Source organism: Primorskyibacter flagellatus (assembly GCF_014638275.1).
GTDB classification, from domain to species: Bacteria; Pseudomonadota; Alphaproteobacteria; order Rhodobacterales; family Rhodobacteraceae; genus Pseudooceanicola; species Pseudooceanicola flagellatus_A.
Window position 1 is genome coordinate 2,039,468 of the sequence record NZ_BMFJ01000001.1, and the last position, 111,279, is coordinate 2,150,746.

The 111,279-nt window shown below is 65.8% G+C and carries 112 protein-coding genes, 2 tRNA genes and 1 pseudogene (2 of these 115 only partly in view); 52 read left to right on the plus strand and 63 right to left on the minus strand.

Features of this window, described 5'->3' with window-relative positions:
- Both rsmH and IEV87_RS10095 read right to left on the minus strand, forming a co-directional pair.
- Positions 1-41: the beginning of a 16S rRNA (cytosine(1402)-N(4))-methyltransferase RsmH gene (gene rsmH / locus IEV87_RS10090; protein WP_188477563.1), read on the minus strand. Its footprint begins 967 nt before the window's first position; 41 of the gene's 1,008 nt are visible here — the first part of the coding sequence; its start codon is at positions 39-41; the stop codon falls past the left edge of the window.
- A 3-nt stretch (positions 42-44) separates the two neighbouring features.
- A complete protein-coding gene (locus tag IEV87_RS10095) occupies positions 45-566 on the minus strand; it encodes a division/cell wall cluster transcriptional repressor MraZ (protein WP_188477564.1) in 522 nt (173 codons plus the stop codon).
- A 722-nt stretch (positions 567-1,288) separates the two neighbouring features.
- Between IEV87_RS10095 and IEV87_RS10100 the strand changes: the two genes are divergently transcribed.
- Positions 1,289-1,735 carry a GNAT family N-acetyltransferase gene (locus IEV87_RS10100; RefSeq protein WP_188477565.1) on the plus strand — a complete coding sequence of 149 codons (447 nt, stop codon included), beginning with the start codon at positions 1,289-1,291 and terminating at the stop codon, positions 1,733-1,735.
- 30 nt (positions 1,736-1,765) lie between these two features.
- On the opposite strand, the gene IEV87_RS10105 is transcribed toward IEV87_RS10100, so the two are convergent.
- On the minus strand, positions 1,766-2,827 hold the full coding sequence (locus tag IEV87_RS10105; protein ID WP_188477566.1) for an Mrp/NBP35 family ATP-binding protein: 1,062 nt from the start codon (positions 2,825-2,827) through the stop codon (positions 1,766-1,768).
- 308 nt (positions 2,828-3,135) lie between these two features.
- On the opposite strand from IEV87_RS10105, the gene IEV87_RS10110 reads away from it, so the two are divergent.
- From IEV87_RS10110 to IEV87_RS10120, 3 genes are all read left to right on the plus strand, one after another.
- Complete coding sequence (locus tag IEV87_RS10110) at positions 3,136-3,354, plus strand: DUF1127 domain-containing protein (protein ID WP_188477567.1); 219 nt, start codon at positions 3,136-3,138, stop codon at positions 3,352-3,354.
- 437 nt (positions 3,355-3,791) lie between these two features.
- On the plus strand, positions 3,792-4,526 hold the full coding sequence (locus tag IEV87_RS10115; RefSeq protein WP_188477568.1) for a hypothetical protein: 735 nt from the start codon (positions 3,792-3,794) through the stop codon (positions 4,524-4,526).
- A 143-nt stretch (positions 4,527-4,669) separates the two neighbouring features.
- A complete protein-coding gene (locus IEV87_RS10120) occupies positions 4,670-5,407 on the plus strand; it encodes a VPLPA-CTERM sorting domain-containing protein (protein ID WP_229737516.1) in 738 nt (245 codons plus the stop codon).
- A gap of 50 nt (positions 5,408-5,457) precedes the next feature.
- Here IEV87_RS10120 and IEV87_RS10125 read toward each other — a convergent pair whose 3' ends face one another.
- Positions 5,458-7,827: an ATP-dependent helicase gene (locus IEV87_RS10125; protein ID WP_188477569.1), complete on the minus strand. Its 2,370-nt coding sequence runs from the start codon at positions 7,825-7,827 to the stop codon at positions 5,458-5,460.
- A 155-nt stretch (positions 7,828-7,982) separates the two neighbouring features.
- On the opposite strand from IEV87_RS10125, the gene IEV87_RS10130 reads away from it, so the two are divergent.
- From IEV87_RS10130 to IEV87_RS10145, 4 genes are all read left to right on the plus strand, one after another.
- Complete coding sequence (locus tag IEV87_RS10130; RefSeq protein ID WP_188477570.1) at positions 7,983-9,131, plus strand: alpha-hydroxy acid oxidase; 1,149 nt, start codon at positions 7,983-7,985, stop codon at positions 9,129-9,131.
- Between the two features lie 179 nt (positions 9,132-9,310).
- A complete protein-coding gene (locus IEV87_RS10135) occupies positions 9,311-12,751 on the plus strand; it encodes a pyruvate carboxylase (RefSeq protein WP_188477571.1) in 3,441 nt (1,146 codons plus the stop codon).
- A 415-nt stretch (positions 12,752-13,166) separates the two neighbouring features.
- Positions 13,167-13,241: transfer RNA gene (locus tag IEV87_RS10140), tRNA-Gly, on the plus strand.
- Between the two features lie 186 nt (positions 13,242-13,427).
- A complete protein-coding gene (locus IEV87_RS10145) occupies positions 13,428-14,093 on the plus strand; it encodes a VPLPA-CTERM sorting domain-containing protein (RefSeq protein WP_188477572.1) in 666 nt (221 codons plus the stop codon).
- A gap of 1,160 nt (positions 14,094-15,253) precedes the next feature.
- On the opposite strand, the gene IEV87_RS10150 is transcribed toward IEV87_RS10145, so the two are convergent.
- From IEV87_RS10150 to IEV87_RS10165, 4 genes are all read right to left on the minus strand, one after another.
- Positions 15,254-15,745: a hypothetical protein gene (locus IEV87_RS10150; RefSeq protein ID WP_188477573.1), complete on the minus strand. Its 492-nt coding sequence runs from the start codon at positions 15,743-15,745 to the stop codon at positions 15,254-15,256.
- A gap of 117 nt (positions 15,746-15,862) precedes the next feature.
- Positions 15,863-16,705 carry a transglutaminase-like domain-containing protein gene (locus IEV87_RS10155; RefSeq protein ID WP_188478400.1) on the minus strand — a complete coding sequence of 281 codons (843 nt, stop codon included), beginning with the start codon at positions 16,703-16,705 and terminating at the stop codon, positions 15,863-15,865.
- A gap of 34 nt (positions 16,706-16,739) precedes the next feature.
- Positions 16,740-17,543, minus strand: a complete 804-nt coding sequence (locus IEV87_RS10160; RefSeq protein WP_188477574.1) for a hypothetical protein — start codon at positions 17,541-17,543, stop codon at positions 16,740-16,742.
- On the minus strand, positions 17,540-17,926 hold the full coding sequence (locus IEV87_RS10165; protein ID WP_188477575.1) for a hypothetical protein: 387 nt from the start codon (positions 17,924-17,926) through the stop codon (positions 17,540-17,542). Before IEV87_RS10165 ends, IEV87_RS10160 begins: the two co-directional genes overlap by 4 nt.
- Positions 17,927-18,730: 804 nt before the next feature.
- On the opposite strand from IEV87_RS10165, the gene IEV87_RS10170 reads away from it, so the two are divergent.
- Genes IEV87_RS10170 through IEV87_RS10180 form a run of 3 tightly spaced genes read left to right on the plus strand, consistent with a single transcriptional unit; the run spans position 18,731 to position 20,733 of the window.
- Complete coding sequence (locus IEV87_RS10170) at positions 18,731-18,937, plus strand: cold-shock protein (protein WP_188477576.1); 207 nt, start codon at positions 18,731-18,733, stop codon at positions 18,935-18,937.
- Positions 18,897-20,006: a fatty acid desaturase gene (locus IEV87_RS10175; RefSeq protein WP_308419890.1), complete on the plus strand. Its 1,110-nt coding sequence runs from the start codon at positions 18,897-18,899 to the stop codon at positions 20,004-20,006. The genes IEV87_RS10170 and IEV87_RS10175 overlap by 41 nt, the downstream gene beginning before the upstream one ends.
- A gap of 49 nt (positions 20,007-20,055) precedes the next feature.
- Positions 20,056-20,733, plus strand: coding sequence for a hypothetical protein (locus IEV87_RS10180; protein ID WP_188477577.1), 678 nt, complete (start codon positions 20,056-20,058; stop codon positions 20,731-20,733).
- A gap of 202 nt (positions 20,734-20,935) precedes the next feature.
- On the opposite strand, the gene IEV87_RS10185 is transcribed toward IEV87_RS10180, so the two are convergent.
- Together IEV87_RS10185 and IEV87_RS10190 are read right to left on the minus strand one after the other, a co-directional pair.
- Entirely contained in the window at positions 20,936-22,039 is a 1,104-nt protein-coding gene (locus IEV87_RS10185; protein ID WP_188477578.1) for a sensor histidine kinase, read from the minus strand.
- Positions 22,040-22,312 carry a hypothetical protein gene (locus tag IEV87_RS10190; protein WP_188477579.1) on the minus strand — a complete coding sequence of 91 codons (273 nt, stop codon included), beginning with the start codon at positions 22,310-22,312 and terminating at the stop codon, positions 22,040-22,042. It abuts the gene before it with no gap.
- Positions 22,313-22,686: 374 nt separating this feature from the next.
- Here IEV87_RS10190 and IEV87_RS10195 point away from each other — a divergent pair, with 374 nt between their 5' ends.
- From IEV87_RS10195 to IEV87_RS10210, 4 genes and pseudogenes are all read left to right on the plus strand, one after another.
- Positions 22,687-22,893, plus strand: a complete 207-nt coding sequence (locus tag IEV87_RS10195; RefSeq protein WP_188477580.1) for a cold-shock protein — start codon at positions 22,687-22,689, stop codon at positions 22,891-22,893.
- A gap of 62 nt (positions 22,894-22,955) precedes the next feature.
- Positions 22,956-23,132 (plus strand): hypothetical protein, encoded by a 177-nt coding sequence (locus IEV87_RS10200; protein ID WP_229737518.1) that lies wholly within the window; start codon positions 22,956-22,958, stop codon positions 23,130-23,132.
- A 402-nt stretch (positions 23,133-23,534) separates the two neighbouring features.
- Positions 23,535-23,852 carry a response regulator gene (locus IEV87_RS23075; protein ID WP_373284041.1) on the plus strand — a complete coding sequence of 106 codons (318 nt, stop codon included), beginning with the start codon at positions 23,535-23,537 and terminating at the stop codon, positions 23,850-23,852.
- Positions 23,853-23,915: 63 nt separating this feature from the next.
- Positions 23,916-24,350 (plus strand): annotated as a pseudogene (locus tag IEV87_RS10210) (IS3 family transposase); the annotation flags it as partial.
- A gap of 271 nt (positions 24,351-24,621) precedes the next feature.
- Here the strand turns inward: IEV87_RS10210 and putA are convergent.
- On the minus strand, positions 24,622-28,419 hold the full coding sequence (putA, locus tag IEV87_RS10215; RefSeq protein WP_229737520.1) for a bifunctional proline dehydrogenase/L-glutamate gamma-semialdehyde dehydrogenase PutA: 3,798 nt from the start codon (positions 28,417-28,419) through the stop codon (positions 24,622-24,624).
- Between the two features lie 233 nt (positions 28,420-28,652).
- Here putA and IEV87_RS10220 point away from each other — a divergent pair, with 233 nt between their 5' ends.
- Together IEV87_RS10220 and IEV87_RS10225 are read left to right on the plus strand one after the other, a co-directional pair.
- Positions 28,653-29,135, plus strand: a complete 483-nt coding sequence (locus IEV87_RS10220; protein WP_188477583.1) for an Lrp/AsnC family transcriptional regulator — start codon at positions 28,653-28,655, stop codon at positions 29,133-29,135.
- Between the two features lie 101 nt (positions 29,136-29,236).
- The gene (locus tag IEV87_RS10225; RefSeq protein WP_188477584.1) at positions 29,237-30,085 is read left to right on the plus strand and encodes a fumarylacetoacetate hydrolase family protein; all 849 of its coding nucleotides are present in this window, start codon (positions 29,237-29,239) and stop codon (positions 30,083-30,085) included.
- A 264-nt stretch (positions 30,086-30,349) separates the two neighbouring features.
- Here the strand turns inward: IEV87_RS10225 and IEV87_RS10230 are convergent, their stop codons facing one another.
- The 9 genes from IEV87_RS10230 to hmgA form a co-directional block, all read right to left on the minus strand.
- Positions 30,350-31,372, minus strand: coding sequence for an extracellular solute-binding protein (locus tag IEV87_RS10230; protein WP_188477585.1), 1,023 nt, complete (start codon positions 31,370-31,372; stop codon positions 30,350-30,352).
- Positions 31,373-31,401: 29 nt separating this feature from the next.
- The gene (locus tag IEV87_RS10235; RefSeq protein WP_188477586.1) at positions 31,402-32,214 is read right to left on the minus strand and encodes an ABC transporter permease; all 813 of its coding nucleotides are present in this window, start codon (positions 32,212-32,214) and stop codon (positions 31,402-31,404) included.
- On the minus strand, positions 32,207-33,094 hold the full coding sequence (locus IEV87_RS10240) for an ABC transporter permease (protein WP_188477587.1): 888 nt from the start codon (positions 33,092-33,094) through the stop codon (positions 32,207-32,209). Before IEV87_RS10240 ends, IEV87_RS10235 begins: the two co-directional genes overlap by 8 nt.
- Before the next feature lies 1 nt (position 33,095).
- Positions 33,096-34,154, minus strand: coding sequence for an ABC transporter ATP-binding protein (locus tag IEV87_RS10245; protein WP_188477588.1), 1,059 nt, complete (start codon positions 34,152-34,154; stop codon positions 33,096-33,098).
- A 290-nt stretch (positions 34,155-34,444) separates the two neighbouring features.
- Positions 34,445-34,636 (minus strand): DUF2783 domain-containing protein, encoded by a 192-nt coding sequence (locus tag IEV87_RS10250; RefSeq protein WP_188477589.1) that lies wholly within the window; start codon positions 34,634-34,636, stop codon positions 34,445-34,447.
- Positions 34,636-36,249, minus strand: coding sequence for an FAD-dependent oxidoreductase (locus IEV87_RS10255; RefSeq protein ID WP_188477590.1), 1,614 nt, complete (start codon positions 36,247-36,249; stop codon positions 34,636-34,638). Before IEV87_RS10255 ends, IEV87_RS10250 begins: the two co-directional genes overlap by 1 nt.
- A gap of 181 nt (positions 36,250-36,430) precedes the next feature.
- Positions 36,431-37,381 carry an MBL fold metallo-hydrolase gene (locus tag IEV87_RS10260; protein WP_188478403.1) on the minus strand — a complete coding sequence of 317 codons (951 nt, stop codon included), beginning with the start codon at positions 37,379-37,381 and terminating at the stop codon, positions 36,431-36,433.
- Positions 37,382-37,455: 74 nt separating this feature from the next.
- Positions 37,456-38,709: a fumarylacetoacetase gene (gene fahA, locus IEV87_RS10265; protein ID WP_188477591.1), complete on the minus strand. Its 1,254-nt coding sequence runs from the start codon at positions 38,707-38,709 to the stop codon at positions 37,456-37,458.
- A 91-nt stretch (positions 38,710-38,800) separates the two neighbouring features.
- Positions 38,801-40,162 (minus strand): homogentisate 1,2-dioxygenase, encoded by a 1,362-nt coding sequence (hmgA, locus tag IEV87_RS10270; RefSeq protein WP_188477592.1) that lies wholly within the window; start codon positions 40,160-40,162, stop codon positions 38,801-38,803.
- A 116-nt stretch (positions 40,163-40,278) separates the two neighbouring features.
- Here hmgA and IEV87_RS10275 point away from each other — a divergent pair, with 116 nt between their 5' ends.
- The gene (locus IEV87_RS10275; RefSeq protein WP_188477593.1) at positions 40,279-40,776 is read left to right on the plus strand and encodes a MarR family winged helix-turn-helix transcriptional regulator; all 498 of its coding nucleotides are present in this window, start codon (positions 40,279-40,281) and stop codon (positions 40,774-40,776) included.
- Between the two features lie 249 nt (positions 40,777-41,025).
- Here IEV87_RS10275 and IEV87_RS10280 read toward each other — a convergent pair whose 3' ends face one another.
- The 5 genes from IEV87_RS10280 to IEV87_RS10300 form a co-directional block, all read right to left on the minus strand.
- Positions 41,026-41,373: a VanZ family protein gene (locus tag IEV87_RS10280; RefSeq protein ID WP_229737521.1), complete on the minus strand. Its 348-nt coding sequence runs from the start codon at positions 41,371-41,373 to the stop codon at positions 41,026-41,028.
- Positions 41,374-41,437: 64 nt separating this feature from the next.
- Positions 41,438-42,574 (minus strand): ABC transporter permease, encoded by a 1,137-nt coding sequence (locus IEV87_RS10285; protein WP_188477595.1) that lies wholly within the window; start codon positions 42,572-42,574, stop codon positions 41,438-41,440.
- Positions 42,571-43,509: an ABC transporter ATP-binding protein gene (locus IEV87_RS10290; protein ID WP_188477596.1), complete on the minus strand. Its 939-nt coding sequence runs from the start codon at positions 43,507-43,509 to the stop codon at positions 42,571-42,573. Before IEV87_RS10290 ends, IEV87_RS10285 begins: the two co-directional genes overlap by 4 nt.
- Entirely contained in the window at positions 43,506-44,456 is a 951-nt protein-coding gene (locus IEV87_RS10295; protein ID WP_188477597.1) for an HlyD family secretion protein, read from the minus strand. The genes IEV87_RS10290 and IEV87_RS10295 overlap by 4 nt, the downstream gene beginning before the upstream one ends.
- Entirely contained in the window at positions 44,453-45,112 is a 660-nt protein-coding gene (locus tag IEV87_RS10300) for a TetR/AcrR family transcriptional regulator (RefSeq protein WP_188477598.1), read from the minus strand. The genes IEV87_RS10295 and IEV87_RS10300 overlap by 4 nt, the downstream gene beginning before the upstream one ends.
- A gap of 234 nt (positions 45,113-45,346) precedes the next feature.
- Between IEV87_RS10300 and IEV87_RS10305 the strand changes: the two genes are divergently transcribed.
- Positions 45,347-46,162: a PEP-CTERM sorting domain-containing protein gene (locus IEV87_RS10305; RefSeq protein ID WP_188477599.1), complete on the plus strand. Its 816-nt coding sequence runs from the start codon at positions 45,347-45,349 to the stop codon at positions 46,160-46,162.
- A gap of 128 nt (positions 46,163-46,290) precedes the next feature.
- Here the strand turns inward: IEV87_RS10305 and IEV87_RS10310 are convergent, their stop codons facing one another.
- Entirely contained in the window at positions 46,291-47,253 is a 963-nt protein-coding gene (locus tag IEV87_RS10310; RefSeq protein ID WP_188477600.1) for a GlxA family transcriptional regulator, read from the minus strand.
- A 202-nt stretch (positions 47,254-47,455) separates the two neighbouring features.
- Here IEV87_RS10310 and IEV87_RS10315 point away from each other — a divergent pair, with 202 nt between their 5' ends.
- Positions 47,456-48,286 (plus strand): alpha/beta fold hydrolase, encoded by an 831-nt coding sequence (locus tag IEV87_RS10315; protein ID WP_229737522.1) that lies wholly within the window; start codon positions 47,456-47,458, stop codon positions 48,284-48,286.
- A 189-nt stretch (positions 48,287-48,475) separates the two neighbouring features.
- Positions 48,476-48,901 carry an organic hydroperoxide resistance protein gene (locus IEV87_RS10320; RefSeq protein ID WP_188477602.1) on the plus strand — a complete coding sequence of 142 codons (426 nt, stop codon included), beginning with the start codon at positions 48,476-48,478 and terminating at the stop codon, positions 48,899-48,901.
- Positions 48,902-48,995: 94 nt separating this feature from the next.
- Here the strand turns inward: IEV87_RS10320 and IEV87_RS10325 are convergent, their stop codons facing one another.
- The gene (locus IEV87_RS10325) at positions 48,996-49,901 is read right to left on the minus strand and encodes a LysR family transcriptional regulator (protein ID WP_188477603.1); all 906 of its coding nucleotides are present in this window, start codon (positions 49,899-49,901) and stop codon (positions 48,996-48,998) included.
- 163 nt (positions 49,902-50,064) lie between these two features.
- Here IEV87_RS10325 and IEV87_RS10330 point away from each other — a divergent pair, with 163 nt between their 5' ends.
- Together IEV87_RS10330 and IEV87_RS10335 are read left to right on the plus strand one after the other, a co-directional pair.
- Positions 50,065-50,394 (plus strand): nuclear transport factor 2 family protein, encoded by a 330-nt coding sequence (locus IEV87_RS10330; RefSeq protein WP_188477604.1) that lies wholly within the window; start codon positions 50,065-50,067, stop codon positions 50,392-50,394.
- On the plus strand, positions 50,391-51,170 hold the full coding sequence (locus IEV87_RS10335) for an SDR family oxidoreductase (RefSeq protein WP_188477605.1): 780 nt from the start codon (positions 50,391-50,393) through the stop codon (positions 51,168-51,170). Before IEV87_RS10330 ends, IEV87_RS10335 begins: the two co-directional genes overlap by 4 nt.
- 178 nt (positions 51,171-51,348) lie before the next feature.
- Here the strand turns inward: IEV87_RS10335 and IEV87_RS10340 are convergent, their stop codons facing one another.
- The 7 genes from IEV87_RS10340 to dctP form a co-directional block, all read right to left on the minus strand.
- Positions 51,349-52,878, minus strand: coding sequence for an aldehyde dehydrogenase (NADP(+)) (locus tag IEV87_RS10340; RefSeq protein WP_188477606.1), 1,530 nt, complete (start codon positions 52,876-52,878; stop codon positions 51,349-51,351).
- Between the two features lie 82 nt (positions 52,879-52,960).
- Positions 52,961-53,686 (minus strand): ribonuclease activity regulator RraA, encoded by a 726-nt coding sequence (locus IEV87_RS10345; RefSeq protein ID WP_188477607.1) that lies wholly within the window; start codon positions 53,684-53,686, stop codon positions 52,961-52,963.
- Positions 53,687-53,693: 7 nt separating this feature from the next.
- Positions 53,694-55,427, minus strand: a complete 1,734-nt coding sequence (gene araD, locus IEV87_RS10350; RefSeq protein WP_188477608.1) for an L-arabinonate dehydratase — start codon at positions 55,425-55,427, stop codon at positions 53,694-53,696.
- Between the two features lie 5 nt (positions 55,428-55,432).
- On the minus strand, positions 55,433-55,594 hold the full coding sequence (locus IEV87_RS10355) for a hypothetical protein (protein WP_188477609.1): 162 nt from the start codon (positions 55,592-55,594) through the stop codon (positions 55,433-55,435).
- Between the two features lie 10 nt (positions 55,595-55,604).
- Entirely contained in the window at positions 55,605-56,921 is a 1,317-nt protein-coding gene (locus tag IEV87_RS10360; RefSeq protein ID WP_188477610.1) for a TRAP transporter large permease, read from the minus strand.
- Positions 56,911-57,432 (minus strand): TRAP transporter small permease subunit, encoded by a 522-nt coding sequence (locus tag IEV87_RS10365; protein WP_188477611.1) that lies wholly within the window; start codon positions 57,430-57,432, stop codon positions 56,911-56,913. The genes IEV87_RS10360 and IEV87_RS10365 overlap by 11 nt, the downstream gene beginning before the upstream one ends.
- A 57-nt stretch (positions 57,433-57,489) precedes the next feature.
- Entirely contained in the window at positions 57,490-58,515 is a 1,026-nt protein-coding gene (dctP, locus tag IEV87_RS10370; protein WP_188477612.1) for a TRAP transporter substrate-binding protein DctP, read from the minus strand.
- Between the two features lie 143 nt (positions 58,516-58,658).
- On the opposite strand from dctP, the gene IEV87_RS10375 reads away from it, so the two are divergent.
- Entirely contained in the window at positions 58,659-59,354 is a 696-nt protein-coding gene (locus IEV87_RS10375) for a GntR family transcriptional regulator (RefSeq protein WP_229737524.1), read from the plus strand.
- A gap of 134 nt (positions 59,355-59,488) precedes the next feature.
- Here IEV87_RS10375 and IEV87_RS10380 read toward each other — a convergent pair.
- Positions 59,489-59,578 (minus strand) — tRNA-Ser (locus IEV87_RS10380).
- A gap of 193 nt (positions 59,579-59,771) precedes the next feature.
- Here IEV87_RS10380 and IEV87_RS22825 point away from each other — a divergent pair.
- The 8 genes from IEV87_RS22825 to IEV87_RS10420 all read left to right on the plus strand — a co-directional run bounded on the left by IEV87_RS22825 (position 59,772) and on the right by IEV87_RS10420 (position 67,558).
- Positions 59,772-60,875, plus strand: coding sequence for an SPOR domain-containing protein (locus IEV87_RS22825; RefSeq protein WP_229737526.1), 1,104 nt, complete (start codon positions 59,772-59,774; stop codon positions 60,873-60,875).
- Positions 60,876-61,016: 141 nt separating this feature from the next.
- The gene (locus IEV87_RS10390; protein ID WP_229737619.1) at positions 61,017-62,156 is read left to right on the plus strand and encodes a D-alanyl-D-alanine carboxypeptidase family protein; all 1,140 of its coding nucleotides are present in this window, start codon (positions 61,017-61,019) and stop codon (positions 62,154-62,156) included.
- Entirely contained in the window at positions 62,153-62,794 is a 642-nt protein-coding gene (gene tmk / locus IEV87_RS10395) for a dTMP kinase (RefSeq protein ID WP_188477615.1), read from the plus strand. Before IEV87_RS10390 ends, tmk begins: the two co-directional genes overlap by 4 nt.
- 195 nt (positions 62,795-62,989) lie before the next feature.
- A complete protein-coding gene (locus IEV87_RS10400; RefSeq protein ID WP_188477616.1) occupies positions 62,990-64,144 on the plus strand; it encodes a DNA polymerase III subunit delta' in 1,155 nt (384 codons plus the stop codon).
- A gap of 12 nt (positions 64,145-64,156) precedes the next feature.
- Positions 64,157-64,972, plus strand: coding sequence for a TatD family hydrolase (locus tag IEV87_RS10405; protein WP_188477617.1), 816 nt, complete (start codon positions 64,157-64,159; stop codon positions 64,970-64,972).
- Positions 64,972-65,769 (plus strand): MBL fold metallo-hydrolase, encoded by a 798-nt coding sequence (locus IEV87_RS10410; RefSeq protein ID WP_188477618.1) that lies wholly within the window; start codon positions 64,972-64,974, stop codon positions 65,767-65,769. The genes IEV87_RS10405 and IEV87_RS10410 overlap by 1 nt, the downstream gene beginning before the upstream one ends.
- Positions 65,769-66,704, plus strand: coding sequence for an AEC family transporter (locus tag IEV87_RS10415; RefSeq protein ID WP_188477619.1), 936 nt, complete (start codon positions 65,769-65,771; stop codon positions 66,702-66,704). Before IEV87_RS10410 ends, IEV87_RS10415 begins: the two co-directional genes overlap by 1 nt.
- A 59-nt stretch (positions 66,705-66,763) precedes the next feature.
- Positions 66,764-67,558, plus strand: a complete 795-nt coding sequence (locus IEV87_RS10420; protein WP_188477620.1) for an enoyl-CoA hydratase-related protein — start codon at positions 66,764-66,766, stop codon at positions 67,556-67,558.
- A gap of 234 nt (positions 67,559-67,792) precedes the next feature.
- On the opposite strand, the gene IEV87_RS10425 is transcribed toward IEV87_RS10420, so the two are convergent.
- On the minus strand, positions 67,793-68,932 hold the full coding sequence (locus IEV87_RS10425; RefSeq protein WP_188477621.1) for an iron-containing alcohol dehydrogenase: 1,140 nt from the start codon (positions 68,930-68,932) through the stop codon (positions 67,793-67,795).
- A 117-nt stretch (positions 68,933-69,049) separates the two neighbouring features.
- Here IEV87_RS10425 and speD point away from each other — a divergent pair, with 117 nt between their 5' ends.
- The gene (speD, locus tag IEV87_RS10430) at positions 69,050-69,412 is read left to right on the plus strand and encodes an adenosylmethionine decarboxylase (RefSeq protein WP_188477622.1); all 363 of its coding nucleotides are present in this window, start codon (positions 69,050-69,052) and stop codon (positions 69,410-69,412) included.
- Here speD and IEV87_RS10435 read toward each other — a convergent pair.
- The 5 genes from IEV87_RS10435 to IEV87_RS10455 are packed head-to-tail and all read right to left on the minus strand — an operon-like array spanning position 69,379 to position 73,276.
- Positions 69,379-70,953: a polyamine aminopropyltransferase gene (locus IEV87_RS10435; protein ID WP_188477623.1), complete on the minus strand. Its 1,575-nt coding sequence runs from the start codon at positions 70,951-70,953 to the stop codon at positions 69,379-69,381. The two genes, speD and IEV87_RS10435, sit on opposite strands and share 34 nt — an antisense overlap.
- 12 nt (positions 70,954-70,965) lie before the next feature.
- Positions 70,966-71,184, minus strand: coding sequence for a DUF350 domain-containing protein (locus tag IEV87_RS10440; RefSeq protein ID WP_188477624.1), 219 nt, complete (start codon positions 71,182-71,184; stop codon positions 70,966-70,968).
- An 11-nt stretch (positions 71,185-71,195) separates the two neighbouring features.
- The gene (locus tag IEV87_RS10445; protein WP_188477625.1) at positions 71,196-71,360 is read right to left on the minus strand and encodes a hypothetical protein; all 165 of its coding nucleotides are present in this window, start codon (positions 71,358-71,360) and stop codon (positions 71,196-71,198) included.
- Between the two features lie 9 nt (positions 71,361-71,369).
- Positions 71,370-72,668, minus strand: a complete 1,299-nt coding sequence (locus tag IEV87_RS10450; protein ID WP_188477626.1) for a DUF4178 domain-containing protein — start codon at positions 72,666-72,668, stop codon at positions 71,370-71,372.
- Positions 72,665-73,276 carry a DUF4178 domain-containing protein gene (locus tag IEV87_RS10455; RefSeq protein WP_188477627.1) on the minus strand — a complete coding sequence of 204 codons (612 nt, stop codon included), beginning with the start codon at positions 73,274-73,276 and terminating at the stop codon, positions 72,665-72,667. Before IEV87_RS10455 ends, IEV87_RS10450 begins: the two co-directional genes overlap by 4 nt.
- Positions 73,277-73,446: 170 nt before the next feature.
- Here IEV87_RS10455 and IEV87_RS10460 point away from each other — a divergent pair, with 170 nt between their 5' ends.
- The 5 genes from IEV87_RS10460 (at position 73,447) to IEV87_RS10480 (ending at position 79,251) form a co-directional block, all read left to right on the plus strand.
- Positions 73,447-74,217: a hypothetical protein gene (locus IEV87_RS10460; RefSeq protein WP_188477628.1), complete on the plus strand. Its 771-nt coding sequence runs from the start codon at positions 73,447-73,449 to the stop codon at positions 74,215-74,217.
- Positions 74,214-76,181, plus strand: a complete 1,968-nt coding sequence (locus IEV87_RS10465; protein ID WP_188477629.1) for a sulfotransferase — start codon at positions 74,214-74,216, stop codon at positions 76,179-76,181. Before IEV87_RS10460 ends, IEV87_RS10465 begins: the two co-directional genes overlap by 4 nt.
- Before the next feature lie 61 nt (positions 76,182-76,242).
- Positions 76,243-76,875: a TetR/AcrR family transcriptional regulator gene (locus IEV87_RS10470; RefSeq protein WP_188477630.1), complete on the plus strand. Its 633-nt coding sequence runs from the start codon at positions 76,243-76,245 to the stop codon at positions 76,873-76,875.
- A gap of 122 nt (positions 76,876-76,997) precedes the next feature.
- Positions 76,998-77,960, plus strand: coding sequence for an NAD-dependent epimerase/dehydratase family protein (locus tag IEV87_RS10475; RefSeq protein ID WP_188477631.1), 963 nt, complete (start codon positions 76,998-77,000; stop codon positions 77,958-77,960).
- A gap of 1 nt (position 77,961) precedes the next feature.
- Positions 77,962-79,251, plus strand: a complete 1,290-nt coding sequence (locus tag IEV87_RS10480) for a flavin-containing monooxygenase (RefSeq protein ID WP_188477632.1) — start codon at positions 77,962-77,964, stop codon at positions 79,249-79,251.
- A 169-nt stretch (positions 79,252-79,420) separates the two neighbouring features.
- On the opposite strand, the gene IEV87_RS10485 is transcribed toward IEV87_RS10480, so the two are convergent.
- The 9 genes from IEV87_RS10485 to infA all read right to left on the minus strand — a co-directional run bounded on the left by IEV87_RS10485 (position 79,421) and on the right by infA (position 85,147).
- The gene (locus IEV87_RS10485) at positions 79,421-79,999 is read right to left on the minus strand and encodes a GNAT family N-acetyltransferase (protein ID WP_188477633.1); all 579 of its coding nucleotides are present in this window, start codon (positions 79,997-79,999) and stop codon (positions 79,421-79,423) included.
- The gene (locus tag IEV87_RS10490; RefSeq protein ID WP_188477634.1) at positions 79,996-80,385 is read right to left on the minus strand and encodes a ketosteroid isomerase-related protein; all 390 of its coding nucleotides are present in this window, start codon (positions 80,383-80,385) and stop codon (positions 79,996-79,998) included. The genes IEV87_RS10485 and IEV87_RS10490 overlap by 4 nt, the downstream gene beginning before the upstream one ends.
- Positions 80,386-80,391: 6 nt before the next feature.
- Positions 80,392-80,853, minus strand: a complete 462-nt coding sequence (locus IEV87_RS10495; protein WP_188477635.1) for an arsenate-mycothiol transferase ArsC — start codon at positions 80,851-80,853, stop codon at positions 80,392-80,394.
- Positions 80,854-80,856: 3 nt separating this feature from the next.
- Positions 80,857-81,336 (minus strand): UPF0262 family protein, encoded by a 480-nt coding sequence (locus IEV87_RS10500; protein WP_188477636.1) that lies wholly within the window; start codon positions 81,334-81,336, stop codon positions 80,857-80,859.
- A gap of 107 nt (positions 81,337-81,443) precedes the next feature.
- The gene (gene hisD / locus IEV87_RS10505) at positions 81,444-82,763 is read right to left on the minus strand and encodes a histidinol dehydrogenase (protein WP_188477637.1); all 1,320 of its coding nucleotides are present in this window, start codon (positions 82,761-82,763) and stop codon (positions 81,444-81,446) included.
- Between the two features lie 314 nt (positions 82,764-83,077).
- On the minus strand, positions 83,078-83,278 hold the full coding sequence (locus IEV87_RS10510; RefSeq protein ID WP_188477638.1) for a DNA gyrase inhibitor YacG: 201 nt from the start codon (positions 83,276-83,278) through the stop codon (positions 83,078-83,080).
- Positions 83,275-84,333, minus strand: a complete 1,059-nt coding sequence (locus tag IEV87_RS10515; protein WP_188477639.1) for a ribonuclease E/G — start codon at positions 84,331-84,333, stop codon at positions 83,275-83,277. Before IEV87_RS10515 ends, IEV87_RS10510 begins: the two co-directional genes overlap by 4 nt.
- Entirely contained in the window at positions 84,330-84,905 is a 576-nt protein-coding gene (locus IEV87_RS10520) for a Maf family protein (protein ID WP_188477640.1), read from the minus strand. The genes IEV87_RS10515 and IEV87_RS10520 overlap by 4 nt, the downstream gene beginning before the upstream one ends.
- Positions 84,906-84,928: 23 nt before the next feature.
- Entirely contained in the window at positions 84,929-85,147 is a 219-nt protein-coding gene (gene infA, locus IEV87_RS10525; protein WP_010137880.1) for a translation initiation factor IF-1, read from the minus strand.
- A gap of 243 nt (positions 85,148-85,390) precedes the next feature.
- Here infA and xseA point away from each other — a divergent pair, with 243 nt between their 5' ends.
- Positions 85,391-86,992, plus strand: coding sequence for an exodeoxyribonuclease VII large subunit (gene xseA, locus IEV87_RS10530; protein WP_188477641.1), 1,602 nt, complete (start codon positions 85,391-85,393; stop codon positions 86,990-86,992).
- A gap of 4 nt (positions 86,993-86,996) precedes the next feature.
- On the opposite strand, the gene IEV87_RS10535 is transcribed toward xseA, so the two are convergent.
- Both IEV87_RS10535 and IEV87_RS10540 read right to left on the minus strand, forming a co-directional pair.
- The gene (locus IEV87_RS10535) at positions 86,997-87,395 is read right to left on the minus strand and encodes a hypothetical protein (protein ID WP_188477642.1); all 399 of its coding nucleotides are present in this window, start codon (positions 87,393-87,395) and stop codon (positions 86,997-86,999) included.
- Between the two features lie 71 nt (positions 87,396-87,466).
- Positions 87,467-88,492, minus strand: a complete 1,026-nt coding sequence (locus IEV87_RS10540) for an alkane 1-monooxygenase (RefSeq protein ID WP_188477643.1) — start codon at positions 88,490-88,492, stop codon at positions 87,467-87,469.
- Positions 88,493-88,674: 182 nt separating this feature from the next.
- On the opposite strand from IEV87_RS10540, the gene ftsY reads away from it, so the two are divergent.
- The 9 genes from ftsY to purD all read left to right on the plus strand — a co-directional run bounded on the left by ftsY (position 88,675) and on the right by purD (position 97,355).
- Complete coding sequence (ftsY, locus tag IEV87_RS10545) at positions 88,675-90,009, plus strand: signal recognition particle-docking protein FtsY (protein WP_188477644.1); 1,335 nt, start codon at positions 88,675-88,677, stop codon at positions 90,007-90,009.
- 64 nt (positions 90,010-90,073) lie between these two features.
- A complete protein-coding gene (locus tag IEV87_RS10550) occupies positions 90,074-90,976 on the plus strand; it encodes a DMT family transporter (RefSeq protein WP_188477645.1) in 903 nt (300 codons plus the stop codon).
- A 13-nt stretch (positions 90,977-90,989) separates the two neighbouring features.
- On the plus strand, positions 90,990-91,601 hold the full coding sequence (locus IEV87_RS10555; RefSeq protein WP_188477646.1) for an inner membrane-spanning protein YciB: 612 nt from the start codon (positions 90,990-90,992) through the stop codon (positions 91,599-91,601).
- Positions 91,598-92,470 carry a carbon-nitrogen hydrolase family protein gene (locus tag IEV87_RS10560; RefSeq protein ID WP_308419893.1) on the plus strand — a complete coding sequence of 291 codons (873 nt, stop codon included), beginning with the start codon at positions 91,598-91,600 and terminating at the stop codon, positions 92,468-92,470. Before IEV87_RS10555 ends, IEV87_RS10560 begins: the two co-directional genes overlap by 4 nt.
- 173 nt (positions 92,471-92,643) lie before the next feature.
- Positions 92,644-93,618 carry a TRAP transporter substrate-binding protein gene (locus tag IEV87_RS10565; protein ID WP_229737527.1) on the plus strand — a complete coding sequence of 325 codons (975 nt, stop codon included), beginning with the start codon at positions 92,644-92,646 and terminating at the stop codon, positions 93,616-93,618.
- A gap of 53 nt (positions 93,619-93,671) precedes the next feature.
- Positions 93,672-94,214: a TRAP transporter small permease gene (locus IEV87_RS10570; RefSeq protein ID WP_188477647.1), complete on the plus strand. Its 543-nt coding sequence runs from the start codon at positions 93,672-93,674 to the stop codon at positions 94,212-94,214.
- The gene (locus IEV87_RS10575; RefSeq protein ID WP_188477648.1) at positions 94,214-95,515 is read left to right on the plus strand and encodes a TRAP transporter large permease; all 1,302 of its coding nucleotides are present in this window, start codon (positions 94,214-94,216) and stop codon (positions 95,513-95,515) included. Before IEV87_RS10570 ends, IEV87_RS10575 begins: the two co-directional genes overlap by 1 nt.
- A 77-nt stretch (positions 95,516-95,592) precedes the next feature.
- Complete coding sequence (locus IEV87_RS10580) at positions 95,593-96,033, plus strand: winged helix DNA-binding protein (protein WP_188478407.1); 441 nt, start codon at positions 95,593-95,595, stop codon at positions 96,031-96,033.
- A 56-nt stretch (positions 96,034-96,089) separates the two neighbouring features.
- Complete coding sequence (gene purD, locus IEV87_RS10585) at positions 96,090-97,355, plus strand: phosphoribosylamine--glycine ligase (RefSeq protein ID WP_188477649.1); 1,266 nt, start codon at positions 96,090-96,092, stop codon at positions 97,353-97,355.
- Between the two features lie 81 nt (positions 97,356-97,436).
- On the opposite strand, the gene IEV87_RS10590 is transcribed toward purD, so the two are convergent.
- The gene (locus tag IEV87_RS10590; RefSeq protein ID WP_188477650.1) at positions 97,437-98,198 is read right to left on the minus strand and encodes an FG-GAP repeat domain-containing protein; all 762 of its coding nucleotides are present in this window, start codon (positions 98,196-98,198) and stop codon (positions 97,437-97,439) included.
- Between the two features lie 4 nt (positions 98,199-98,202).
- Complete coding sequence (locus IEV87_RS10595; RefSeq protein WP_188477651.1) at positions 98,203-98,526, minus strand: 2Fe-2S iron-sulfur cluster-binding protein; 324 nt, start codon at positions 98,524-98,526, stop codon at positions 98,203-98,205.
- A gap of 122 nt (positions 98,527-98,648) precedes the next feature.
- Between IEV87_RS10595 and IEV87_RS10600 the strand changes: the two genes are divergently transcribed.
- Both IEV87_RS10600 and IEV87_RS10605 read left to right on the plus strand, forming a co-directional pair.
- Positions 98,649-99,065, plus strand: coding sequence for an OB-fold nucleic acid binding domain-containing protein (locus tag IEV87_RS10600; RefSeq protein ID WP_188477652.1), 417 nt, complete (start codon positions 98,649-98,651; stop codon positions 99,063-99,065).
- 66 nt (positions 99,066-99,131) lie between these two features.
- Positions 99,132-99,683 (plus strand): peptidoglycan-binding domain-containing protein, encoded by a 552-nt coding sequence (locus tag IEV87_RS10605; protein WP_188477653.1) that lies wholly within the window; start codon positions 99,132-99,134, stop codon positions 99,681-99,683.
- A 35-nt stretch (positions 99,684-99,718) separates the two neighbouring features.
- Here the strand turns inward: IEV87_RS10605 and IEV87_RS10610 are convergent, their stop codons facing one another.
- From IEV87_RS10610 to rpiA, 8 genes are all read right to left on the minus strand, one after another.
- The gene (locus tag IEV87_RS10610) at positions 99,719-100,561 is read right to left on the minus strand and encodes a hypothetical protein (RefSeq protein ID WP_188477654.1); all 843 of its coding nucleotides are present in this window, start codon (positions 100,559-100,561) and stop codon (positions 99,719-99,721) included.
- 182 nt (positions 100,562-100,743) lie between these two features.
- Positions 100,744-101,559 (minus strand): M48 family metallopeptidase, encoded by an 816-nt coding sequence (locus IEV87_RS10615; protein WP_188477655.1) that lies wholly within the window; start codon positions 101,557-101,559, stop codon positions 100,744-100,746.
- A 156-nt stretch (positions 101,560-101,715) separates the two neighbouring features.
- Complete coding sequence (locus IEV87_RS10620) at positions 101,716-103,224, minus strand: DegQ family serine endoprotease (protein WP_188477656.1); 1,509 nt, start codon at positions 103,222-103,224, stop codon at positions 101,716-101,718.
- 119 nt (positions 103,225-103,343) lie between these two features.
- A complete protein-coding gene (locus IEV87_RS10625; RefSeq protein WP_188477657.1) occupies positions 103,344-103,541 on the minus strand; it encodes a DUF2065 domain-containing protein in 198 nt (65 codons plus the stop codon).
- Entirely contained in the window at positions 103,538-104,533 is a 996-nt protein-coding gene (gene hflC / locus IEV87_RS10630) for a protease modulator HflC (RefSeq protein WP_188477658.1), read from the minus strand. The genes IEV87_RS10625 and hflC overlap by 4 nt, the downstream gene beginning before the upstream one ends.
- A gap of 2 nt (positions 104,534-104,535) precedes the next feature.
- A complete protein-coding gene (gene hflK, locus IEV87_RS10635; protein ID WP_188477659.1) occupies positions 104,536-105,705 on the minus strand; it encodes an FtsH protease activity modulator HflK in 1,170 nt (389 codons plus the stop codon).
- Positions 105,706-105,770: 65 nt separating this feature from the next.
- Positions 105,771-107,132: a glutathione-disulfide reductase gene (gor, locus tag IEV87_RS10640; protein WP_188477660.1), complete on the minus strand. Its 1,362-nt coding sequence runs from the start codon at positions 107,130-107,132 to the stop codon at positions 105,771-105,773.
- A gap of 110 nt (positions 107,133-107,242) precedes the next feature.
- Positions 107,243-108,031: a ribose-5-phosphate isomerase RpiA gene (gene rpiA, locus IEV87_RS10645; RefSeq protein WP_188477661.1), complete on the minus strand. Its 789-nt coding sequence runs from the start codon at positions 108,029-108,031 to the stop codon at positions 107,243-107,245.
- Positions 108,032-108,233: 202 nt separating this feature from the next.
- On the opposite strand from rpiA, the gene IEV87_RS10650 reads away from it, so the two are divergent.
- The gene (locus tag IEV87_RS10650; protein ID WP_188477662.1) at positions 108,234-109,604 is read left to right on the plus strand and encodes an L-serine ammonia-lyase; all 1,371 of its coding nucleotides are present in this window, start codon (positions 108,234-108,236) and stop codon (positions 109,602-109,604) included.
- A 37-nt stretch (positions 109,605-109,641) separates the two neighbouring features.
- Here IEV87_RS10650 and IEV87_RS10655 read toward each other — a convergent pair whose 3' ends face one another.
- A complete protein-coding gene (locus tag IEV87_RS10655) occupies positions 109,642-110,262 on the minus strand; it encodes a hypothetical protein (RefSeq protein WP_188477663.1) in 621 nt (206 codons plus the stop codon).
- A gap of 301 nt (positions 110,263-110,563) precedes the next feature.
- Here IEV87_RS10655 and IEV87_RS10660 point away from each other — a divergent pair, with 301 nt between their 5' ends.
- On the plus strand, positions 110,564-111,279 hold the 5' portion of the coding sequence (locus IEV87_RS10660) for a DMT family transporter (protein ID WP_188477664.1). 235 nt of this gene lie beyond the right edge of the window; 716 of the gene's 951 nt are visible here — the first part of the coding sequence; it begins with the start codon at positions 110,564-110,566; the stop codon falls past the right edge of the window.

Genomic DNA, 111,279 nt, shown 5'->3' on the forward strand with positions numbered 1-111,279 from the left:
GCGTCCGGGCCGGAAGTCTGACCGGGGGCGCGGGCGGCCATGGCTTACTCGCCCCCCTGCGCATCGCCGAACATCATCGCGTCGATGGCGGCATCGGGGTCGAAATCCTCGCCCAGGGTGTCGTCCTGTGCGGCGACCTCGGCCTGGTAATCGTCGCGCTTCCAGAGCTGGAAGGTCTTCAGGTCACCGAGGAACGTCACGTATTCCTCTTTCCCGAGGTCCAGCTTCTCGCGCACGCGGGCGGGCACGACGATGCGGCCCGTGTCATCCACGGTGACGGGAACGGCGCTGTGAATATAGTGCTGGCGCAGGGCCTTGCCGACCGCGTCGGCCTTGGGGCGGGAGGACAGCGCCGACTGGATTTCGGCGATGGAGTCGATGGAGTAGCCCTCGACAAACCCCTTCAGGCGCGGGCCGCAGAGCAGCACCATGCGCGCGGGCTTGCCGGGTTGCCATTCGGGATCCTGCTTTTCGAGAACGCGGCGGAAGTCGACGGGGACGGACAGCCGGTACTTGGCGTCCACCTTCATGTCTTCGCTGCCCTGGAACCGCTCTATGTAAGCCAATTCCTCACGTCCCGTTCCCCCGTAAAGGTTTCCTGACCCCGGAAACGGAAACGGCGGATAGGGGAAGCTGCCACTGCCCTATCCGCCGCCCTCGTCCCGTTACCGGGTTGTCCGACTGCGCGTGCCACCTGGGGGGATGTCTGCTCGCCCACGCGCCGGATCTCTTGGTTTGATGAAAGCGGGTGCCTGTATGATCACTGCCTTGGGTTTTTATGAGGTCTTGACGCCTCGTTTCCCGTTCTCATCTTGTGAACCATGGATGCCATGGGCCTTGATGGGACGCAACAAGTATTTCGCCACTTTCCTTGCGCTCACAAGGTTATCCACAAGATCGCGTGACCGAAGCTTGATCGTATTCTTGGCAATTTTTCGCCTATATCGGGATCTTTATGGAACCATATACCATATATAGACGTGATCCGTCTGACCCCAGTGCGTCCCATCAAATCCAAAGTTTTTTCAATCACAGGCAAATCGGCGGTCATTTTGGATGCAGCGCTTTCGTCGTGCGCCGTGAAAACCGGCAAAATCACCCTCGAATCACGGAATCGGGAGGGGTGCGCCCCCCGCATCCCACAATTGGCGGACCTCCTGTCCCACACGTCCCATCCCGGACCATGGCGCCCCCCGCGTCCCAAGACATCCCATCCGCGGGCCCCGGCGCGCCATTGCCTCCCCCTGCCGGCCGCGCGATACCTCAGGCGACCGCCCCAGGAACTCCCATGCCCGTCCACTTCCGCGCCGCCACCGCCGCCGACCTGCCCGCACTGATGGCGCTTCTCGCCGATGACGACCTCGGCCGGGGGCGGGAGGGCACCGATCCCGCCCCCTACCGCGCGGCCTTCGCGACCATCGACGCGGACCCGAACCAGATCTTCTGCGTCGCCGACCGGGACGGAGAGATCGTCGGCATGCAGCAGATCACCTTCATTCCCGGCCTGTCCCGGAAGGGTGCCTGGCGCGGCATGATCGAGGCGGTGCGAGTCGCGCGGCACCGGCGGAACGAAGGGATCGGCGGGCGGATGATCGAATGGGCGATTGCCGAATGCCGCTCACGCGGCTGCAGCCTAGTCCAGCTGACCTCCGACCGGACGCGCGAGGAGGCACACCGCTTCTACGACCGGCTTGGCTTCACTGCGTCGCATGTCGGATACAAGATGACTCTGTAGCGGGCCCTGCCTGGCGCCGCCCGACGGGCCTCAGGCCAGTCCGCCACGCACCAGACCCTCGGCCAGCCGTGCATAGGCCTCGGCCATCGGACCGTCCCCGGCAGCGACCGGGGTGCCCGCGTCCCCGCCAAGCCGGGTGTCGAGGTCGATCGGAAGCTGCGCCAGCAACGGCACGCCCATCCTCTCAGCCTCCGCCTTCACTCCGCCGTGGCCGAAGATCGCGTGCTCCGCCCCGCAGGAGGGGCAGACGAACATCGACATGTTCTCGATCAGCCCCAGCACCGGGGTCTTCAGCGTGGCGAACATGTCGATGGCCTTGCGCGCGTCGATCAGCGCCACGTCCTGCGGCGTCGACACCACCAGCGCGCCGGTGACCTCGGACCGCTGGCACAATGTCAGCTGCACGTCCCCGGTGCCCGGAGGCAGGTCGACGATCAGCACGTCAAGTTCGCCCCAGTTCACCTGCCCAAGCATCTGCTGCAGCGCCCCCATAAGCATCGGACCGCGCCAGACCACGGCCTTGCCCTCCTCCATCATGAAGCCGATGGACATGAGCGTGACGCCGTGGGCGCGCAGCGGTTCGATGATCTTGCCGTCGGCCGACGCCGGACGGCCGGAGGCGCCCATCATCCGTGGCTGCGAGGGACCGTATATATCAGCGTCCAGCAGACCGACCCGCCGCCCCTGTTTCGCCAGCGCCACGGCGAGGTTGGAGGAAACGGTGGATTTGCCCACCCCGCCCTTGCCCGAGGCGATTGCCAGGATCCGGTCCACACCCGAGGGCTTCATCGGCCCTGCCTGCGGCGTCGGGTGGCCACCGACCTTGATTTGCGGCGGGCGTTCCTGCTGATGCGCGGTAAGCACGACGCTTACCTCAGAGACGCCGGGCAGCGCGCGCACCGCGTTCTCCACGATCTGGCGCAGGGTCGACATCTGGCGCGCCATCTCGGGCGACGGCGCTTCGATCACGAAGCGCACGACACCGTTTTCAGCACTGAGGGCGCGGATCATGTCCCGGCTGACCAGGGTTCCGCCGTCGGGAAGCTCCATTCGCTGCAGCGCAGCAACAACTGAGGTCCTGAGGTCGCTCATGGCACGGCTCCGATCGGTATGCGATTCCTGTCTAGACCACTAAATATGGGAGTGCCACCCATGCCACAGCCCCCGGTAACGTGGCGTCAATTGTCCTTTCGGAAAATCCACGCAGATTAAGATTTCATCACGGTCCGCCAACACTGTTGAAAACCAACAACTTGCTGGCCGCTCCTTCAGTTGCATCCGCTGCATAGCTGCGTTGCAGCATCGGACGTTGTGCAAGCGCAGAAAAACCGTATCTTCATCTCAACACGACGCCGCAGGGCAATCCGGCCCGACACGGCACACTCGAAAGGCACTACCAAATGACGATGATGACCGAAACCCGCACCGCAGCAGTGGCCCACTCCGGCCTGTTCTCGCGTATCGTGGCAGGTCTGACCGAGCGCTACACCCAATACGCGGCTTACCGGAAATGTGTGGCGGAGCTCTCTGCCCTGTCCGACCGCGAGCTCCGCGACCTGGGCCTGCACCGCTCCATGATCCGTTCCCTGGCACACGAAGAAGCCTACCGGAACGTCTGAGTTTTACAGTTCGGAAGGCCCTCTCCTCCTCCCTGGGCCGACTGAAACCAGCGACGGCATCTCTCCTCCTCCCTGATGTCGTCGCACCTATCCCCGGAGCCGGGTAAGTCGCTCCGCAAAGAGATGCACCGGGCCCTCTCCTCCTCCCTGGGTTCGGTGACAGCAAGACCGGCGGCCCCTCTCCTCCTCCCTGGGGTCGCCGGGACTGCACTACCAGATACGGCGGCCCTCTCCTCCTCCCTGGGTCGACGTTAAACGAACCGCGGCGCCTCTCCTCCTCCCTGGCGTCGCGGTTTTTTCTGTTTCCGGGGCTGTCTCAGCGTCACAGGCAAAAAAGTTCTCATCTCCGCATTTCCGCCCCTCGATCCCTCTTGATTAATCCAAGAGTCAGGATATGGGTCGCGCACTGATTTCCAGTTTACCTTTCCGAGGTTATAATGAACAAATTAATGCTCTGCGCAGCTCTGGCTGCGTTCTCTTTCCCTGTGTCCGCCCTTGCCGTTTCGGCCCCCAGTGACTTTGTCGTCACCAGGAGCGAAAACGGCGTCTCCGCGACGGTGATCGACGCGAACCACACACCGTTCTGGTTCGAAGAAATCCCGACCGAAGACGGTGGCCGCTACGTGGTCCACAACAACACCACGAACCTGTCGCTGATCGGGTTCGGCGTGACCAACTTCTTCGGCCTGCCCTACATCGACAACCCGGAGAACCCGGACGACCGCTTTTCCTACGGCCTGCCGACCTACAGCGTCAGCCAGGGGGATAACGAACTCTGGACGGTCTCCATCCTCGACAGCTGGCTCTGGACCGATGACTACCTCTACGACGGCGGCTATTACTACGACGGAAACACCCAGTCGGCTGCGCAGCTGTTCGGGCCCTTCGGCAATATCCTGACGGATGCAGAGCCGATCGCCTATTACTTCCAGGTCAGCGACGCCGATCTGCTTTATCCGGGGCTCAGTGCCAGCGGCTTCGGCTTCATCGAAGCGGCGCCGCATTCCGTCTTCTTCGGCGTCGCGGGTGACGACGCGGGCAATACCTACGCCTTCATCGTCGGCGGCCCGGTCAGCTCCGTTCCGCTGCCGGCACCGCTGCTGCTGCTGCTCGCCGGGTTCGGCAGCCTTGCCGCGCTGCACCGCCGCCGCCTGCACCGGACCCTCCACTGAGGAACCGGTTTAATCGAACCGCGGCGCCAGCCCTCTGGCGCCGCGGTATTTTATTGCGCGGGCATGGGTTCACTATTTCTTGATATAACGGTCACTTTGGATAAACTCACGTCATACAGATACATTCCATTTACGAGGTGACCATGAAGACCATTGCCCTTGCTGCGGCGTTTGCCGCATTTGCCCTTCCCTCCCTTGCCGACGTCGTCGCGATCCCGTCTTTCCAGACCTATGTCGACACGACCAGCGGTGCAGACCTGATCGATCCGACCATGGATGCGTTCTATCTGGTAGAGTCCGAAATCCCCGGCGGCGGGGCCTACACGATCTACAACAACACCACGAACCTCTACCTGACGGGCTTCGGCGCAACGAACCCCTACTACGGGATTCTCAGCGTCGGAGAGGTCGCACTTTCCGAATCCGGCGGGACGCCCGAATTCTCCAACGGCGAATACGCCGGCTACTGGAGCCCGGTCCTGCTCGCCAGCTACAACTGGTCCGTCTCGCTCGACCCGAGCTATCCGGACGGCGAAATCTATGGCGGCGGCTACTACTATGTGACGCCGGAAATGACGTTCGGGGACTCCAGCAACGTGCTGACGCCCGACGAACCCTATGGTTATTACTATTACGCTGAAGACGGCCGGTTCCTTGATCCCGGCGCTTCCGCCAGCCTGTTCTTCTTCATCGAAGCCATCCCTGCCTCGACCCTGTTCGGCGTCGCGACGGACAACAACGGCGGGACCTATTCCTTCTACGGCAGCCAGGCGATGACCGGTGCGCCGGCGGTTCCCCTGCCCGCGGCCAGCCTGCTGCTGGTCGGTGGCCTTGGCGGGATCGCGGCGCTGCGGCGGCGTCGGATGCGCAAACTGGTCTGAATGGCCGGACAGACAGGAACGGCCGTCCTCCCGGGGGCGGCCTTTTTCGTTCAGAAGGGCACGTCGTTGCTCGCCATCACGAACTTGGCGACGACCTTTTTGGACCCGGCCTTTTCAAAGTCGATATCCAGCTTGTCACCCTCGATCCCGGTCACTGCGCCGTAGCCGAACTTCTGGTGAAACACCCGGTCGCCGACGGTGTAGGCGCTGACCGCCTCAAGGTCGATCACCTGGCTGCGGGTCTCGCGCGGCTGGCTGACGGGGCGATTGCCCGCGCGCGCCTGCATCCTTTGCCAGCCCGGAGAGTTGTAGACGTTCGTCTGCGCAACCTTCTGATCTATCGTGGAAGTTATGCCTTCGAACCCCGGCGCGGCTGCGCCGTAGCCACCGCCATACAGGCCCGGCGGGGTCAGCACCTCCACATGCTCCTGCGGCAGTTCGTCGATGAAGCGCGACGGCAGCTGCGACTGCCATTGCCCGAACACCCGCCGGTTGCCCGCGAAGGAGATCGTGCAGACTTCCTCCGCCCGGGTGATGCCGACATAGGCAAGCCTGCGTTCCTCCTCCAGCCCCTTCAGTCCGCTTTCGTCCATGGAGCGCTGCGAGGGGAACAGACCATCCTCCCAGCCCGGAAGGAAGACGACCGGAAACTCCAGACCCTTGGCGGCGTGCAGGGTCATGATTGACACTTTCGCACCGGCCTCGTCGGTTTCGTTATCCATGATAAGGCTGACGTGTTCGAGAAAGCCCTGGAGATTGTCAAAGTTCTCAAGTGCCTTCACCAGTTCCTTCAGGTTCTCCAGCCGGCCGGGCGCTTCGGGCGTCTTGTCATTCTGCCACATCGTCGTGTAGCCGCTCTCGTCCAGGATCATCTCGGCGAGTTCGATGTGAGAGACGTCGGCATGGCCCGTCATCCGGCTCCACCGGTCGAGGTTGTCGACCAGCGCGCGCAATTCGCCCGCGCCCTTGCCGGTGATGCCGCCCTCGGCCAGCAGGATGCGCGCACCTTCGATCAGCGGGACTCCGTTGCGGCGCGCAATGACCTGAATATCCTGCTGTTTCTTGTCACCAAGACCCCGTTTGGGAGTATTGACGATCCGTTCAAAGGCGAGGTCATCGGACGGCGACACGACCAGCCGGAAATAGGCCATGGCATCGCGGATCTCCAGCCGCTCGTAGAAACGCGGTCCGCCGATCACGCGGTAAGGTAAACCGATGGTAAGGAACCGGTCCTCGAACGCCCGCATCTGATGCGAGGCCCGGACGAGGATCGCCATGGAGTCCAGCGACTTGGGCGCCATTCCTCGCGTGCCCTTCTGGGTCGCCTCGATCTCCTCTCCGATCCAGCGGGCCTCTTCCTCGCCGTCCCAATGGCCGATCAGGCGGACCTTCTCGCCGCCCTCCGCCTCGGTCCACAGCTCCTTTCCAAGCCGCCCCTCGTTGCCGCGGATCACCCCGGCGGCGGCGGCAAGGATATGTTCGGTCGACCGGTAATTCTGCTCCAGCCGGACAACCTTGGCTCCGGGAAAATCCTTTTCAAACCGCAGGATGTTGCCCACTTCTGCACCCCGCCAGCCATAGATGGACTGGTCGTCGTCGCCGACGCAGCAGATGTTCTTGTGCGCCCCGGCCAGCAGCCGCAGCCAGAGATACTGGGCGACGTTGGTATCCTGGTATTCGTCGACGAGGATGTATCTGAACCAGCGCTGATACTGCTCCAGCACGTCCGGATGCGTCTGGAAGATCGTGACCACGTGCAGCAACAGGTCGCCGAAATCGGTCGCGTTCAGCTCCAGCAGGCGGCGCTGATACTGGTCGTACAGTTCCGTCCCGCGGTTGTTGAAGGCCGAGGCCTCCGCGTTCGGCACGTTCGACGGCGTCCAGGCGCGGTTCTTCCAGTGGTCGATAATGCCTGCCAGCTGACGGGCGGGCCATCGCTTTTCGTCGATATCGTTGGCGGCGATCACCTGTTTCAGCAGGCGAATCTGGTCGTCGGTGTCGAGGATGGTGAAGTTGGATTTCAACCCGACCAGTTCCGCATGACGGCGCAGCAGCTTGACACAGATCGCGTGGAACGTGCCCAGCCACGGCATGCCTTCGACCGGCGCACCAAGCATGCGGGAGACGCGGTTCTTCATCTCCTTCGCGGCCTTGTTGGTAAATGTCACGGCGAGGATTTCGTTCGGCCGCGCGCGCCCGGTGTTGAGCAGGTGCACGATGCGCGCGGTCAGCGCCTTGGTCTTGCCCGTGCCGGCCCCAGCGAGCATCAGCACCGGGCCGTCCATCGCCTCCACCGCCTCGCGCTGCGCGGGGTTCAGGTCGTCGAGGTAGGGCGTGGCGCGGGCCGACATGCCCGCCGCCATCGCACGGGCGGAGAGCGAGGCGCCCTCGAAGGCGTCGTGTTCGTCATGGCTGCTCATGCGCGCAAGGATAGCCTGTCCCGGACCGGAACGGAAGGGCATGTTCACGGCTTGTTCACACGAATCGGCTGATATGTCCGGGTTCAGGGCGGACTGCCGGGGCCCATACGGTTGCTCTTGCCAAGGCTCCGGCGGCAGGACACTGTCGCCGCGAAATGGAACTCGATCTCGACTACCCGACTCTCGCCGACCTCAAGGCACGCGCCAGACGCCGGTTGCCGCATTTCGCGTGGGAATACCTCGACAGCGGCACGGGCGGCGACATGGCCATCCGTCGGTCGCGCGCCGCTCTGGATGACGTGGTGCTGGCCCCGGCGGTGCTGAAGGGGCGCACCGTGCCGGACCTGGGGACGACGCTGCTCGGGCGCAGCTATACCCGCCCCTGGGGGGTCTCTCCGGTCGGCATGACCGGACTGTTCTGGCCGGGGGCAGAGATCACCCTGGCGCAGCACTGCGTCGCGCAGGGGCTGCCGTTCGGGCTGTCCACGGTTGCCGCTGCCTCTGTCGAGGATCTGGCGCCGCATGTGGGCGACCGGGGCTGGTTCCAGCTCTACCCGCCGGCGGAACCCGCGCATTGCGAAGACCTGCTGGCCCGCGCGAAGGCGGCGGGGTTCCACACGCTGATCCTCACGGTTGACGTGCCCGGCCCCTCGCGGCGGGAACGGCAGCGGCGCGGCGGGCTGCGCACGCCGCCGTCGATCACACCGCGGCTGATGTGGCATTCGATGCAGCGCCCGGCCTGGGCTCTGGCGGTGGCCAGGGCGGGCACGCCCACGGTGCGGGGCCTGGCGAAATACGCTTCCGCCCACGAGCCGGCCCGGCATGTCGGGCTGGCTCCGCATGCGGCGCCGGATGTCGATCTTTACCACAAACTCAGAGAGATGTGGGACGGCCCGATCATCGCCAAGGGGGTGCTCGTGCCGTCTGACGCGGTGATGCTGCGCGATCTCGGCTTTGACGCGGTGTGGGTGTCCAACCATGGCGGGCGGCAATTTGACGGGCCTCCGGGTTCCGCGACCGCCCTGCCGCTGGTGCGCGCCGCCGTCGGGCCCGACTACCCGGTGATCTACGACGGCGCGATCGAGTCGGGCCTCGACGTGCTGCGAGCCATCGCGCTTGGCGCGGACTTCGTGATGCTCGGCCGGCCCTGGCTCTGGGGCGTCGCGGCCTTCGGCAAGGCCGGGGTGGCGCATGTGACGCATATCCTGACCGAGGACGTGACATCCGGCATGGTCCAGATGGGCCTCACCCGCCCGGTCGAGGTCCGCGACCGCCTGTGGGACAAGGTCGCTGCAAAGGCCTGACCTCCTTCATCTTGCCCGAAATATCCCGGGGGAGGCGCGGCACGCGCCTGGGGCAGCGCCCCGACTTTGCACGTTTCGCAATCCGCAGACCCGGCAGTTTGCACTTCGCAAATTCGCCCCTTGCGCTGCGACGCGGCATGTCGTTTGCTATGCGGAATATGCCCTATGGAGACTATCCCATGGCCGATTTTGAAAAGATCCTCATTGCAAACCGTGGCGAGATCGCGATCCGCATCATGCGCGCCGCAAACGAGATGGGGAAAAAGACCGTCGCCGTCTACGCGGAGGAGGACAAGCTCGGCCTCCACCGTTTCAAGGCGGACGAGGCCTACCGGATCGGCGAGGGGCTGGGCCCCGTGGCGGCCTATCTCTCCATCCCGGAAATCATCCGCGTGGCCAAGATGTCGGGCGCGGATGCGATCCACCCCGGCTATGGTCTGCTGTCGGAAAACCCCGATTTCGTGGATGCCTGCGACGCGGCGGGCATCACCTTCATCGGGCCGAAGGCCGCGACGATGCGTGCGCTTGGCGACAAGGCCTCCGCCCGCCGCGTGGCGGTGGAGGCCGGGGTGCCGGTGATCCCGGCGACCGAGGTGCTCGGCGACGATTTCGACGCCATCGCGCAGGAGGCCGGGGAGATCGGCTATCCGCTGATGCTCAAGGCGTCCTGGGGCGGCGGCGGGCGCGGCATGCGCCCGATCAACGGCCCGAAGGAGTTGAAGGAAAAGGTGCTGGAGGGCCGGCGCGAGGCCGAGGCCGCCTTTGGCAACGGCGAGGGCTACCTCGAAAAGATGATCCTGCGCGCACGTCATGTTGAGGTGCAGATCCTCGGCGACAAGGCGGGCAACATCTACCACCTGTTCGAGCGGGACTGTTCCGTCCAGCGCCGCAACCAGAAGGTCGTCGAACGCGCGCCCGCCCCCTATCTGACCGACGCTCAGCGGGCGGAGATCTGCGAACTGGGCCGCAAGATCTGCGCCCATGTGAATTACGAATGCGCCGGCACCGTCGAATTCCTGATGGATATGGATACGGAGCAGTTCTACTTCATCGAGGTGAACCCCCGCGTGCAGGTCGAACACACCGTCACCGAAGAGGTGACCGGCATCGACATCGTGCAGGCCCAGATCCTGATTGCCGAGGGCAAGACGCTGGCGGAGGCGACCGGAAAGCCCTCCCAGGGCGACATCACCTTGCACGGCCACGCCTTGCAGACCCGGATCACGACCGAGGATCCGCAGAACAACTTCATCCCCGACTACGGGCGGCTGACGGCCTACCGGTCCGCCACCGGCATGGGGATCCGGCTCGACGGCGGCACGGCCTATGCGGGCGGCGTCATCACGCGCTACTACGACTCGCTTCTGGTCAAGGTCACGGCCTGGGCGCAGACGCCGGAAAAGGCGATCTCGCGGATGGACCGGGCGCTGCGCGAATTCCGTATCCGGGGCGTCAGCACGAACATCGCCTTTGTCGAGAACCTGCTCAAGCACCCGACGTTCCTGTCGAACCAGTACACCACCAAGTTCATCGACACGACGCCCGAGCTCTTCGACTTCGCCCCGAGGCTCGACCGCGGCACCAAGGTTCTGACCTATATCGCGGACATCACCGTGAACGGCCATCCGGAAACCGCGGGCCGCGTGAAACCCGCCGAAGGGTACAAGACCCCCCTCGCCCCGCCGCCGCATGGCGATGCCACGGTCGGCACACGCACGCTGCTTGACAGCAAGGGGCCGAAGGGCGTGGTGGAGTGGCTTGAGAAACAGACCCGCGTTCTCATCACCGACACCACCATGCGCGACGGGCACCAGTCGCTTCTGGCCACCCGGATGCGGTCGATCGACATGATCCGCGCGGCGCCGGCCTATGCGGCGAACCTCTCGCCCCTGTTCTCGGTGGAATGCTGGGGCGGGGCGACCTTCGACGTGGCCTACCGGTTCCTGCAGGAATGCCCCTGGCAGCGGCTGCGCGACATCCGCAAGGCCATGCCGAACATCATGACCCAGATGCTGCTGCGCGGATCGAACGGTGTCGGATATACCAACTATCCCGACAACGTGGTGCAGGAATTCGTCCGTCAGGCGGCGGAGACGGGCATCGACGTGTTCCGGGTCTTCGACTCGCTGAACTGGGTCGAAAACATGCGCGTGGCGATGGATGCCGTAGTTGAATCGGGGAAAATCTGTGAGGGCGCCGTTTGTTACACCGGCGACCTGCTGGACCCGGCGCGGGCCAAGTACGACCTGAAGTACTATGTCGCCATGGGGAAAGAGCTGAAGGCGGCGGGCGCGCATATCCTCGGGCTCAAGGACATGGCCGGGCTGCTGAAACCGGCCGGCGCGCGGATCCTCATCAAGGCGCTGAAGGAGGAGGTCGGTCTGCCCGTCCACTTCCACACCCACGACACGTCGGGCATCGGCGGGGCGACCATCCTGGCGGCGGTGGATGCGGGCGTCGATATCGTGGACTGCGCGCTCGACAGCTTCTCGGGCAACACCTCGCAGCCGACCATGGGCTCCATCGTCGAGGCGCTGAAGGGGTCCGAACGCGATCCGGGGCTGGATATTGCCGAGGTGCGGCGACTTTCGGACTATTTCGAAGCGGTGCGCGGCCAGTACGCGGCGTTTGAATCCGGCATGCAGGCCCCTGCCTCCGAGGTCTACCTGCACGAAATGCCCGGCGGCCAGTTCACCAACCTCAAGGCGCAGGCCCGCTCCATGGGGCTGGAAGAACGCTGGCACGAGGTGGCCGAGACCTATGCCGAGGTCAACCAGATGTTCGGCGACATCGTGAAGGTCACGCCTTCCTCCAAGGTGGTCGGGGACATGGCGCTGATGATGGTCTCGCAGGGCCTCACGCGGGCAGAGGTCGAGGATCCGGCGAAGGAGGTCTCCTTCCCCGATTCCGTCATCGACATGATGCGCGGCAACCTCGGCCAGCCGCCGGGCGGCTTCCCGGATGCCATCGTGAAGAAGGCCCTGAAGGGAGAGGCGCCGAACCTCGAACGCCCGGGCAAGCACCTGCCCCCCGTCGACCTTGAGGCGAAGCGGGCCGAGATCAGCGCAGCGCTCGACGGGGTCGACATCGACGACGAGGATCTCAACGGCTACCTGATGTATCCCAAGGTCTTTCAGGATTACGGCGCGCGTCACGCGATCTACGGTCCCGTGCGCTGCCTTCCGACGCTGACCTTCTTCTACGGCATGCAGCCGGGGGAGGAGATCACGGCGGAAATCGACCCCGGCAAGACGCTGGAGATCCGGCTCGTCACCGTCGGCGACACGCAGGACGACGGCGAGGTCCGGGTGTTCTTCGAACTGAACGGCCAGCCCCGCGTGATCCGCGTGCCCGACCGCAAGGCAACCGGCGCGAAGGCCGCGCGCCCCAAGGCCGACCCGGCGAATGCGGGCCACGTCGCCGCGCCGATGCCCGGGGTTGTCGCCTCGCTCGCCGTGGCGGCTGGGGCGCAGGTGAAGGAGGGCGACCTGCTGCTCACCATCGAGGCCATGAAGATGGAGACCGGCCTGCACGCCGACCGCGCCGGTGTGGTGAAGGCCGTGCATGTATCGGCGGGTGCGCAGATCGACGCGAAGGATCTGCTGATCGAGCTGGAATAGGGACGGCAGCGGGGTGAAGGGCTGTGCCAGCCTCCTCCCACCGTCTTCCGCCAGCGGGCACCGACCCGGCGGGTTAGAGCCCGATCCATGCCCGCTCTGACGCGCTCCGTTTAGGCACACCGCAGACCACGTCAGACCGGCTTCGGCCCGGCGGTTGCGCGACCTCCACAAGCCGGACGGCGCGGCATGGGCGATTTCCCCGTCACCATCCTACCCGCCACCTCCGCTCCGCCAATCTGTGCCCCCAACTCCCCGTCACCATCCGGCTTGACCGGAGGATGACGGCTTTGACAGTCACTGCCCCGGATGGCCGAGACACGCCCCACGCCACCCCGCGCAACGAAAAATCGCGCTTCCGCAAAATTCCCCCTTGCAGGCGGGCGGCGTTCTTTATAAATCCCCCCTACCCAAGGAAGCGGGCGTAGCTCAGGGGTAGAGCATAACCTTGCCAAGGTTAGGGTCGGGCGTTCGAATCGCCTCGCCCGCTCCAAAATTCACCGGATGAACATGCGGCGTATCCCCTTCGGGGGAGACGCCGCTGTTCCCGTTGCATACCCCCCCGGCCGACAGGCAAATTTCCGCGCATACATCCTCCGATTGTTTCCGGGGTTGACCCAGTCCGGACGGCTGGTCACCCTTCGCGACATTGAACCGACCCTTTTGACAGGACATTGACATGAAGACCTATGTGCTCGCGGCCTGCGCCGCCCTTCTTCCCATTGCCGCGACGGCCGCCCCGGTGGCGCTCAGCTACACCGGTACGGTGTCGAGCATCAACGAAGCCGACAACAGCCCGCTGATCTCCTACGGCCCCTACGCCATCGGCGATTCCGTCGCGGGCGACATCATGCTGGACGTGACGGCCGGGGTGGCCTCGGTCACCAGCTTCAGCCTGACGGTCAACGGCAACCTCTTCACCGCCGGATCGGCGACGGCGGATGTGCGTGACAACGTCGCCGCCGGCTCCAGCGCGCCGGAGCGGGACACCTTCCGCGTCACCGGCACCTCGATCACCGGCCCCTCGGCCTTCGGGACGGACGCGCCCGTGGTGATGCAGTTCGCCATCGGCGGCACCGACACCTCGGTCCTCTCGGACGAAACGTTCCCGACGGCCGCCCAGCTCTTCGCCCTGTTCGCGGCGGACACCGTGGGCGGCGACTTGAACTACCTCTCCTTCGACGACGCGTCGCCGACCGGCTACCCGGACGTCCGCTTCACGCTGGACACGTTTCTCGTCAACGGAGAGTCCTCCGCCCCTGCCGTCCCCCTGCCCGCCGGCCTGCCGCTGATCCTGGCCGGTGTCGGATCGCTCGCCCTTCTGCGCCGCCGCGCGAAGGTCTGAGAGCGGGACAGATACGGTGATGCGGAAAGGGGCCCTCGGGGGCCCCTTTTTGGTGGGTTGGGGTTTATAGCAGGGTGGCAGGTTTTGTCGCGGCGGGAGTGGATCATAGGGTCGCTTTTCGGCCCCAACCTGCCTTTCATCCTTCATTTTGCGAACGACCGCTTCCGCTCAGCCAGTTGTATAAACGTCTGGTTTCGTCGGAATACTGCGGAATAGCCATTGCGCCGAGATAGGGCTGATCATCGCAAGCGTGGTGGAAGGGATACGTTTCGGCCGCGGCGGTGATCGGAAAGACCGGCCAACAGGGACGCAGAGGTTAGCAAGAGTGCGCGAACGGATTGTGAGCACTTCTTTTGTCGCAACTAAGTGTGCCTTCGCGATCGCATTGTCGACTACTTCGTGAGACCAGTCGACCCGCGTCTTGGGATGGTTCTACAGGTCGAAGGACGTCAAGATCAGATCCCGGGTCTCCGGCGGACGCAAGATCAGCTGGCGCGATCCGAGAGAAACCGGAATATCAAATCAATATATGGTCTTATGCGTGATAGTGACAAATGGCTTCCCTGAGACTTAAGACTTCCGTCCGCCGGATCGGCGTCGCCCGTATCCACCACAATTGGGCACGGCGGTGCGCCAGACAGATGATCTTTTGCAGTGTGGACATATCCTTTCGCCGAACCCTTCACTCCAGAAGTTCGCGCGGCAATTGAGGCAAAGTCGATTGGCCGCGATGTCATCCCGCGCTTTTGCGGTCTCAAGGTCTGCGTTTTCGGGCGTATGTTTCACTCGCTCTCCTCGCATCTCCGAAGACGCTCCATGTCCCGAATGGCGCGCCTGATGAGAATTGGAATGCATTCATCATCGGCACCGGACGTTGCAGAATATCTTTCGAGAAGAAATCGCCACTTTTGCATGGCCTCGATCCATGTCTTTGCGGGATCCGCAAGCATTTGGTTTTCGAGGCTTTCCAGATGCGGTTGCGCCGATGGCACCGAAAGCAGCCGACCATGGGCGGATCGGCGCCGCTTTTCTGCGTCATGTCTTTCAGCCGCAGTCCTGCGACCGTGAAGATAGATCGGTTCATCTCACATGGTAGCGTTCCGATTTCTGCCGAAAGGCTGAGCGTGATGGGATTGGCAATTTTCCTGTGTATGACCAGTTCATTCTCCGATCCCTGGACGCCAGCTCCCATAACGTGGGCCAATTACACTCGTCTCTTTTGATACGCTCGAATCCTTGGGATGGCTCGTTGTGCCAGCGCGGTTCTGCCTCTGCTGCGGGCGAGCCGAGTAGAGATCGCGTAGCTCTTCCTCGATTACACCGTCCGCTTTCATGACGAGATGGGTCATCGGGTCTGCCAGCATCTCTTCCAGGAAGAAGTCCGTAAGAGCCTTGCCAGTCAGTTTATCCTTGGCAACAGCACTTTCAAACTCAGCAAGTGGCACTGCGAGGGTTCGGTTGAGTCCAGGATGTGACGCTCTCGGATGCAGGCGCACAAGCACTGACGAGGCCCACGTGCCAGGATCCATCTGGTCAAAAGGCTCGACCAGTTCGGACTCGATCTCATATTCACCCGGCGGCAGTGTCTCGTTGAAACTCGGGAGTTCAAACGGTTGGAGGACAACGGCAGTTGTCTTGATCCAGGCGGGCATCTCAATTCTCCAATACGGCTTTTAGCTGGGGTTGACAGGAAGGATGCACGACCGGGTCTGTCGACCTGCGAGCGGAAGTTGGGAACATCGGCACAACCGGTGTGAACATGCCGCCGACTATTTTCGGGAACCCGGCGCAGCCTCGGCAGGGTCATTCTTGGCATCCCACGTCCAGACGTCGAAATGCGTCAACGTGCTGGGTCCGAATGTCTGGGTCAGAGGAACATCTGAAGCATCCCGGCCACGCGCTATCAGTATCCGACCAAATCGAGGACTGTTGTTTCGTGGATCAAAGACCCACCACCGGCCACCGAGGAAGACCTCCATCCACGCTGCGAAATCGTCAGGGGCGTGTGGCTCGGGCTGGCCAAATTCGCTCAGATATCCCGTGCAGTAGCGTGCCGGGATATTCATGCATCGACAGAAGGCGATGGCGAGATGGGCAAAATCCCGACACACGCCCTGGCGTCCGGACAGGGTCTGGGACGCCGTACGGGTCGCGCTGGCTTGCATGTAGTCAAATGAGACCGACAAATGTACGAAATCGCAGATCGCCTGAACCCGCGCCCAGCCCGGCGGAGTATCCTCGAAAAGGCGCCACGCTTCTTCCGACAGGACATCGGTATCGCAATAACGACTGCCAAGCAGATAGACCAACGTATCGAAAGGCAGATCCTCGACGGCTTGCTGTGCGGCATCGGGTGCTACTGGATCAGGCAGCCCGGTGTCGCGGAATATTCCGTCTGTGGTCAGGGTGAAGTCCCCCGCCGGTGCCACCATTCGCGTGCACCAGTTTCCGTAACCGTCGCGATAGCTTTCCAGCGGGACGCTCGGGTCGGTTACGAGATAATCGGCACGCTCCAGATCGCCGAAGCGCGAATAGTGCACGTTCAGCATGGCGACCAATGGCGTCGGCTGTGTCAGCTGATACCGCAGCCGACAGCCGATCCGCATGCGTATGCCGGGCGTGTTGTCGTGAAATTCAGAAGGTTTTCTATCGTCCAAGGGTGCACTCCCCATTCTTAAGGTGAAACCCGGAGTCACAACTCCAGCGGTTGCCAGATCGATCAAGATGAGCGTTCGCCGGAAGGTTGATCGCGACACAAACAGAGTTCCTTGCTTCATATCCACGTTCGCACCGCCATCCCGGGCCATAGCTGGCCGGGTCGAGAAATGAATTCGCAGGCAGGACCACCGCGTTGCAGCGGTCGTCGATAGCAAAGAAACCCCTCTCGCAAGCCCATTCCGCGCCATATGCCGAATTGGTAAGATAGCCGTTCTCGGGAACTGCAATTGGAACGCAAGCGTCGGCCGATGGTGTGAAACCGCGGTCGCATGTCCAGCCGGAACCCGAAGGCTCCTCGTTCAGATACGCGTTCTCCGGCAAGACGATCGCAACGCAATCATCGCGATCCTCCCGATATCCGCGATCGCACTGCCAGTCCTGCCCTGACGATCTAAGGAAGGCATTTTCGGGGACAGGTATGGCTTTGCAGGATGTCGTGCCGACGTTTTGGTAACCCCTCCTGCACGCCCACCCGGGACCATAGGACCGGCCAGTTGCGTAGGCATTGTCCGGGATATCAATGGCGACGCAAGCCGCGCCGTTCACTTTGTAACCAAGCTTGCAGTCCCAGCCTTCGCCATAGCTTCTTTCCTGTCCGTTCTCCGGGATCGGTCCGACACCGTCCTGTGCAACGACCTGAAAGCCCAGAATGGAGATCATGAAGCCCGTTGCGAGCACGGCCCAGCCGTGGCGCGTGATGTGCGGTATTGCCCTTGCGACGAAGGCTTTCATCCTTCATCCGCCGGTACTTCGGCCTGCTCTGGTACAGCGTCGAGGTCGAGCGATGCGAGGCAGGCCTGAGCAATGTCACGATCCGGCGCTTCGGCTCCGGGGACGGTCGACCAGCCGGCTTCCATCACCACATTCCGGCGCTGGTAACTTGAGGCGTCTCGGATGGCCTCCAGCTTTGTGCCGCGCTCGGGATCGGCCCGCGCGATATCGAGGCAGACCGGGACCAAGGCCGCAACCACGTCGTCGCGGGACATCTTCTCCGCCATGTCCTGCGCAGTGCCGCCGGTTACCCAGCCGCCCCATGTAAAGCCGACGATGCCGACAATGATCGCGCCCGTCACGGCACCATAAATGCCAGGCTTGAGCCATTCGGGAGTGTTCATGGAATATCCTCCTGCGGAGAAAGCGCCGCATCGCTATGAGAGCTTGTCCGGGTCGCAGTCGGCTGCCGGTCCAGCTTGGTCTGATCGCCGACGCGAGAGACGCCGGAAGCCACTTCTCAAACATGCTCCCGCTGCACATCACCACGCGAGAGATGACGGGAACGCCGTTTCAGTGTAAGCAGCGGCGGCAGATCGGCAGCGCAGTTCGAGGTACGAATGTCCGCGTTTTCGATATCTACTCCGAGCACCTTTTCCATGCTCTTGAGTGCCGCCACTTGGCCGACATACGCCACCCGACGACAGTCGAGCCTTGAGACTTGGCCTGCACGAAGCTCGGGTTATTGGGGCTTCACGTTATCCTTGTGCGAACCAGTTGGTCCGGGGTCGCCGCCGAGCGCATGATATGCCGGGTCAGCCCAGGCGGTCCCGGGGCAACGTGACCCGTCACATTATTGGATCGGGTCCCGCCGATAGCGGGGTCCCCCCTACGTGATTTGGGAAAACGGTTCGTCACGGCCAAGTGCGGCTATACAAGCCGCCTGCCCACGCGGCAGAACAATGACGTTACTTTCCAAGTGGGGTTGCGTGAAAGTTTTGTCAATAGCACCGCCCCAAAAAGAAAGGAAATTTCTGAACATCAAGGCTTCCCTTGTATTCGGCTCTGCGAAGGCGCATGTAAGAAGAGCTAACGTTTTTTCTCTGCGACCCGCTGCTTCCGTTCTTCCGGCTTCAGTCGATCTCTCAGTCTGACTTTGCCGGGCTGCCGCATTGTGCGGGCAGCATCCAGAACAGGAGACCACGGATATGGCCAATGGCACCGTGAAATGGTTCAACACAACTAAAGGCTTCGGCTTCATCGAGCCGGAATCGGGCGGCAAGGACGTCTTCGTCCACATGTCGGCCGTCGAGCGCTCGGGCCTGACCGGCCTTGCCGATGGGCAAAAGGTGACCTTCGACGTAGAGGCCGGTCGTGACGGCCGCGAAAGCGCGATCAATCTCGCGGCTGTTTGACCACGCAGAACGGGCGCTCCAACGCGAGCGCCCGGACACCGTGGATACACCCCGTTCCGACCGCGAAATCCCTGACGATGCACACCAGTGGTCGCGCATCCTGATACGGTACCGCGAGCCCCGGACAGTGCGCAGCGTCCGTGAACTGGTCGTGACGCTTGTTCCGCTTCTCGCCATATGGACCCTTGCCTGGTGGGCCTTGACCTATAGCGCGGCGCTGACTGTGCTGCTCGCTCTGTTCAACGCGGCATTCCTTGTGCGGCTCTTCATGATCCAGCACGATTGCGGTCATGGCTCTTTCTTTCACAGCAAACGGCTGTGCAAATGGGTTGGACGCGCAATCGGCGTGATAACCCTCACGCCCTATGACGTCTGGCGCCAGACCCACGCGGTGCACCACGCCTCCACAGGCAACCTTGACCGGCGCGGGATGGGCGACCTTCCGACCATGACGGTTGCAGAATATCGCGCGAAAAGCAGACCTGATCGGGCCCTATATCGCCTTGTCCGCCATCCGGTGTTTATCTTTGGTGTGGCGCCGTTCTATATCTTCTTTCTTCAGAACCGGCTCCCGGTCGGCCTCATGCGGTCCGGTTGGAAATACTGGTTCAGTGCCATGGCGACTAACGCTGTTATTGCCGCAATCCTCACCACGGTCGTCTGGTTCGGCGGCTGGCAACCGGTGGTCCTTGTCTTCTTTCCGACGATTTTTCTCGCAGCGATGATTGGCATGTGGTTCTTCTACATCCAGCACCAGTTCGAGCACACGTCCTGGAGTGATGATAGTGATTGGGACATCCAGACAGCGGCCCTCAAGGGAAGTTCATACTACGACCTTCCACCCATCCTGCGGTGGTTTTCGGGAAACATCGGCGTCCATCATGTCCACCATCTTGCAAGCCGGATCCCGTTCTACCGTCTGCCCGAAGTCCTTCGGGACCACGACGCGCTCACGACTATGAACCGTGTGACTTTGCTGGAAAGCTTCGCCTGCGCGCGACTTGCGCTCTGGGACCAGAGCGAGCGTCGGCTCGTAACGTTCGCCGAAGCACGACGTGTGACGGCGTGATTCCTGCACGTGTTCAACGATCCATTCATCCTACCCGGAGAAAGCCATCATGAAACCTATCAGCACCAACGCACGCACGGCCACCGGCCGCGAGCTTTTCAGGGACAAACCCAAAAAGAAACCAGCCCCCAAAACGTCTGACGCTACAATTGCGATCCAACGGGGAGAGCACGGTCGCTACCAGGTAAAGTCCGGGTACATGTCCGGCGAATTCGTCGCCCGTGCCTTTCCGAAAGCCCCTTCGAACGCCCGCGGCCTGATTGCCGAAGCGACAGGCGAGACCGAGGAAGCGGCGATTGCCGCTCTGCACGACATCATCGATGCACGAGAAACCCGACGACGCGCAGATCGTCGCGTCGACCCACAGACCGGTATTTCGATCCCGAGCAATGAGGAATATGCTGAAGCGCTCGATCAGGTCGCCTTGACGCGCCCGCAACGGGCAATGCTGACAACCCTGGCTCTGGCCGGCGATGACGGATTGACAGATGCTGGTTTGGCTCGGTCTGCCGGTTACAAATCTCGGGCGGCAGCCAATCGAGCCTTCACCAACGCAGGGAAGCTGATCGCCAACTACCTTGATGTTCAGACATCATCCGAGAGCCGTCCAAATGAATCCGGGGACGCGTATTTCCTGGGGTATCGGGGTCCTCAGAGGAACGAAGATGATCCGGGGAACTGGATACTCCACGCAGAAGTGCGCTATGCCGTCAGGATCGGAATGTAAGGCCGTCGGCCAGAACATCATCCAGACGCTTTAGCGACCTAATGCTGAATCGGCGCTCCACAATGTGAAGTTGTTTGGATCGACAGCGTTTTGATGCTGAGCCCAACCAGCATTTGTGTATGAGACGTCTTTTTCTTAGATGCCGCTTCGCGTAGCAATCGGCCCTGTCCAAACAATGGGGTCTGTCCGGGATTCCGTCCCGTTATTCACGGGCCTTGCCAGGCATCCGGAACGTGAAGCAAATAATCTCATCGCATGTGACGTCGATGGTGCCACCATGAGCCTTGGCGATTTCAGAGGCGATGTAGAGGCCCAGACCGAGCCCTTGCTTGCCGGCAGCGCCGTTTCGCTCGAACGGATCAAACAACTTTGCCATGGACGCGGCCGGAATGGGCTCTCCATTGTTGCAGACGGCAATCTCAAGGTGCCCGGGCTCTGGTGTCGTTACATCGAGCGTCACAGGGTGCGCCGGGTCGCCGTGCACGAGCGCATTGCCAAGCAGGTTCGAAACGAGTTGGCCAATCCGCCATGTGTCGCAATTGACCGGTTCGGTGATCGCCAAATCGAGTTCTATCTCGCGCATCGGGTCGACGGACTTCAGTTCCTCCACCGCCTGGACGATCGCGCTTTCAAGGTCGCCATTGCCTATGTCCAGTTCGATCCCGCCACCCAGTCGGTTGCGGGCGAAATCCAGCACGTTGTCGATCAGGCGCGACATGCGCTGCACGCTGCCCTGCATCAGAAGGAGCAGTTCCGCTTTTTTCACTTCATCGAGGTCGCGAGACAGCATCCGGATGGCCGACGACATCGACGCCACTGGGTTTCGCAGGTCATGGCCCAGAACGGCCACGAATTGTTCGCGCAGTTCGCCGTGGTCCTGTTCTGCGGACAGCCGGGTCTCGGCTGAGGCACGCGCGTCGATAAGTTCGCGTTCGTATTCACGGCGCGCGGCGGCCTGGACCAGAACTAGGCACGTGATGCGGGACACCCCGTCGCCGTGGGTATTTGCGCTCATCATCACTGGGGTTGTGGTTCCGTCCTTTGCGGCAAGGTCAAGACTGACCCCCGAGACATCCTGTTGCAGTCGAAGGAGCGGCAGAAGGCTGGTTTCGAAAACGACGCTGCTGGCATGGCTGAAGATCGACGTCACAGGCTGCCCGGCGAAGTCGTCGGGCGCCACGGCAACCCAGTCGGACAGCGTCCTGTTCGCGGACATCACCTGACCGAGTTCGTCGATCAGGACGAACCCGCAGGGCGCATTGTCAAACAGTTCGCGGGTCGGCGCCGCCTCGCCATCCGCAGGCATTCAGAGGAAACCCCGCATGGCAGCGACAATTTGTTCCGGCGCGCTGAAATGCGGACAGTGGCCCTTCGCGTCAACCACGACCAGCGAACTGACTGGGACCACATCGCGGACGTATCCCGCCAATGAGGCGTAACGGTCACGATCACAGGCAGACTTATCCGTCCCAGCTGCGCCCACGTCGTCAAAGGTCATCACACCGAAGTCGTTGTCGAAGCTTGGCGCAACAAACCGCCACAGCGTCTGGTCGCACCCGAAACCGTGCGCGAACACCATATGTCGGCCACTGGCCCACGCAGGTCTCACGTTGTGTCGCGTCAGTGCGGACAAGGGCACTCCGTTCTTCGATAAGTATGGCATGGTCGCGACCAACTGTGTCGAGCGGTACCTCAAGAGTCCATGGTAGCCCCGCTGACGCAGGATGATGTGGTTTAGTTTTCTGTCGCTCAGTCTATGGCGCGTCGCGATTTATCTGGGCCGTCAGGCAGATCGACATTGCAAATAGGCACGGTCGCCCTCATATATGGTGAGCTTACGTTTATCTTCTCGAACCTCTGCCTCCGACAAGACGGCTCTCAGTTGATCGATCAGGACCGACTGTGCCGGGCTGCCGCATTCTGCGGGCAGCACTTATTTTGGAGAACACGGATATGGCCAATGGCACCGTGAAATGGTTCAACGCAACTAAAGGTTTCGGCTTCATCGAGCCCGAAACAGGCAGCAAGGATGTCTTCCTGCATATATCCGCCGTGGAACGCGCGGGTCTGACCCGTATCGAAGATGGTCAGAAGGTGACTTTCGACGTCGAAGCTGGTCGTGACGGTCGCGAGTCCGCTGCCAACCTGGCTCTCGCTTGAAGCGGTCCCTTCAGGACCTCATTCAAGGCGTCCCCCCGCAGCGTGGCAACGGGGGACGCTACTTGAAAGCGGAGGGCACATTCAAGGACATGCCCGAGCAACCCCGCACGCAGCTGGATAAGACCACGGCAGCGGCGAAATTGATCCTTGAAGAAGAGGCGCGGGAACGCGCTGCCAAAGGCGAACGTCTGAAAGCCGCGAGAGCTGCGCGAGATGCGGGCGCGAAGAACGATGAGTGAAATCGCCGAAGTCGTGACGGAGCCGGCGTTGAACCCAAGTGACAGGCTTGTAACCACAACACCCGATTACCGTGGCATGGACCTTAGCTGGCGAGAGTTTTTCGTGAAGCTGGGCGACGGACGCCTGCTGGCATCCCAATCTGATCCTTGTTGAAGCAGCGCCTCTTGGACGCGCGAGGCCTTGTGTCGGCGGCAGTTCCGTGTGGCAGCGCGACAGTTCTGTCATCGCGCGTGATTTCGCTGTCTACTAAGGAACCAAGACCCCAATTGACCTGTTGATGACGTAGGGTCTCGTGTCCACCGCTTAGCGGCGCGCTTCCAATTCAGCGAAAGGTGCGTGCCATGGATCGAAACTCACGGTCATTCGAAATCCTGCTTGTCGAGGATGACGCGATAATCCGGATGGACCTTTCTCTGTGTCTTTTCGACTTGGGGCATTCCGTCCGCGAGGCAGCAGATGCAGACAAAGCGGTCGCCTTGATTTCGGACGGCATAGATTTCGACTTTCTGGTCACTGACATCGACATGCCTGGCTCTATGGACGGGCTGGCCTTGGCGAGATATGTCAGGGACATGGGGACTGGCTGCCATATTGTGGTAATTTCCGGCGGCACCCATCTTGCACCAATGGACCTTCCGCCGGGAAGCCTTTTCCTGCGCAAGCCTTTGATTTTGCACGATTTGAAAGCCGCTTTGAGCAAGTTCGAAGCCAGGCATTGAGGACGTTCCCGTGCCGTAATTTCCCGAACTAACATAGTCAAATGCAATCAAGTCAACTGACGCGTTACGGCCGAAATCTTTTTTTGGCGCATTGTCGGCTGGTTGATGCAGAGCCGTCAGACGACCGATGTCGTGCTGCAAGCGCTTTTGATGGCGACATGGCGGAGAAAGCCAAGAGAAAAGGTTCTGATTCACTCGGACCAAGGCAGCCAGTTCACCAGCATGGACTGGGCCGCGTTCCTGCGGGCACACAATCTGGAGCACTCGATGAGCCGCCGCGGGAACTGCCACGACAATGCAGTAGCCGAGAGCTTCTTCAACCTGCTCAAGCGCGAGCGGATCAGGCGTCGGACCTACCGAACGCGCGCGGAGGCAAGGCTGGACATGTTCGACTACATCGAGGTGTTCTACAACCCGAAGCGCAAGCACACCCGGAATGAAATGCTTTCACCCGTCGACTTCGAACGGCAGCAGAAACTGAGACACGAAGGCGTCTAAGTAACGCGGGGCTATTCAATGCTGCATTCTTAGTTGTCGTAAATAGCTCATTTCGCGCGGCGGACCGGATTATTTTTAGATCGAAAAACAAAGGCGCTAATGGCTTCGTACCTTGAACCAGACGATCGTGCACGGCGCAGCGAATGGCAGCACCCCGCCCTTCGACAACGTCTCTCCTCTCCCGTACGTGTGGCCGGCCGCGATTAACCACATCACCGCCCACTGCATCGTCGCCCATTCGGTCCCCCGCTCCGAAACCCAGCCCCATCCCCTACCCCGCCTTCGCCAGCAGCGTCGCGTTCCCCCCGGCCGCCGTCGTGTCGATGCAGACCGCGCGTTCGTGGGCATAGGCCGCCGGGTCCAGCGGGGCGGTGATGAGGGGGAGGATCGGGCCCTCGCGCTGCGCCAGTTGCGCACGCAGGGCGGGGTCGGCTGCGGCGACGGCGTTGAGAGGCAGGGTCCGCAGCGCCTCGGGCGGGACGGTGCCTGACAGGGCCCGCAGCGGGATGTCGGCGCGCAGCAGGGCGGACAGGACCTCCGGCGCGGCGGGGGCGACGGCCAGCACCGCGTTGTCGGTGCCAAGCGCCTGGACGACCTGCGCCAGCAGCGTCTCCGCATCCGGGCCGAGGCAGAGCACCCGGCCCCGTGCGACCAGGCTCAGCCGGTTGGATTCGCCGGTCGGCCCCGGAAGGTCCAGCGGCCCCATGTCGAGCGCGGCGACCGCGCTCATTGCCTCTGCCGCCGCGCCTCGCAGCAGGGCGCGCAGGGTGGAGATGCGGTCGCCACGCTTGGCCCAGGCGGAGGGAGAAAGCGCGTCGAGGGCGGAGGTGAGCATGGCCGTGGGGATGGCCTCCGCCTGCGTCGCCTCGGGGGTGGCGGCGACGGGCGCGCGGCGGAAGCGCGACAGGTAAAGCGGACCGCCCGCCTTGGGTCCGGTGCCGGAGAGCCCCTCCCCCCCGAAGGGCTGGGAACCGACCACCGCGCCGATCTGGTTGCGGTTCACGTAGAGGTTGCCGACATGCAGCGCGTCGACCACCTGCTGCACGCGGGAGTCGATCCGCGTGTGCAGCCCGAAGGTCAGGCCGTAGCCCTTCGCGTTCACATCGGCGATCACCCGATCCAGCTGGTCCGCATCGAAGCGGGCGACGTGCAGGACGGGGCCGAAAATCTCACGATCCATCTCCGCGATGCCGGAGACGCGGAAGACATGGGGGGCGACGAAGAGCCCGTCCTGCGGCGCGTCGAGCCGCTTGATGAGCCGGCCTTTCCCTTCCATGTCAGCGCAGTAGGCGGCGATGGTGTCGCGGGCCTCGGCGTCGATGACGGGGCCGGTGTCGGTCGACAGGTGCCAGGGATCGCCAATCGTCAGGCTGTCCATCGCGCCCGAGAGCATCTCGATCACCTTCTCCTCCACGTCGCGCTGGACGTAGAGGATGCGCAGCGCGGAACAGCGCTGCCCGGCGCTCTGGAAGGCAGAGGCGAGGATGTCGCGCACGGCCTGTTCCGGCAGGGCGGTGGAGTCCACGACCATGGCGTTCAGCCCGCCGGTTTCCGCGATCAGCATGGCCTCGGGGGCGGTCTGCGCGAGCTGACGGTTGATGATCTGCGCGACCTCGGTCGAGCCGGTGAAGCAGACCCCGGTGATGCGCGGATCGGCCGTGAGCGGGGCGCCGACCGAGGGGCCGTCGCCGGGCAGGAGGTGCAGCACTTCGACGGGAACCCCGGCCTCGTGCATCAGGGCCGTGGCGCGGGCGGCGATCAGCGGGGTCTGCTCGGCCGGCTTGGCGATGACGGCGTTGCCGGTGACCAGCGCGGCGGCGATCTGACCGGTGAAGATGGCGAGCGGGAAGTTCCAGGGGCTGATGCAGGCGATCACGCCGCGGGCGATGGTGTCCCTTTCGGCGCGGGCGGCCTGATTAGCATAGTAGCGCAGGAAATCAACGGCTTCGCGGATTTCCGCGACACCGTCGGAGAGCGTCTTGCCCGCCTCACGCGTGCAGAGCGCCAGCAGTTCGGGCGTGTGGGTTTCGTAAAGGTCCGCCGTGGCGCGCAGAATGTCGGCGCGGGTGGCAACCGGGGTGGCGGCCCAGCCGGGCTGGGCAGCGGCGGCGGTGGAAATGGCGGCGTGGACCATCCATTCAGAGGTTTCAGATACCTGTCCGACGATATCAGTACTGTCGGCGGGGTTGACCACGTTGCGGGTCATTTTTCCGATCCCCGCCTGCCACTGGTAACCTTTTGCGAAGGGTTTTCTGCCAGTCTCGATGTCGGAAAGGTCGCGCGGGTCGGTCAGGTCCCACCCCTTCGCGGCCGTTCTGCCCGCGCCGTAGATGGCGGCTGGATGGGCGATGGCCGGGTTGGGCGCGCCGTCGCAATGGGCAAAGGGATCGCGGGCGATCGTCTCCGGCGCGACGGCGTCGTCGACGATCTGGTGCACGAAGGAGGAGTTGGCGCCGTTTTCGAGCAGGCGGCGGACGAGATAGGCGAGAAGGTCACGATGCGCCCCGACCGGGGCGTAGATGCGGCAGCGGGTGCCGTGGGTCTTGAGGACGGCGTCATGCAGGGCTTCGCCCATGCCGTGGAGGCGCTGGAATTCGAAGGTATCTTCGGGCGCGCCCGTGGCGGCGGCTCCGGGGTCGGAGGGTTCGCCCCTGGCGACAGGTCCGGCGGTGGCCCCGTCCGTGGCGACGGGCCCCGTGGTGGCGGGTCCGGTGGCGGCGGGTCCGTCCGTGCCGGCGGCTCCGGTGATGGGCGGGCCATTGGCGGCACTTCCGGTGGCGGCGGGATGGTTCGCAGGGTCGACCGGCTCCGCGACGGCGCGGGGCTTTGCATTGTCCCCGCGGGCCATGTGCAGGATGGCGGCGACGGTATGGGCGTTGTGCGTGGCGAACTGCGGGTAGATGCGGTCGCGCATGTCCAGGAGCTTGCGGGCGTTGGCGATGTAGCTGACATCGGTGTTGGCCTTGCGGGTGAAGACCGGGAAACCGGAGAGGCCGAGGACCTGGGCGCGCTTGATCTCCGTGTCCCAGTAGGCGCCCTTGACGAGCCGGACCATGATCCGGCGGTCAAGACGGGTGGCCAGGGCATAGAGCCAGTCGAGCACGTGGGCGGCGCGGGGGCCATAGGCCTGCACCACCACGCCGAAGCCGTCCCAACCGGCCAGCGTCGGGTCGGAGAGCACGGCTTCGATCACGTCGAGGGAGAGGTCGAGGCGGTCCTGTTCCTCTGCGTCGATGTTGAAGCCGATGCCGGCGTCCTTCGCTGCGCGGGCCAGTTGCAGAGTCCGGGCAGTGAGGTCGGGCAGCATGGTGTCGGTCTTGGCGACCTCGTACCGCGGGTGCAGGGCGGAGAGCTTGACCGAGATGCCGGGGTTGGTGCGGATGTCGCCGGTGGTCGCGGCGGCGGCGATGGCGGCGATGGCCTGGGCATAGGCGCCGTGGTAGCGCATCGCGTCGTCTTCGGTGCGGGCGGCTTCGCCGAGCATGTCGTAACTGTAGGTGAAGCCCTGCCTTTCGCGGGTCTTGGCGCGGGTCATCGCCTCGCGGATGTCGCGGCCAAGGACGAACTGCGATCCCATCTCGCGCATGGCACGGCCGACGGCCGTGCGGATCACGGGTTCGCCAAGGCGGCGAACCATGCCGCGCAGGGCGCCGACGACGCCGTCGTCCTCCTCATCGTCGAGCACGCGGCCGGTCAGCATCAGCGCCCAGGTGGAGGCATTGACCATGAGCGAGCCGGAGTCGCCGACATGCGCGCCCCAGTCGTGCGGCGCGATCTTGTCCTGGATCAGGTCGTCGATGGTTTCGGCGTCCGGCACGCGCAGCAGCGCTTCGGCCAGGCACATGAGGGCGACGCCCTCTTTCGTGGAAAGTCCGTATTCGGCGAGGAAGCTTTCCATCATTCCGGGCGCGGCGGCAGAGCGGACGCGGCGGATCAGACCGGCCGCATCGGCGGAGACAGCGGCGCGGTCCGTGTCGGAGAGCGCGGCCTGATCGATCAGTCGGGAGAGCGCGTCGCCCTCGGGACCGAGGGTGGCGGCGCGGAGGGCAGTGCGGATGTCCGTGAGCATGAGGGGCTCCTTCTCGTTGATCGGGCTCGTTGGTCGGGCGGGCTGGCCGGCGTGTCCGGCGGGGCGGTCTGGCGGCGCCGGTATTTGGCGGGGCGGGTGTCTGTCGGGTGTCGGTCTGGTATCGCTTTGGGGCATCATACACCGGGATTTGAGGTGTTGCGTTTCTGTAAACCTGACCGTTCGCAGGCCAAAATTCCTTTTATTCGGGATGATTTCAGGTCATATGACCTATCATGAACGACATTTCCGACGATCTGGACCGCATCGACCGCCGTATCCTGGCCGCTTTGGCCAAAGACGCGCGTCTGTCCCTGGCGGCACTGTCGGAGAAGGTCGGGCTGTCCAAGACACCGGTCGCCGCGCGGCTCAAGCGGTTGGAAACAGAGGGGTATATCCTCGGTTACCACGCGGCGCTGGACGCGGAACGCCTGGGTCTGGCGCAGGTCGCCTTCGTGCAGGTCACGCTGTCGGGGACCACGGCGCCGCAGCTTGAGGCGTTCAATCACGCGGTCCGGGAGGCGCCTGAGATCGAGGCCTGCCACATGATCGCGGGGGGATTCGATTACCTGCTGAAGATCCGGACCCGCGACGTGGCGGCCTATCGCCGGGCGCTGACCGACCTGATCGCGCATCTTCCGCATGTGGCGCAGACCTCGACCTTCATGGCGATGGAGGTGGTGAAGGACGGCACGCCGGTGATCCCCCGCGCCCGCTGAGTACGGCGTCAGGGGCCGGGGCGAGTTGCGCCCGCCGGCGGGGCATGTATCACTCCGCCCTGACAGGCGCCGGACGACGGCCCCGACAGGAGGAGGATTTCATGCGGTTTTTTGCGTTCACGCGGGACGGGGTTGCGGGGCTGGCGGTGCGAACGGACACCGGGCTGGCGGGGCTGATGGCGGAGGATGCCTCCTACACTGGGTCGCTGGACGACCTGATCCGATCGGGCAGGCTGGCGGCGGCGGGCAAGGTGTTGGCGGCGGGCGATGCGATCGACGAGGCCTCTGTTACCCCCGCACTGCCGTTCCGGCGGGCGGGGAAGGTTCTGTGCGTCGGGCTGAACTACGCCGACCACGCGGCCGAGACGAACCACGCGCCGCCGCCCTATCCCACGGTCTTCGTGCGCTTCAACGACAACCTGGTCGCGCATGAGGGGGCGCTGGTGAAGCCGGCGGCGTCGGAGCAGTTCGACTACGAGGGCGAGATGGTGGCGGTGATCGGCAAGCGGGGCCGGTCGATCCCGAAGGCGCAGGCGCTGGCCCATGTCGCGGGGTACACCCTGTTCAACGACGGATCGATCCGGGATTTCCAGATGGCGACGCCGCAGTGGACGCTGGGCAAGAACTTCGATGCGACCGGGGCCATGGGGCCGGATTTCGTGACGGCGGACATGCTGCCCGAGGGGGCCTCGGGCCTCGCGATCCGGACGCGGCTGAACGGGGAGGTCGTGCAGGAGTCCAACACCGCGCAGCTGATCTATGACGTGGCAACGCTGGTGGAGAAACTGTCGGCCGTGATGACGCTGGAGGTCGGCGACCTGATTGTCACCGGCACGCCCGCCGGGGTCGGGATGGCGCGGAAGCCTCCGCTCTGGATGAAGGCCGGGGATGTGGTGGAGGTCGAGGTCGAGGGGATCGGGGTGCTGCGCAATCCGGTGGTGGCGGAGTGAGGCCGGGTCGGGTCCTGCTCTGGCGGTGATGACCCCCTCCCTGGCCCTCCCCCTGCAGGGGGAGGGGAGTGCGTCTGGTGGATGTTTGGACTGGCGAGGAGCGGGGTTCCCCTCACCCTGACCCTCTCCCCCGGGGGGAGAGGGAACCTGTTGCGCTAAGCGGTTTCTGACGTGCTTTTGCCGGGGGCCTGCGCTTGGCGTCCCAAGGGCGGCTCCCTCTCCCCGCGGGGGAGAGGGATGGGGTGAGGGGGCTGCCCCCTGCCCTTACTTCTGAAGTTCGGTCCAGATGGCGTTGTAGTATTCCTTCGCCTCGTCCGAGCAGGCCGGGTTGAACTTGCCCGCGGCCTTTAGTTCCTCCGGCACGACGATCTCGGGCGCGTCCTTCATTTCGGGCGGCATGAAGGCCTCGGACCCGTCGATGCCGTTGGCGTAGCGGGCGAAGGCGGAGATCATGGCGGCGTTTTCCGGGTCCATGATGAAGTTCACGAAGAGCTTCGCGTTGTCGGGGTTCTGCGCGTCGGCGAGGATGCCGACGTTGTCCATCCAGACGATGTAACCTTCCTTGGGATAGCCATAGGCCACGTCGGGGTTGTTTTCCCGTGCGCGGAAGGTCGATCCGTTCCAGTTGACCGTCGCCACGACGTCGCCGTTCGACAGCTTTTCGGTCATGCCGTAGTCCATCGACAGCCATTTGGCCTTGGCGGCGACCAGCGCATCGCGGGCCTTTTTCAGGTCGTCCTTGTTGGTCGAGCAGGGTTCACCGCCGACATACATCAGGGCGAGCGAGACGACGTCCTGCATCTCGGGCACGACATTGACCTTGCCTTCAAGCTCCGGCGGCGGGTTCAGCCAGATGTCGGAGGTGTTGATGTCCCCGCCATAGGCCGAGGTGTTCACCGCCACGCCGGTTGTGCCCCACTGCCAGGGCACGGTGTATTCGCGCATCGGGTCCCAGTCGACCTCTTTCCAGTTGGCGGAGATGTTCTTGTAGTTCTCCATCTCCGGGATGCCGGGCTTCATGAGAAGGCCCTTTTCGATGTAGGTCGGGACGTAGCTGTGGGTCGGGACGACGATGTCGAAGCCGTGCCCGCCCGCCTCGATCTTGGCGAGAGCGGTGGTGTTGGAATCGAAGTCGGTGATCGTGACCTCGACGTCGAATTCCTTCTCGAACTTCTCGATCAGCTCGGGGCTGGTGTAGTTGCCCCAGTTGTAGATGTTCAGCTTGCCCTCCGCCGTGGCGGCGGTGGCCGCCGCGATGGCAAGCGCGGATGTCAGAACCAGTTTCATGTGTCACTCCTAGTTGGTCGGTACGGGGTTCATCCCCGCTTTCTGGTGAGCAGGAAGAAGGCCGTCAGCAGCAGTACTGTCAGCCCGAGCAGCGCCGTGGAGATCGCGTTGACCTCGGGCGTGACCGCGCGGCGCAGCTGACCCAGCATGTAGGTCGGCAGCGTATCCTGTCCGGCGGATTTGACGAACTCGGTTATGATGACGTCATCGAGCGAGATGACGAAGGAGAGCATGGCCCCCGCCGCGATGCCCGGCGCCATGAGCGGCAGGGTGATGCGGCGGAAGGTCTGGAACGGGGTGGCATAGAGGTCCGCCGCCGCGCGTTCCAGCGTCAGGTCCATACCTTCCAGGCGGGCGCGGATCGGCAGGTAGGCGAAGGGCACGCAGAAGGCCGAATGCGCGAGGATCAGGTAGGCGAGCCCTGTGTAGCCGGTCGCTTTCTTTATCGCGGCGAAAAAGATCAGGAGCGCAACGGCGGTGACGATTTCGGGCACCATCAGGGGCTGGTTGATCATCACGTAGACGAAGGTCTGGCCCTTGAACTTCTTGCGCCGCGTGGTGCCGAGCGCGGCGAGGGTGGCGAGGGTCGAGGCGATCAGCGCGGCGGAGACGGCGATGACGAGGGAGCGCACCGTCGCCTCCTGCACCGTGTCGTTTTCCCAGGCGATGGCGTACCAGCGAAAGGAGAACCCGCCCCAGAGCGCGACGGAGTTCGACGCGTTGAAGGAGTAGATCACCATGGTGATGATCGGCACGTAGAGCAGCACGAAGGCGAGGATGGCGATGGTGGCGAAGCCCGGCATCGCGGTGATGGAGAAGGGTTTCGCACGGCGTTCAGACATTCTGCCGATCCTCCGAGGAGGTCACGCGGACATAGGCCAGCAGGGCGGCCATCACGATGAAGAGGAGCAGCATGGAGAGCGCCGCGCCGAGCGGCCAGTTGCGCCCCTGCCCGAACTGAAGGTCGATGAAGTTGCCGATCATCATGTTCTTGCCACCGCCGAGGATGCGCGGTGTCACGTAGGCCCCGAGCGAGGGCACGAAGACGAGGATGGAGCCCGCGACGATACCCGGGCGCACGATCGGTACGATGATCCGGCGCAGGACCAGCAGGCGGGAGGCGTAAAGGTCGTAGGCGGCCTCGATCAGGCGGAAGTCGAAGCGGTCGATGGCGGCGAAGAGCGGCAGCACCATCAGCGGCAGGTAGACATAGGCCATGCCGATCAGGACGGCTCCGTCGGTGTAGAGGATCTGGATCGGGGCGTCGATCAGGCCGAGCCATTGCAGGAAGGAGTTGAGAAGGCCCTGATTCCGGATCACCTCGAGAATGGCGAAGGTGCGGATCAGCAGGTTGGTCCAGAAGGGGATGGTGATCAGGAACAGCCACATCGCCCGCCGGTTCGGGGGCTGGGTGGCGATGAACCAGGCGGTCGGGAAGCCGATGACGAAGGTGACGAGCGTGGTCAGGAGGGAGAGCTTCACCGAACGCCAGAGGATCGTCAGATGCGCGTCGGCGGCTGAGACGGTGTCGTCGAAGATGTCGCGTTCGAAGAAGACGCGGAACCAGGCCTCGGTCGTGAAGGACCATTCCACGCCCGAGAAGTCGCCGGGTTCGAGGAAGGAATAGACCGCGACGATCAGCAGCGGCCCCGCCGCGCCGACCACCAGCAGGATCAGCGCGGGAAGGGAGAGGAGCCAGCCGTTCCTCGCGGACTGGTTCATGTCAGCCCTCCTCCAGCACCTGCACCGATCCCGGCACGGGGGCGAGGCGCAGGGTCTGGCCCGCGCTCAGCCCGACGTCGCCGGAGGGCGGGGATTGCAGGCGGGCGACCAGATCGGTGCCGTCGCCGAGCCGCAGGTGACAATGCGTGTCGGTGCCGAAATAGACCGTCTGGGTCAGGGTGGCGGTGAGCGGGCCGTCGTCGGCGATGCGGATCTGTTCGGGGCGGATGGCGAGGGTCACGGGCCCCTGCCCCGCCCCCGGGACAGCGAGGGTTTCGCCGGTGGCGATGCGGACGGTGTCACCGGCGGCGGTGCCGGTGAGGAAGTTGGTTTCGCCGATGAAATCCGCGACGAAGCGGTTGACGGGTCCGTTGTAGATCTCCCTCGGGCCTCCGACCTGCTGGAGCTTGCCGGCCTTCATCACGCCGATGCGGTCGGACATGGTCAGCGCCTCCTCCTGATCGTGGGTGACGAAGACGAAGGTGATGCCGGTTTCGGTCTGGAGCCGCTTGAGTTCCAGCTGCATCTCCTTCCTCAGCTTCAGGTCGAGGGCGGAGAGCGGTTCGTCGAGCAGCAGAACCTCGGGCTCCGGAGCCAGCGCGCGGGCGAGTGCCACGCGCTGCTGCTGGCCGCCGGAGAGCATGGCGGGCTTGCGTTCGGCCATCTGATCCAACTGGACGAGGCGCAGCATGTCGGTCACGCGGGGGGCGATTTCGGACTTCGGGCGGCCAAGCATTTCGAGGCCGAAGGCGATGTTGCGGGCGACGGAGAGGTGGGGGAAGAGCGCGTAGCTTTGAAACACCGTGTTGACGCGGCGCCTGTTGGGCGGGATCGCGGTGATGTCCTTTCCCGAGAGCAGGATCTGACCGGAGGTCGGGGTTTCGAACCCGGCGATCAGGCGGAGGAGAGTCGTCTTGCCGCAGCCGGAGGGTCCGAGGAGGGTGAAGAACTCTCCTTTGCGGATCGACAGGGAGACATCATCCAGCGCCTTCACGGCGTACTGCCCCTGCCCGTAGTGGCGGGCGGCATTGACGGCTTCGACGGCGGTATCTGTGGTCACATGGCACCTCCGGAGGTCAGTAGAGCGCAGGAACTGTGCGGTTTCAACCTTTTAGGCCGCGGGTGCGGGAGGGTGACGCTACGTGCGCCTGCGGGGTGGACCGTATCGGTGTCGGGGTGCCCCCTCACCCTAACCCTCTCCCCCCGGGGGAGAGGGAACCTGTGGCGCGGGGGGATCGGACGTCGCGCCCTCGCACACCCTGCCCCTGTCGACTCCTTGAACACCCTCCCCCTGTCGCCCCCTCCCTGACCTGCAGGGGGAGGGGATGAGTTGCGCGGGGTGGCTGGGTGTCAGACCTCGCGGGCGGCGGCGAGGGCCTCGGTCAGGACCTCGGCATCGCCGATGTGGTTGGCGAGCAGCAGGATCAGGCGGGCGTTCAGGGCTTCGCTTTCCTCGTCGGTGAGGCCTTCGTGGGTGCGGATCAGCTCTGCGTAGAACTGGTCGGGGGCGGTGATGTTGGGGCGGGTGTTGAGCTTGGCCATCAGGTGTCCTCCCGGCAGGTGGTGCGGCGCAGGGCGCGGCGGACGGCGGTGTCGTCGTAGGTGGCTGCGCGATATACGACGTGCTGGTCTGGGCGGATCAGGTAGACCGCCGATGCGGCCTGTCCGAGGTAGCGGGCTGCGAGCGCCCCCGTCGGATCGTCGGCGGCCGACAGCGCGAGGCGGCGGATGGTGATGCCGTCGGCCAGCGTGTCCGGTGCCCCGGCGTCGATGGTCAGCAGGGTGAAGCCGTCGCGCAGGCGGTCGAGCAGGTAGCCGTCTCCGAGCGGTGCATCCGGACAGGCGGAGCCGGGGCGGGTTCTGGCGGGGCCGCCGGGCAGATCGTCGGCGCCGGTCAGGGACAGGCCGTCATAGGTGCAGGGCACCGACAGGCGGCCGGAATTGACCAGCGGGCGGGCAAAGTCGTACCGCCCGGCGAGGCGAAGGACGGCATTGCGGAAGGTATGGCTGACCCGCGACTTCGGCGTGATGAAATCGGTGGAGCGCGTGGAGTTGAGGATGTTTTCGTCGGCCGCGTGACGGCGTTCCTCGTCATAGCTGTCGAGCAGGGTGTCGGGGGCTTCCTCCCGGATCACCATGGCGAGTTTCCAGCCGAGGTTGTCGGCGTCCTGGATGCCGGAATTGGCCCCGCGCGCACCGAAGGGGCTGACCTGATGCGCCGAGTCCCCGGCAAAGATCACCCGGTCGTGGCGAAAACGGGTCATGCGACGGCACTGGAAGGTGTAGACGGAGGTCCAGACGAGGTCGTAGCCCACATCCGGGCCGAGCATGGCGGTGAGGCGGCGTCTGACGTTCTCCTCCCGCAGTTCCTCGGTCCGGTCGATGTCCCAGCCGATCTGGAAGTCGACGCGCCAGACCCCGTCGGGCTGGCGGTGGAGCAGCGTGGAGGCCCCGGCCCTGTGCGACGGTTCAAACCAGAACCAGCGTTCGGTCGGGAAGTCGGCGGTCATGGTGATGTCGGCGATCAGGAAGTTGTCCTGAAAGACCCGGCCGTCGAAGTCGAGCCCCATCATCCGGCGGATCGGAGAGGAGGCGCCGTCGCAGGCCACCAGCCAGTCGGTTTCGATCTCGCAGGGGCCGTCCGGCGTGGTGACGGTGAGCGTCGTGTGGTCCGGCTGGCGGTCGATCTGCGTGACCCGGTTGCCGCCGCGCAGGTCGATCGGCGCGCCTTCGGCCTGGGCCGTGCGGATGCGGTCGACAAGGAAGCGTTCGACGTGGAACTGCTGGAGGTTGATGAAGGCGGGGAAGCGGTGGCCGTCCTCGGGCAGGAGATTGAATTCAAAGACCTTGCGGTCCTCGTGGAAGACCTTGCCGAGGTTCCAGACGACCCCCTTGTCCAGCATCGGCGCGGCGGCGCCGTAGCGGTCGGCAATCTCGAGCGTACGCTTGGCGAAGCAGATGGCGCGGGAGCCTTCCCCGACGCCCTCCTGATCGTCGAGCAGCAGGACCGGCACGCCGCGCAGGCCGAGGTCGAGTGCTGTGGCGAGGCCGACGGGGCCTCCGCCGACCACGGTGACGGGATGGCGTCGGGGGGAGGCCGCGTCCTGGTCGGGGTGCCGGGCGTAGGGGTAGAGGCGGTCGGTGCGGTCTGGCATGTGCGTTCGGGCCTGTGGCCCCCCTCGTTGCGGGCCTGTGCCCCCCTCCCTGACCCTCCCCCTCAAAGGGGGAGGGGATTGTGTTGTGCGGGGTGGATCGGTTGCGCGCGATCCCCCTCACCCTGGCCCTCTCCCCCGGGGGGAGAGGGAAGCCGTCGCGCGGGGTGACAGGCGGCGCGCCCTAGCCCTGCAGCTGGTCCCACATCTCCCTGTCGCGCTCCGCCGTCCAGATGCGGGGTGTGTCGATGCCGCGGGCCTCGTCATAGGCGCGGGCGACGTTGAAGGGCAGGCAATGTTCATAGATCGCGTAGTCCGCGAATTTCGGGTCGCATTCGGCGCGCACGGCCTCCCAGGCCTCCTTGAGCGTGCCGCCGCGGGCGGCGACCTTCTGCACGGGGCGATAGGTGGAGCGGATGAAATCCTTGGTGTTCGCGATGGCCTCCGCCACCCTGTCGGCACCGATGAGCGCGTCGCCCCGGCCCGGTGCGATGGCCCTGGGATCGTAGGCGGCGACGGCGTCGAGCGTGGCGGGCCAGTCGGTGAAATGCCCGTCACCGCAGTAGCAGGCGGAGTGGTATTCGACGATGTCGCCGGTGTACAGCACCTCTTCGTCGGGCACCCAGACCACCGCGTCACCGGCGGTGTGTGCACGTCCGACCTGGGCGATGTCGACCCGGCGGGTGCCGAGCCAGACGGTCATGGAGCCGGTGAAGGTGGTGGTGGGCCAGGTGAGGCCGGGGATCTCCTCGTGCCCCTGGAAGAGACGCGGGAAGCGGGCGAATTCGCTGTCCCAGTCTTCCTGTCCGCGCTCGGCGACCATGGCGCGGGTGGTGGCGGACATGATGACCTCTCGCGCGCCATAGGCGGCTGCGCCGAGCACGCGGACGGCGTGGTAGTGGGTCAGCACGAGATGGGAGATCGGCTTGTCGGTGACGGAGCGCACGCAGTCGATCACCTTCCGGGCAAGGCGCGGGGTGGCCTGGGCCTCGACGATCATGACGGAGTCATCGCCGACGATGACGCCGGTGTTAGGATCGCCTTCCGCGGTGAAGGCATAGATGTCGCGGCCGACCTCGGTGAAGGAAACGGTCTTTTCGGTGAGGTCGCCTGCGGAGGCAAAGCCTTTCATGATGTGCCTTTCTCGGGTCGTGGGGCCGGTGGCGGGGTCGTGCGCCTCCGGCGGGGATATTTCGGGCAAGATGACTGTCAGACGTCGGGCGCGGGCAGGACCTGTCCCGCGCAGTCGCCGAAGCCGATGCGGTAGCCGTCGCCCCGCGCCGCGCCGCGCAGGGTGACGGTGTCGCCGTCCTCGAGAAACGCGCGGGTGTCTCCGGTGTCGAGCGGGATCGGTTCCTTCCCGCCCCAGCTGAGTTCCAGCAGGGCGGCGCGCTGGTGCTTTTCAGGGCCGGAGATGGTGCCGGAGCCCAGCAGATCGCCAACCCGCATCGGACAGCCGGAGGTCGTGTGATGGGTCAGTTGCTGGGCGGAGTTGTAGTAGAGGTATTTCGTGTTCGACCGGCAGATCACGGTTTCGTCCGCCCCGTCCGGGGCGAGGGTGACGGAGAGGTCGATGTCGTAGGCGGAGTCCCCTTTCGCGTCGAGGTAGGGGAGCAGGTCGCGGGAGCGCTCCGGGGGCGGGCAGCGGAACGGGGCGAGCGCGGCGGCGGTGACGATCCAGGGGGAGATGGTGGTGGCTGTGGCCTTGGCCTGGAAGGGGCCGAGGGGCTGGGCCTCCCACCTCTGGATGTCGCGGGCGGACCAGTCGTTGAGCAGGACGTAGCCGAAGATCATCTCCCCGGCCCGCTTCAGGGAGATCATGCCGTCCGAGGGCTGGCCCACGATGGCGCCGAATTCCAGTTCGAAGTCGAAGCGTTTCGAGGCGCCGAAAACCGGCAGTTCGCGGGTCGGCAGCTGGCCAAGCGGGCGGCGCACCGGCGTGCCCGAGACCACGACCGACGAGGCGCGCCCGTTGTAGCCGATCGGCATGGAGAGCCAGTTGGCCGAGAGCGGATCGCCGTCTGGACGGAAGATCCGCCCGACATTTTCCGCGTGATGGCGGCCGGAGTAGAAGTCGGTGTATTCGCTGACCCGGAACGGCATGTGAAGGTCCACCGACCATCCGGGCACGAGCGCGGGGCGCAGCGCCGATTGGGCGCGGTCGGGGGCGTCTTCGGAGAGCGCTTCGGTCAGCATGGCGCGCAGATCGGCCCAGGTTTCCGGGCCGAGCGCCATGAAGGCGTTCCAGCTGTCCTCGCGGAAAGGATCGGGGCCGTCCTCGGTCAGGCGCAGCACGCCGGTTTCGCTCAGCGCGAAGAGGTCGAGGATGTGATCGCCGATGGCCACGCCCATGCGCCGGCCGTCGAGGTCGGGCGTGGAGAACACGCCGTAGGGCAGGTTGTTGAGCGGGAAATCCGTGTCCGGCGCATTCGCGCTCTCCACCCAGCTTCTCAGTAGCGGCATGGCTCCTCCCTGCCCTTTCATCTTGCCGGAAATATCCCGGGGGTGAATTGAGCCCGCGAGGGCTCAAGAGGGGGCAGCGCCCCCTTGCCCGTCACTTCACACCGGGCGTTCCGTCGAACTTCTTCTCGAGACTGTCCCAGCAGTCGATGTAGTTGTCCTGAAGCGGCGCCTCGGTCGCGGCGAATTCGGTCAGGTGCTGCGGGAAGCGGGTTTCGAACATGAAGGACATGGTGTTGTCGAGCTTGTGCGGCTTGAGCTCGGCGTTCGACGCGCCCTCGAACGCCTCCCGGTCGGGGCCGTGGGGCAGCATCATGTTGTGCAGCGACATGCCGCCGGGAACGAAGCCCTGCGGCTTGGCGTCGTACTGGCCGTAGATGTTGCCCATGAGCTCGGACATGACGTTCTTGTGGTACCAGGGCGGGCGGAAGGTGTTTTCGGCGACCGACCAGCGTTCGCGGAACAGGACGAAGTCGATGTTGGCGGTGCCCTCCACGCCCGACGGCGCGGTCAGGACGGTGAAGATCGACGGGTCGGGATGGTCGAAGAGGACGGCGCCGACGGGGCAGTAGGTGGTGAGGTCGTATTTCACCGGCGCATAGTTGCCATGCCAGGCGACGACGTCGAGCGGCGAGTGGCCGATCTTCGTCTCATGGAACTGGCCGCACCACTTGATGGTGAGGGTGGAGGGGGTTTCGCGGTCCTCGAACGCGGCGACCGGGGTCTTGAAGTCGCGGCGGTTGGCGAGGCAGTTGGCGCCGATCGGCCCGCGCCCCGGCAGGGCGAACTTCTGACCGTAGTTTTCGCAGACAAAGCCGCGTGCGGGGCCTTCGAGCAGTTCGACCCGGTAGACGAGGCCGCGGGGCAGGATGGCGATCTCCTGCGGGGCGAGGTCGATGATGCCGAGTTCGGTGCAGAAGCGCAGACGGCCTTCCTGCGGGACGACGAGCAGTTCGCTGTCGGCAGAGTAGAAATAGGCGTCCTGCATGGAGGCGGTGACAAGATAGATGTGGGAGGCCATGCCGAGCTGCGTGTTCACATCGCCCGCCGTGGTCATGGTGCGCATGCCGGTAAGCCAGGTCAGCGGCGTCTCTGAATGAGGGACCGGATCCCATCTGTACTGGCCGAGGGAGGTCACGTCGGCTGGCACATGCGGAGCCGTCTTCCAGTAGGGCAGGTCGATGCGTTCGTAACGGCCGGAATGCTTGACCGAGGGGCGGATGCGGTAACACCAGGTGCGTTCGTTCTGGTGGCTGGGCGCGGTGAAGGCGGTGCCGGAGAGCTGTTCGCCGTATAGGCCGTAGTTGCATTTCTGGGGCGAATTCATGCCCTGGGGGAGCGCACCGGGCAGCGCCTCCGTCTCGAAATCGTTGCCGAAGCCGGGCATGTAGCCTTCGTGCGGGCCGGTCAGGCCGGGCGCGCGGATCATGCCTTTGGGCAGGTCCTGTCGGGTCATGGGGTCCTCCTCCGCGGCGGTCTGGCGCGGGACTCAGCGTATGCGGAGAAGATTCGTTGCAAATGCTACGAGGTCAAGTTTAATCTTTCCCGGCGCCCCCTGCCGGAAGGACCGAGATGGCCGACGACCGCCCCCACTTGCCCGCGTTCGACCTTGCGGGGTTCACCCCGTACCGGCTGGCCGTCGCGGCGAAGAGGACAAGCGAGGAACTGGCGCGGCAGTACCGGGCGCGGTTCGGGATCTCGATTCCCGAATGGCGGGTGCTGGTGCATCTGGCCCATGCCGGCGATGTGTCGGTCCGCGATATAGAGGCACGGGTGGCGATGGAGAAATACGAGGTCAGCCGCGCCGCCAAGCGGCTGGCCGGGGCCGGGCTGATCGTGAAGCGCGCCCATGAAGGCGACCGGCGGCTGGTGCGGCTGGCGCTGACGGCGGAGGGGGAGGCGCTGATGCGCGACCTGCTGCCTTTGGCGCAGGCCTATCAGGAGGAAATCGACCGAAGGCTCGGCGCGGCCCTGACCGGGCTGGAGGCAGGGCTGGACCGTCTGCTGGCAGACTGGGAGATTCCGGCGACGGAAGGTGGCGGCCGGGTGTGGCATGAGCCGGAAGTGTGAGCGGGATGGTGGGGTGACGTGCTGGTGGGGTGGAACCCCACCCTACGGGAGCGTAACGAGGGTGCCTTGGGGCGGGAGCGGTTTCTTTGAGGGTAGAAGCGGTGGTGCGGGGTTCGAGAGGTTGCTTCGGGACGTCGGCGTCATCCTCGGACTTGATCCGAGGATCTCTCTGGGCGGGGGAGACTTCGGTTGGCGGGAGATCCTCGGATCAAGTCCGAGGATGACGTTGACCGCAGGGATGAGCGGCGACTACCGGCGGCGGCGCATGGCGCTCCAGTCGCGGCTGAGGGCGAGACCGGCGGCGGCTCCGATCAGGGCTCCGGCAGCGTCGGCCAGGAGGTCGGCCCATTCGCGGAAGCGGCCGACGTAGGGCTGGATGATCTCGATCGCAGCGCCGTAGGCCACGGCGGCCAGCAGCACCCACGGGATCCAGCGCGGGCGGGTGACGGACAGCGGCAGGGTCAGCAGGCCGAAGGCGACGAGGTGATGCAGCTTGTCCGAACCGCCGACCTCTATCACCACGATCGGGCGCAGGGTGAACCAGCCGATGGCGAGGGCGATCAGCAAGGTCGCGGCGAGGCTGAGGCGGTAAGGCAAGGCGGTCTCCGTCCGGGTCGGGACCCGGTGAAGCATTGCGCGGCGCGGAAGTCCAGAGCGCCGGTCAGTCCAGCGTCTGACGGTAGCGGCGCATGGCGATGGCGGAGATTACCAGCAGGATCAGCAGGATCGCGATCACATTGCCCATGACGTCCGACAGGTCCGCGCCCTTCAGCATCACCTTGCGCACCAGCCGCAGGAAATGCGTGGCCGGGATGGCCGAGCCGATGGTCTGCGCCCAGCCCGGCATGGCGGCGAAGGGAAACATGAACCCGGACAGCAGGATCGTCGGCAGCAGCGTGAAGAAGGAGACCTGCATCGCCTGCATCTGGCTGCGCGCCACGGTCGAGATCAGGAAGCCGAGCGCGAGGTTGACCACGATGAACAGGTTGAAGCCGACGAAGAAGGCGAGCGGCGACCCGGTGAAAGGTACGCCGAAGAGCGCGCGGGCGAGGATCAGGAAGACCAGCGTCTGCACGTAGCCGACCAGCACATAGGGGGCGATCTTGCCCGCCATGACCTCGGCCGGGCGGACGGGGGTGGCGATCAGGGTCTCCATCGTGCCGCGTTCTCCCTCGCGGACGATGGCGACGGCGGTGATCATCACCATGGTCATGGAGAGGATGACGGCCAGCAGGCCGGGCACGATGTTGAGAGAGGTTTCGCCTTCGGGGTTGTAGGCGCGGTGCACGGTGACGCCGAAGGGCGCGGCGGGGCGGGCGGCAGTGGCGAGCGGGCCGGTCAGGGTGGCGGCCATGGCGGTGTCGATGATCCCCGGCATGGCCCCCGCCGCCCCGCCGATGGCGGTCGGGTCGGTGCCATCGGCCTCGACCAGGATGTCGGGTTTCAGGCCGCGCAGCACGTCGCGTTCGAAATCCGGCGGGATGACCACGACGAAGTTGGCGGTGCCGTCGCGGAGTGCGCGGTCGCCTTCGCCGGGGCCGGTCACGACTCCCTGAAAATCGAAGAAGGTCGATGTCTCCATCCCCGACAGGATCGCGCGGGTGATCGGGCCTTCGTCGGCCATCTCCACCAGCGTGGGCAGGTGGCGGGGGTCGGAGTTGATGGCGTAACCGAAGATCAGCAGCTGCATGATCGGGACGCCGATCATCATCACGAAGGTGATGCGGTCGCGGCGCATCTGGACGAATTCCTTGGACAGGACCGCCAGAAACCGGCCCGGGGAGAAGTCGAAGGTCATGCCGCCGCCCCGCTGAAATTGTCTGCCGCGCCGCTCATCAGGTAGATGAAGGCTTCCTCAAGTTCGGCCTCCTTGCGTTCCCACTTCTGCGGGCCTTTCATCCGGGCCGCCAGCGCGTCGAGCGCTGCCGCGTCGGTGCCGGAGACATGCAGCACCGCGCCGAAGCGGGCGACCTGGGCGACCGCGTCCTCGGCCCGCAGCCGGGTCTCGAGCGCGGTGATGTCGGGGCCGGTGACGCGGTAGGTGGAGAGGCCGATCATCTTCGGGATCTCGGCGGCGACGCCGGAGATCAGTTTCTTGCCGTAAGCGATGTAGGCGATGAAGTCGCACTGGATCGCCTCGTCCATGTAGTGGGTTGAGACCAGCACGGTGACCCCGGCGGCGGAAAGCTTGCGAATCTCGTCCCAGAAATCCCGCCGCGCCTTGGGGTCGACCCCGGCGGTCGGTTCGTCCAGCAGGAGCAGCTGCGGGTCGTGGATCATGCAGGCAGCCAGTGCGAGGCGCTGTTTCCACCCGCCCGAGAGCGTACCGGCCAGCTGCCCCGCCCGGTCGGTCAGGCCAAGATCGGCGAGGGTTTCGGTGACGCGGCTGCGGCGGTCGGGCACGGCGAACATGCGCGCGATGAAGTCGAGGTTCTCGCGGATGGTGAGGTCTTCGTAGAGGGAGAACTTCTGGGTCATGTAGCCGACCCGCGCCTTGATCTTGGCCTGTTCGGTCAGGATGTCGTAACCGAGGCAGGCCCCCTGCCCCGCGTCGGGTGTCAGAAGGCCGCACATCATGCGGATCGTCGTGGTCTTGCCCGATCCGTTCGGACCGAGGAAACCGTAGATCGCACCCTTCGGCACCTGCATGTCGAAGTCGTCGACGACGGTCCGGCCCGAAAACCGCTTGGTCAGACCGGTGACGGAAATGGCGTTTTCGACATCGGCGGTCATGGCTGCGGGCTCAGCGTCAGAGGCTGGCCGGGGAGCAGGCCCTCTGCACCGTCCAGCCGCGCCTCGGCCCGGTAGACAAGCCGCGCGCGTTCCTCGCGCGAGTAGATGATCGGCGGGGTGTACTGCGGCGTGGTGGCCAGCCGGGTGACGGTGGCGGTGACGCCCGCCGGGCAGCCGTTGCAGCTGACGGTCAGGGTCTGGCCGGTGCGGATGCTGGCGCGGTCGGGTTCGGGCACGAAGAACAGCGCCTTGAGCGCGTCGGGCGGGAAGATGGCGATGACGGGCGCCCCTGCCCCGGCCACCTCTCCGCCCGTGTAATAGACCTTGTCGACGAACCCTGCGGCGGGGGACGTGACCTCCCGGTCGTCCAATGCGGTCTTCGCGTCGTCGCGTTTCGCCAGAGCCGCGCGCAGGCTTGCCTCCGCGGCGATCCTCTGGGCGTCGCGGGCGGGCAGTTCGGCGACCTGAAGCTGGGCCTGAAGCTGCGCGACCTTCGCGGAGGCGCTTTCGAAGGCGGTGCGGTCGGCGTCGACGCGGGCCTGCGACACCGCGCCGGTATCGCGCAGGGTTTCGGAGCGGGTGAGATTGGTCGCCGCCAGCTTCTGATCGGCGCGGGACTGCTGAAGCGAGGCGCGGATGACATCGATCTCCTCGCTCCGCGACCCGGTGGAAAGGTTGTCGAGATTGGCGCGCGCGACGGCCACCTCCGCCTCCGCCCCGCGCAGGGCGGCGGTCTGGTGCGCGTCGTCGAGCCGGAACATCAGGTCGCCGGTCGCGACGCGGTCCCCTTCGGCCACGGCGATGTCGGAGAGGCGCCCGGCGGAGGCTGGGGCGACATAGACGTAATCGGCCTCCGCATAGCCGTTGTAGGCGGGGGTCTGGGGGCCGCCGAGGGCGGGGAAGACGGCGGCGGCGAGGGACAGGGCCCAGTCGGACAGGTCGTTCATCGGGGTGTATCCGGGTGATCCGGGTCGGGGGCGAGCCCGGCCAGGACGATGGAGAGGTGGTTGTCGATCAGCCGGTCCATGGCGAGCCCGTCGTCGGGGCGGATGCCGAATACCTCGGACAGGAGGATGTGGATCATCACAGGGCCGACGACGGTGCGGGTGGTGAGTTCGGGATCGACGGCGCGGATGTGTCCGCCCTGCACCCCCTGTTCGAGAAGCGCGCGCACCGCCGGCAGCGCCTGGTCGAGCACGGAGTCGCGGAACATGGCGGCGATCTGGGGCGTGGCCGCAGATTCCCGCAGGATCATGACCGGGATCTTGCGCGTTTCGCCCTGCATCAGCGTGGTGGCGATGCGGCGGAGGAAGGCGGCGATCAGCGGACGCGGATCGCCCCGGTAGCCATGCATCCGGTCGAAGGTGTCGGCGGCGATCGGAGCGATGGTGCGCTGCACCAGCCCTTCGAGGATCGCAGCCTTGGAAGGAAAGTAGAGGTACACGGCCCCCTTGGACACCCCCGCCTGCCCCGCGATCTGATCCACGGTGGTGGCCGCAAACCCCTGCCCGGCAAAGAGCGTGAGGGCGGCGTCCAGCACCTCGTCGGGGCGGGCTTCGGCGCGGCGGCGGAACTTGGGCTGTCTGGGCGAGTCGCTTGTCATGCCAAATTACTAACCGACCGGTCAGTTATTAGCAACGCGGCAATGTCACCCTGCGTCAGTCCTGGTCCTGTCCGGGGCAACGGGCGAGGCGGCTTCGGCTGAAAACCGCCGTAACAAAAGCGGATCTTGATCTGTGGACGCTCTGTGGCAGGCTTTACGCATTAAGGTACGACGATCATCCCGGCCGGAGCCGGGACAATCTTTTCAAATGCGATTTGCAGTGAGGGTTAAACAATGAAACTTTTTCTTTCCCTGACGTCACTTGCCCTGTGCGGGCTGGCCGGAGCGGCCGCCGCCGCCCCCGTTAACCTGAATACATGGACCGCCGAATCATATGCCTCGGTCGCGGGCTTCCCGGACGGGCAGTGGGAGGTCGCGGTGGACGGTTCCTCTGTCTTCCAGACCAGAAACGGGCAGCCGACGATGTTCGTATCGGACTTCGACGCACAGGGGTCCGAGGTGTCCGGCAAGATCAAGGTCACCGGCAGCGACGACGATTTCATCGGCTTCGTGCTGGGATTCAGCGCCGGTGAGCGTCTGGACCCGCTGGCCGATTACCTGCTGATTTCCTGGAAGGGTGGCAACCAGAGCTACGACTTTGGCCAGGGCGATGATGGTCCCGCAACGCTCGCGGCGCGCGGGCTGTCGGTGTCGCGGGTCACGGGCATTCCGCAGGCCAATGAGTTCTGGGGTCACGTCGACTATGCCCCGAGCACCAGCGGCGGCGTGGAAGAACTTCAGCGGGGCGCGACGCTTGGCTCGACGGGCTGGGTGCGGAACGTTGAGTACGACTTCTCCTTCGACTTCGGACCGAACAACCTTGTCGTCACGGTCGACGGGGTGGAGCAGTTGAACATCACCGGCAGCTTCGACGACGGCGGCATCGGGTTCTACAACTTCAGCCAGGCGGGCGTGATCTACTCTGCCTTCGAAAAGGACCAGGGGTCGTTCCCGACCGTGCCGCTTCCGGCAGGGCTGGGACTGATGCTTTCGGCCGCAGCAGGGCTGGGCCTTGTGCGGCGCGGACGGGGCCGGCAATTCCGGCTCTGACCACGCGCATCTCCGGGAATGCAATGCGCGCCCGATCCCGGAGGGGACCGGGCGCGTCTGCTTGGGTGCGCAGTGGTCCCGGCGGTATGACCATCGGGCGTTTATGCAGTGTCCGGACGCCCTAGGGGTCAGGCCGCGGCGATGCCGAAGCGCTGCCGGTAGGCGGCAGGTGCGGTCCCGACGAGCTTCTGGAACAGCTTCCGGAAGGCCGCGGGGTCGGCGTAACCCACATTCCAGGCGATGCGGTCGACGGGGTCGTGCGTCCGTTCAAGGCTTTCCCGCGCCTTGGCGATGCGCACCTGCTGCAGGTAGGCATTGGGCCGGTGACCCGTGGCCGCGGTGAACCGGCGCAGGAAGGTGCGTTCGGTCAGACCGGCGACGGCGTGCAGGTCCGACTGCTGAAGCGGCTGCGCGAAATGCGCATGCAGATGGTGCTGGGCCCGCCGGATGTTTTCGTCGCCATGATCGAACCGCGGGATGAAGGCCGCGAAGGGCCGCTGGCTGGAGCGCGGCGGGTCGATCAGCAGGAACCGCGCGGTGGCCAGCATGGTTGCCGGGCCGAGAAACCGGTCGACCAGCGTCAGACCAAGGTCCGTCCAGGCGAGGATGCCGCCCGCGGTGACAATATCGCCGTCGTCCAGCACCATGCGGTCGTCGGCGACATCGATCTCCGGGAACCGGCGGGCAAGCTGTTCGGCAAAGGCCCAGTGGGTGGTGGCGCGGCGCCCGCTCATCAGCCCGGTTTCCGCCAGCACGAAGGCCCCGGCGCAGACTGAGCCGAGCACCGTCCCCTCCGCATGCTGATCCCGCAGCCAGGCGGCGGCGGCAGGAAAGGGGCCCATCCGTTCGGGCATCACCAGGCTGGGCGGCGCGATGGCGTGGCTGAGCCGGTGCGGCTGGCCGGGATGACTGTCCCATGTGCAGGTGACATCCGCGCCCTGCGCTTCCCAGTGGGATACGCGCAGACTGGGCCCGCCAGCCCATTCCCCTGCAATGCGGAACAGGTCGGTCATCCCGTAGACGGCCGAAAGCTGGCAGTCGGGATAGATCAGGAGGCCGATTTCAGCCACCGGAACCGGGGGACGCGCCATTGTCGGTTATGCCTCTGTCATTGTCAGATTCGCCACGTCCCTTCCTGCACCCGTCTGGCTATCTCTGTCCATGTCGAAACCGGAAGGACATGCAATGACACCCGATCCCACACGACGGGCAATTCTAAGGAGCGCGACGGCTGCGGCGGCGCTCATGGCCCTGCCGACCTCAATTCTCGCTCAGACAGAAGGAGCTTTTACCATGGCTACGATCACCACCCGCGACGGCACCGAACTCTTCTACAAGGACTGGGGGCCCAAGGACGCCCAGCCCGTCGTCTTCCACCACGGCTGGCCGCTTTCGGGCGACGACTGGGACAACCAGATGCTGTTCTTCCTGGGCCAGGGCTATCGCGTGATCGCCCATGACCGGCGGGGCCACGGCCGGTCCGAACAGGTCTCGGACGGACATGACATGGACCATTACGCCGACGACGTGGCGGACCTGGCGCGGGCTCTCGACCTGAAGGACGCCATCCACATCGGCCACTCCACCGGCGGCGGCGAGGTGGCGCGCTATGTCGCCCGGGCAGAGCCGGGGAGGGTCGCGAAGGCCGCACTGCTTGGCGCGGTGCCGCCGATCATGGTCCGTACGGAGGCCAACCCCGACGGCGTACCGTCCGAGGTGTTCGACGGCTTCCGCGCCGCACTGGCCGCGAACCGGGCGCAGTTCTACCTCGACGTGGCGTCCGGTCCGTTCTACGGGTTCAACCGCGACGGCGCGGAGGTGAGCGAGGGGCTGATCCGGAACTGGTGGCGGCAGGGCATGGCCGGGGGTGCCAAGGCGCATTACGATGGCATCCGGGCGTTTTCGGAAACCGACTTCACCGAGGATCTGAAAGCCATCAGCCAGCCGGTTCTGCTGCTGCATGGTGAGGATGACCAGGTCGTTCCGATCGACAACTCCGCCCACAAGGCGATCAAACTGCTGCGGAACGGGACGCTGAAAACCTACCCCGGGCTGTCGCACGGGTTCTTTGCGACCCACCCCGACCTCGTCAACGCCGACCTGCTGGCCTTTGCCCGCGGCTGAGACCGCAACGGCCGGCTGGCCGGAGGCCCGCGCTTCGGGCCAGCCGTTTATCAGCCGACAATCCCGCCGGATGCAACGCTACATGCGGGTTTGTCCGGATTATCGGAAATATCGACACAGGCTGCACCGGGCCTGCAGCGGGCTGCGAGCCCGGTTCCGCCCGCGCCACCCCAATTCAAGGAGACTCCCATGACCATACTCTACACCACCCACGCCACGGCCACCGGACAGGGCCGCGACGGTGTCGCCAGCGTCGAGGACGGGGCGCTGACCCTGTCGCTGTCCACCCCCAAGGCACTTGGCGGCGCGGGGGGTGACGGGACCAACCCCGAACAGCTGTTCGCCAGCGGCTACGCGGCCTGTTTCCTGAGCGCGCTGCGCTTTGTCGCCGGTCGCCGGAAGCAGGGCCTGCCGGACGACACAAGCATCACCGTCACCGTGGGCATCGGCCCGCGTCCGGAGGGGGCAGGATTTGCGCTGGACATCGCGCTGTCGGCGAACCTGCCCGGGCTGGACGCAGCAATCGCCGCGAAGCTGGTGGAGGAGGCGCATGCCACCTGCCCCTATTCGCATCTTGCCCGCGCGGGGGCAGACGTGCGGGTAAGCATCGCCTGACACCTGCGCACCGACATCCGGCAGGGGCACCGGGGGCTGCGGTCCCGGCGGTGCCCCTGCCCTTTGCCTGCCCTGCCCGCAGTTCTGCCCGCCGTCAGCGGCTGCGGGACGAAGACCGGGCCAGTTCGCGGGCGAGGTCGACAAAGACCTTGAAGGCCGCGGGCGGGTTGCGCCGGCTGGGATAGTAGAGGCAGAGCGGGGCGAGCGGCGGCGTCCATTCCGCAAGCACCCGAACCAGACGACCGGCCTCAATATCTGCCAGAACGTCGGATTCCATGAAATAACCGATCCCGACCGACTCCAGCACCGCGATCCGGGCGAGGCTCGCCTCGTCCAGCGTGATCGGCCCGTCGACGTCGATCTGAACCGCTTCCCCCCCGGATTCGAACTGCCAGCGAAACATGGCGCCGTTTGGCAGGCGGGTGCGGATGCAGGCATGGGCCAGCAGGTCGGAGGGCACGCGGGGCGGGTCACGGGTTTCGAGGTAGCCAGGCGAGGCCACCACCGCATAGCGGCGGGCGGGACCGACCGGGATGGCTATCATGTCACTGGGCACGAATGGCTGGCTGCGCACCCCGAAGTCGAAACCGTCGGCCACGATGTCGACAAGGTTGCCCTCGGTCACGACATCGACGCGGACGCCGGGAAACCGCCGGAGAAATTCCAGGATCAGCGGCGACAGGATCTCGCGTCCTGCGGTGGCAAAGGTGTTGATCCGCAGCGTTCCGGTCGGCGTTTCCTGCTGCGATCGCACCGTATCGAGCGCCTGGTGGATGTCCCGGAGCGCGGGGCTGACCTGATCGACGAAGCGTTCCCCTGCCCCGGTCAGGGACACGCTGCGCGTCGTGCGGTTGAACAGGCGGACGCCAAGCTGTTCCTCGAGCTTGGCAATCGCGTTGCTCAGCGCGCTGGTCGACATGCCGAGGTCGAGCGCCGCCGCGCGGAAGGACCCCCGGCGGCTGATCGCCAGAACCGCGTCGAAATCCGTCAGCCTGTACATGATGATTATCCCGATAATCGCAATGCCACATCAAGAATTATCCCGATTATCAGCAAGAGGTCAAAGCCATAGGTTGAGCCACACGACACGGACCAAGAGCACGGCCGGCAACTCCGGCACGTGGACCTGACCGGCAGCGCCAGTTCAACCAAGGAGACAGATCATGAGCATCGACCTACCCGGGGTCATCGACACCTATTTCAGGGCCGACAAGACCGGCAGAGCGAGCGCAATTTCGGAGTGTTTCACGCCGGACGCCGTCGTTACCGACGAGGGCAACACTTACACCGGGCGCGACGCGATCCGGCAGTGGATGGCGAACGCCTCGACCCGATACACCTACACGGTGGAGCCCTTCGGGATCACCGAAGAGGGTGGACGAACGGTCGTGACCAGCCACCTCGTCGGAACCTTTCCCGGCAGCCCCGTCGATCTGCGTTACATCTTCGTCCTGAAGGGCGACTTGATCGCGGAACTGGAGATCGTGCCATGACCCCCTTCGTGACCCTTGAGGGCAAACGCGCGCTCATCACCTCCGGCACCCGCGGGGCCGGCGCGGCCACGGTACGGCTGTTCGCGGACCTCGGCGCCCGCGTCCTGACAACCGCGCGGACGCGGCCGGAAGGGATGGCAGAGTCCATGTTCGTCGCGGCCGACCTGACACGGCCCGAGGGCTGTGCGACCGTGGCGCGGGCTGTGCGCGACAGGCTTGGCGGGGTGGACGTGGTTGTCCACATGCTTGGCGGATCCTCCGCCCCGGCGGGCGGTTACCGGGCGCTTGACGACGACGCATGGCAGGAGGAGATCGACCTGAACCTGATGCCCGCCGTCCGTCTGGACCGGGTGCTGCTGCCGGAGATGGAGCGGCAGGGATCGGGCGTGGTGATCCATGTCACCTCCATCCAGCGCCAGCTGCCGCTGCCGGACGCGACCACCGCCTATGCCGCCGCGAAGGCCGCGCTGTCGACCTACAGCAAGAGCCTGTCCAAGGAGGTGTCGCCGAAAGGCGTGCGGGTGGTGCGGGTTTCTCCCGGCTGGATCGAGACGGAGTCCGCCGTCGCCCTGGCAGAACGGCTGGCCGCAGAGCACCATGTCGATGTCGAGCGGGGCAAGCAGATGATCATGGACTCCTTGGGCGGAGTCCCGATCGGCCGCCCCTCCCGGCCGGAGGAGATCGCGAACCTGATCGCCTTCGTCGCCTCTGACCGGGCGGGAACGATCACCGGCACCGAATACGTGATCGACGGCGGGACAGTACCGACCGCCTGAACGTGCTGGTTGCGGGGGCAGGACGGGACCGGACAAAATCGCGCCGGCACCGCCAAGAACATGCGTCCCGAGAGGTGTCGCATTGATCCCGGCTGGCGCCACCGGTCCGATTTCCCGCACCCATCCTGTCGCCGCCGCCCGCCATCGGCAGGGGCGGTCGCGACCCGACCGCCGGCCTTCAGGTCAGATCGGCGGGCAGGATGTCGGTCGGCAGGTTCTGGTAGCACACCGGACGCAGGAAGCGCCGGATGGAGAGCGTGCCGACCGACGTTGCACCAAAGTTGGTCGAGGCTGGATAAGGGCCGCCGTGCACCATCGACTCTGCCACTTCGACACCGGTCGGGAACCCGTTGGCAAGGATGCGCCCGGCCTTGCGTTCGAGGATGGGCATGAGGTCAGCAGCCAGTCCCGTATCGGCGGGGTCCATGTGGATCGTCGCGGTCAACTGACCCGCGAGACTGCGCGCCACCTTTGCCATTTCGGCCGCGTTCCCAACGGTCACGACCAGGCCAAGCGGGCCGAACACCTCTTCGGTCAGGGTATGGTTACCCAGCCAGTCCGCGGCGGACACACGGAACAGGAAGGGTCTGGCCTCACGGCGGTCGCAGGTCGAGGTCAGAACATCCTGCACGCCATGCTGCCCGCCGATCCTGGCGGCGCCGGAGGAATAGGCCTGCGTGATCCCGTCGGTCAGCATGACCTGCGCACCGGTGTCGGAGAGTGCTTCGCGGGTTGCCTCCACAAAGGTGTCGGCGTCGGGGCCTTCGATCACGACAGCGATGCCGGGGTTGGTGCAGAACTGGCCCGCGCCCATGGCCAGCGACCCGGCCCAGCCCCTGCCGAGGTCCCCCGCCCGCGCAGCGAGGGCGGCGGGAAGCATGAACATCGGGTTGACGGAACCCAGTTCGCCGAAGAACGGGATCGGTTCGGGACGCCGTGCGCACAGGTCGAACAGGGCGCGGCCCCCGGTCAGAGAGCCGGTAAATCCGACGGCCCGGATGAGCGGATGCTGCACGAGCGCCTGGCCGACCTCAAGATTCCCTCCCTGGACAAGGGAGAACACGCCTGCGGGCATACCGCAGGCCTGAATGGCGGCATGGATTGCCTCGGCCACGATCTCGCCGGTGCCGGGATGGGCGCCGTGCCCCTTCACGACCACGGGGCAGCCTGCGGCCAGCGCGGCGGCGGTGTCGCCCCCGGCGGTGGAAAAGGCGAGCGGGAAGTTGGAGGCGCCGAACACCGCCACCGGACCGATCGGGCGCTGGATCATTCGCAGGTCCGGACGTGGCAGCGGCTGGCGGTCCGGCAGGGCCTTGTCGTGCCGACGGTCAAGGTAATCTCCCTGCCGGATGTGCGAGGCGAACAGGCGCAGCTGGCCGGTGGTCCGGCCACGCTCTCCCTCAAGCCGGGCAGCGGGCAGCCCGGTTTCCTCGGTCCCGATCTTCGTGATGGCGGTGCCGCGCGCCTCGATCTCGTCCGCGATCCGGTCGAGGAAGGCCGCCCGCTCCTCCCGCGTTGTATAGCCGTAGGTCCAGAAGGCATCTTCGGCGGCCTGACAGGCACGATTCACCAGATCAGGTGAGCCAACCGAAAAGGCATGCGCGTCGCCATGGGCGGGGTCGGACATGAACGTCGTTTCGGTTGCTATCCAGTCGCCGGCAATCAGGTGTTTTCCGTGTGGCGTGAAAGGGGTTGCGGCGCCGTCCATGTGCGTCTCCTGTGTTTGGGCCGGGAGGGTGCTGCGATCCGGCAGCTGCAATCCCCCGGAGTATTTCCTGCGAAGGGAAGGGTCAGCCGTTCTTCCTGGCGAGCCAGGCGTCGAAATTCTTCTGGTTTTCTTCCTTGGTGCAGGGATAGAGGCCGATGATCGGGGTGCCGTTCAGCACCTCCTCCAGCACGAAGGCCTCGAAATCCTCCATTCCCGCGCAGACTTCGGCGATTTCATCCGCAAGATGCGCGGGGATGACCATGACACCGTCGCCGTCACCGACCAGCACGTCGCCGGGGAACACCGCGACGCCACCGCAGCCGATCGGCACGTTGATGTCGAGCGCTTCGTGTTTCGTCAGGTTGGTGGGCGCGGAGGGGCCGGCGCAGAAGGCGGGCATGTCGAGCGCGCCGATGCCGTCGAAGTCCCGGAAGCCCCCGTCAGAGACGACGCCGGCACAGCCGCGCACATCCATCCGGGTGATCAGGATCGACCCGGCAGTGGCGGCGGTCGCGTCCTGGCGCGCGTCCATCACGAGGATCTGGCCCGGCGGGCAGGTTTCGACCGCGACGCGCTGCGGATGCTCGGGGTTCCTGAACTCCTCCAGAGTGTTGCGGTCTTCGCGGGCCGGTATGTAGCGGAGGGTGAAGGCCTGACCGACCATGGTCTCGGCCTTCTTCGCGACCGGCTTCACCCCCTGGATGAACTGGTTGCGCAGCCCGCGTTTGTAGAGCTGCGTCGCGATGGAGGCGGTCGAGATACGCTTCAGGCGGTCGCGCGTGGTGTCGGAGAGGACGTAGTCGGTCATTGGGGCCTCAGAAGATATCAGGTTCGCCGGCGGTCTTGCCGAAATCGGATTGCAGGAAGTCGAAGTCGCAGCCCTGATCGGCCTGCGTGACGTGTTTGGAGAACATCCAGCCCCAGCCCCGTTCGAAACGGGGTTCGGGGGCGGTCCAGGCCTTCTTGCGTTCGGCCAGTTCGTCCTCCGGCACCAGCATGTCGAGCGTGCGGGCGGGCAGGTCGAGGCGCACGATGTCGCCCGTCTTCAGCAGCGCGAGCGGGCCGCCGACGTAAGCCTCGGGCGAGACATGCAGGACGCAGGCGCCGTAGGAGGTGCCCGACATGCGCGCATCGGAGATCCGCAGCATGTCGCGGTGGCCCTGCCTGATCAGCGCCTTGGGGATGGGCAGCATGCCCCATTCCGGAAAGCCGGGGCCGCCGAGAGGGCCAGCGTTGCGGAGGACCATGACGTGATCGGGCGTGACCTCGGCGTCTTCGTCGTCGACGAACTTCTTCATCTCGGGATAGCTGTCGAAGACCACCGCGGGGCCTTCGTGCACGTGATATTTCGGGTCGCAGGCGGCAGGCTTGATGACCGCGCCCGACGGGCAGAGGTTGCCCTTGAGCACCGCCAGGGACCCTTCGTGGTACACCGGGTTCGACAGGGGCCGGATCACGTCATCGTTGTAGACCACCGCACCTTCCAGGTTCTCGCCCACGGTCCTGCCGGTGACGGTCATGCAGGAGGTGTCGAGCCGGTCCTCGATCTGCTTCATCAGGGCGCGGAGGCCACCGGCGTAGTAGAAGTCCTCCATCAGGTAGTCCTTGCCGGAGGGGCGGACGTTGGCGATCAGCGGCGTATTGCGGCCGAGTTCGTCCAGTTCCTCCAGTTGCATCGGGACGCCGGCGCGGCGCGCCATGGCGATCAGATGGACAACGGCGTTGGTGGAACAGCCCGTGGCCATGGCGACGATGGCGGCGTTGCGGCAGGCCCCGGCGGTGATGATCTTTTCGGGGGTCAGGTCTTCCCAGACCATTTCGACGATCCGGCGCCCGCAGGAGGCGGACATGCGCTGGTGGTTGGCATCCACGGCAGGGATCGAGGACGCGCCCGGCAGGGTGATCCCCATGGCGTCTGCAATCGCGGTCATGGTCGAAGCCGTGCCCATGGTCATGCAGGTCCCGGCGGACCGGGCGATCCCCCCCTGCACGCCCAGCCATTCCTCGTCCGAGATGTTCCCGGCGCGCCGCTCGTCCCAGTATTTCCAGGCGTCGGAGCCGGAGCCGAGGATCTTGCCCGCGTAGTTGCCGCGCAGCATCGGACCGGCAGGCAGGTAGATCAGCGGCACGCCCGCCGAGATCGCGCCCATGACCAGACCCGGCGTGGTCTTGTCGCATCCACCCATGAGCACAACGCCGTCCAGCGGGTGACAGCGGATCATCTCCTCCGTCTCCATCGCCAGCATGTTGCGGTAAAGCATCGAGGTCGGCTTGATGTTGCTTTCGTCGACCGACAGCGCCGGCATTTCGACCGGGAAGCCGCCCGCCTGAAGCACTCCGCGCTTCACGTCCTGCACGCGGTCCTTGAAATGGGCATGGCAGGTGTTGAGTTCGGACCAGGTGTTCAGCACGCCGATCACCGGCTTGCCGCGAAAGTCCTCCTCTCCGTAGCCAAGCTGCATCATCCGCGACCGGTGCCCGAAGGAGCGGAGGTCGTCGGGCGCGAACCAGCGGGCGGAACGGAGATCGTCGGGGGTCTTGCGGGTCATGAAACTTATCCGTTCAGTGCGAAGGTCAGCCAGAGCAGTCCGGCGGTCAGGAACACGCCCACGATCTCGGGCCAGTTGCCGAAGTCATAGCCGTCGATGCTCTCTTCCTCCCCGAACTCGGGGGCAGAGATATCTTCGTCCTGGCGGGTGAGATCGTGGTCGGACATGAGACGCTCCTTAATCCAGCATCGACGGCAGCCAGAGCGCGAGCTCCGGAATGAAGAGCACGAGGAACAATCCCAGGGCCTGCAATGCGATGAAGGGCAGCACGGCGACGAAGATGTCCTGAAGCTCGATACCTTTCGGCGCCACTGACTTGAGGAAGAAGCAGGCGGGCCCGAAGGGGGGTGACAGGTAGTAGATCTGGATGTTCATCGCAAAGAGCACGCCGAACCAGACCGGGTCGAACCCGAGGTCGATCACCACGGGGGCGAAGATCGGAACCGTGATGAAGATGATCGCGATCCATTCCAGAAAGGTGCCCAACACCATCACGATCAGCATCATCACGATGATGACGGTCAGCGGCGCAACATCCAGCCCGGTCAGCAGACCGCGCAGGAATTCGCCGCCGCCGATGCGATTGTAGATCCCGATCAGCGACACGGCGCCGAGCACCAGCCAGATGATCGAACCTACGGTCAGGACCGTCTGGCGCATCGCGTCCCGTGCCATGCGCCAGTTCAGCTCTCCCCGCAGCGCGGCGACGACCAGGGCACCGACGGCACCAATGGCCGCGGCCTCGGTCACCGTGGCGATGCCGGAGTAGATGACCCCCAGAACCGCACCGATCAGGATCGCCGGAAGGATGACGCCCTTCATGAACTTCAGCCGCTGCAGGAAGGGCAGGCCGGTCTCCGGGATATCGTAGATCGGGGCCAGGGACGGATTCAGGCGCACCCGGACCAGGATATAGACGATGTAGAGCGAGGCGAGGATCAGGCCCGGAACGGCAGAGGCCGCGAAAAGCTTGGTGATCGAAACCTGCGCCGCAAGCCCGTAGATGATGAGCACGACGGACGGCGGGATCAGCGTGGCCAGTGCCCCGGCGGCGCAGATGATGCCGATCGACAGGTGCTTGTCATACCCAAGGCGCAGCATCTGCGGCAGGGCGATCAGGCCCAGCATCACGATCTCTCCGCCCATGATACCCGACATGGCGGCCAGCACGACGGCCACGATGCAGGTCTGCACCCCGACCGATCCGCGGAATCGCCCGCCCATGATCGCCATGCTGTCGAACAGCGACTTGGCGATGCCCGATCGTTCCAGAACGTTGGCCATGAACACGAAGAACGGCACCGCGATCAGTTCGTATTTGTGCAGCACTTCGCTGACGTTCGCCGCGACGATGAAAAAGCCCGCGCGTTCGCCGAAGTAGAGGATGGCCGTGGCCAGCGAAACCGTGAGGGTTGTCACGCCAAGCGGCACACCAACCGCCATCAGCGCCAGAAGCGCGAGGACGATCAGAAGGGTAATGATTTCAATGCCCACTGGACGAAGCCTTTTCGGTGCGCTGGAACCAGCGGATGATGTTGGCGATCAGTTGTGCGAGATAAAGCACGCAGCCGACGACGATCAGCACCTTGAAAATCGTGGGCTGGATCGAATTGAAGGCGGTGCCGGAATACTCGGTGCGTGACAGCACTTTCATGGCCGGTTTCCATAGGGCCATCGTCAGCACAAGCACCGCACCGAAGGCGATGACCAGCTGGGCCAGACGAAAGATCCGCCAGATGCGCTCTCCGACAACCAGCTCAAGCATGGTGATCGAGATGTGGCGGTTGCGTTCAGTGACGAAACCGACCGACAGGACCCAGGCGGCGGCGCAGAGCGTCATCGCCGTTTCGGTCGACCATACAGTCGGCGCATCGAAGCCGTAACGCATGACGACCTCGGCCGCCGAGATCGCGATGCAGGCGAAGAAAAGGATGGAACAGCCCTGGCCGATGAAGACGCTGAAACGGTCCATCCCTTCGGCATAGCGGGCCAGAAGGTTCTTCATGATACCCCCGGACAGCAGAAGAAGCCGCCGCGCCATGATCGGCGCGGCGGCAGTGGGTCAGTTCTTGAACAGACCAATTTCCGTCATGTACTTGATGTTCGCATCAAGCGCTTCCTGGGCAAGTTCCGACTTGGTTGCGTATTCCTGCCACTGTTCCCGCGCCACTTCGCGCAGCTTGTCGCGGCTTTCCTGCGGCCAGTCGATGACCTCGATCTTGCCGGCTGCGGCGTCGCGTGCTGCCAGTTCCTTGTCCAGCTTGGTGACTTCGGCGGCCATGGCGTACATGGCGTCGTACCACCAGGTTTTCAGGGCGGTCTGGTCCTCGGCGGACATCGCCTCCCAATTCTCCTTGTTGATGGTGAACTGCATCGACGGCATCGAGTGGATGCCGGGATAGAGCGGGTACGGCGCGACGTCATGCAGACCGGTCGCGTCGTTGTTCACGTAGGCCGAGGCGTCAGCCGCATCGACGATGCCCTTTTCCAGCGCACCGAACACCTCGGAGAACGGGATCGAAACGGGCGACGCGCCAGCCGCCTGGAAAACCGCTGCGGCGAGACCTTCAGGTGAGCGGATCTTCTTTCCGGCCAGTTCTTCGAAGCTGCGGATCGGGGTGCGGGCGGGCAGTGCCTCGCGGGAATAGGGGCCGCAGGCCACGACCTGCACCTCGCCGCCGGTCACGGAATCCGCAGCTTTCTGCATCATCGCCTCACCGCCGCCGTCCTTGCAGAAGCCGATCATCTGTTCGGGCGTGTCGTATCCCGAGATCAGGTCGCCCATGATGGCATAGGCTGGTTCCAGGCCTGCGAAGTAGTTCACCGAGGTGAAGTCGCCGTCCAGAACGCCGGCAGCGACCGCTTCGGGCGTTTCGCGGGCGGGCACAACCGAACCGTTCGGCGTCAGCACGATCTCGATCCGACCGTCGGTCATTTCCTTGATCTTCGGCAGCCAGCTCTCGGTCAGGTACTGGGTCGAAAAGTCGCCCGCGTTGAACGAGGTCTGGATGTTGAGCGTCTCGGCATGCGCGATCGTCGCAATCACGGATGCGCATCCGCCGATAAGGGCGGCTTTTGCGAAATTCATTGGGTCTCCTCCCGTAACCTGCCGGGAGGTTATCCGCCCGGGCCAAGTAATGTGCTAATATATTAGTTCCCACTCGGCAAGAGTTCTTTATAGTCCCCAGCAAATCCAAGTGACGAAGTGCGGTTACGCCCATGCCGAACGACATGACCAGGACCCAACAGCGCCGCCGGCAGCCTCTCCGGCGCGGCTCGGCCAGTTCTGCCCTGCATGATTCCCTGCGCGATCGTATCCTGAACCTCGACCTTGTCCCGGGGCAGAGTATTTCCCGCTCCGCAATCGCTGCGGAGTATCAGGTCAGTCTTACACCGGTCCGTGACGCGCTCATCAAGCTGGAGGAAGAGGGGCTCATCGACACCTTTCCGCAGTCGAAGACCGAGGTGTCGAGGATCGATGTGCATCACGCTCAGGAAACCCATTTCCTGAGGCTCGCGCTGGAACTCGAAATCGTCAGACGCCTGGCGATGAACGCCCCCGGCGCGACCTTTCATGAGGCACGCTCTGTCCTCGCACAGCAGGTCGCGGCGCGCGAGGTCAACGACCTGTCAGCCTTCGTCCGACTCGACAGCAACTTTCACTATGCTCTTTACGAGGCCGCCGGCGTCGACAGTCTCTTTACCCTGATCCAGTCGCGATCGGGGCACATCGACCGCCTGAGGAAGCTCAACCTGCCCGACCCGGGCAAGTCCCAGTCCATACTGGATTGCCACAGCCGCATTCTCGACGCGCTTGAGGCCGGAGACGCAGATACGGCCTGCGCGGTCCTGCGCGAGCATCTCTCGGGAACGCTTGCGATGGTCGACGAAATACGTGCCCGCACGCCGGGATACTTCGTCGCCTGAAACGGTTCGGATCGGGCCAGGCCGCGTTGGGCGGTGCCGACCTGCCGGGCGGGTTGCCTGACGTGGCCTGTCGGGGGATCCGTTTTGATGCGCAGGGGAGCCGGGCCCGGACCGCGGGATTAATTATAGGTTGTTGGCGGAGGAGGTGGGATTCGAACCCACGGTAGACTTTCACCTACGTCGGTTTTCAAGACCGGTGCATTAAACCACTCTGCCACTCCTCCGCGTCGGGGTGGTCTAGCGGGGGGCGGGCGATTCGGGAAGCGGGGGCGTCCAATGGGTGTGGCCGGGAATCTTTGCCGATCCGGAGCGGCGGACTTTTCACGCGGGCCCGCAGGCTGTAGAGTGCGCCAAAACAACGGGCAGGGCCGGAAACCGGCCGCGCGGCCATGTGCCGTGCCGACATAGGGGCGAAGAATGGCGATCGGACTCGGGACAACCTGCGGACCAGTGGTGCGGCTGGCGGCCGCCCTGGGCGTGCTGACACTGGCTGCGGGCTGCACGGAAACCGGGGGAAACCTGTTCAAGGCCACGCCCGGGGCGTCGGAAAGTTCCTCGGGCGGATCGACCCGGCTGGTCGAGCGCGACGTGGAGGCGCCGGAGGTGTTCCAGGCGACGGAAGCGGGTCTCTGGGACGGGCGGCCGTCGCTTGGCGGGGTCTGGGTGGCGCATCCGGATGTGACGGAACCCGAACGGGCATTGATCCGTAACACGGCCAACGCGAAATTCGTTATCGGGGCGCTGTTCAAGCCGTCTCTGGAACGCTCGGGGCCGCGGTTCCAGGTATCCTCGGACGCGGCGGAGGCGCTTGGCCTTCTCGCCGGACAGCCGGTGAACCTGTCGGTCACGGCCCTGCGGCGCGAAGAGGTGCCGACGGCGACAGCAGAACCCGAGACCACCGAAACGGTGGAGGGCAGCCCGGTGATCGCCGCCGCGCCCGCCGCCTCTGCCGCGACCGCAGACCAGATGCCGGCACCGGCCGAGGTGGCGACGGCAACGCTGGACCCGGTTGCCGGAGCGAGCGCCGCACTGGACCGGGCTGAGAGCACAGGCGCAGCCGAAGAGGTCAGGGAGTCGGCAGCGGTCGCCGAACCAACCCCGAAAAAGCGCCGGTTCTTCTGGCAGAAGAAAGAGCCCGCGAGCGCGGAAGTCGTGGCGGAGGCACCCGCAGTGGAAGCGCTTGCGTCGGCTGAGACGGTCGCCTCGCCCGCGCCGGTATCCGCCCCCGCGCCTGCGCCCGTGGCAAGCGCCCCGCTGCCGAAAGCGGCGGCGAAACCGGCCTCCACCCTTGACAAACCCTACCTGCAGATCGGCATTTTCAGTGTCGAGCAGAACGCAAAGAACACCGCCGTCGCGATGCGCCAGTCGGGGATCATTCCCTCGGTGCTGAAGCAGACGTCGAAGGGCAAGACATTCTGGCGGGTCGTCGTCGGCCCGGCCACCACCACGGCTGAACGCGCGGAGCTGCTGACCAAGATCAAGGCTGCGGGCTTCACCGACGCATATGCGGTGACGAACTGACCGGCCCTTCAGGGGCAGTCAGGCGCACCGCCTGAAGGAGGACGGATGACCCGTTTCACTCACGCAGGTGCCCGCGCGGGCCGCCGCATCATCGCCGGGCTGAAGGCCGCCGGTCTGGGGCTGGTCCTTTTCACGGGCAGTATGGCGCAGGCCTTCGACACACAGGCCACTGCCGCCTACATCGTCGACCTGACGACGAAGACGGTTCTTCTCAACAAGAATGCCGACACCCCCCTGCCCCCGGCGTCGATGTCCAAGCTGATGACGCTTTACATCGCGTTCGAGGCGCTGCGCGACGGCCGGCTGCGGCTGGACGAGGAACTGCCGGTGTCCTCCCACGCGATGAGCTATGGCGGGTCGACCATGTTCCTCGACACCACCGACCGGGTGAAGGTGGAGGATCTGCTGCGCGGCGTCATCGTGCTGTCGGGCAACGATGCCTGCGTCGTGCTGGCAGAGGCGCTGTCGCCGGACGGGACGGAGGCCGGGTTCGCGCGGTTCATGACGCAGCGGGCGCAGACCATGGGCATGACCAATTCGACTTTCGCCAATTCCAACGGCTGGCCCGCCGCCGGGCACCGGATGTCGATGCGGGATCTGGCCCTGCTGGCGACCCGGCTGATCGAGGATTTCCCGAACTTCTATCCGCTGTTCTCGGAAGAGACCTTCGCCTTCGACGGGCGCGCGCCGACCAACAATTCCAACCGCAACCCATTGCTTGGGCTCGGTGTCGGGGCGGACGGGCTGAAGACGGGACATACCACCGAGGCGGGGTACGGGCTGGTCGGCTCGGCCAAGCAGGGCGACCGGCGGATCGTCTTCGTGCTGTCGGGCCTGCCGTCGCAGGCGGCGCGGGCGCAGGAGAGCGAGGCGGTCGTCAACTGGGCTTTCCGGCAGTTCACCCAGAAATCCCTGATCAAGGCCGGAGAGACCGTGATGCGGGCGGAGGTCCACATGGGCGCGGCCCCGACCGTCGCCCTGACCACGGCGGAGGATCTGAGCGCGCTTGTGCCGGTGCTTTCGGCAAGGGAGCTTGAGGGCGAGGTGATCTACAACGGCCCGATCTCAGCCCCGGTGAAGAAGGGCGACACATTGGCAGAGCTGGTCTTTGCGCCCGAAGGCCTGCCCGAGACACGGGTGCCGCTGATCGCGGGGGAAGACGTGCGCAAGGGCGGGTTTGTCGTGACTGTAACCAACGCGCTGGACCATCTGCTGAGCGAAATCGGCGGCGGTCGTCCCGAGGCGGAGGCGGAAGTCGCGGAAGAAGAGGCCTCCTCTTGAGCGATCCGACCGGGCGCGGGGTGTTCCTGAGTTTCGAGGGAATCGACGGGTCCGGCAAGTCGACGCAGGCGCGGCTGCTGGCGGAGGCGCTGCGCGCAACCGGGCGGGAGGTCGTGCTGACGCGCGAACCCGGCGGGTCCCCGGGGGCGGAGGAGATACGCGCGCTGGTGCTGCAGGGCGATCCCGACCGCTGGTCGGCAGAGACGGAGATCCTGCTGTTCACCGCCGCCCGCCGCGATCATCTGGAACGCACCATCCGCCCGGCGCTGGCGCGCGGTGCCGTGGTCATCTGCGACCGTTTCGCGGACAGCACCCGGATGTATCAGGGCCTGTCGCGCGGGAACCTGCGCGGGGTCGTGGACCAGTTGCATGCGTTGATGATCGGGGTGGAGCCGGACCTGACGGTGCTGATCGACATGGACCCGGAGGTTGGCCTCGCAAGGGCCAAGGGGCGGCAGGGCGTGGAGGAACGGTTCGAGGATTTCGGCGCGGATCTGCAGCGCCGCATGCGGGCTGGATTCCTGTCGCTGGCCGGGGAGTTCCCGGAGCGGTTTCGTGTGATTGACGGGGCGCGGTCGCCGGAGGCGGTGGCCGGCGACGTGCTGGCCGTGGTCGGGGGCGCGCTGGCGTCGGTGTGACGGGTGCGGGGGGGCGCGGACGCAGTGCCCGGGCCTCTGCCAACAGCGCCCACGATGCTGTCATCCTCGGACTTGTTCCGAGGATCTCCCCGGTCAGAGAACCTCGGAACAAGTCCGAGGATGACAGACCTCAACGCACGGCCTCGGACCACCCCGCCCTTCCCCCTGCCCGCATTCCCCGCCATAGTCCCGGCCATGAGCGACCAGCCCGAACCAGACCGCATCGAAGGTGCCCCGCATCCCCGTGCCGCCGCCCGCCTCTTTGGCCACGACGCGGCAGAGAGGGTGCTGCTCGACGCCTTCAACTCCGGCCGGATGCATCACGGCTGGCTGATCTCTGGTCCGCGGGGGGTGGGCAAGGCGACCCTCGCCTGGCGGTTCGCGCGGTTTCTGATCGCCACGCCCGATCCCGATGACGGCGGGCTGTTCGGCGCGCCGGAGCCGCCTGCGACGCTGGACATTCCCGAAGACCACCCTGTCGCGCGGCGCGTGGCTGCCGGGTCCGAACCGTTGTTGCAGGTCATCCGGCGCGGGGGGGCCGGATCCACCGACAATGACCGGGAGAGGAATTTCGCCGCCGGGAAGTTCTCCAAGGTGATCCGGGTCGAGGACGCGCGGCCGCTCAAGAAGTTCTTCGCGCTCTCCTCAGCCGACGGCGGGCGGCGGGTGGTCATCATCGACGCGGCGGACGAGATGAACCCGAACGCCGCCAACGCCATCCTCAAGCTGCTGGAGGAACCGCCCGCGCGGACCGTGCTTCTGCTGGTGTCGCATCAGCCGTCGTCGCTGCTGCCGACGATCCGGTCGCGCTGCCGCGAGCTTCGGCTTGGCGCGGTGCCGCCGGAGGAGATAGCCGCCGCGCTGGCGCAGGCCGAGATCGACATGCCGGGTCATGCCGCGGCGCTGGCGGAACTGTCGGGCGGGTCGGTTGGAGAGGCGGTGCGGCTGGTTACTCTGGACGGGCTGAAACTTTACGCAGACCTGATCGGGCTGATCGGCACCCTGCCCCGGCTCGATGCCACGCGGGCGCAGGCGCTTGCGGACACGGCAGCGGCGCGCGGCGGAGAGGAGCGGCGCGCACTGCTGATCCACCTTGTGGACCTGGCGCTGTCGCGACTGGCCCGCACCGGAGCAACCGGGCACGCCCCGGCAGTCGAGGCCGCGCCCGGAGAGGCCGAGGTCATGGCGCGGCTCGCGCCCTCCGCTGCCTCGGGCCGGGTCTGGGCGCAGGCGGCGGAAGAGATCGGCCAGAGGCTGCGCCATGGCGAGGCGGTCAACCTTGACCCTGCCGCGCTGATCCTTGATACCGTCTTCAAACTCCAGAGCATCGCGGGTGGCGTGGCCACCTGACGTCAGGGCCGTATGACTTCCGCCACCGTCCAGATCACCGACAGCCACTGTCACCTCGACTTCCCCGATTTCGACGCGGAGCGGGACGACGTGATCGCCCGCGCGGTGGCCGCCGGAGTAACGCGGATGGTGACGATCTGCACGAAGCTGCACAATCTCGGGAAGGTGCAGGCGATCTCCGAGGCGCATCCCCAGGTCTTCCACACCTTCGGCGTGCATCCGATGTCGGCGCATGAGCATACGCCGGTGACGGCGGAACAACTGGTGAGGCTGTCCGGGCATCCCAAATTTGTCGCGATCGGGGAGACGGGGCTCGATTACCACTACACGGCGGAGTCGGCGGAGATCCAGAAGGCCTCCCTCCGCGTGCATTGCGCCGCGGCGGCGGAGGCCGGCCTGCCGCTCATCATCCACGCCCGCGCGGCGGACGAAGACATGGCCGCGATCCTTGCCGAAGAACATGCCAACGCGCCTTTCGACTGCGTGATGCACTGCTTTTCCTCGGGCGCTGATCTGGCGAAAGCGGCGCTCGACCTCGGATTCTACCTGTCCATGTCGGGCATCGCGGCTTTCCCCAAGAGCCAGGAACTGCGGGACATCTTCGCCACCGCGCCGCTCGACCGGGTGCTGGTGGAGACGGACAGCCCCTACCTCGCCCCGCCGCCCTACCGCGGCAAGCGCAACGAACCGGGTTACACGGTGCATACGGCCAAGGTCGGGGCGGAGGTCTTCGGGCTGAGCTACGAGGCCTTCGCCGCCGCCACACAGGAGAATTTCGACCGGCTCTTCGCCAAGGCCGCGCGCTGGCAGAAGGCGCAGGCGGCGTGATGGGAGAGCTTCGGTTCACGATCCTCGGCTGCGGGTCGTCGGGCGGTGTCCCGCGCCTTGGCGGGCACTGGGGCGCCTGCGATCCGGCCAATCCGAAGAACACCCGCCGCCGCTGCGCGATGCTGGTGGAACAGGACGGGCCCGAGGGCACGACCCGCGTGCTGATCGACACCGGGCCGGATCTGCGCTCGCAGTTGCTGGATGCGGGCGTCGGGGTGCTGGACGCGGTGATCTACACGCATTCGCATGCGGACCATGTGCACGGGCTGGACGACCTGCGGATGATCGTCTTCAACACGCGCAAACGGCTCACGGTCTGGGCGGACGGGGACACGCAGGCAGCGCTGCTCGACCGGTTCGCCTATGCCTTCGTGCAGCCCGAGGGGTCGCCCTATCCGCCGATCCTGAAGATGAAGACCATCGACGGGCCGTTCACGATCGACGGACCCGGCGGGTCGATCACCTTCACGCCGTTCCGGGTCAATCACGGGTCCATCGACGCGCTCGGCTTCCGGGTGCGGGACCTTGCCTACCTGCCCGACGTGGCGGAGATGACCGGCGAGGCCTGGGAGGCGGTTGCGGATCTCGACTGCTGGATCGTGGACGCGCTGCGCCGCGACCCGCATCCGACCCATTCGCACCTTGAGCAGACGCTCGACTGGATCCGCCGCGCCGCGCCGAAGCGGGCGGTGCTGACCAACATGCATATCGACCTGGATTACGTCACGGTGAACGAGGAGACGCCGGAACACATCCATCCCGCCTTTGACGGGATGCAGATCGTGTACCCCCTCTGATGGCGTTCCTCGTCACGGTCATCCTGCCGGTCTTCCTGCTGATCGGCGCGGGCTACGCGGCGACCCGGTCGGGGGCATTCCCGCAGGTGGCGGTGGACGGGCTGATGAAGTTCACCCAGTCCTACGCCTTTCCCTGCCTGCTGTTTCGCGCGGTCGCGACCTTCGACATCGGCGAACAGTTCCATGCGCCGCTGTTGCTGACCTATTACGTGGCCGCGACGCTCTGCTTCATCCTCGGGTTCCTGGCGGCGCTGCTGATCTTCCGGAGGGAGCTTGAGGACTGCGTGGTCATCGGCTTCTGCTGCCTGTTTTCCAACACCCTGATGCTCGGCATCCCGATCACCGAACGGGCCTTCGGTGCGGACGCGCTGGAGGCAAACTTTGCCATCATCGCGATTCACGCGCCGTTCTGCTACACGCTCGGCATCGCGGTGATGGAAACGGTGCGGGCGCGTGGCACGGGTCTGAACGTGCTGGGCATCGCCGGGCAGATCGGGCGGCAGATGATGCGCAACCCGCTGGTGATCGCTCTGATCCTCGGGTTTGTCGTGAACCTCGGCAACATCACCGTGCCTCTGCCGGTGATGGATGCTGTGCGGATGATGCAGGCGGCTTCCGTTCCGGCGGCGTTGTTCGCGGTTGGAGGCGTGCTGGTGCAGTACAAGATCGAAGGCGACTGGCGCGTCGTCATCGTGATCTGCATCATCACCCTGCTGATCCATCCGGCCTTGGTCTGGGTCTTCGGGTCCATGGCGCATCTGTCGACGGAACAGTTCCGCTCGGCGCTCATCACCGCCGCCGTGGCGCCGGGGATCAACACCTATGTCTTCGCCAATATCTACGACCGGGCGAAACGTGTGGCGGCGTCCTCGGTCCTGGTGACGACCTCGGTAGCGCTGTTCACCGTGTGGTTCTGGCTGTCGGTGCTGCCTTAGGCTCTCTGGACAGTCCTTCCGAACTGCGGAAGAGTGTTCCGCAATTCAGGGAGGATATCATGAGCGACTTTCTTTTGACCGAACGCCGGGGCGCGGTGCTGATCCTGACGATGAACCGTCCGGAACGGCGCAACGCCTTCACCCGTCCGATGTTGGCGACCATGCAGGAGGTGCTGGAGCAGGCGGCGGAGGATCCGGAGGTGCGTGTGGTCGTGCTGACCGGCGCGGGCGGAGCCTTTTGCGCGGGCGGTGACGTCAAGGCGATGAACGAGGGGGCGAACCAGGACCTGTCCTTCTACGAACAGCGCAAGAGCCTCAGGACCCGGATGGAAGTCTCGCGCCTGCTGCACGAGATGCCCAAGCCGACCATAGCCGCGATCGAGGGCGCGGCCGCCGGGGCGGGCCTGTCGATCGCGCTGGCCTGCGATTTCCGGATCGCGGCGGACACGGCCAAGATCACCACGGCCTTTGCAAAGGTCGGGCTGTCGGGGGATTTCGGCGGCACCTACTTCCTGACGCAGATCGTCGGGACCGCGAAGGCCAAGGAACTGTACCTGTTCTCTCCGGTCATCTCGGGGAAGGAGGCAGAGCGGATCGGGCTGGTCAACCGCGCTGTGGACGAGGGGCGCGCGCTGGAAGAGGCGATGGACTTCGCCGGGCCGCTGGCCGAGGGCGCGCCACTTGCGCTTGGCCGGATGAAGGGCAACCTCAACCTCGCCGCCGGGGGCGGATCGCTGGTGGAGGTGATGGACCTGGAGGCGGACAACCATACGAATTCCTCCGCTACCGCGGATCACCGGGAAGCGGCCTCGGCTTTTGTCGAGAAGCGAAAGCCCGTGTTCAAGGGGGTTTGAGCGGGCGGACGGCGCAGGCTCCCCCTCACCCCGACCCTCTCCCCCGCGGGGGAGAGGGAGATGCGTTGCACGGATTACAGGTGCTGCGTTCGATTTCCGCACGACGAGACTCTCTCTCCCCTCCGGGGGAGAGGGTTGGGGTGAGGGGGTCTGCCCTCGCTGCGTCCTCCAGCCCCGGTATAGTGCCCTGCCCTCCCCGGAACAGCCCGAAGGCCAGGGAGGCGGCTTCCCTGCTCAGTACATCCGCGCCAGCAGGTCCCCCGCCTCCGCTTCCGTTTCCAGCCGCCGGGGGTTCTGGGACACATGCCTCAATTCCATGACCAGTGGCGCCAGCGCGGCGAGTTCCTCGGGTGTGCGATCCGACACCTCCGACAGGCGGCGCGGCAGGCCGAGCCCCCGGATCAGCGCATCCACCGCCTCTGCCCCGGCGCGGCCGGTCAGGTGACGGAGAACGCGGTCGGCCTTGTTTCCTGCCGCCCCGTTCCAGTCCATCACATGCGGCAGGGTGATGCAGGAACAGTGGCCATGCGCCACCCCGAAATGGGCACCGAACAGGTAGCCGATGCCGTGGCTCAGCCCGGTGTGCGCCCCGGTACAGGCGGTCCCGGCCAGCCAGGTCGCGGACTGGACATCCGCGATGGCGTCCAAGTCCTCCGGGTCGGCGTGACAACGTGGCAGGGCATCAAACAGCAGAGCCAGAGCCTTCTCTGCGAGCGCGTCGGTATAGGGAGTTGCGGCATCGCCGCCAAGCGCCTCAACCGCGTGATCGACGGAACGGATGGCGGAGGAGAGCCAGAGGCCCGGCGGCGTATGCTGTGCCAGCGCGGGGTCGAGCACGACAAGATCGGGGACCAGCGCGGGGTTGTTCAGGCCGGTCTTCTGTTGCCGCTCCGCATCGTGAACCCCTGCCCCGGTGGTGAACTCGGCGGCAGAGGCGGTCGTGGGCAGGCAGAGGTGCACCGGCAGTCCGGGGATCGGCCCGCGGTCGCGCGCCACGATCCTTGCGCGCAGGTCGTCGCGGGTCCGCACGTCCCAGGCGAGGCAGGCACAGGCGATCTTGCCCGCGTCGATCACGCTGCCCCCGCCGAGGGAGAGGATGGCATCCGCCCTGTCGGCGCGGGCCTGCGCAACGGCTTCGATCAGGGCGGGCATGGGCGTGTGCGCCCCTATTCCCGCGAAGCTTCCGGCGTGGCGGGGGCCGAGCGCCGCGGTCAGGTCGTCCAGCAGCGGGGTGCGCGTCGCAACGCTGGTCCCGGTCAGGACAAAGGCCCGAGTCACGCCAAGCCGGTCGAGACGCGCGTCAAGCCGGGCCAGTGCGCCAGCGCCCCGCAGGACGGTCAGGGATTTCGTGGTGGTGAAGGCGGTGATGGTCATGCTGGTCTCTCCCCGCAAACGATAAGGCCACGCGGCGCGCGGGTTGTCGAGCGGAACCGGTCGGGCGGGTCGCGCCAGCTATTCCCTCCCTGCCCGCGCGGATGTAGAACCGCCGGCATGGACCAGTTCATCCCCGGCACCCATCTTCTGATCGACCATCGCGGCGGCAAGGGCATGACCGATGCCGCCTTGCTTGAGAAGGTCATGCGTGGCGCGGCTGAGGCGGCGGGCGCGACCGTGCTGTCGGCGCATTTCCATAGCTTCCCGGACCGCGCGGGCGTGACCGGCGTGCTGCTGCTGGCGGAGAGCCATATCTCGGTCCACACTTGGCCGGAGCATGACTACGCGGCCTTCGACATCTTTGTCTGCGGCGAGGGCACGGGGAAGAAGGCGGCGGATTACCTGGCGCGCGCGCTGTTGCCGGACTGGACGCAGATCCGGGCGGTTCAGCGGAACCACTTCTCCCATCCCGTTTCGTAATAGCGCACCAGAGCGTGGTCGCGGAGGGAGTTGACCTCGGCCTCGATCCGGGCGGTGTCGGCTTCGAAGACCTGCGCCTTTTCCCACGTGGTCTGCGTCAGGTAGCGCAGGCCGTCGGGCAGGGTCAGGGGGCGCGGGGCGGGGTCTTCGGGCGTGGCGAGCACGAAGCCCCAGTCGCCGAAGGACGGAACAAGCGTGTGGTAGGGGATGACTGTCAGGCCTGCGCCGGGGGCGTAGGGGTTGCGGGTGGTTTCCCACGTGGCGGCGACGGACCAGAAGGCTTCTCGCGCGTAGAAGGGCGATCCGGCCTGGGTGACGATGACGCCGCCGGAGGCGAGGCGGTCGGTCAGGATGGCGTAGAATTCACGGCTGTAAAGCTTTGACAGGGAAAGGGATTTCGGGTCCGGCAAGTCGAGGATGATGGTGTCGTAGGACTGGTCCGAGGTTTCGGTGAAGGTCCAGGCGTCCTGGTTCCTGACGGTCACGCGGGGGTCGGCGAAGCTGTTGCCGTTCAGCGCGGTGAGGTCGGGGTGGGTGGCGAAAAGTGCGGTCATGCGCGGATCGAGGTCCACCAGCGTGACCGTTTTGACCTTGTGGCGCAGCACCTCGCGCAGGGCCATGCCGTCGCCGCCGCCGAGTATCAGGACGTTGTGCGGCGCGGGGGTGAGGGCCATGGCGGGGTGCACCAGCGCCTCGTGGTAACGGTATTCGTCGTAGCTGTCGAACTGGATGGAATGGTCGAGGAAGAGGCGCGTCCGGTCGCGGAACCGGGTCAGGGTGATGTGCTGGTAGGGCGTATCCTCGGACAGGATCACGTCGTCCTCGTAAAGCGCGGCCTCGGTCAGGGAGACGAGGCGTTCGGCCTGCCAGAGGCCGAGGCCGGTGGCGAGGGCGGCGACGGTCCAGAGCGCCAGCGGGGCAAGCGAAAGGTGCGCGCGGAAGATCCAGAGCGAGAGGCCGGCGACGGCGAGGTTCAGCGCCCCGAAGGTAAGGGAGGCGGACATGAGCCCGAGGTGCGGGACGATCAGCACCGGAAAGGCGAGCGAGGCGGCGAGCGCGCCGAGGTAGTCGAAAGAAAGCACATTTTCAAAGCGGAACTGCGGGGCCCCGATCGCGGCGAGGGTGCGGGCGATGAGCGGGATCTCCATCCCCGAGAGGGCACCGACGGCGATGAGCATGGTATAAAGCGGCAGCTCGACCTCTCCGGTCCAGGCGTAGAGGGCGAAAATGACCGGGGCGAGGAAGCCGCCGATCACTCCAAGCAGGATCTGCACCCAGACAAAGCCCGGCAGCGCGTCGCGGACATAGCGGCTGGCCCAGGCGCCCAGACCCATGGAGGCGAGGAAGATACCGATGACGAAAGAGAACTGGCGGACGGAATCGCCGAGCAGGTAGCTCGACAGCGTCGCGGCGATGAGTTCGTAGATCAGCCCGGCGACGGCGACGAGGAAGGTGGCGGTCAGCAGCCAGACCTCGCGCGGGGAGACGCGCGGGCCTGTCCCGTCCGGCGCGGGGCCGCTGTCCTTCGGCGTGTCGCTCACGTCAGGTTGGGATCACGACAGGATCACGGCCGCAATGATGATCGCCATGCCAAGGAAGATCGCGCCCATGAGGATGGCGAGGGCGATGTTCTGATCCTCCTCTATCTCCTTCACCACCGGGAATGGGGCGATCCATGTGATCGCGTACCAGACCACGGCCATGAGGCCGAGCCCGAGGAGGGAATAGAAGATGGTCGAGACGAACTCGGCCAGAATGATCGCGTCGAACATGGTGTCCCTTTCTACTTGATTTGCCCGCCGGAGCCGATGACCCGCCCCGCCGATCCCGCCCGGACAGAGCGGTCGAGGTCCGAACTGTCGCGCCCGATCCCGTAATAACCCAGCCAGGTCGCCCCGGCGATGGCGGAGAGGCCGACGATCAGGAAGAGGATGCGGAAGGGGGTCATCGGGCTGCCTCAGTCATCGTCGTCCTCGTCGGTCCAGTCGCTACCGCTCCACCGTCTTGTATTGGCCAGGCCGGCGCGCAGGAAGACCAGCAGCGGGATGGCCAGGAAGACGGCTGTGAGCAGGAAAAGCCACCAGCCCGTCGACAGCCCTTCGGTCACCGTCACCGTCACGCGGGAGGCCAGCGCGCCGCCCGGCGTGTCGCGTTCGCTTTCCGCCAGGGCGAGGTCGAGAACGTGATCGCCGGGCGTTTCGGGGTGGAAACGGATGCGGGTGCGGCGGGAGCCTTCGGTCCAGGCGCCTTCGTTGTCGCGTCCGGAATAGAAGCCGACCTCGCGCCCGGCCTCGAACACCGGCGAGTCGTCGGGATCCGTCAGGCCGACCTCGAACCAGGCCCAGGCGTTTGTCACGTCGGTCCAGACCTCGATCTGCGCGAGGCGGGCGGTGTCGGAGACGGTGAAATGCAGTTCAAGCGGCAGTCCGGACACGGGCAGGTCCGCGACCCGCGCCACCTGCGTGCCCTTCGCCGCGCCGAACAGGATGCCGAGAAACAGGGACAGGGCAGCGAGCAGCAGCGGCACCGTCATGTAGAATTTCGGCATGTGGCGCTGCGGGTAGGGCATCAGCGGGTGGTTGCGGCTGGCATGGCGCGGGGCTTCGGCCCCGAAAGCGGCGTAGGTCTCGGGCGGCAGCCAGGTCGAGACCTCCACCTCCCGCTCGGTCGCGCTTTCCTCGAAACTCAGCATCGTGTCTGGTCCGAGGCAGGACACCACGGTGGCGCGGTCGCCGACCTTCGGGGTCCAGTTGAATTCGCCTTCGGCATAGGTGATTTCGGCGGTACTGGTTTCGTAATAGCGGAAGGTCTCGCCCTCCGACGTGACGTCGGGCCGGGTTTCGGCGCGTTCGACGGTGGCGGAGGTGATGAAATCCGGAAAGCAGGGCTTTCGATAGCGGCGGGAGAAGATCAGGTGCCCGTCCTCGACCGTCAGCCAGGCGTAACCGTGGGTGGGGGAAAAGACCTGATGATCGACCCAGGTCCAGGTGCGGCCGCCGTAGCGCTCTTCCCAGCCCAGAGTGCCGATGACGGTGAAGGCCACGCCGTCGATCTGCCCGCTCATGCCGGGGCGGAGAGGAGAGGACGGGCGGATGATGCCGCTGTATTTCGCGATAACCCTGTAATCCGCCTGCGCGTCGAGCGCAGTGCCACAGTAGGGGCAGATGTGGGTCGCGACCCGGCCTCCGCCAAGCACGTCCAGCCCCGCCCCGCAGGCGGTACAGTTGATCGCGCGAAGATCGGGGCTGCGGGTCATGGGCGACGCTCCACCACGATCTCGAACGGGTCGATCCAGTGGCCTTCGAACCAGAGGGTCGGGCCGTCCTGGAATTCGCCTGACAGAAGCTTGCCATTGCCAGAGAGCGCGTTGAGGAAGGTGTAGGTTTCCCCGACGCTCAGGGCTTCGTCGAATTCGCCGCGCAGGGCGATGCAGGTGGCGCGGTCGATCTCGGTCACGCGGTAGTTCGTGCCGTGGTGGGTGAAGGCGTCGCCGGGGCGCATGGTGTCGCCGGCCTTTGGCCCGCCGGAGCCGCGGATGGACCGCTGCACCGCCACGTCGCCTTCGTCGATCGAGAGCCATGCGGACTGGCCTTTGGTGTCGAGTGCCCAGAATTCGTCCCACCAGCCGCGACCGTAGCTGAAGCGCGCGTGACCGAGGATGTCGAAGGTGCCGGGGGCGCAGGCGACACGGTCGCCGATCCCGAAGAGCAGCGGAGCGTCGTGCATGACCCCGGCGTCGCCCGCCTGTTTCACCACCGCATCGTCGTAGAGCAGCGTTGTCCCGCAGGAGGGACAGGTCAGCATGCGCACGCCTGCGTGCAGGTCGATGTGGTCGCCGCAGTTCGGGCAGGCGATCTGGACCATGACTGACGCACCCCCTCCCCTGCCCGTGCCGGTTCGGCGCCAGATTGCCCTGCCCTCTTCGATGGCGCAACCGTCGCGGACGGAGGGCGCGCTTGTCAGGTGACGGAATTAACCGTACCAATCCACAACACGCCGCGCGGGCCGGTTGCCGCGCGCGAGGGGACCGGGCGATGAACTTCACGGCGAACTACTTCCGCGGCGACGAGGATCCGAAAAGCGGTCCGGTCCGTGTCGGCTGGCTTCTGGGTGACACCGACAGCCCGGTGATCTACGACCCGCCGCGTCGGGTGAATTCGCGCACCGCCCGGAAAGAGCACGCCAAAAGCGCCTCGCGCTGCCCCGCCGTTCTGAACCTGGAAAGCCGGTATTTCGAGATCCCCTGCCCGTTTGACCTGAACGTCGGCTTCGGGCGCGACAAGGAGGGACGCCCGACGCTGCACAACCTGTCCGGCGCGGCGAGCGCGATCCGCGGATCGACCCTGGGCAAGAAGCTGTCGATCACCAATGAATCGGAGTGGCGCTTTCCCGACCGGCCGATGATCCAGCTCAAGCTGCCGTACTACTTCATCGCGGACGAACCGGTCTACCTGACACAGCTCGACGCCTACATGCACTACCGCAAGGTGCCGCTGCCCGGCACGATCTTTGGTGGGCGCTTCCCGATCGACGTCTGGCCGCGTCCGCTCATGTGGGCGTTCGAGTGGCATGAACCCGAGAAGCCGATCGTGGTGAAGCGGGGCGATCCGCTATTCTACTGCCAGTTCGAATTCGACAGCCCCGAGCGCAACGTGCAGATGGTCGAGGCGGAGATGACGCCGGAACTCAGGACCTACATGGACCATATCTCCGGCGCGGTGAACTATGTCAGCCAGACCTTTTCGCTGTTCGAGGCGGCAGAGCGGGTGCGCCCGGCAACCCTGCTGACCCCGCGCAAGACGTGAACGGCGCACCGGACAGGGCCCCCGCGCAGGAGGCGGCGGCGGAGGATCGCAGCGCATCGGTTCTTGCTGCCGCGCAGGATGCTTTCAACGAGGGGCGGGTTTCGGACGCCTACGCGCTGATCCGCCCGCTGCTGGACCAGCCGCCCCCCGATGCGCAGGGGCGCAGCCGTCTGGCCTATCTGCAACTGGGGTGCGCGCTCTACTACACCGGGGATCTGGAGGAGGCGCGGCGGCTGAACGCGGCCCTGCCGACCCGGCACTGGCGGCCCCTGCGCTACCGGCTGTCCCTTCGGCTGCGCGATCCGGCGACGGCAAAGCGGCTGCGCATGGACCCCGAGGTGACGGAGAAAGAGCGCGACGACTTCCGCACGACGGCCGGTCTGCACATGCTCTGGGCAAGGCGCTACCGGACAGGCTTTCCGCTGTATGCGGCACGGCACAACGCGATCCTGTTTCCGCGCACCGTGCCGGGGCGGCTGCGACATGCGCCGCTGCCCGCCGATCCGGTGCAGGATGAAGAAACGATCATCCTGGAACAGGGGCTGGGCGACGTGCTGTTTCACCTGGCCCATGTCCGGGCCGAGGGGCGGCATGAGGCGTCGCATTTCGTCGGTCTGCGCAAGTACGGGTCGATCATCCGGCGCTATTTCCCCAAGGCGCGGTTCACCGCCCATGATGCGCTGCCCGATCTGCCCGATCCGCCGCGCGCACATCTGGTCGCTGATTTCGTCGGACGCGGTTTCGCGCGCACGGGACGGGTGGCTGCGCCCGTAACCTTCGACACTCCGCTCCGCCACGGCGGGGAGCCGCCGGTCTGGGGCATCTGCTGGCGCGGCGGGTCCGGCCAGAACCGGCGGGAGGAGCGGCATATCCAGTTGCGCCTGTTCCTCGATCTCCTGCCGCGGGACGCGCGATTCCTCGCGTTGCAGTTCGACCTGACGGAGGAGGAGCGCGCGATCCTGCTGGCGGATGCCCGCTGCATGATCCCGCTGTCCGACATCACGGAGGATCCTGTCCAGACCATCGACATGATCCGCCCTCTGGCCGGGGTGATTTCGGTCGACAGCGCGAACTGGCACATGGCGGGGCTATGCAACGTGCCGCTGCTGGCGATCATGAACCGCACAGCGCACTGGTTCTGGGGGCCGGAGGGACGGGCCGAAAGCGCCTATCCGTCGGCCACCACCGTGGCGAAGGAGACGCTGCGCGCCGACCGGGTGCAGGACTGGATCACCGCGACGCGCGACGCCTTCCACGCCCGCCCCGTCGCGGCGCGGGTCGAAGCGCGCGAGATGTCGCAGAAACCGGTCTTCGTCACCGGGCTGCCGCGGTCGGCGACTTCCATGACCATGCGGGTGCTCAAGGCCCAGGGGCTGTGGCTGGGCGAGACGATTCCGGGCAATCCGGAAAATCCGCAGGGGTATTTCGAAAGCCGGGCAATGCGCGACGGCATCGTGAAGACGCTGCTGGCGGGGATGGGGGCCGATCCGCTTGGCGTGCGCAGCTTGCCGTCCTGGGACGTGCAGCCGCCCTGCCCCTCCCTGAACCGACAGATCGCGGCGGTGCTGAAATCCGAAGGCTATGATGGCACCGCGCCCTGGGGGTTCAAGGATCCGAAGCTCACCCTGCTTTGGCCGCTGTTCGACCGGGCGTTTCCGGATGCCACATGGGTCATCGTGCGCCGCGACCGGAATCAGGTGATCGACAGCCTGTGCCGCACTTCGTTCATGGCACGCCATTCCACCAGTCCGGACTACTGGGCGCCGTTCTGCGCGGCCTACGACCACCGGCTCTCCCTGCTGGAGCGCAGCGGGGCGCGGGTGATCGGTGTCGATTCCGGGGCCCTGTCCCGCGGGGACCTGACCCAGATCGGCGAGGTGCTGGAGGCAGCCGGGCTGCCCTTCGATCCGGGCCGGATCCTGGCCGAGGTCGGGGCGCGGCCGGACCGGGTCGCCGCGAATTGATAAAGCGGCGTATCAATTTTCCGTTCTCTGAGGTATCATCGGGTCCAGGGAGGACCATGCGATGCCTCAGTCCGCAGCGCCTGGCAAGGTCATGAAACGCCGCAAGGCCGAGATCATCGAAGCGGCGGCCGAATGCTTCATGGAGCGGGGATATCACGCGACCACGGTGGACGATGTCGCAGCGAGGCTCGGCGCCACCAAGGGGCGGGTCTATCACCACTACGCCACCAAAACCGATCTGTTCTTTGATGTGCACCGCGAAGGAATGCAACGCCTGTTCAACGCGCAGGAAGAGGCGAAGGCGGTCGAAGGCAATGCGCGCGACCGGCTGATCGCGATGCTGCACGCCCATGCCGTCGCGATGCTGGAACATCACACCTATGAGACGGTGGTCGCGCAGGGCGTACAGGTCCACCGGTTCGACCAGGTGACGCCCGATCAGCGGCAGACCATGCAGGAGCTGATCTCCTCTCGCGACGAATTCGAAACGCTGTTCAAGACCGTCCTGTCCGACGCCATCGCCGAAGGCAGCGTGCCGCCCGTGGATGTGTCGGTGGCGGTGAAGGTGATGCTGGGCGGGCTGCAGTGGTCGATCTTCTGGTATCGCCCGAAGAAGGGGGAGACTCCGGGCCAGCGTTCGGAGCTTGCGTCGCGGATGGTGGCCCCTCTCGTGGCGGGTTTCGGCACCGCTTGACAGCCTGAAACATACTTGCAAGTATGTTTTTTGCGTGACGCCCGCCGCCGCTCGGATCGGCCTGTGCCAACGGTCCGCGAGGTTGGCCCCAAGCCCGGCGCCGCGTCACGAGGAGGACAGCGATGCGCATCACCATTACCGGAGCGGCAGGGTTTCTTGGCCGCCGCCTGACCGCCGCCCTGCTGGCGCGCGGGCGCCTGACGGGCCCCTCCGGCGCGCCGGAGCGGATCACACGGCTGACCCTCGCCGACATCGGCGATGTTCCCGTGCCGGAAGGATCCGACCTTCCAGAAATCCGCGTTGTACGCGGGGACCTGTCGGACCCGGCGGTGCTGACGCAGCTGTGCGCCGAACCCTTCGACACGCTGTTTCACCTGGCCTCCCAACTGACCTTCCATGCGGAAAAGGACCCGGATCAGGCCTGGGACGTCAACGTCGCGCCCCTGCGCGCGCTGATCGCGGCGGCGGAGGGGACGCCGCGGGTTGTCTTCGCCTCCTCTATCGCGGTGTTCGGGGGCGTGCTGCCGGATTCGGTATACGACGACCTCGCTCCATTGCCCGAAACCACATACGGCATGCACAAGGCGGTGAACGAGTTGCTGATCGCCGATGCCTCGCGCCACGGGCGGATCGACGGGCGGTCGCTGCGCCTGCCGATCGTTCTGATCCGGCCGGGGGTGACGCAGCCGGTGGTGTCGGACCGGGTCGCCGCCATCGCCCGCGAGCCGCTGGAAGGCCGCGACATTGACGCGCCTCTTTCGCCGGAGACGGAAGTGCCCGTTGTGTCCGCCGGGACGGTCATCGCCGGGCTGATCGCGCTGCACGAGGCGGGGGCGGAGGCGCTGCCGCCAAAGCGTGCGCTGAATCTGCCCGCGTTGACCGTGACGGTTGCGGACATGATCGCCGCCGCCAAGCGTGCCGGGGCGACGGGCCGGGTCGGCAGCGCGCAGGACGCGGCGATGGAAAAGGTGGTACAGGGATGGCCCACGCGGTTCCTGTCGCGCCATGCGGCGGGGCTTGGCATCGCGCCGGATGCGGATTTCGACGCGATCATCGCCGACTATCTCGCGCACAGGGAGATCTGAGATGGGCAGGACCTGTATCATCGGCGCCGGGTCCTCCGGCGTGACCGTGGCGAAGGCGCTGAAGGAGGCCGGGCAGGCGTTCGACATCTTCGAGATCGGCAGCCAGATCGGCGGGATGTGGCGCTATGGGAACGACAACGGGCGCTCCTCCTGCTATGCGTCTCTGCATATCGACACCAGCCGACCGAACCTGGGCTATTCGGACTTTCCGATTGATCCCAAGCTGCCGGATTTCCTGAGCCACAGGCAGTTCCTCGAACATCTGGAGGCCTATGCTGCGGCGCATGGAATCCCTGAAAAGGTGACGTTCAATACCCGTGTCGAGTCGGTCGTTCCGGAAGAGGGCGGGTATCGTGTCACGCTCGGTTCCGGCGAAGTGCGGGACTATGACCGGGTGGTCATCGCGACCGGGCACCTGACCGACACGCGCCAGCCGGACTTCCCGGGCACCTTCAACGGGGAGAGCCTGCATTCGCACCACTACCGCACCGCCGATCCCTTCATCGGCAAGCGGGTCCTGGTGGTGGGGATCGGCAACTCGGCCGTGGACATCGCCGTGGACCTGTGCCGGAGGGCGGAGCATGTAACGCTGTCGACCCGGCGGTCGGCCTGGGTCATGCCGAAGTACCTCATGGGGGTGCCGATCGACCAGTGGTCGGGTTTCCTTGGCCGCCGGCTTCGTCTGCCGTCGCCGATGGTGCGGCGGATCATGGCGCAGCTTATCAAGCTTGGCGTCGGGGACCAGCGGCGGTTCGGTCTGCCCCGGCCCGAGCATCCGATGTACCGCGAACACGCGACCCTGAGCCAGGAGCTGCTGCCGATGATCGGGCACGGCTATATCGACGTGAAGCCGAATGTGGCGGAGCTACGAGGGGACGGCGTGGCCTTCGTCGACGGGTCGGAGGCAGAGTATGACGCGGTGATCTACGCGACGGGCTACGAGGTTACGTTCCCCTTCCTGGACCGGTGGGTGTTCGATCCGGACCTGCAACTGGGCGAACTGTACCGACGCATGGTCGTGCCTGCCCATCCCGGCCTGATCCACGCCGGGCTGGTGCAACCCGTGGGACCGACGATCCCGCTGGTGGAGGTACAGGGGAAATGGATTGCGGCACTCGCCTCTGGCGCAATGACCCTGCCCTCGCGGGAAGGGATGGATGCAGAGATCCGGGCGCATCGGGATTACCAGCGGCGGGTCTATGTCGACTCGCCCCGGTACGTGCTTGAGGTGGACGGGAAGCTGTACTCCGGTCAGATGAAGGCGGATATGGCATCGGGGGTCGCGGGGTGACGGCTGCGGAGCAGCCATCCTACGGAGGCTGACCCCTTTGCCGACGCGTCATCCTCGGGCTCGACCTGAGGATCTCCATGGTTGAGAAAATTTTCGGTCAAGCCGGACGATGACGGGAAGGGGCGCGCGGCGTCACGGGTGGGTGGTCGAACCCATCCAACGCAGGGTATCAGAGCGCGCGCATCCAGAACTGCAGATCGTGATCCGTCTCGCCGGGCTGATCGATGTCGCGCCAGCGGAAGGTGGCGACAACGCCGGGAAGGGGCGCGTAGCCCCTGCCCCGCCAGAAGGCATCGTGGCTGCGCGCACCGGGCGGTTTCAGCGGGTGATCGTCGGGGCGGACCACGGAGCAGAAGGCGGAATACCGGCGTCCGAGCGCACGGGCGTGAGCCTCGCGCGCATCGAAAAAGGCATGACCGAAGCCCCGGCCCCGGTAGTCGGGCAGAAGCACGGACTCAGCGCAGTAGAAGATCTGGTCGAGCGGCTCGGGCCGATGCCCAAACGGGGCGGCAAAGTCGTCGGCGTGGATTTCCAGCGCCATGCCGGTGGCCGCGCCGACGATTCGAGAACCGTCAAAGGCGGCGACGACCACCGCCGTGGGATGGGTGTAGTCCTTCAGGTATTCGCGTTCGTAGGCGAGATCACCGTCGTAGAGATAGGGCCAGTCGCGGAAGACCACGATACGCAGGCGGGCGATGTCGTCGATGGCGGCGCCAAGCGCCTCACCTGTCAGGACGCGGGTGGTCACGAGACCTGCGCGATCCAGTCGGCGAGGTTGTAATAGGTCGTCACGCGGGCGATCCTGCCGTCCCTCAGCGTGAAGAAGGACCCGGCAGGCAGGCGGTAGGTCTGTCCCTTCGCCTCGGGCAGGCCTTCGTCGGTGGCCAGGTAGGTGCCGTTCACGATGAATTCAGCGGCAGCGCGCGTTTCATCCAGGTTCACGAAGACCACCATGTCGGTCAGCGTTTCGCGGTAGCAACGGCTCATGTGGGCGTTGAATTCGGCAAACAGCGCCTTGCCGGTGCGGATTTTGCCTTCGTTCACATGGTGCGCGACGTCAGCTGTCAGGCAGTCCATCATGGCGTTCGTGTCGCCGGCATTGAAGGCGTCGAAATAGGTCTGGATGATGGACATGGGGCCTCAGGGAGTGATGACGGGCGGACCGAAGCGGCGCGTCAGGTTTTCGATGATCTGGTCGCGACACTGACGGTAGGCGTTCAGCTTCTGCTCGCGCGTTTCGCCGATGGCGGTCGGGTCCATGATCGGCCAGTAATCGACCGTCAGGTGGTAGAACTTCGTCAGGTCAAGCGCGCGGCGCTGGCTGGTCTGGGACAGCGCGACGATCATGTCAAAGCTCGACAGGTCGTCGCCGAAGCGCGCCATTTCGTCGAAGGAGCGGGAGCGGTGGCGGGAGAGGCTGACGCCGATCTCCTCGCACACCGCGATGGCGAAACCGTCGATTTCAAGGTCGTTATGGCACCCCGCCGACTGGACATAGGTCGCGGTGCCGTAGAACTTCTTCATGATCCCCTCTGCCATGGGGGACCGGACAGCATTGTGGTCGCAGCAGAACAGAATGGATTGCGGTCGTTCTGCTGCCAAGACTCAGCCCCCGAAGTGCAGCACGCAGATCAGGGTGAACAGACGGCGGGCGGTGTCGTGGTCCACGTCCGCCTTGCCTTCCAGCCGTTCAATCAGCACGCGCGCGCCTTCATCATGGATGCCGCGGCGGGCCATGTCGATGGTTTCGATTTGCGCGGGGGGCAGATTCTTCACCGCGTCGAAATAGCTTTTGCAGATGGCAAAATAGTCCTTCACCACCTGCCGGAACGGCCCGAGCGACATGAGGAACTGGGCCGCGGGCTGGGCGTCGGCGGTCTGGACGTCGAAGACCAGGCGCTTGTCCTGGATCGACAGGCCGACCTTGTAGGGGCCGTCCGGCGTGACGCGGTCGTCCCGCTTGGGCAGGCTGAAGCTGTTCTCTTCCAGCAGATCGAACATGGCGACGCGGCGCTCCTGTTCGATTTCCGGAGTGGGCGGCGGCAGATTGCGGTCGTCCAGCTCGATTTGGGCAATGTAGGACATCGGTCCGGTTCCCTCTGATCGGTGGCGGGTCTCCCCGCCATCAATCTATGCTGCGGCGCAGCAAAATTCTACAACTTCGCGAAATTAGGTTAAATTTGCCGCAGTTGTCACCCCGTTTTCTTCGGACTGTCATTCAGGCGTTGCAGACGGGCCGAGACGGAAAGGCCATGCGCTTCAAGGCTTTCGGCGGAGGCGAGGGCTTCGGCGGCGGGTCCGATGGCGGCGAGCGCCGCGGGGGTCATGCGCGCCATGGTGGTCCGCTTGAGGAAATCCATGACGGAGAGACCTGAGGAGAATCGGGCGGAGCGGGCTGTCGGCAGAACGTGGTTGGGTCCGCCGACATAGTCTCCGATCGCCTCTGGCGTCCACTGGCCGAGGAAGATGGCGCCCGCGTGGATGCAGTCCTTCGCCAGCGCTTCGGGGTCGGCAACGCAGAGTTCGAGGTGTTCCGGGGCGATGCGGTTGGAGAGCGCGGCGGCCTCGGTCAGGTCGCGGGTGGTGATGATCGCGCCGTTCACCTGCCACGATTTCCCGGCAATCTCGCGCCGGTCAAGGGTTTGGAGGCGTTTGTTGATGGCCTCTTGCACCGCCGTGCCGAATGCGGCGTCGGTGGTGATGAGGATGGACTGGGCGCTTTCGTCATGTTCCGCCTGGGAGAGCAGGTCGAGCGCGATCCAGTCGGGATCGTTGTCGGCATCGGCGATCACGAGGATCTCGGACGGGCCGGCGATCATGTCGATGCCAACCTTGCCGAAGACGCGACGCTTGGCGGCGGCGACAAAGGCGTTGCCGGGGCCGGTGATCTTGTCGACCGGCGCGATGGTCTGCGTTCCGTAGGCGAGCGCGGCGATGGCCTGGGCACCGCCGATGCGGTAGACCTCGTCCACCCCGGCGATGCGGGCGGCCATGAGGACCAGCGGGTTGGCCTGCCCGTTCGGCGTCGGCACGCAGATGGCGAGGCGGGGCACACCGGCGACCTTGGCCGGGATGGCATTCATCAGCACCGAGGACGGGTAGGACGCGAGGCCGCCGGGGACGTAGAGACCCGCCGCGGAAACCGGCGTCCAACGCCAGCCAAGCGTCGCGCCCTCCGGGTCGGTCCACTTCGCATCCTGCGGCATCTGGCGGACGTGATAGGCGCGGATGCGTTCGGCGGCGAGGTCGAGAGCGGCGCGTTCCTCTGCCGTGACGAGGGCGCAAAGCGCGTCGATCTCACTGGCGGAGAAGGCAAGACGCTCCGGGGCGAGGTCGAGCTTGTCGAATTTGGCGGTGAGGTCGATGACGGCGGCGTCCCCCCGCTCGCGCACGTCGGCGATAATCTGCGCGACGGCGGCGTCGACGTCGGGGGAATCCTCGCGCTTCATGGACAGAAGATCGGCGAAGCGGGTTTCGAAATCGGCGTCGGTGGTGGCGAGGATCTGGGGCATGGCGGCTCTCCCGGCGGTTCGGGGTTTGTTAGCGGGGGGGCGGGTACGGGGCAAGTGCGGTGAGTGGGCGATTGGGGAGGTGATGGGTGCGAGCACCCATCCTACGGGGGGCGTAGGACAGCGCATGTCCGGGGGCGGACGCAGCGCGGCGTCATCCTCGGGCTTGACCCGAGGATCTTCCCGGCCAGAGATCCTCGGGTCAAGCCCGAGGATGACGGTGCCAGAGGGCGGCGGATCGGGCTGGAGCGCAACCCAATCGGATTTGCTTTGCGACTGATGGAAAGAGCCGAACCAACCGCGACTCCCGGCGGCGATCAGTGCCGGGTCGGTTCGTCGTCCCTGCCGGTCTCGCCGCGTTCGATGGCGTCTATGGCCTTTTCGATATCCTCGGGGTCGGTCGACGGCACCGAATAAGACCCCTTGAACCAGCGGGCGAGGTCCACATCGGCGCAATGTTTCGAACAGAAGGGCCGGTACTTCGTATCCGAGGGTTTCTGGCAGATCGGGCAGCTCATGCGATCATCCCTTCCGTCACGAGGACGCTCAGTGGCAAGCGGGCGCGCTTGCGCTGAAGCTCGTAGTTGCCAAGCGGGGTCCAGCCGGCGAGCACGGTGTCGGTATCGTCAGACCGCAGGGCGGATCGCAGCGTTCCCTCGAACACCGGGCGATCCTTCTTGGGCATGGGGGCGAGGTCGAGCACGATCTGGCCTCCGATCCCGCGCAGGCGCAGCTGGCGCGGCAGGTCGCGGGCCATGGCGAGGTTGGCCTTCAGACCCGCCGCCAGCGAGGTGTCGGTGCCGGTATTCACGTCTACGGCGGTCAAGGCGCGGGTCGGTTCAATGTAGATCGTGGTCTCGCCGATGCGGACCTCGGGACGAAAGAGCGCGGCGATCTTGGTGTGGATGTCGTGGTGGTCGAAGCAACCCGGCTCCGTCTCGATCTGCGCGTCCATCGCCCAGTCCCGCCAGGCGAGGGCATGGGGGCCGTCGCCCTCGGTCAGTTTCTCCTCCGGTCCGGTGGCGTCGGCGAGGACGGCCGCGGCGAGCGCGGACATGGCGGCAATATCCTCGGCCACCTCGGCCTCATCTCCGGTCTCGCAGGAGGAGCGGAGGATCAGGCCTGCGTCCTCGGGCAGGGGCGCGTCGGAGAGCGCGTCATGGGCGCGTTCGGTCAGATCGTCGCGGGTGTCGTCGTCCTTGATCGCGCGGGAGACGTTGATGCCGGGCGCGCCGGGGGTGACAATCGCATAGCGGGACTTGAACAGCAGGCGCGTGGTGACGGGGATCGCCTTGCCCGGTTCGGCGTAGCCCGTGACCTGCACCAACAGCGGTTCCCCCGGCGAAAGGCCCTTGATCTGCTTGAGGAAGGCGGGCCCGTCGGGGGTGGTCAGGAACATACCCCCCTGCCCCTTCACCGGGCGGTCGGCGCGGGCGCGGTAGATGGTACCGGGGCGCGGAGCGTCGGAATCGATCAGCAGGTCCTCGAGCTTTCCGTCGCGCAGCAGTGCCGCCGATTCGACCGGACCCTCGGGGCCGGTCAGGTGGTCGAGAAGGATCAGGTGGCCTTTCATGCGGTGCTCCAGACCGGGTAGCCGGCGGCGGTCAGCAGCGCGGCGGTTTCGGCAACGGGCAGGCCCATGACGGCGGTGTAGCTGCCCTGAATCCACGGGATGAAAGCGCCCGCGGGGCCCTGGATACCGTAAGCGCCGGCCTTACCCTTCCAGTCATCCGTCGCGAGATAGGCGTTAAGCTCAGTATCCGAAAGCCGCTTCATCTTCACATCTGTCACGACGGCGCGTTCCCATATCTGCGCGCCACGCCGAACGGCGAGCGCGGTGATGACCCGGTGGCGGCGGCCCGACATGGCGAGCAGGAATTCGGCCGCCTGACCGGCATCGGCAGGCTTGCCCATGATGCGACGTCCAAGCGCGACGGTCGTGTCGGCGCAGAGCACGATGTCATCGTCATCCGCCTGAACCGCCAGCACTTTCTCCCGCGTGATGCGGGCGCAATAGGGACGCGGCAGTTCGCCTTTCGCCGGGTCTTCGTCGATGTCGGGGGGGCGGACGGCGTCGGGTTTCACCCCGAGCGTCGCCAGCAGTTCCAGACGGCGGGGGCTGCCGGATCCGAGGATCAGTCGCATTGCGTCCCGCGCCGCCCCGGCGCTTACTTGAAGCGGTAGTTGATCCGACCCTTGGTCAGATCGTAGGGGGTCATTTCGACCTGCACCTTGTCGCCGGCCAGAACCCGGATGCGGTTCTTGCGCATCTTGCCTGCCGTATGTGCGATGATTTCATGGCCGTTCTCGAGTTCGACCCGGAATGTCGCATTGGGCAGGAGTTCCTTCACGACGCCGGGGAATTCGAGAATGTCTTCCTTGGCCATGTAGTCTCCATTGCTGCGTTGCCCGCCGCGAAAACGGGTTTCGCGCGAGTGCGCGTTAAATGGGGGCAAACGAGGCGATTATCAAGCGGAATATGCGTGATCACGAAGGGAAGCGCCGGCGTCGGGGCGCCGCCCCCTTGACCCTGCGGCTCAATTACCCCGGAGTATTTTCGGCAAGATGAAGCCTCTGGGGTGGAATTGACGCGGGGCGCAGCATAGGGTCCGGCCCGGACGGAGGTGAGCATGGATCTGTTTGAGGACGACGCGCCCGGCCCCGGCGGACAGCCGGGCGGCAATGCGCCGGAATTCACGGTGAGCGAACTGTCGGGCGCGGTGAAACGCACGATCGAGGGCGAATTCGGCCATGTCCGGGTGCGGGCCGAGGTCGGGCGGGTGTCGCGGCCCCGGTCGGGACATCTCTACTTCGATCTGAAGGACGACCGGTCGGTGCTGGCCGCAGTGTCCTGGAAGGGTCAGGTCGCGCGGATGCAGGTTCAGCCGGAGGAGGGGATGGAGGTCATTGCCACGGGGCGGATGACCACCTTCCCGGGACAGTCGAAATACCAGCTCATCGTCGACAACGTTGAACCCGCAGGGGCCGGGGCGCTGATGGCGCTTCTCGAGAAACGCAAGGCGATGCTGCAGGCGGAGGGGCTGTTCGCGTCGGAGCGCAAGCGACCCCTGCCCTATCTGCCGCGGGTGATCGGGGTGGTGACCTCTCCCTCCGGGGCGGTGATCCGCGACATCCTGCACCGGCTGCGCGACCGGTTCCCGGTGCACGTGCTGATCTGGCCGGTGGCCGTGCAGGGACAGGCCTGCGCACCGGAGGTCGCGCGGGCGATTGCGGGGTTCAACCGGCTGAAACCGGGCGGCGCTGTGCCGCGACCAGACCTGCTGATCGTGGCGCGGGGCGGCGGGTCGATCGAGGATCTCTGGGGATTCAACGAAGAGATCGTCGCACGGGCGGCGGCGGGGTCTGAGATCCCGCTGATTTCTGCAGTGGGGCACGAAACGGACACCACTCTCATCGACTTCGTCTCGGACCGGCGCGCGCCGACACCGACTGCGGCGGCGGAGCTCGCTGTGCCGGTCCGCTCGGAGCTTCTTGCATGGGCCTCCGACATGCAGGCGCGGCTGATCCGGGGACAGGGCCAGGCGGTGCGGGTGCGGCGGCAGCGGCTGGAGGATCTGTCACGCGCCCTGCCCCGCCCGGAGCGGCTGACCGAGGTGGCACGCCAGCGGCTCGACGCCTGGGCGGAGCGGCTGCCGAACGCGCTACGGCGCGGCGTATCGGCACGGCGGGTTGCCCTGTCAGAGGCGTCGGGATCGCTGCGGCCCGCGATGCTGCGCGGGCGGATCGGGCAGGAGCGGCAGCGGTTCACGGACCTCTCGGCGCGTCTGCCGGGCGGGCTGGGACGCGGGGTGGCACAGCATCGACGGCAGGTGGATCAACTTGCCGCTCGCCTCTCCGTCCAGCCGTTCGCCTTCCGGCGCGGGGTCGACCGCCAGCGGGCGGAGTTCGACCGCCTGGCCGCGCGGTTCGGCGAGGCGGCGCAGCGCAGTGTGTCAGCCCGGCGCGACCGGCTGGCGGCGCTGGACCGGCTGCGCGAAACGCTCGGATACCGGCAGACGCTGGCGCGCGGCTATGCAGTGGTGCGCGACGGCGGCGGGCAGGTTTTGACCCGGCTGGCGCAGGCGGAAACGGCGGACACGCTCAGGGTCGAATTCGCGGACGGCGTGCTGGAAACCGGCGGACGCGGCGAAAAGCCTGCGGGTGCCGCCCCCGCCCCGCGCCCAAAAGCGGGCAAGAAGGACACGCCGCCGGAACAGGGCAGTCTGTTCTGATCGCTCAGACTCCGACCTCCGGCCCGAGGCAGGTCATGGGTTCGTCGGCGTTCTGCACTTCGTAAAGGGTCGTCTGCGACGGGTCGCCCTGAAACTGGGCGACAAGGCCGCCGGCCCCTTGGAAAAAGGTCCAGCACTGGGGGCCCGGATCGGGTGAGGCTTCGTATTCGAAGCAGATCATGCCGTTTTTTTCGTACCAGTGCCCGTCAACGCACTGCCCGTCGAGGAAGGACCAGCGCACCCGGCGATCGTCGAGATACTGTTCCACGCCGTAGGGTTCGCCCATGGAGCCGAAATAAAAGGTCTTCCCGCGTGAATAGCTGTCGAACTGATCCGCCGTCATCGGGGTTTCGGCGCCAACAGAGGTGGCCAGAAGAAGCAGGGCTAAGGCAAGGCGTTTCATATCCGCACCCTGTCAGAGCGCGCCGCGTCGTGCCACACGCGATCGCGTGATCGGCAGCGGGCTGCCATGGCTCAGACCCGTCCCTGCCATTTCAGCAGGCGCGGGTGCATCACCCGCCGCCACCAGGGCGGCAACAGCGCCACTACCGCCATCACCGGGAGGGAGCGGGGCAGCATCGGCATCGTTTCGCGGTCGATCTGCAGACCCGGATAGATCCGGCCCGGATGCATATGGTGATCGGAATGGCGCGGCGCGTTCAGCATCATGGCAGAAGTCACGCGGTGCGGGCTGTTCCAGCTGTGTTCGGCGCGCACCGGTTCCAGTTTGCCGTTCTCGAACTCTCCGCGTTCCAGACCGTAGTGCTGCACGTAGTCCGACAGCAGGATCTGCACCTGGGCAAAGCCGGATATGGCCAGCAGCACCAGCACGCCGCCGGTCCCCGCCAGCAGCGCGGCCAGCAGAACAAAGCCGAGCCCGCCCAGCACGTAACCGATATAGGGATGCGCGGTCCAGGAGCGCCCGGCGCGCTTGAGGTCATGGCTTTCAATTCGCAGCCCTTCGCGGAAGGACCCCATCCAGGCGCGCGCAAAGAAGCTGTAAAACCCCTCGCCCAGAAGCGCGGTGTTGGGATCGTAGGGCGTGGCGACGTAGACGTGGTGCACCTTGGGATGGGCGGAGGCATGGTGGCCGAACATCATGGAGGTGTAGACGATCTTGCCAAGCTGCACGGCCTCGCGACCGGAACGATGGATCAGCTCATGCGCATTGGGGTGACTGACCTGGCCGAAATAGACGCCGTAGGCGAGGATCGCGGGCAGCACGTCCCAGCCCTCCGCCCCGCCGGGTCCGCCAAGGTAGCGCACGGCGATCACCGTCAGGAACAGATGCGCGACGCCAAGCGCGATGGACAGGCCGTGGGCCGGCTTGAACTCCTGCGCGGCGTCGACGTTGCGCCAGCTGTAGGGCAGGATGTGGTCCAGCAGCGCCGTGAACAGGGTGAGATAGGCCAGGACGACCCATGCCACGGGTCCGCCCATTGCGGTGGCCAGCACCAGCAAGGGGATCGGCACAAGCGTGGCGACAAGAAATCCCAACATGACTGCTCTACCTCTGACCTTGGACGGTTCTTCGCGCTTTGACCTCTCTCTACCGCATTCCGTGGCGTGGCGCATAGGACAAATCCGGCGCGGGTCCGGATCAGGCACGGCGTTGCGCCGGTCCCCCTTTCCCTTCCGGGGTCATGGCATTAGGTGATGGGCATCCGAACGGCGGAGGATGCATGGCCTTCTTCTCGAAACTCAAGGACAGATTGTTCAAATCGTCTTCCAGGCTGGAAGAGGGTCTTGACGCCATCGTGACCGACGGCGGCGCGGAGGAACCCGCGCGTCCCGGCCAGACGCCCGAGGGGGTTCCCGGCGACACGCCGCAGGAACTGCCGGTCACGCCACCGCGGGAAACGCCGGAACGGCCCGCGGAAACCCCGCCGCCCACGCCCGCGGAACCCCCCGCGCCCGACCTGCCGGAGCCGGAGGTGCCCGCGACGCCACAGCCCGAACCTGACGTGCCGCTTCCGGTGATCCCCGGACCGGGGCCGGAGGAGGTGCCGGGCCGCGCGCCCGACATGGTGCCCCTGCCCGACCCGGACCCTGTGCCGACCCGCGAACCCGATCCGGTACCGCCCCCGCCGGACGAGACTTCGCCCACTGAAACGGCGCGCGAAGGCGGGTCGGGCGGCCTGTTGTCGCGGCTCTTCGGACGAAGCGAACGGACCACGGTGGTGCGCCGTGAACTCGACGACGCGATGCTGGAACAGCTTGAGGAACTGCTGATCGCCTCGGACATGGGCGTGGACACCGCACTGCGGGTTGCCGCCAACATGGCGGAGGGGCGCATGGGCCGCCGCCTGTCGACCGCCGAGATCCAGGGCCTGCTGTCGTCGGAGATCGCGCGCATCATGGACCCGGTTGCGGTGCCCCTGCCGCTTTACCCGAAGAAACCGCAGGTGGTGCTGGTCGTCGGCGTGAACGGGTCGGGCAAGACCACGACCATCGGCAAGCTGGCCAGCCAGTTCCGCGCCGCCGGTAAGTCCGTCATCATCGCCGCCGGGGACACCTTCCGCGCGGCGGCCGTCGAACAGCTCGAGGTCTGGGGTCAGCGCGCCGGGGTGCCGGTGCTGAAGGCGGCCGAGGGGTCGGACCCGGCCGCGCTGGCCTTCGACGCGCTCAAGAAGGCAGAGGCCGAGGGCGCGGACCTGCTGATGATCGACACGGCCGGGCGGCTCCAGAACCGCGCCGACCTGATGGAGGAACTGGCCAAGATCGTGCGCGTCCTGCGCAAGACCGACCCCTCCGCCCCGCACAACACCCTGCTCGTGCTTGACGCGACCACAGGCCAGAACGCGCTGTCGCAGGTGGAGACCTTCCAGAAGATGGCGGATGTCTCCGGCCTCGTGATGACCAAGCTGGACGGCACCGCCAAGGGCGGTGTACTGGTCGCGCTCGCCGACCGCTTCGGCCTGCCGATCCATGCGATCGGGGTGGGCGAACAGATCGACGACCTGGCCCCCTTCGACCCGGAAGACTTCGCCCGCGCCCTGACCGGAGCCGACAGCTGATCCCCCCTTTCATCTTGCCCGAAATATCCCGGGGGTGCGGGGGCAGAGCCCCCGTGACCGGCCCATGAGCGAATGGATCACCTCCATCGAGGGCACCGAGGCCGGCCATACCGCGGCCATGGTGCTTGCCCTGCTGGCGGCTTTCCTGCACGCGGTCTTCGGGTCACTTCAGAAGGGGCGGATCGACCCGTGGATTTCACGCGGGGCCATCGATACCGCGCAGGTCGTGACCGCCCTGCCCATTGCGCTGTTCCTGGTGCCCTGGCCCGTCGGGCACGAATGGCTGCTTATCCTCGGGGCGCTGCCGATCCACTTCGTCTACAAGCTCGGCATGGCGTTGGCCTATTCGCGCGGGGCCTTCACCGTGGTCTACCCGGTGGTGCGCGGCATGGGGCCGGTGTTTACCGTCTTCGGGGCCTGGATCGTCTTCGGCGAAACCTTCACGCCCGTACAATGGCTGGGGGTTCTCGTGCTGCTGTCGGGGATCTTCGGACTGGCGCTCTACAACCTGCGTACCATCGAGGTGGCGCGGGACACTTTGGTGCCCGCGCTCGGGCTTGCGGCGGGGACCGGCGGGCTGGTGGCGCTCTACACGACCTATGACGCCTATGCGATCCGCGCGATCCCCGATCCCTTCACCTTCCTCGCGTGGTTCTTCGTGATCTGCTCCGTCGACATGCCGGTGCTGGCAGCGCTGCGCTGGCGTCGGATGACCGAACGGCCCGACATTGGCCATGTCGTGCGGATCGGCTTTACCGGCGCGATCATCGCCTTCGGTTCCTTCGGGGCGGTGATGCTTGCGACCCGGCTCGACAAGGTCGGAGAGGCGGCGATCCTGCGCGAAACCTCAACCGTCTTTGCCGCCGTGATCGGTTGGCTGGTGCTGAAGGAAACCGTCGGGCCGAGGCGGATCACGCTGATGACGCTCATTGCACTCGGCGCCGTGATCGTGGAACTTGCGGGCTGACACCGGAGAGAGAATGACCGAGAAACGCACCATCAGCCCATGGCTCAAGACCGGACTGGAGCTTGGTCCGGTCATCCTGTTCTTCATCGCCTACGTGAAGCTCAAGGATCGCAGCTTCACCATCGGCGGCAGCGACTATGACGGGTTCATCCTTGTCACCGCCTGCTTCATCCCGCTGATCCTTCTGTCGACGGCGGTCCTGTGGAAGCTTACCGGACACTTGTCCAGGATGCAGATCGTGACGGCGGTTCTGGTCACGGTCTTCGGCGGGCTGTCGGTCTGGCTGAACGACGACCGGTTCTTCAAGATGAAGCCGACGCTGATCTACCTGCTGTTCGGCACGGTGCTCGGGATCGGGCTGCTGCGCGGGGAAAGCTGGCTCAGGCAGGTGATGGAGGAGCTCATGCCGCTGGACGACGCGGGCTGGATGAAGCTGACGCGGCGCCTCTGCGCCTTCTTCTTCGGGCTGGCGGCGGCGAACGAACTGATCTGGCGCACCCAGTCCACGGAGACCTGGGTTTATTTCAAGACCTTCGGGCTGACGGCGGCACTGTTTGTCTTCTTCATCTCCCAGGCCGGGCTGTTCCGCGATCACGCGCTGCCGGACGACGGGGACAACACGTGATCCGGGTTGCGGCGGCCGCCTACCCTCTCGACTGGTTCGAGGACTGGGACGGGTATGCCGCCAAGATGGAATCGTGGGTCGGAGAGGCCGCCGGGACGGGCGCGCAGATCCTTCTTTTCCCGGAATATGGCGCGATGGAGCTGGTGTCGCTTGGCAATGGCGACGGGCGCGATCTGGCGCTCGCGACGGAGAGCGTTATCGCGCTCATGCCGCGCGCGACGGAGGTCCTGTCGGGCCTGGCCGTCAAACATGGCGTACACATTGTCGCGCCCTCGGGCCCGGTGCGCGACGGCGACCGGGTGGTCAACCGGGCGTTCCTGCTGTCGCCCACGGGTGGCGTCGATCATCAGGACAAGCTGATGATGACCCCGTGGGAGCGTGAGCCCTGGTGGATCACCGGGAACGGACCGCTGAAGGTCTTTGACACGGCGCTTGGCCGGCTGGCGATCCTGATCTGCTATGACTGCGAATTCCCCCTGCTGGCCCGTCAGGCGGTGGAGGCCGGAGCGGACCTGATCCTTATCCCCTCCGCCACCGAAACCGTGGCCGGATACAACCGGGTGAAGATCGGTGCCATGGCGCGGGCGCTGGAGGGGCAGTGCTTTACCGTCATGTCCTCCATCACCGGACCCTACCCGGTGGATGTGGTCGATGTCAGTCACGGGGCGGGCGGGGTCTTCTGCCCGCCGGACAAGGGATTGCCGCCGGACGGGGTGATCGCGGTCGGCGCGCTGGACGTTGCGGGCTGGACCTATGGCGATCTCGACCCGGGCCTGCTGGCGGCGGTGCGCACCGGTGGCGGCACGCGCAACCGGGATCACTGGCCGGAGCAGGTCTCCTATACCGTTACCCGTGAAGAACTGACCTGAACCGCACCTCATTTCTGTCCGGCCGGTGATCCATGTCCGATGACCTCATACGCAAAACGCTGACATTTTGTTGACATAATGACGGTAGCCGAGTCACGCTTCCCCTGTCCGGGACGACAGCGGCCCGCGCCGGACCACCCGAAAGGCCGCGCGAAAAACAACAGGGAACCCCAATGACCGTATCGTTCAAGATGCCCCTTCTGGCCGGTGTCCTCACCGCCATGGCGCTGCCCGCATGGGCCGAAAAGTGGGATATGCCAACGCCCTACGGCGACAGCGTCTTCCACACGATGAACATCATGGACTTTGCCAAGGACGTGGCCGAGAAGTCCGGCGGCGCTCTCGAGATCACCGTGCATTCCGCCGGTTCGCTCTTCGGCCATCCCGAGATCAAGGATTCGGTCCGTCGTGGACTCGCCCCGATCGGAGAGATCCTGATGTCGCGCCTCGCCAACGAGGACCCGGTGTTCGGGGTGGATTCGATCCCCTTCCTCGCCGCCTCCTACGACGATGCCGAAAAGCTCTGGGAGGCCTCCCGCCCGATGGTGGAAGAAAAGCTGGCCGAGCAGGGACTGACGCTGCTGTTCGCCGTGCCGTGGCCGGGGCAGAGCATCTACACCAAGGAACCGGTTGAAAGCGCCAAGGACCTCGAAGGTCAGGCCTTCCGCGCCTACAACACCGCGACCGAACGGCTGGCGCAGCTCATGGGTGCCGTGCCGACGCAGATCGAGACGGGCGACATTCCGACCGCCTTCTCCACGGGACGGGTCGCGGCGATGATCACCTCGCCCTCCACCGGCGTGTCGTCGCAGGCCTGGGACTACACCTCGGTCTATACAGACGTTCAGGCCTGGCTGCCGAAGAACATGGTCTTCGTGAACACTGCCGCCTTCGAAGCGCTTCCGGCCGAGGTGCAGAGCGCCGTGAAGGAGGCTGCCGCCGCCGCCGAGACACGGGGCTGGGAAATGTCCGCCGCCGAGACGGACGAGAAGATCGCCACGCTGAAGGAAAAGGGCATGACGGTCGTTGCCGCCTCCGACACGCTGTCGGGTGAACTGCAGGCCATCGGCGCGACCATGACCGAGGAATGGCTGGCCGAGGCGGGTGACGGCGGCAAGGCCGTGATCGACGCCTACAAGGGCATGTAAGTCCCCTACGGGGCCGGGATTTCCGGCCCCGTTCCTTTTCGAGGAGAGAGTTCATGCGCGCCTTTCTCGACCGGCTCTATGCCGCGGCCCTCTGGCTGGCCGCCGCGAGTTTCGCCGTCATCGCCGTTCTGGTGCTGGTCCAGGTGCTGGGCCGGATGGCCGACCGGATCGCGCGGGCGATCGGTGCGCCGCCGCCGGGGATCACGATCCCCTCTATTGCCGAGATCGGCGGGTTTCTTTTCCTCGGCGGTGTCTTCCTTGGCCTCGCCGGGACCTTTGCCGCCGGAGGGCATGTGCGGGTGACGCTGCTGACGGGCACGCTGCCGGAACGCGCGGGCCGTGCCCTGGCAACACTGGTGGCCGGAGGTGCCGCTGCGCTGGCCCTGTTCGCCAGCTGGTCCAGCTGGACGCAGTTCATCGACTCCATCAAGTTCGACGCGGTCAGCTACGGCATGGTCAAGGTGCCGCTGGCGATCCCGCAGGGCGTCATGACCTTCGGGCTGGTGCTGCTGGCGGTGGCACTGATCGACGCGATGGTCACGCTGACGCGGGGCGGTGAGCCGACCTATGCCGCCAACGAAGGGGGAGAGGGCTGATGGAAATCGCCACGCTCGCCCCCCTGCTGGTGGTCGTCCTGTTTGCGGTTCTGGCGGCGGGGCTATGGATCGGCTTCGCGCTGATCGCGGTCGGGCTGGTCGCCATGATGGCGGCGTCTTCGGCCCCGGTGAGCCTTGTCTTCGCCACCAAGGTCTGGGGCGGGCTGACGATCTGGGACCTGACATCCTTGCCGATGTTCATCTGGATGGGAGAGATCCTTGTCCGGTCGCGCCTGTCCTCGGACATGTTCGAAGGGCTCGCCCCCTTTACCCGCCGCCTGCCCGGGCGGCTTCTGCATGTGAACGTGCTGGGCTGCGCGCTGTTTGCGGCCGTGTCAGGGTCTTCGGCCGCGACCACGGCGACCATCGGGCGGATGTCGGTGCCGGAACTGACCGCGCGGGGCTACAACGCACGCATGGCCATCGGCACGCTGGCTGGATCGGGCACCTTCGGCTTCCTGATCCCGCCGTCGATCATCCTGATCGTCTACGGCGCGGCGACAGAGCAATCCATCGCGCGGCTGTTCCTTGCCGGCCTTGTACCGGGACTGATGCTGGCCCTTCTGTTTTCCGGCTATATCGCGATCTGGACGCTGCTGAACCCGTCGAAGATGCCGGCGGAGGAACCCGTGGATGACGGCAAGGGTTTCGCCGCGCTGCTGCGGCTCCTGCCGGTCGTCGGGCTGATCGTGGCGGTGATCGGGTCGATCTATGCCGGTGTCGCCTCTCCGACCGAGGCGGCAGTGATCGGGGTGGCGGGGGCGCTGATCCTCGCCTCGGCCACCGGGGCGATGAGCCGGGCGGCGTTCTTCGATGCCCTCCGGGCGGCGACGATCACGACCTGCATGATCTCGTTCATCCTCGCGGGCGCATCCTTCCTGACGGTCGCCATGGGCTACACGGGCATTCCGCGCGCGCTCGCCGGGTGGATCGGCGGGATGGGGCTGTCGCCTTACGCCCTGCTCGCAGCGCTGACGGTGTTTTTCATCGTCATGGGGATGTTCCTTGACGGGATCTCCATCGTGGTGCTGACCGTGTCGATCATCCTGCCGATGGTCACGGCGGTCGGGATCGACCCGATCTGGTTCGGCGTCTTCCTCGTTCTGGTCGTGGAGATGAGCCAGATCACACCGCCGGTCGGGTTCAACCTGTTCGTGCTTCAGAAGATCACCGGGCGGGACATCCTGACGCTGGCGGGCTATGCCGCGCCCTTCTTCGCGCTGCTGGTGGTGGCGGTGGCGATCCTGTCGGTCTTCCCGCAAATCGCGCTCTGGCTGCCCGGGACGATGTTGTCGAAATGAGCCGGGAGCGCATGACGATAGGCCCCGTGGTCAGTTCCGCCCATCTTGCCCGCTCGGCCCTGCCCGAGAGTTCGGAGATGGAGTTTGCGCTCACCATGGCGAACCACGCCTTCCATCGCTGGATGACCCGGTGCATGGCCGCCGCCGGAGAGCCGGGGATGGCGCCGCTGGAGATCCTGATCCTGCATCTGGTACATCACCGCGAGAGGCCGAAGACACTGGCCGACATCTGCCTTGTGCTGAACGTGGAGGACACGCATCTGGTCACCTACGCCCTGCGCAAACTGGGAGAGCGCGAACTGGTCGAGACCGGGCGCAAGGGCAAGGAGAAGACGGTCGCGATCACGCCGAAGGGGGCCGAGCTGTGCACCCGTTACGGAGAGGTGCGCGAGGCTCTGCTGATCCGGGGGCTTAAGGCGACCGGCGTGGACCCGGAAGAGATGTCGCGGCTGGCGGCGTTGCTGCGGGCGATTTCGGGAAGCTACGATCAGGCGGCGCGGGCGGCGGCGAGCCTCTAGTTGCCAAGCGCGGCGGGCGTGCCTAGAACCGCGTCTGATCCAACCGGGGGCCCCTGATGAACATCCTGATCCTTGGCGGCGGCGGCCGCGAACATGCGCTGGCCTGGGCCGTGCTGCAGAACCCGAAATGCGACAAGCTGATCGTGGCGCCGGGCAATGCCGGGATCGCCGGGATCGCGGAATGTGCGGATCTGGATATCCTCGACGGGGGTGCGGTGGCGGTGTTTTGCGAGGACAACTCGATAGATTTCATCATCGTCGGCCCCGAAGCTCCGCTGGCCGCGGGGGTCGCGGATCACCTGCGAAAAGGCGGGTTTCTGGTTTTCGGTCCCTCGCGGGAGGCCGCGCGGCTGGAGGCGTCCAAGGCCTTCACCAAGGAGATCTGCGACGCCTCGGGCGCGCCGACCGCCGGATATGCGCGCTTCACCGAGGCAGGACCGGCGAAGGATCATATCCGGGCCCAGGGCGCTCCGATTGTCGTCAAGGCCGACGGTCTGGCCGCGGGCAAGGGTGTGATCGTCGCGATGACCGAGGACGAGGCGCTGGCGGCCATCGACGACATGTTTGGCGGCGAATTCGGTGCGGCCGGGGCCGAGGTGGTGATCGAGGAGTTCATGGAGGGCGAGGAGGCCTCGTTCTTCGTGCTCTGCGACGGAACGGATGCGCTGCCCATCGGCACGGCGCAGGACCACAAGCGGGCTTATGACGGCGACCGGGGGCCGAATACCGGGGGGATGGGGGCGTACTCCCCTGCCCCGGTGCTGACACAGGCGCTGCAGGACCAGGTGATGGAACGGATCGTGCGCCCGACCCTGGCCGAGATGGCGAAGCGGGCGATGCCCTATGAGGGCGTGCTCTACGTTGGGCTGATGATCAAGGACGGCGAAGCGCGGCTGGTGGAATACAACTGCCGCTTCGGCGATCCCGAGTGCCAGGTGCTGATGCTGCGGCTTGGCGCACAGGCGCTGGACCTGATGCATGCGGCGGCGGAACACCGGCTGGCCGAGGCGCGTGTCAACTGGGCGGACGACCATGCGATGACCGTGGTTCTGGCCGCCCAGGGCTATCCGGGTGCTTATGCCAAGGGAACGGAAATCCGGGGGCTGGACGCCCTGCCGGTCACGTCATGGGAGGTCTGCTTCCACGCGGGGACAAGGGCCGAGGGCGGACGCGTGCTGGCCAATGGCGGGCGCGTGCTGAACGCGACGGCGCGGGGCGCCACCCTCGCCGAGGCACGGGAGCGGGCCTATGCGATGGTCGCGGCGGTGGACTGGCCGGAGGGGTTCTCGCGGTCAGACATCGGATGGCGCGTTCTGGGCTGAGGGCAAAGGGGGCTGTCCGCCCCCTCCTGGCCTGTCGGCCAGTTCACCCCCGAGGATACTTCCGGCAAGATGAAAGCCGGTTCAGCCTTCGCAGTGCAGGAGTTTGTCCATGCTCGCGGCGCCGGTAAAGCGCCCCTCTGCGCGGGTGTCGAGCCGGGACTGGTCCGGACGCCAATAGACCGAAAGGTTCGTGCTCCAGTCCCCGGTGGCGAGGATGATCTCGGGGCGGGTGGTGCAGGTGCGGACGCCACCGACAATGTAATTCCAGCCGATGCGGTGGTTGGTGACACCGCGCAGGGCCGCGATTTCGCGCAGCTCCCGGCCTTCGAGCCGGACGAGGCGCAGGGTTTCAAGGAGATGGGGGCGGTCGACATAGGCGATCTCGATCCGGCCGTCGCCGTCGAAATCCGCTGCGCCGACCGGGGCGAGCCAGCGGTGCGGCTGGCCGATGAAGGCGGTGGCGACGAAGCGGCCGTCGGCGGTGTAGATCGCAAGGCGCGCCCCTTCGGTGAGGGAGCTTTCGACGGCGATGACCTCGGGCGTGCCGTCGCCCGTGATATCGGCGAGACGGGGGGCCGTGTCTTCGAAGACCATCGTGTCGGGAAGGGAGAAGCGGCGCTCGCTGCCGTCCTCCAGCGTCAGGACAAGCGTGGCGTGCTCGATGCTGTCGCCCAGCACACCGTGGTCGTAGCGGTCGGTCGGGTCGGCATAGGCGGCGGCGGTGATGAGCGGGGCGGCCAGGGCCGGGGTCAGCGCCAACAGCCAGATGCCTGCCGCCAGCCCGGCACTGCGGGCGTGACCGGACCACAGGCGGATAGCGCCGCGCCGCGCCCTGCCCGGCACGCGATCAGATCTGCTTTTCAGGCATCTGCACGACGAGACCGTCGAGCGCGTCGGTCACCTTGAGCTGGCAGGTGAGGCGCGAGCGGACCGGGTCGGGCTCATAGGCGAAGTCGAGCATGTCTTCCTCCATGTCCTGCTTCTCGGGCAGCTTGCCGACCCAGTCGGGTGCGACATAGACGTGGCAGGTAGAGCAGGCGCAGGCGCCGCCGCAATCGGCCTCGATCCCGGGAATGCCGTTGTCGCGGGCGCCTTCCATGACGGTCATGCCGTTGGCGACGTCGACGGTGTGCTCGGTGCCGTTGTGCTCGATATAGGTGATCTTCGCCATGTCGTCTCCCTGGCCTTGTCCGTTTCCGTCAATACCGGCGGAGGGCGGGGCGTTCCAGCCCATTTGCTGCGCAGCCGCGCACAGGCTTGTGAAATCGCAACATGTTCGCTAATTGTTCCCTCATGAGCGAAGAGACGCCCCCGCCCTTTCCCGATCCCCGCCAGCCCGACCCCTATCCCTGGCCGCGTCCGCCTGCCTGCCTGCCCGCCGACATGTTGGACCTGCCACCGCAGGGGGCGCGGGTCACGGTGGCGGGGCTGGTGATCCTGCGGCAGAGACCCGGCACCGCGAAGGGCGTGATCTTTGTCACGCTGGAGGACGAAACCGGCGTGGTGAACGTCATTGTCTGGCGCAAGCTCTACGAACAGTTCCGCCGGGCGGTGATCGCAGGGCGGATGCTGCGGGTGACCGGGCGGCTTCAGCGGGAGAACGAGGTGACCCATATCATCGCGGAGCATGTGGAGGACATCTCGGCCATGCTGGACGACCTGCTGCGCGCCGGCGGACCGGGAGAGGTGGACCCTCTGGCTCTTCCTTGACAGGGCAAAACGGGGTATCATGCGCGAAACGGGCCCAAGACCCGGGCGAGCAGAAAAGGCATCCCGATGAACAGACGCAGCCGGTCCGCGCGTGCCGGAGCCGTGGCCCTTGTCGTTCTGCCTCTTCTTGCGGGATGTGGCATGCCCCTGCCCGTGCCCGGCGTTGGTGAGCCCGAGATCATCCAGATAAGATCCGCCCCGCCGCCCGGCTCCCCGCCCGGCGCCTGCTGGGGCCGCGAGGCGACGCCCGCGGTGATCGAGACGGTGACGGAGCAGATCCTGCTGCAGCCGGCGCAGGTCCGTTCGGACGGGACGGTGGAAATGCCCGCGGTCTACAAGACCGAAACCCGGCAAAGCATTGTCAAGGAACGGCGGGAGCTGTGGTTCCGCACCCCCTGCCAGCATGAGCTGACCCCGGACCTCGTCGCCTCTCTCCAACGGGCGCTGGCGGCGCGGGGGCTTTATGGCGGACAGATCAACGGGATGATGGACCGGCCGACGCGGCATGCGGTGCGCGGCTATCAGGCGCCGCTCGGGCTGGACAGCGGGATCCTGTCGCTGGCGGCGGCCCGGAAGCTGGGACTGGCCGTCGTCGATGTGAAACCCGGCGACGCATAGTTCGCGCCGCCGGGTCCGGGGTCTCAGTTCTTTGCTTACTTCACGCTCTCGCGCAGGTCCCGCGCGGCGGCGGCGGCGGTGCGGTCGACCATGAAGGGCCCGTCGAGAAGGTCGAGGTCGGTCAGCGCGGCGATCTCCTTGGGCAGGTTGTACTGCAGCGCCGCCAGCATCTCGGGAGCGTGGGCGATGATGTCCTCCACGTTGCCGGCGGGCAGACGGGCGAAGGAGGCGACCTGCGCGCCGTTCTCCGGATAGGCCGTCAGCTGGCAATAGGGGTCCGAGTAACTGCCGGGAACGGTGCACTGGACCTGCGCCAGGACCTTGTCGCCGTCCATGTACCAGAACAGGCGATGTTCCCGCATCGGGTCGATCCCGGCGGCGATGCCTTGGCAGGCGGTGTAGCGGGCGGGAAGCACGGCGACGTGCGGCCCCTTGGAGGAGGCGGCCATGGCCCCTACCCACTCCGGCAGCCCCTTGTTCAAGGCATCGGCGCAGGTCGGTTCGGTCGCGGCGTGGCGCACCGAAAGATCGTTCCAGAGCGGTACAGGAAGCGCACCGGCCAGCGAGTCCGGCATCGGCGTGCGCGCCTTGTCCGCGTTCGCGGCGAGGATGGCCCAGGCCTGATCGGTGCACTGGCTTCCGCCGTAGTTGTTCTTGCATCCTTCAAGAAGCACGCGCTCGGGCAGTTCCATGCGGTAGTACAAGTCGTTGGAGGCGAGCGGCGCGCCGGTGCCGCCACTGCTGCCGCTGAAACCGACCATCGAGAAATAGGCGAGCGAGCCCCAGAGCGCGGTGCCTGCCGCCCCCATGGCCAGCGTTGTTCCAGACCCACCCAACTTGCCCCAGAGGGCCACCAATCCTGTCCCGGAGAGTTGCATGACGTTACCCGTTTGTTGTGTTTTGACTGCTTTGTGAAACTGGTTAACCGCAAACTGAGTCCGAACTAAGGCAACGAATCGTTTCCGATTCGGGACATAATTTTTGTGTCAGATCCGCAACAGTCGCCGGGCGAACGACAATCGGGCAGGTCTGTCAGACAAATCTGGCGGATCGTTGCCGACTATTTGGCGGTGCGCTTCAGCCCGACATTGGCGTTGATCTGATCAACCGTCGCAAGAACGGTTGCGAATCGCTTCTCGTCCGGCGGGTGCGTTCCCCAGAAGGACAGCTGGCCCTGCGTGGTCTGCGCGGCCTCCGGCCGGGCGAAGAAGCGGGCGCCGACGACCGGATCGTAGCCGGCGGAATGGGCGATGCGGGTGCCGATGGTATCGCTTTCCAGTTCGTAGCTCTGGGAATAGGCGACCCCGCCGGCGGTGGCTCCGATCTCCACGCCGGCATTCACGAGGTCGCGGTTGTAGCCGCCCCCGCCCTGCGCGCCGACGGCCGCCGCGAGACCGCCGAGGATAAGCGCTCCGGCGACCATCTGCTGTTGCTGCTTTTCGATGTGGCGGCCGATCAGGTGGCCGTATTCGTGGCTGATGACAAAGGCGGCCTCGTCGTCGCTGCCGGTGTCCTGCAGGAGCGGCATGGACACGCGGATCACCGGCGCGCCCGACTTGTACGTGAAGTAGGCATTGCGGTCGGTCATCTGCCGGTCGATCTGGATGTCGACGTTGCAGTTGAAACCGGGGCGGTCGGCCAGCATCTGTTCGCAGGTGGACCGCCCCACGGGTGCGACCCGCTGCGAGACCCGGTTGAACCGCGCCTCGGCCGATGAGGTGGACAGCGTGGCGCGGCTGGTGTCGGCGCGGGCCTCGGCGAACATCCGGCTGGCGCGGGCATTCTGGTCGTCACCGACGGAGGGGAGTTCATAGGTGGTGCCGCAGCCCGTGAGCGCGGCCAGAAACACCGCCGTAAGACCCCAGTTGTGACCCATAACCTGCTCCGACCCCGTTCAAACGTTGCGGCTACTTGAATCGCGACTTCCGGGCGGTGTCAATTTTCCGTGGGGGCGGATAGCGAAGAAATCCGCCGGGCCATGCAAAAGGGCCGCGCATGCGGCGCGGCCCTCTCTGTCAGTTTGGGGTGCGGATTACTCCGGGATCGGCAGGGCGACGAAACGCGGCTCCCCTTCGCGGCGGATCAGCAGCAGGATCGACTTGCGTCCGGCATCCTTCGCCTCCGCCACCCGGTCCTCCAGATCGGTGATCGACTCGACCGTCTGCTGACCGGCTTCGGTGATGAGGTCACCGGCGCGCAGACCCTTTTCATAGGCTTCGGAAGCCTGATCCACGTCGCGCACAACAAGGCCGGAGGCACCGGCGTCAAGGCCAAGCTGTTCGGCCAGTTCCGGCGTGATGGAGGACAGGGACATGCCCATCAGGTCCTTTTCCATCGGCGTTTCGGCACCGGGCTGGGCGGCGGGGACGGCTTCGGCCTCTGCCTCTTCGCGACGGCCGAGCGTGATTTTCAGCGTCTCGGTCTTGCCGTCGCGCCAGACAGTCACGCGCACGGTCTTGCCGACCTGGGTTGCGCCGACCTGACGGACCAGACCCCGGGTATCGGCCACGTCCACCCCGTCGAAGTTGGTGATAACGTCACCGGCCTTCATGCCCGCATCCATCGCAGGCCCTTCCGGCACGTCGGACACCAGCGCACCGGCGGCATCCGGCAGGCCCATGGCGTCGGCCATGTCCTCGGTCACGTCCTGGATGCGCACGCCGAGCCAGCCGCGGCGGGTTTCACCGAATTCCTTCAGCTGATCGACGACACCCTTCACGACGTTGGACGCCATGGAGAAGCCGATGCCGATGGAGCCGCCGTTCGGCGAGAGGATCGCGGTGTTCACCCCGATGACCTCTCCGTCGAGGTTGAAAAGCGGGCCGCCCGAGTTGCCGCGGTTGATGGCGGCGTCGGTCTGGATGTAGTCGTCATAGGTGCCCGACAGCGCACGGTTGCGGGCCGACACGATCCCGGCGGAGACCGAGAAGCCCTGGCCAAGCGGGTTGCCCATGGCCACGACCCAGTCGCCGACCCGGGCGACGTCGCTGTCACCGAAGTTCACGAAGGGCAGCGGCGCATCGGCCTCAACCTTCAGCAGGGCGATGTCGGTCTTTTCGTCGGTGCCGATCAGCTTGGCATCCAGCGTGGAGCCGTTGAAGAATTCGACCGATATCTCGTCGGCACCGGCAATCACGTGGTTGTTGGTGACGATGTAGCCGTCTTCGGAAATCACGAACCCGGAGCCGAGCGCGGAGGACCGGCGCGGGGCGCGGTCACCGCGGTTGCGGTCCTGGAATTCCTTGAAGAAGTCCTCGAAAGGCGAGCCTTCGGGCACGATCGGCGACCCCTGTTCGCGGCCAGCCACCATGGTGGAGGTCGTGATGTTCACGACCGAGGGGCTGAACTTGTCCGCCAGATCGGCAAAGCTTTCGGGGCGGGCCATGGCCTGAAGCGCCTGCGTCAGGACCAGCAGCGCCGCCAGCGTCAGGGTCCAGAAGGCCCGCGGGGACAGGGCCACGCGCCTGTCCGCGATGGCCCGGCCGGGGCGGGAAATTGCCTGAGTGTTCACTCCCGTATCTCCTCTTGATAGGTGTGTCATTGACGTGCCGCACGGGGGCGCGTCCTCTGTCCTGTCATGCAATGTAGGCGCTCTTTCGCGCAACTCAAAGCCAATCGCGTGCGCACAAAGGCGCGTGATGGGGATGTAACCGTGGCCGCTCATGCGCCCAGCATCTTGGCGACCCAGACCAGCAGGACACCCGCGGCCAGTGCGCCGAGTCCAAGCACGCGGCGCTGATCCTCCGCCATCGCCCGCATCGCCTCCAGCAGGCGTTCGACAAGCGAAGGGGCCAGCGCATAGGCCAGCCCCTCCACAATCAAAACCAGCCCGACGGCCATGGCGGCATGTCCGATCATTCCGACGCAGGCGCCGGTTGCGGCGTCTGTTCCGTTGCCGGTTCAGCGGCTTCGCCGGTGGTTTGCTCCTCCGTCTGCTGCGAAGCCCCGGATGCCGGGGCCGCGGCGGGGGCCGCCGCGCCGCCAGCGCCACCGGTGTTCTTCAGATAGGTGAAGAATTCGCTGTCCGGGTTGATGACCATAGTCGAATTCCCGGCCTGCAGCGCCTTCTGGTATGCGGCGAGGGAGCGGTAGAAATCGAAAAACTCCGGGTCCTTGCCGAAGGCTTCGGCAAACACGGCGTTGCGGCGGGCATCCGCCTGACCGCGCACGATGTCGGCCTGACGGCGGGCGTCCGAGACGATCTCGACCTGCGTCCGGTCGGCCTGGGCGCGGATGCGCTGCGCGGCCTCGTTCCCGCGCGCGACTTCGTCCGCCGCCTCGCGTTCCCGCTCCGCCCGCATTCGGGCAAAGGTGGCGTCGAGGTTTTCGCGCGGCAGGTCGGTACGCTTGAGCCGGACGTCGATGATTTCCAGGCCGAGGTTGCGCGCCTCGTTCACTGCGCCGTTGCGGATGCGCTGCATCAGCGCGGCCCGGTCGGCCGAGAGGATGTCGTTGGACGCGACGGAGCCGAGCACCTCCCGGATCTGCGAGCGCAGGATCGAATCCAGCCGGCTTTCCGCCGCACCGATCCCGCCGACACCAACCGCCTGACGGAACTGTTCGACATTGGTGATGCGGTAGCGCGCGAAGGCGTCGACCACGAGGCGGCGGTCGTCCAGCGGCGTAACCTCGAGCGCAGCGGTATCGCGGCTGAGGATGCGGTCGTCATACCGCACGACTTCCTGGATCAGCGGCACCTTGAAGGCGAGCCCCGGCTCCTGCTTCACGTCCACGACGCGGCCGAACTGGAGCACCAGCGCGCGTTCGCGTTCGTCCACGATGAAGATGGAGCTGAGGCCGATCACGGCGGCCACGACCAGCACGGGAAGAATGATGGCAGTGCGTTTCATGCTCAGTTCCCCCCTGCCGAGTTGGTGGCGGCCGGACGCTGCGCGTTCCGATTGGTCAGTTCGTTCAGCGGCAGGTAGGGCACCACGCCGTTGCCCGAGGTGTCGTCCAGAATGATCTTGTCGACCCGGCCCAGCACCTCTTCCATGGTTTCGAGATAAAGCCGCTTGCGCGTGACCTCGGGCGCCTTGGAGTATTCCTCCAGAACGGCGGAGAAGCGGCTGGCTTCACCCTCGGCCTCGTTGACGACGCGGGCGCGATAGCCCTCCGCCTCTTCCAGCACCTGCGCGGCTTCACCGCGGGCCCCGGCGAGAACCCGGTTGGCATAGGCGTCGGCCTGCTTTTCCAGCCGGTCGCGTTCCTGTTCGGCAGCCTGCACTTCGCGGAAGGCGTCGATCACCTGCTGCGGCGGGTCGGCCTTGTCGAAGTTCACACGGACCACGTTCATGCCGGAGTCGTAGCTGTCGAGCGTGGACTGGATCAGGTCCTGAAGCCGTCCGGCGATGGCGCCCCGGTCCCGGTTGAGGATCGGCGACAGTTCGGACTGCGCGATGATCTCGCGCATGGCGGATTCAGACACGGCCCGGATGGTCATGCGGGGATCGCGCAGGTTGAACAGGAACTTGGCCGGATCGGTGATGTTCCACACCACCTGGAAGTCGATGTCGACGATGTTCTCGTCCCCGGTCAGCATCAGGCCCGCATCGTCCAGCTGTCCGCCGGTGCCGATGTCTTCGGTCTGTTCGCGGGTCACCGGAATGACCTCGTAGGTGATAAGCGGCCAGGGCGCGAAGTTCAGCCCCGGATTGCCGGTGGAGGAATATTCGCCAAGGAAAAGTTCGACCGATTTTTCTTCGGGCTTGACGGTGTAGAAACTGGCCGCGAGCCAGAGGGCCACGGCGATGCCGAGCCCGATCAGGATCGTGCCGCCGCTGAGCTTCGGGCCGCCGAAGCCACCGCCGCCGCCGGTGCCGCCAGTTCCGCCGTTGCCGCGCCCGCCCATAAGCACGCGCAGCTGGTCCTGGCCCTTGCGCATCAGGTCTTCGATGTCCGGGATCTGCGGTTTGTCCCCGTCGGGACGACGTCCGCCCCCTCCCCCTCCGGAAGGCGGCTGCTGCCGCCCGCCGCCGGAATTGCCGCCGCCCCCCCAGGGGCCGCCCGAATTACCAGCCATGTCAGTCCTTTTCGTTACTCTTGTCGTCTTACCTATGCCCCAAACTGGTCATCCGGGGCCGAAAATCAAGTTGTGCGGGTCGGCTTGCGCATCGTCACGATCTCTTCCGCCATGGTCGGATGCACCGCCACGGTCCGGTCGAAATCCTCTTTCGTCGCGCCCATCTTCACCGCGATCCCGGCGAGCTGAATCATCTCTCCGGCCTGCGGGGCGACGATGTGGCAGCCAAGGACCTTGCGGGTTTCCTTGCTGACGATGAGCTTCATCATTACCCGGTCGGTGCGCTCCGCGAACGCCGTCTGCATGGGCCGGAAGGAGGTTGCATAAACCTCGACCGGTTCCTGGTCGCGCGCGGCCTCTTCCGACAGGCCGACAGTGCCCATCTCGGGCTGGGTGAAGATCGCCGTCGGGATCAGGTCGTGATCCACCGGGGTCGGATTGCCCCGGAAGACGGTTTCGACAAAGGCCATGCCCTCGCGGATGGCCACGGGGGTCAGGTTCACCCGGTCGGTCACGTCGCCGATGGCGTAGATCGACGGCACGGAGGTCTGGGAGTAGTCGTCCACGACGATCTCTCCCTTGCGGCCCAGCTTCACGCCGGCCTCTTCCAGCCCCATGTCGTCGGTGTTGGGGCGGCGGCCGGTGGCGAAAAGCACCTGGTCGAAAACCTTTTCCGAACCGTTGGTCGCCTTGACGCGGATGCCCTTGCCGTCCTTGTTCATCTCGATGATGTCGGTGCCGCAGTGCAGGTCGATGCCCTGGGATTTCATTTCCTCGGCCACCAGCCCGCGCGCCTCGTCGTCGAAGCCGCGCAGGACCTGCGCACCCCGGTAGTATTGCGTGACCTCGACACCCATGCCGTTGAGGACGCCGGCGAATTCGCAGGCGATATAGCCGCCGCCGACGATGAGCATGGACTTCGGCAGTTCGGGCAGGTGGAAGATGTCGTCGCTGACAATGCCGAGGTCGGCGTTCTCCAGATCGGGGCGCACGGGGCGGCCGCCGGTGGCGACGAGGATGTGCTTCGCGGTCTTGCGGGTGCCGTCGGCCAGTTCGACGGTATGAGCGTCCGCCACCCGGGCGCGCTGATCGAAGCGGTCCACGCCCGACCCATCGAGCAGGCGCTGGTAAACACCTTCCAGGCGGTCTAGCTCGGACTCCAGTTTCGGGCGGAAGCTGTCCCACTTGAACGCGGCCTCGCCGATCTCCCAGCCATAGGCGCGCGCATCCTCGACCATGCCGCCGTATCCGGAGGCGAAGACCATCAGCTTCTTGGGCACGCAGCCACGGATGACGCAGGTGCCGCCATAGCGACTCTCCTCCGTGATGGCGACCTTCGCGCCGGTCTCCCCGGCTGCGACCCTCGCCGCGCGCACGCCGCCGGATCCGCCGCCGATCACAAACAAGTCGTAGTCGAAATCGCTCATCGCTGCCTCATCTTGCCGTCGGATGTCCTATCCCACATGGGGAGAGGTAAGGCCAGCGCAAGCGACCTGCTTCATCTTACCCGAAATACTCCCGAGCGGGCGCCGCCGCCTCAGTCGCTGAGATCGGAGAACAGGTTGTCGTCCTCGAGGAAATCCAGACGGCTTTCCTCCACCGTGCCGGCGTTGATATCACGCACCTCCACCCGGCCGTCGCCATAACCGACGATGACGGAGTCGCAGATGTCGATGAACAGCCCGTTCTCCACCACGCCCGGCATCTGGTTCAGAACCATGGCCAGCTGGCGCGCCTCTCCGATACGGTTGAGGTGCAGGTCGAGGATGTAGTTGCCCTCGTCCGTCACGAAGGGCCGCGCGCCGTTCATGCGCAGGGTCGAATTGCGTCCGAGCACGTCCATGGAGATCAGCGTCTCCTCCACCAGCGCCTGTGTCGTCTGCCAGCCGAAGGGGATGACCTCTACAGGAAGCGGGAAGGCGCCAAGGTGGTCGACCTGCTTGCCGATGTCCGCGATCACGATCATCTGGTCGCTGGCCGTCGCGACGATTTTTTCCTGCAGCAGCGCACCGCCGCCGCCCTTGATCAGGTTCAGGTCGCCGTCGAATTCGTCCGCGCCGTCGATGGTGAGGTCCAGCCACTTCGCCTCGTCGAGCGAGATCACCTCGATCCCCACCTCGCGCGCGAGTTGCGCGGTGCGGGTCGACGTCGGCACGCCCTTGATCTTGAGTCCGTCCTCGCGAACCATCTCTCCGAGGCAGCGCACCATCCAGGCGGCCGTCGACCCGGTGCCGAGCCCGACGCGCATCCCGTGTTCGACAAAGTCGACGGAGCGCTTGGCCGCCACGAACTTGGCCTTGTCGATCGGGGACAGTTCTCCGGACATCGTCAATCTCCTCGGTCGGATGTTGCGTGGGCTTATAGGGTGCACCCGGCCCGGAGGCGAGCGTGAATCGCCCCCTTTTCCCGCCCCTGTCCCGTTTCGCCGTCATGCAGGGCCGTTTCGCCGCGATCTTACGTCGTTTCCGGTGGCGCGGGCGCGTGGCGATGCGGCAGGGTCGGGGAAATACTCCTGAAGGACCCTGCCCATGTTTCTGTCTGTCTTCGAGGTCTTCAAGATCGGTGTCGGCCCGTCGTCCTCGCATACCATGGGGCCGATGATCGCTGCCGGGCGGTTCCTCGACCGGCTGCGCGGGGCGCCGTTCACGGCCCATGGCGTGCGCGCGACCCTGCACGGATCGCTGGCCTTTACGGGCAAGGGGCATGCGACGGACCGGGCGGTGATCCTTGGCCTCGCCGGGTTCCTGCCCGCCACGTTCGACGCGGACGCCGCAGAGGCGACGCTGCTGTCGATCGCCAAGACGAAGACGGTTGCGCCGAGGGACCTGTCTCCGCTGGCCTTCGATCCCTACAAGGACCTGCGCTTTGACTATGAACGGTCCCTGCCCGGCCACGCGAACGGCATGGTGATCGACGCGCTGGACCGGCAGGGCGACGTGATCCTGTCCGAAACCTACTACTCCATCGGCGGCGGCTTTGTCCTGACCGCAGCGGAACTTGAGTCCGGCAAGGCGGAGGCCGAAGGAAGCGCCGTCCCCTACCCCTTCAAGACGGCGGCGGAGATGCTCGATATGGCGAAGGCCTCCGGTCTGACCATCGCACAGATGAAGGAGCGGAACGAGGCGGCGCGGAGCACCGGCGCGCTGAAACAGGGGACGCACCGGATCTGGAAGGTCATGAAGGACTGCATGGACCGGGGGCTGGCCAGCGAAGGGATCCTGCCCGGCGGGCTGAATGTGCGGCGGCGTGCGCCGGGGATCCTCGCCAAGCTGAAGGAGGAGCGCGGGCGCAACCTGACCGCGCCGCACGTCATCAACGACTGGATCGGCGTCTATGCCATGGCGGTGAACGAGGAGAATGCAGCCGGAGGGCAAGTGGTGACCTCCCCCACCAACGGGGCGGCGGGGGTGGTGCCCGCAGTAATACGTTACTACCTCGACCATGTGCCGGGCTCATCCGAAACACGGGTGCCGGAGTTCCTGCTGACGGCGGCGGCGATAGCAGGGCTGGTGAAGTTCAACGCCTCGATCTCCGGCGCGGAGGCCGGGTGCCAGGCCGAGGTCGGGTCGGCGGCGGCGATGGCTGCGGCGGGGCTCTGCGCGGTGCTGGGTGGTACGCCGGAGCAGATCGAGAATGCGGCGGAAATCGCGCTGGAGCATCACCTCGGCATGACCTGCGATCCGGTCGCGGGTCTGGTTCAGGTGCCTTGTATCGAACGGAACTCGCTTGGCGCGATCAAGGCGGTGAGCGCGGCCTCTCTGGCGCTGCGCGGGGACGGGTCGCATCTGGTGCCGCTGGATGCGGCGATCGAGACGATGCGCCAGACCGGGGCGGACATGCACGAGAAATACAAGGAGACCTCGCTCGGCGGGCTCGCCGTCAACGTCCCGAACTGCTGACGCGCCCGCGGGGTCCGGGGCGCGTCAGCCCTTGCATTCAGCTGCGGCGGCGGAAAGCGGCAAAACCGCCGAGCGCGCCAAGCAGCGCCAGCCCGGTGGCGGGCAGCGGGATTGCAGAAAGTTCGAAAGTGGTCACGTTCGCCTCGGCATACTCGCCGGAGAGGCGGAAGAAGACCTTGGCCGAATTGGCCGCGGCCAGGTTGAAGGGTTCGCCGAATTCCAGCGTATCCGTCACCGTCGTATCACCCGCATTGTTGAGCACGTTGATCTGGACGAAGGTCGACACGTTGGAATCGGGGTTGGCGCGGACAAACATTCCGTCCTGCCGGGACGTGTAGGGGTAGGAGTAGTAGACATAGTTGTCATAGGTGGACGCGAAGGATTCCCCCGAGATGGCGATTGTTCCGAGGCTCGACACATAGAAGTCCAGGATAGCGGGGGCGTTGTATCGTTGCCAGTTCGACGTGGGCGCCGCCTTGCCCAGATCGCTGTCGAGCGTCACGTAGCCGCTGATCATGTCGCCGACCAGCATGCCGGAGGCCGAGGTCGTCACGCTGGTGAGCGTGGCGGTCCAGTTGTAGGTGACGGGGGCGGCGGCGGCAGAGGTTGCGGCAAAAGCGAGCGCCAGCGCGGCGACCATGGAGCGAATGTATTTCATCTTGAATTCCGGTAGTTAAATTCGACTGTACACGTCAGTATGCAATCGAACGGGGCGAGGCCAAGCAAAAAGGCCATCACGTGACGCAAAGGCAGCTTTTGGTGCAGCGGACACGGGACGCGCCCGGCCCAATCCCTGCAAATCCCTGAAACTGTTCGCCTTCGGGCAACAGCCACGCGGGTCCTTGACCTGCCCATGCAGCCCCGCAATTGCGCTGCACACCGCCCCGAGCGCCTTGCCCGCGGCGGTCATCGCATGGTTCTGTCCGCCGATCCCAGGCGTAGAGGTTAACGAGGGGCCGATGACTGCCGACAAGCCGCTGCTTGGCATTGCCCTGATGCTGGGTTTCTGCGTGACCGCACCGCTTGGCGATGCCTCTGCCAAGCTGCTTGGTCATCCGGAGCTCGGCCAGCCCGTCGTGCAGGTGCTGTTCCTGCGCTTTGTCATGCAGGCGCTTTTCCTGATACCGCTGGCGCTCGCCACCGGCCGGACGCTGTCGATGAGCCGGGAGCTGACCTTCTTCGTCTTCCTGCGCTCGGTCCTGCACGTCACCGGGGTCGGGCTGATGTTCACCTCGCTCAGGTTCCTGCCGCTGGCGGAGACGGTGGCGATCGCCTTTGTCATGCCGTTCATTCTACTGCTGCTCGGCTGGCTGCTGATGGACGAGGAGGTCGGCTGGCGGCGACTGGCGGCCTGCGCGGTCGGCTTCTGCGGTACGCTGCTGGTGATCCAGCCCACGTTTGCCGATGTCGGCTGGCCCGCGCTATTGCCGCTCGGGGTGGCGCTGAACTTTGCGCTGTTCATGCTGGTGACGCGTCGGATCGCCAAGGCGACCGACCCGATTGCCATGCAGGGGGTCAGCGGGGTCATGGCGGTTGCCCTATTGCTGCCTCTCATGGCCTACGGGTTCTTCACCGGGGCGGAGGGCATCGGGCCTGTGCCCGTACCGGGCGCGGCCATCTGGATTTACCTCATGCTCGGCGTGCTCGGCTCTTTCGGGCACCTGCTGATGACCTG

Excerpts from the sequence above, each read along its gene's own strand:
- IEV87_RS10100 (WP_188477565.1), top strand. The coding sequence starts at position 1,289 with ATGCCCGTCCACTTCCGCGCCGCCACCGCCGCCGACCTGCCCGCACTG.
- IEV87_RS10105 (WP_188477566.1), bottom strand. The coding sequence starts at position 2,827 with ATGAGCGACCTCAGGACCTCAGTTGTTGCTGCGCTGCAGCGAATGGAG.
- IEV87_RS10110 (WP_188477567.1), top strand. The coding sequence starts at position 3,136 with ATGACGATGATGACCGAAACCCGCACCGCAGCAGTGGCCCACTCCGGC.
- IEV87_RS10115 (WP_188477568.1), top strand. The coding sequence starts at position 3,792 with ATGAACAAATTAATGCTCTGCGCAGCTCTGGCTGCGTTCTCTTTCCCT.
- IEV87_RS10120 (WP_229737516.1), top strand. The coding sequence starts at position 4,670 with ATGAAGACCATTGCCCTTGCTGCGGCGTTTGCCGCATTTGCCCTTCCC.
- IEV87_RS10125 (WP_188477569.1), bottom strand. The coding sequence starts at position 7,827 with ATGAGCAGCCATGACGAACACGACGCCTTCGAGGGCGCCTCGCTCTCC.
- IEV87_RS10130 (WP_188477570.1), top strand. The coding sequence starts at position 7,983 with ATGGAACTCGATCTCGACTACCCGACTCTCGCCGACCTCAAGGCACGC.
- IEV87_RS10135 (WP_188477571.1), top strand. The coding sequence starts at position 9,311 with ATGGCCGATTTTGAAAAGATCCTCATTGCAAACCGTGGCGAGATCGCG.
- IEV87_RS10145 (WP_188477572.1), top strand. The coding sequence starts at position 13,428 with ATGAAGACCTATGTGCTCGCGGCCTGCGCCGCCCTTCTTCCCATTGCC.
- IEV87_RS10150 (WP_188477573.1), bottom strand. The coding sequence starts at position 15,745 with ATGCCCGCCTGGATCAAGACAACTGCCGTTGTCCTCCAACCGTTTGAA.
- IEV87_RS10160 (WP_188477574.1), bottom strand. The coding sequence starts at position 17,543 with ATGAAAGCCTTCGTCGCAAGGGCAATACCGCACATCACGCGCCACGGC.
- IEV87_RS10165 (WP_188477575.1), bottom strand. The coding sequence starts at position 17,926 with ATGAACACTCCCGAATGGCTCAAGCCTGGCATTTATGGTGCCGTGACG.
- IEV87_RS10170 (WP_188477576.1), top strand. The coding sequence starts at position 18,731 with ATGGCCAATGGCACCGTGAAATGGTTCAACACAACTAAAGGCTTCGGC.
- IEV87_RS10180 (WP_188477577.1), top strand. The coding sequence starts at position 20,056 with ATGAAACCTATCAGCACCAACGCACGCACGGCCACCGGCCGCGAGCTT.
- IEV87_RS10185 (WP_188477578.1), bottom strand. The coding sequence starts at position 22,039 with ATGCCTGCGGATGGCGAGGCGGCGCCGACCCGCGAACTGTTTGACAAT.
- IEV87_RS10190 (WP_188477579.1), bottom strand. The coding sequence starts at position 22,312 with ATGGTGTTCGCGCACGGTTTCGGGTGCGACCAGACGCTGTGGCGGTTT.
- IEV87_RS10195 (WP_188477580.1), top strand. The coding sequence starts at position 22,687 with ATGGCCAATGGCACCGTGAAATGGTTCAACGCAACTAAAGGTTTCGGC.
- IEV87_RS23075 (WP_373284041.1), top strand. The coding sequence starts at position 23,535 with ATGGACCTTTCTCTGTGTCTTTTCGACTTGGGGCATTCCGTCCGCGAG.
- putA (WP_229737520.1), bottom strand. The coding sequence starts at position 28,419 with ATGCTCACGGACATCCGCACTGCCCTCCGCGCCGCCACCCTCGGTCCC.
- IEV87_RS10220 (WP_188477583.1), top strand. The coding sequence starts at position 28,653 with ATGAACGACATTTCCGACGATCTGGACCGCATCGACCGCCGTATCCTG.
- IEV87_RS10225 (WP_188477584.1), top strand. The coding sequence starts at position 29,237 with ATGCGGTTTTTTGCGTTCACGCGGGACGGGGTTGCGGGGCTGGCGGTG.
- IEV87_RS10230 (WP_188477585.1), bottom strand. The coding sequence starts at position 31,372 with ATGAAACTGGTTCTGACATCCGCGCTTGCCATCGCGGCGGCCACCGCC.
- IEV87_RS10235 (WP_188477586.1), bottom strand. The coding sequence starts at position 32,214 with ATGTCTGAACGCCGTGCGAAACCCTTCTCCATCACCGCGATGCCGGGC.
- IEV87_RS10240 (WP_188477587.1), bottom strand. The coding sequence starts at position 33,094 with ATGAACCAGTCCGCGAGGAACGGCTGGCTCCTCTCCCTTCCCGCGCTG.
- IEV87_RS10250 (WP_188477589.1), bottom strand. The coding sequence starts at position 34,636 with ATGGCCAAGCTCAACACCCGCCCCAACATCACCGCCCCCGACCAGTTC.
- IEV87_RS10255 (WP_188477590.1), bottom strand. The coding sequence starts at position 36,249 with ATGCCAGACCGCACCGACCGCCTCTACCCCTACGCCCGGCACCCCGAC.
- fahA (WP_188477591.1), bottom strand. The coding sequence starts at position 38,709 with ATGCCGCTACTGAGAAGCTGGGTGGAGAGCGCGAATGCGCCGGACACG.
- hmgA (WP_188477592.1), bottom strand. The coding sequence starts at position 40,162 with ATGACCCGACAGGACCTGCCCAAAGGCATGATCCGCGCGCCCGGCCTG.
- IEV87_RS10275 (WP_188477593.1), top strand. The coding sequence starts at position 40,279 with ATGGCCGACGACCGCCCCCACTTGCCCGCGTTCGACCTTGCGGGGTTC.
- IEV87_RS10285 (WP_188477595.1), bottom strand. The coding sequence starts at position 42,574 with ATGACCTTCGACTTCTCCCCGGGCCGGTTTCTGGCGGTCCTGTCCAAG.
- IEV87_RS10290 (WP_188477596.1), bottom strand. The coding sequence starts at position 43,509 with ATGACCGCCGATGTCGAAAACGCCATTTCCGTCACCGGTCTGACCAAG.
- IEV87_RS10295 (WP_188477597.1), bottom strand. The coding sequence starts at position 44,456 with ATGAACGACCTGTCCGACTGGGCCCTGTCCCTCGCCGCCGCCGTCTTC.
- IEV87_RS10300 (WP_188477598.1), bottom strand. The coding sequence starts at position 45,112 with ATGACAAGCGACTCGCCCAGACAGCCCAAGTTCCGCCGCCGCGCCGAA.
- IEV87_RS10305 (WP_188477599.1), top strand. The coding sequence starts at position 45,347 with ATGAAACTTTTTCTTTCCCTGACGTCACTTGCCCTGTGCGGGCTGGCC.
- IEV87_RS10310 (WP_188477600.1), bottom strand. The coding sequence starts at position 47,253 with ATGGCGCGTCCCCCGGTTCCGGTGGCTGAAATCGGCCTCCTGATCTAT.
- IEV87_RS10315 (WP_229737522.1), top strand. The coding sequence starts at position 47,456 with ATGGCTACGATCACCACCCGCGACGGCACCGAACTCTTCTACAAGGAC.
- IEV87_RS10320 (WP_188477602.1), top strand. The coding sequence starts at position 48,476 with ATGACCATACTCTACACCACCCACGCCACGGCCACCGGACAGGGCCGC.
- IEV87_RS10325 (WP_188477603.1), bottom strand. The coding sequence starts at position 49,901 with ATGTACAGGCTGACGGATTTCGACGCGGTTCTGGCGATCAGCCGCCGG.
- IEV87_RS10330 (WP_188477604.1), top strand. The coding sequence starts at position 50,065 with ATGAGCATCGACCTACCCGGGGTCATCGACACCTATTTCAGGGCCGAC.
- IEV87_RS10335 (WP_188477605.1), top strand. The coding sequence starts at position 50,391 with ATGACCCCCTTCGTGACCCTTGAGGGCAAACGCGCGCTCATCACCTCC.
- IEV87_RS10340 (WP_188477606.1), bottom strand. The coding sequence starts at position 52,878 with ATGGACGGCGCCGCAACCCCTTTCACGCCACACGGAAAACACCTGATT.
- IEV87_RS10345 (WP_188477607.1), bottom strand. The coding sequence starts at position 53,686 with ATGACCGACTACGTCCTCTCCGACACCACGCGCGACCGCCTGAAGCGT.
- araD (WP_188477608.1), bottom strand. The coding sequence starts at position 55,427 with ATGACCCGCAAGACCCCCGACGATCTCCGTTCCGCCCGCTGGTTCGCG.
- IEV87_RS10355 (WP_188477609.1), bottom strand. The coding sequence starts at position 55,594 with ATGTCCGACCACGATCTCACCCGCCAGGACGAAGATATCTCTGCCCCC.
- IEV87_RS10365 (WP_188477611.1), bottom strand. The coding sequence starts at position 57,432 with ATGAAGAACCTTCTGGCCCGCTATGCCGAAGGGATGGACCGTTTCAGC.
- dctP (WP_188477612.1), bottom strand. The coding sequence starts at position 58,515 with ATGAATTTCGCAAAAGCCGCCCTTATCGGCGGATGCGCATCCGTGATT.
- IEV87_RS10375 (WP_229737524.1), top strand. The coding sequence starts at position 58,659 with ATGACCAGGACCCAACAGCGCCGCCGGCAGCCTCTCCGGCGCGGCTCG.
- IEV87_RS22825 (WP_229737526.1), top strand. The coding sequence starts at position 59,772 with ATGGCGATCGGACTCGGGACAACCTGCGGACCAGTGGTGCGGCTGGCG.
- IEV87_RS10390 (WP_229737619.1), top strand. The coding sequence starts at position 61,017 with ATGGCGCAGGCCTTCGACACACAGGCCACTGCCGCCTACATCGTCGAC.
- IEV87_RS10400 (WP_188477616.1), top strand. The coding sequence starts at position 62,990 with ATGAGCGACCAGCCCGAACCAGACCGCATCGAAGGTGCCCCGCATCCC.
- IEV87_RS10405 (WP_188477617.1), top strand. The coding sequence starts at position 64,157 with ATGACTTCCGCCACCGTCCAGATCACCGACAGCCACTGTCACCTCGAC.
- IEV87_RS10410 (WP_188477618.1), top strand. The coding sequence starts at position 64,972 with ATGGGAGAGCTTCGGTTCACGATCCTCGGCTGCGGGTCGTCGGGCGGT.
- IEV87_RS10415 (WP_188477619.1), top strand. The coding sequence starts at position 65,769 with ATGGCGTTCCTCGTCACGGTCATCCTGCCGGTCTTCCTGCTGATCGGC.
- IEV87_RS10420 (WP_188477620.1), top strand. The coding sequence starts at position 66,764 with ATGAGCGACTTTCTTTTGACCGAACGCCGGGGCGCGGTGCTGATCCTG.
- IEV87_RS10425 (WP_188477621.1), bottom strand. The coding sequence starts at position 68,932 with ATGACCATCACCGCCTTCACCACCACGAAATCCCTGACCGTCCTGCGG.
- speD (WP_188477622.1), top strand. The coding sequence starts at position 69,050 with ATGGACCAGTTCATCCCCGGCACCCATCTTCTGATCGACCATCGCGGC.
- IEV87_RS10440 (WP_188477624.1), bottom strand. The coding sequence starts at position 71,184 with ATGTTCGACGCGATCATTCTGGCCGAGTTCGTCTCGACCATCTTCTAT.
- IEV87_RS10445 (WP_188477625.1), bottom strand. The coding sequence starts at position 71,360 with ATGACCCCCTTCCGCATCCTCTTCCTGATCGTCGGCCTCTCCGCCATC.
- IEV87_RS10450 (WP_188477626.1), bottom strand. The coding sequence starts at position 72,668 with ATGACCCGCAGCCCCGATCTTCGCGCGATCAACTGTACCGCCTGCGGG.
- IEV87_RS10455 (WP_188477627.1), bottom strand. The coding sequence starts at position 73,276 with ATGGTCCAGATCGCCTGCCCGAACTGCGGCGACCACATCGACCTGCAC.
- IEV87_RS10460 (WP_188477628.1), top strand. The coding sequence starts at position 73,447 with ATGAACTTCACGGCGAACTACTTCCGCGGCGACGAGGATCCGAAAAGC.
- IEV87_RS10470 (WP_188477630.1), top strand. The coding sequence starts at position 76,243 with ATGCCTCAGTCCGCAGCGCCTGGCAAGGTCATGAAACGCCGCAAGGCC.
- IEV87_RS10475 (WP_188477631.1), top strand. The coding sequence starts at position 76,998 with ATGCGCATCACCATTACCGGAGCGGCAGGGTTTCTTGGCCGCCGCCTG.
- IEV87_RS10480 (WP_188477632.1), top strand. The coding sequence starts at position 77,962 with ATGGGCAGGACCTGTATCATCGGCGCCGGGTCCTCCGGCGTGACCGTG.
- IEV87_RS10490 (WP_188477634.1), bottom strand. The coding sequence starts at position 80,385 with ATGTCCATCATCCAGACCTATTTCGACGCCTTCAATGCCGGCGACACG.
- IEV87_RS10500 (WP_188477636.1), bottom strand. The coding sequence starts at position 81,336 with ATGTCCTACATTGCCCAAATCGAGCTGGACGACCGCAATCTGCCGCCG.
- hisD (WP_188477637.1), bottom strand. The coding sequence starts at position 82,763 with ATGCCCCAGATCCTCGCCACCACCGACGCCGATTTCGAAACCCGCTTC.
- IEV87_RS10510 (WP_188477638.1), bottom strand. The coding sequence starts at position 83,278 with ATGAGCTGCCCGATCTGCCAGAAACCCTCGGATACGAAGTACCGGCCC.
- IEV87_RS10515 (WP_188477639.1), bottom strand. The coding sequence starts at position 84,333 with ATGAAAGGCCACCTGATCCTTCTCGACCACCTGACCGGCCCCGAGGGT.
- IEV87_RS10520 (WP_188477640.1), bottom strand. The coding sequence starts at position 84,905 with ATGCGACTGATCCTCGGATCCGGCAGCCCCCGCCGTCTGGAACTGCTG.
- infA (WP_010137880.1), bottom strand. The coding sequence starts at position 85,147 with ATGGCCAAGGAAGACATTCTCGAATTCCCCGGCGTCGTGAAGGAACTC.
- xseA (WP_188477641.1), top strand. The coding sequence starts at position 85,391 with ATGGATCTGTTTGAGGACGACGCGCCCGGCCCCGGCGGACAGCCGGGC.
- IEV87_RS10535 (WP_188477642.1), bottom strand. The coding sequence starts at position 87,395 with ATGAAACGCCTTGCCTTAGCCCTGCTTCTTCTGGCCACCTCTGTTGGC.
- IEV87_RS10540 (WP_188477643.1), bottom strand. The coding sequence starts at position 88,492 with ATGTTGGGATTTCTTGTCGCCACGCTTGTGCCGATCCCCTTGCTGGTG.
- ftsY (WP_188477644.1), top strand. The coding sequence starts at position 88,675 with ATGGCCTTCTTCTCGAAACTCAAGGACAGATTGTTCAAATCGTCTTCC.
- IEV87_RS10550 (WP_188477645.1), top strand. The coding sequence starts at position 90,074 with ATGAGCGAATGGATCACCTCCATCGAGGGCACCGAGGCCGGCCATACC.
- IEV87_RS10555 (WP_188477646.1), top strand. The coding sequence starts at position 90,990 with ATGACCGAGAAACGCACCATCAGCCCATGGCTCAAGACCGGACTGGAG.
- IEV87_RS10565 (WP_229737527.1), top strand. The coding sequence starts at position 92,644 with ATGACCGTATCGTTCAAGATGCCCCTTCTGGCCGGTGTCCTCACCGCC.
- IEV87_RS10570 (WP_188477647.1), top strand. The coding sequence starts at position 93,672 with ATGCGCGCCTTTCTCGACCGGCTCTATGCCGCGGCCCTCTGGCTGGCC.
- IEV87_RS10575 (WP_188477648.1), top strand. The coding sequence starts at position 94,214 with ATGGAAATCGCCACGCTCGCCCCCCTGCTGGTGGTCGTCCTGTTTGCG.
- IEV87_RS10580 (WP_188478407.1), top strand. The coding sequence starts at position 95,593 with ATGGAGTTTGCGCTCACCATGGCGAACCACGCCTTCCATCGCTGGATG.
- purD (WP_188477649.1), top strand. The coding sequence starts at position 96,090 with ATGAACATCCTGATCCTTGGCGGCGGCGGCCGCGAACATGCGCTGGCC.
- IEV87_RS10595 (WP_188477651.1), bottom strand. The coding sequence starts at position 98,526 with ATGGCGAAGATCACCTATATCGAGCACAACGGCACCGAGCACACCGTC.
- IEV87_RS10600 (WP_188477652.1), top strand. The coding sequence starts at position 98,649 with ATGAGCGAAGAGACGCCCCCGCCCTTTCCCGATCCCCGCCAGCCCGAC.
- IEV87_RS10605 (WP_188477653.1), top strand. The coding sequence starts at position 99,132 with ATGAACAGACGCAGCCGGTCCGCGCGTGCCGGAGCCGTGGCCCTTGTC.
- IEV87_RS10610 (WP_188477654.1), bottom strand. The coding sequence starts at position 100,561 with ATGCAACTCTCCGGGACAGGATTGGTGGCCCTCTGGGGCAAGTTGGGT.
- IEV87_RS10615 (WP_188477655.1), bottom strand. The coding sequence starts at position 101,559 with ATGGGTCACAACTGGGGTCTTACGGCGGTGTTTCTGGCCGCGCTCACG.
- IEV87_RS10620 (WP_188477656.1), bottom strand. The coding sequence starts at position 103,224 with ATGACACACCTATCAAGAGGAGATACGGGAGTGAACACTCAGGCAATT.
- IEV87_RS10625 (WP_188477657.1), bottom strand. The coding sequence starts at position 103,541 with ATGATCGGACATGCCGCCATGGCCGTCGGGCTGGTTTTGATTGTGGAG.
- hflC (WP_188477658.1), bottom strand. The coding sequence starts at position 104,533 with ATGAAACGCACTGCCATCATTCTTCCCGTGCTGGTCGTGGCCGCCGTG.
- hflK (WP_188477659.1), bottom strand. The coding sequence starts at position 105,705 with ATGGCTGGTAATTCGGGCGGCCCCTGGGGGGGCGGCGGCAATTCCGGC.
- gor (WP_188477660.1), bottom strand. The coding sequence starts at position 107,132 with ATGAGCGATTTCGACTACGACTTGTTTGTGATCGGCGGCGGATCCGGC.
- rpiA (WP_188477661.1), bottom strand. The coding sequence starts at position 108,031 with ATGTCCGGAGAACTGTCCCCGATCGACAAGGCCAAGTTCGTGGCGGCC.
- IEV87_RS10650 (WP_188477662.1), top strand. The coding sequence starts at position 108,234 with ATGTTTCTGTCTGTCTTCGAGGTCTTCAAGATCGGTGTCGGCCCGTCG.
- IEV87_RS10655 (WP_188477663.1), bottom strand. The coding sequence starts at position 110,262 with ATGAAATACATTCGCTCCATGGTCGCCGCGCTGGCGCTCGCTTTTGCC.